Consider the following 115,343-nt stretch of genomic DNA (forward strand, 5'->3'; position numbering starts at 1 on the left):
TGTCCGTACACTTACGCTTTGGTAACCCTAAGGATGTTATCGTCAATGATTTCCAACCGGAATATCACAACGACTTGATTATTGTAGGCTCGACCGGCAAGAACCTCTTCCAAAGGATTATTGTTGGTTCAGTAGCTTCTTACGTGGTCCGGGCTGCCAAGTGTGATGTCTTAATGGCGCGGACAACGGAAGCAGATTTAGCAAAATAAGTTCACAATTAAAGCCCCGTAAGGCTCGCTTACGGGGCTTTTTAGATGAATAGCGCCTAGTTTTGGGAATAAATCCAAGACTAGGCGCTACTTTGATTTAGAAACTAGCGGGCTAGCTTCTTTTCGATGTATTTAGAAATTAAGGTTAAAATGGTAATGACTAACAGGTAGATGATTCCGATAATAGCCCACACCCGGAAACCCTGGAGGTTACGGGCGATGATAATCTTACCAGTTTGAGTTAATTCTAAGATGCCGATAACTGATAAAATTGAGGTATCCTTCAAGGTAATAATGAACTGGTTGATGAAAGAAGGAACCATAATCTTGATGGCTTGTGGTAAGATTACGCGCTTCATGGCTTTACCGTAAGGAAGTCCGAGACTGCGGGCAGCTTCCATCTGACCGACGTCGACAGACTCAATCCCCCCTTTAACAAAGGCGGCGGTATAAGCCCCTTCATTCAAGGTAAGGGTGATAATCCCAGCAATGAAGGCAGGAATCTTAATGCCGGTTAAAGCTGGCACCCCGTTATAAATAAAGAGTGCAAGGACTAGTAGTGGTAAGCCACGGAAAATATAGATAACTGTACTTGAGAGACCTTGGCAGAATTTAGAAGGAACAACGCCCAAAAGGCCAAAGATAATCCCAAAGATAGTGGCAAAGAAAATCCCAACTAAAGTTAGGTAGATAGTCTTTTCTAACCCGGTTAAAAAGGCGCCGTGGTTTTGTTTCAACAAGCCCAGGATGGTACTTTCTTTGTGGGCAGCCGCTTTATTAGCCTTTTGCTTGTTAATCGAAGCGGACCCGACGTACTTATTGACGATTTGTTGGTAGGTTCCATCCGCTTTGAGTTGCTTTAAACCATGATTGAATTTTTGTAACAACTCTTGATTTTGCCCCTTCATAACGGCAAAACCGTAGTAACCACCATCGGCTGGCTTAGTAGCTAATTTAAGTTTAGTCCCAGTTTTAACGGCGTATTGGAGAACGGGGCCGTCATCGAAACAGGCCACAGAGTTACCGGAAATCACATCGTTGTACATGTTATCGGAGTCATCGAAAGTAACGGTTTTAAAGCCGTACTTCTTTTGGATTGACTGGGCGTAGTTGGCAGCGGCGGTCCCGGTTTTAATGGCAACCCGCTTGCCCTTTAAATCCTTGTAACTACTGATGCTACTGTTTTTAGCAACGGCCATAACGTAGCCGGTCTTATAGTAAGGGTCGGAGAAATCAAAGGTTTTGCGGCGTTCAGGGGTAATCCCCATCCCGGCGATAACCCCATCAATTTGACCAGACTCCAGGGCTTGCACAGCAGCGTTAAAACCTAAGGCTTTGATTTTAACCTGAAACCCTTCCCGTTTAGCGATAGTTTTCATTAAATCAATATCAATTCCAACGTACTTATTATTATCATTAGCAAATTCAAAAGGGGGGTAGGTAACATCGGTCCCAATTACGTAAGTCTTAGCAGCAACTCGGTCTGGGTGGGCCAAGGCAAAGAGGCACAGGGCCCCTAGAATTAATAATAAGCTTGAATAAATCTTTTTCATAAACAATTCCTCTCTTTGTGAATAAATAATAAGCACTTTTTCATAATACCATATTTTTCTAATCAAAACTAAAAAATATTCAGTTTTAGTTCAAGAAAAGACAATTTTCAGGGGTGAAAGTCCGCTTTTTAAATGAGAAAAGCAGCTAACTAACTTTAATTTAAGCATAAAAAAGTGCACTCCCATAAATGAAGAGTGCACAGTTAATTAATTATTAAGCTTCAACAGCTTTGACAATCCAGCCTTCAGGAGCAGGTCTGTCACCGAATTGGATTCCAACTAATTCATCATAAAGCTTCTTAGTAACAGGGCCAACTTCAGTGGTGCTGTAGAAGACGTGGAAATCATCGCCAACTTGGAAACCACCGATTGGTGAGATAACGGCTGCAGTCCCGCAGGCACCCGCTTCAGCAAAGTTATCTAATTCGTCGACGTAAACGTCACCTTCAACGGCTTCCATCCCAAAGCGTTCCTTAGCCAAGTAAAGCAATGAGTACTTGGTAACGGAAGGTAAGATGGATGGGGACTTAGGAGTCACAAACTTTCCATCCTTAGTAATCCCAAAGAAGTTAGCTGAACCAACTTCTTCAATCTTTCTATGTTCAACTGGATCGAGGTAAATAGCATCTGAGAACCCAGCTTTGTGGGCCTTTTCACCTGGGTAAAGGCTGGCTGCGTAGTTACCACCAACTTTGCTTGCCCCGGTCCCTTTATGAGCTGCCCGGTCATAATCAGAAGCAACAAAGTTAGTTGGAACCATGCCACCTTTGAAGTAGGAACCAACAGGCATTGCAAACACTGAGAAAATGTATTCACTTGCGGGGTGAACACCGATATTTTCACCCACACCGATAATATATGGACGGAGGTAGAGGGTAGCCCCAGTTCCATAAGGTGGAACGTAGGCTTCGTTGGCTTTAACCACTTGTTTTAAAGCATCAACAAACATTTCTTCTGGCACTTCTGGCATTAAGAGCCGCTTGCATGAATTTTGGAGCCGTTTAGCATTTTGGTCTGGTCTAAAGAGGTTAACACTACCGTCCTTACAACGATAAGCCTTTAACCCTTCAAAAGCTGCCTGCCCATAGTGTAAAACAGGCGAGCCTTCATTCATGGCCACGGTTGAATCTTCAGTCAAGCCGGCCTTGTGCCAAGCACCATCTTTCCAAAAGGCACGGTAACGATAGGGCAAATCCATATATTCAAAGCCCAAATTTTCCCAATCTAAATCAACGGTTTGATGTTTTGTCATAATAAAAACCTCCTAAATGTCCATCAATTGTTTCCTATTATAACAAGCAAAATGAAAAAATCAATACTAAATCTAATAATTTTTTCATTTAATTAAAACTTGAATGTAAGCCAAGAAATGTTGTTCCAAGGAACCTAAGTGATTATTCTTACGCCAGGCGAGGACGTGGCCACTATGGTGGCTAGGTGCAAACGGGATAAACCGCAAATCTGGGTGGGCGTTGAGGGTGAGAATCCCCTCGATACCCAGGGCACAGTAGTTGTGGTTTAAGACAAGAAAGTTAGCGTTGCTAGGTAGGTTAATGAAGAATTTAGGACTTAAAGCTTGCAAAGGCGCTAACCAAGAATCAATTTCTGCTTTGACGATATTGCGCCTAGAAAGAATCAACTTTTCGTTTTTTAAGTCGCCTAGGCTAAGGCTTTTTTGCTTTGCTAGGGGGTGAGACTTATTGACGATGATGCCCCACTGATCGTAGTAAGGTAAAGTGAGAAAGTTATATTTGGCGGTTTCAACCGGCTCGATTAAAAAGGCAAAGTCTAGGTAGTGGGTATCTAGCTTTTCCTTAAGGTCGTCGCCATCCGCGTCATAGAATTCAAATTGAACTTGGGGGTGTTTAGCTTGGAAGGCTTGCAGCCAGTTGGCAACCTCAAGGGACAACTTGGACTCAACGCAGCCAATTTTTAGTAACCCGGCCAAATCATTTTGCTGGGTTTGTAGCTCCTTTTTAGTAGTAGCTAACAGGGAAAGGATTTGCTTAGCCCGTCTTTCAAAGGTAACCCCGGCTTCGGTTAGGGCCAGGTGGTGTTGACTCCTGGTTAGCAGTTGGGCGCCAACTTCTTCTTCTAACTTGGTTAACTGCCGTGAAAGGGTTGGTTGGGTAATATGTAGTTGTTGGGCGGCCTTGGTAATATTGCCCACCTGGGCTACTTTCAAGTAATAAGTAAGTAAACGAATGTCCATAAAATCACCTCAACTCTTATTATACATTTTAAGCATGATAAAGCACTCATAATAGGTATTTTACAGAAAAGGATTTCTTTTTTACTATTAATATAGTAGAAAGCGGGTGAAAGTTGTTGCCTGAGCTTTCTTTTTTTGAAAGGTGGCTAGAAAAATGGCTGAATTTGAACAAGCGGTAAAGGAAAATAACCTCTTTGGGTTAGGCAATTTAAATACGGCTTATGCCCAGTATTTTACTGGCGCTAGTTACTTGCAGGGGCTAGTGCAAGCCCAAAATGAAGTTGACGTCAATGTTGCCAACGTTAACTTTGAGCCTGGTTGTCGTAATAACTGGCACGTTCACCATGATGGCTTTCAGATTCTGTTAGTAACCGCGGGAAAAGGTTGGTATCAAGAAGCAGGAAAGCCGGCTAGGTTATTGTCAGCTGGTGACGTGGTGATAATCCATGAAGGAATTAAACATTGGCACGGGGCAACCAAGGCTAGTTGGTTTTCACATTTAGCGATTACTAAGGGAACTAGCGAGTGGTTAGAAGCTGTGACTGCTGAAGACTATGCTAAGTTAGGTTAGGTGATAACATGGTTAAAAAACAAACTGCAGGTCGTAAGCAACTGGGGGACTTTGCCCCTAAGTTTGCCGAATTAAATGATGACGTTTTATTTGGACAAGTGTGGGCGCGCGAAGATAAACTATCCGCCCACGAACGGAGTGTGATTACGATTACGGCCTTGATTGCCGGCGGAAACTTTGAACAACTGAAATATCACCTGCAAGTAGGTAAGGATAATGGTATTAGCAAGGAAGAGATTAGTGAAATCATTACCCACTTGTCCTTTTATGTAGGTTGGCCTAAAGCCTGGTCGACCTTCAATTTGGCCAAGGAAATCTGGGCTTAGTATGAAAGACGTTTCAAGTGAAGCGTCTTTTTTTGTAAAAAATGAAAAATTTTACTTACACGAAAATTTTATTTTTGTTATGCTAATCATCGGACCTAAAAAAGGTTAAAGAATTTCATTAAGAAAGAAGAGAGGCTTTATTTTTTGGAACAAACAAAACAAGTAACCGCAATGCGGGCACGAGTTGAAGTCGACCGTCCGTGGTTAGCAATGACAAGTATGTTGATTGGGGCCTTTGTAGGGATGTTATCCGAAACGTCGCTCAATATTGCCTTACCTAGTTTAAAGCTAGCATTAGGGGTAGAAACCTCTACCCTTCAATGGTTAGTAACGGGCTACATGTTGATTATTGGGATTATCTTGCCCTTCTCAAGCTTAATTTCTAAGTGGTTTACAACTAGACAAACGGTTATTTTTGCTTTAGCCGATTTCTTAGTCGGAGCAGTGATTTCCGCAACCGCCAGTGGTTTTGGCCAGTTACTCTTAGGGCGGATGATTCAAGGGATTGGGACCGGGTTAATCTTACCATTAATGTTTACGGTGGCAATGCAAATTTTCCCACCCCAAAAATTAGGGGCCGCCATGGGGGTTAGTGCCCTGGTGATCATGTTTGCCCCTGCAATTGGCCCAACCCTAACGGGGCTATTACTGGCTAAGTTATCCTGGAATTGGATTTTCTGGTCATTTGCAATTATTCTTGCAATCGCATTGGCATTTGCAATCTTTGGTTTGAAAAACGTTGCAGAAATTACCAAGCCTAAGGTTGATTTCTTATCCTTGGTAGAATCTGTAATTGGCTTTGGTGCCTTGGTTATGGGAGTGAGCTTTGCCAGTGAATTAGGGTGGAGTTCGCCTGTTGTGTTAGGCCTTCTAATCGTCGGAATCGTGGTCTTATTCCTTTATTCTAAGCGGCAATTAAACCTAGCTAGCCCGATTTTAAACATCAAGATTTTTGCTAAGCCAGCCTTCAGGGTTGGGGCGGTTTTAGTCATGTTGGACTTTGCTATTATCTTATCCGCAATGTACCTCTTGCCACAATATATCCAAAGTGGCTTGGCTTTACCAGTAGCCTTGACAGGGATGATTATGCTTCCCGGGGGGATTATTAATGCGGTGGTGTCTGCTTTGGCAGGCCGGCTTTATGATAGCCACGGTGCTAAAATGCCAGCACGGATCGGCTTTGCGATTGCGCTAGTTGGGGCCATTATGCTAGCCTTGGTAAAGCCAACTAGTTCGGTCGCATACGTAATCTGCGCTCACATCATTATGATGATTGGTTGTCCGTTGGCAATGTCTCCTGCACAAACTCACGCCCTAAATGCCTTAGAGGGGTTGGAATCTGCAGATGGAAGTACGATTATGAACACCATGCAACAAATTGTTGGGGCGATTGCTACTGCCTTAGCAACCAGTTTCTTAATGTTAGGTCAAAGTTTATATAACGGCGCTAACAAGCAAGCAGCCTTTACAAACGGGGTGCACTTTGGTATTTACTTTACCATTGTCTTAGCAGTGGTGGGCTTATGCTTAGCCTTTAAGTTAAAGGATCCTGCTAAGAGTAAGGATGTAGACTTAAACAGCAAATAGTTAAAGAATTAACCAAAAATAAGATAGATAGGAAGATTAATTTAAGTAAAATAACGGCTTGAGTCAGCTAGACCCAAACCGTTACTACTTAGGTTAATCTTTTTTTGACCGTTTTTTTAAAAGGGCTAAAATTCCGAGCGTAATAGTTGTAAAAATCCCGGTGAAAGCGATAAAATCAAAGAAAAGACAGATGAAAAATAAGGTGGTACTAGCTAGAACTTTGAGTACGTAAAAAGTAAGGCTTAAAAAGATAAAGCCGCATAGCCAGCTAGCAATTCCTAAGGCAATTAAAAACCGTTTGAATTTTTGCAAGTCGTTCACCTCCAAAGACAGTTTATAAGCAGTATTATAAACCGTCTTGGGGTAACTGGCTAGGTTAACGGTGGCCAATAGTTTGTGCACTGGCTAAGTGATAAAACTCACATTAAGGGATTTTTTTAAATGAAAAGCTAAAAGTAAGCGCTAAAATTTAGGTTTTGTTCAACCTTTATGATAGTTCAAAAATTTACAATGTTTACAAGCTTATGTGAACGGGTTATTATTTCTAATGTAAGCGGTATATAAACGGTATTCTAAATAGTTTTGGAATAAGTAAGCGACACTATTTCTGAATAGGAATATTGTTAAACAAGGAGGAATCATAATGACTAAGGGTATTGATTTAAAAGACTATTTTGCAACGCCTGAAACCAAAACGGTTAAGGTTTTAGATGGGAGTGGCCAAGTTGTCAATGAGGACTTTTTCCCAGATTTGAGTGACGACCAATTAGTAGAACTATTTAAGCAAATGGTTTGGTCCCGGATTTTAAATGAACGCTCTACTAAGCTAAATCGGCAAGGACGGTTGGGCTTCTTTGCACCAACAGCCGGGGAAGAAGCGAGTCAAATTGGCTCAAACTTTGCAATGGAAAAAGAAGACTTTCTATTACCAGCCTATCGTGATGTACCGCAATTAGTGCAACATGGCTTACCACTTTACAAGGCCTTCTTATGGTCACGGGGCCACGTTGAAGGGAATGAATATCCAGCAGATTTACAAGCTTTGCCACCACAAATCATCATCGGGGCTCAATATGTTCAAGCTGCTGGGGTAGCCTTAGGTTTACAAAAGAAGGGCTCTAAGAATGTGGCTTACACTTACACCGGTGATGGTGGTACTTCCCAAGGTGACTTCTATGAAGGAATTAACTTTGCCGGCGCCTTCAAATCACCAGCTGTCTTCATTGTTCAAAATAACGGGTACGCTATTTCTGTTCCCCGGGCAACCCAAACGGCGGCGCCAACCTTATCACAAAAGGCAGTTGCAGCTGGAATTCCAGGCGTGCAAGTTGACGGGATGGATGCTTTAGCGGTTTACGCTGTGACTAAGGCTGCCCGCGAATGGGCGGCTGCCGGCAATGGGCCTGTCTTGATTGAAACATTGACCTATCGGTTTGGACCACATACTTTATCCGGGGATGATCCAAAACGTTACCGGACCTCAGAAGAAGAAAGTGAATGGCAAGAAAAGGACCCATTGATTCGGATGAGAACCTTCCTTGATAAGAAGGGCCTTTGGAGCCAAGAACAAGAAGAAGCTTGGACTAAGGAAGTAAATGAACAAATTGATGAAGCGATGGCTAAGACTGAAGCTGCACCAGTGCAAAAGGTTAGTGACTTCTTGAAGAATACATTTGTGGAAACACCAGCCGTAATCCAAGAACAAATTGACGTATACGCAGCTAAGGAGGGCAAGTAAGATGGCTAAAACAACAATGATTAAGGCGATTACCCAAGCCTTGGACCAAGAAATTAAACGTGATGATAAAGTGCTAGTATTCGGTGAAGACGTCGGTAGAAACGGGGGGGTTTTCCGGGCAACTGACGGCTTGCAAGATGCTAATGGTAAAGACCGGGTCTTTGATACCCCGCTAGCAGAATCAGGCATCGGTGGATTGGCAACTGGGTTAGCCCTCCAAGGCTTCCGGCCCGTACCTGAAATCCAATTCTTTGGCTTTGTCTTTGAAGTAATGGATGAAATTGCTGGGCAAATCTCACGGATTGGACACAGGATGGGTGGCACGAGAAAGATGCCAATCACAATTAGGGCTCCATTCGGTGGAGGGGTTCACACACCAGAATTGCACTCCGATAGTTTAGAAGGGTTAATGGCGCAAACACCAGGCTTGAAGGTAGTTGTTCCAAGTGGTCCTTATGATGCCAAGGGCTTACTTTTATCAGCTATTCGTTCAGACGACCCAGTAGTCTTCTTAGAACACATGAAGCTATACCGGTCCGTTAAAGAAGAAGTACCTGACGAAGAATACACCATTCCATTGGATAAGGCAGCAGTTAAGCGGGAAGGTAAGGATGTCTCAATCATTACCTACGGTTATATGGTTCAAGAAAGTCTCAAAGCAGCCGCTGACTTAGCTAAGGAGGGCATTGAAGCTGAAGTTTTAGACCTCAGAACGATTTCACCACTAGATGAAGAAGCTATCTTAGCAACAGTTAAAAAGACTGGCCGGGCAGTCATCGTTCAAGAAGCCCAACGCCAAGCTGGGGTTGCAGCACAAGTAGCTTCTGTAATTGCTGAAAAAGGGATTTTAAGTTTGGAAGCACCAATTGGTCGGGTAAGTGCTCCTGATACACCATATCCATTCAGTGAAGCTGAAAGTATCTGGTTGCCTAATAAAGCAGATATTATTGCGAAAGTGAAAGAAACAGTTAATTTCTAAATGAGGGGTGCAAAAAATGAGCAAATATCAATTTAAATTGCCAGACATTGGTGAAGGAATTGCTGAAGGAACCATTGGTGAATGGCATGTTAAAGAAGGGGACAAGGTCGAAGTAGACGGAGACCTTGTTCAAATTGAAAATGATAAGTCGGTTGAAGAATTACCATCACCAGTTGCTGGAACTGTGACTAAGATTTTAGTTGCTGAAGGTGAGGTTGCTGAAGTCGGCGATCCATTAATCGAACTAGAAGTTGCAGCTGGTCAAGGCAATGTCAGTGATGACACCCCAGCCCCAGCAACCAAGAGTGAAGCACCTGCCGCTGGTGGAGCTGATGTTTACCAATTCAAGTTGCCAGATATCGGCGAAGGAATTGCTGAGGGGACAGTTGGTGAATGGCATGTTAAGGTGGGAGATACTATTTCTGCCGACGATGATTTAGTTCAAATTGAAAATGATAAGTCGGTTGAAGAATTGCCATCACCAGTTGCTGGGACTATTACTAAGATTTTAGTTCCTGAAGGTGAAGTGGCAGAAGTCGGTGATGTTTTAGTTGAACTAGCTGTGGCGGCAGGTCAAGGCAACGCCTCTGCAAGTGCAGTTGCCAAAGCCACACCAGCTGCTGCCCCAACAGGAGCTAAACCAGCAGCCACTGTTGGCCAAGCTCAAGATCACAGTTTACCTGTATTAGCAATGCCATCAGTGCGGGCTTATGCGCGTGAACAAAATGTTGATTTGACTAAGGTTAATGGGAGTGGTAACCACGGTCAAGTCTTACGAACTGACGTTGACGCCTTTATTGCTAACGGCGGTGCTAGTCCGGTTAAAAAGGTAGTTCCTACAACTGACCTCCGCGAAGAAGAAGTTGCAACTAGCCCAGCTAAGGTTAAGGCCACCGTTCAAGCTTTAGACGCCCAATGGCCAGAACACCGTGAAAAGATGGACCAAATTAGGAAGGCAACAGCTAAGTCAGTTAGCCGGTCTGTGGCTGAAATTCCACACGTTCATATCTTTGACGAAGTGGTGGTTGACAAGTTATGGGCTCACCGCAAGAAGTACAAGGAACTGGCTGCTAGTCGGGATGTTAAGTTAACCTTCTTAGCTTACATTGTTAAAGCCTTGGCGGTTGTTATGAAGGAATACCCAGTCTTCAACTCCTCTGTTGACATGGATAATAATGAAATTGTCTACAAGGATTTCGTTAACGTCGGGATTGCGACTGATACTCCACGGGGCTTGTTCATGCCAAATATCAAGAATGCTGACCGCCTCAGCCTCTTCAACATTGCCCGGGCAATCAGTGAAAACACAGCTAAGGCTAAGGATGGCAAGCTAACTGCTACTGATATGCGTAATGGGGGCATGTCCATTACTAACATTGGTTCTGTTGGTGGAGGTTACTTCACTCCAGTTATTAACTGGCCTGAAGTAGCAATCTTAGGAATCGGCAGAATTACCCAAGAACCAGTTGTCTTAGACGATAAGGTTCAAGTGGCCCGGGTCATGAAGTTAACCTTAGCCTTCGATCACCGAGTAATTGATGGTGCAACGGGCCAAAGTGCGATGAACCGTTTGAAAGAATTATTAGCTGACCCAGAATTACTATTGATGGAAGGATGATTGACAGATGGTAGTTGGAGATTTTGCAATTGATTTAGACACAGTTGTTATTGGTGCAGGCCCTGGTGGTTACGTTGCTGCGATTCATGCGGCTGAATTAGGCCAAAAGGTAACTGTGATTGAACGTGAATTTATTGGTGGGGTTTGTTTAAACGTTGGATGTATTCCATCTAAGGCTTTAATCGAAGCGGCCCACCACTATCAACACGCGATGGATTCCCAAGACATGGGGTTGCAGGTCACTGCTGCTAAGCTTGACTTTACCAAGACCCAAGAATGGAAGAAAAGCGTGGTTGACCGCTTAACCGGTGGGGTTGCAAGCCTCTTTAAGAAGCATCATATCGATGTAATTTGGGGGAGTGCTTATTTAAAGGATGCCCACAGCTTACGGGTTATTGGGGAAGATAAGGCCCAAACCTATACCTTTAACAATTTGATTATTGCGACTGGTAGTCACCCAATCGAAATTCCTAACTTCAAGTTTGAAGGCCGGGTAATTGATTCAACTGGTGCTTTAAGTTTGACCGAAGTTCCTAAGGAATTGGTGGTTGTCGGCGGGGGTTACATTGGCTCTGAACTTGCTTCTGCCTACGCTAACTTAGGCGCTCACGTAACAATCTTAGAAGGTTCTAACAGTATTTTAGCCAACTATGAACGCGACTTGGTGAAGGTGGTAGAACATCACTTTAGTGAACAAGGAGTGGATATCTACACCGAAGCAATGGCTAAGCGGGCAGAACAAAACGGTGATAAGGTTGAAGTGACCTTTGAAGTTAAGGGTGAAGAAAAGACCATCACCGCTGATTACTGCATCGTTTCAGTAGGGCGGCGTCCAAACACCAAGGATATGGGACTTGAACAAGTTGGTATCAAGGTTGACCAACGTGGCTTGATTGAAGTTGACAATCAAAGCCGGACGAGCGTTGAAAACATCTATGCGATTGGTGACGTCGTACCAGGATTTGCCTTAGCTCACAAGGCTTCTTATGAAGGTAAGGTTGCAGCCGAAGCAATTTCTGGCAAGGCAACAACGGTTGATTACCACGCAATGCCAGCAGTCTGCTACACAGATACTTCCGTTGCAACGACCGGGTTAACCTTCGCGGAAGCCAAGGACCAAGGCTTAGATGTTAAGAAATCCCAGTTCCCATTTGCAGCTAACGGTCGGGCCATCTCTATGAATTCGACTGACGGGTTTGTGCGCTTGGTTTACCTAAAGGATAGCGGGATTTTAGTCGGGGCTCAAATTGTCGGGGTCCACGCTAGTGACTTAATCAGTGAGTTGACCTTGGCGATTGAATCAGGTAACACGGTTGAAGATATTGCCTTAACAATTCACCCACACCCATCTATTGCTGAAGCTGTTATGGATGTAGCTGACGTGGCAATTGGTTTCCCAACTAATATCTAGGAAAGAAATAAAGATTTGGAAGTGTAAATAATGCCTAAGATGAGATATATTGCAATGAAAACCGATGATATTCGGACCAACCTCGCAACGGAACAGTATTTGATGAATAGTGGTAAGTTAGAACCCCCATTTATGTTATTTTATATTGAAAAACCATGTATCATCGTTGGTCGTAACCAAAACACCTTAGAAGAAATTAACCAAAAGTATTGTCAAGAACACAACATTACCATTACCCGCCGCTTATCTGGTGGGGGCGCAATGTACCAAGATCTTGGTAATATGTGCTTTAGCTTCGTAGTGCAAGCAGATAAGCAAAAATTTGGTGATTTTAAGTCATTGGTTAAACCAGTTGTCGATGCCCTGCATGAAATGGGGGCAACTGGAGCAGAAGTTACCGGGCGTAACGATATTGTCATCGACGGTAAGAAGTTTTCTGGTAATGCAATGTATTCTCGTAACGGTAAGACCTTCAGCCACGGCACATTGATGTTTGATGTCAATACCGATAGTGTGGCTGATGCCTTAAACGTGCCTAAGGATAAGATTGAATCTAAGGGGATTAAATCAGTTAGAAGTCGGGTAACTAATATTAAGCCATACCTTAAACCAGAGTACCAAGAGCTTGATACTTATCAATTTAGGGATGAATTGATTAAGAAAATTTGGGGAGTTGCTACTATTGAAGAAGCTAAGGCTTACGAGTATGAGTTAACTGCCGAAGATCAAGCTGGAATTGCTGAGATTGAACAAAAGCTCTATAAGAATTGGGACTGGGTTTATGGTAAGTCACCGGAATTTTCTGTTCAAAAACGGAAGCACTTTGATGGTGGTACGATTGATGCCCGCTTCCAGGTTGAAGAAGGTAAGATTAAGGAACTAAAGATTTATGGTGATTTCTTTGGCCCTGGTGATGTAACTGAACTTGAAGATGCTTTACGGGGGCAAGAATATACGCCAGACAAGATGATAGCGGTCTTAACTAAGCTGGACTTGGGCAAGTACTTTGTGGGAATTGCCCCGGAAGATGTTATTGACTTACTGGCATATCAACACTAAGGAAAAGACCACTTTGGCTGGACTGCGCAATGCCAAGGTGGTCTTTTTTTATTAGGTAGGTGAAAGTGATGATTAGTTGGCAGTTAGGGATAATGCAAACCTGTGATAACTTTGCGACCATGCCCTTTAGGCTAGGACAATTGGCGCAGGTTGTTGCGTACACGCCTTTTTTAAGTGGTAACAAGGTGAGGTTGGTGTTAAGCAACCTTTATGGGGAGGCGGACCTTTATTTTGATGAGATTTACCTAAGTAAAGAGGAAAAGTTTCATGTGAAACACCAGGTAACTTATTTAAAACAAAAGCAGGTGGTGATCCGCCGGGGACATAAATTACAGACAGACCCACTAACTTTAAAAGTACAAGCCGGCGAAAAGCTCTACGTTTGGATGAAGGCTAGTAGAAAGCAGACTTACGCGGACGTGGCTAGTACCTACGCTACCGATTTGATCAACGCTAGTTATGGGCAGAAGTTTGACTACTGTCCTAGCCTGCGAGTAAATGAGCACCAGCGGAAAAGTTGGTTTAGCCTGGAAGGGGTTTTGGTTTGGACTAAGCACAAGCCCAAGGTCGTTGAGTTTGCCGGTGATTCTTTGATGGAGATGGGCTTTGTTAGCCAAGCCTTAGGAAAACTTTTTCTAGAGGAGTATCCGCAGCAGGTTACCTATTTAAATAGCGCCGTTTCAGGTAGCAGGTTACTTTATGATTGTCCAACGGATAGTCCCTTGCTAGCCACTTATGGGCAAAGTTTATTAAAACGTAAGCCTAAGCCAAGCAGCGTGGCCCTAAGCATTTGCTTTTGCGGGGGCAATGACTTGTTGTTGCCGGCCTATAGTAGCCAAGCTAGTAAGCAAGTGGTGACGCCGGCTGAATTGGTGGCTGGTTTTAGTGAGTTACTAACTAGCTGGCCTAACCCGGTGGTTAGTTCGACGATTTTGCCCGCCCCAAAGATTCAAGCTCAAAGCGAGGCTACGAGGCTAGCGGTTAACCAGGAGCTAAGCAGTTGGTCCCAGATAGTTGACGGGGCCAAGCTGCTAGTGGATGGGCAGGGCAAGTTAAAACCAACTTACCAATTAGGGGATGGGTTGCATATCAACCAGGCTGGTGGTAATTTGTTAGCTCAGCAGCTTTTGGCCTTCCTAAAAACTAACAGTCTGCTATAATTAAGAAAAAACGAAGGAAGTTGTTCATGTATAATTTAATTCCAGATACCATGATTGAAGTTAAAACTAAACTAGACTGGCTCCTAGCTAATGGCTTTGACGCTACCGAGGATTCGGTTATCCAAGATGGAATTTTAGCCGGGGCAGACTTAATGTTTGAAGACGCATTAGAAGGGCCCTACTGGACGGTCTTGTGGGCAGTAGTCGATGAGAAGCTTTTAGTCAGGGGGGCCTTAGGGGAAACGGTTGGTTACATCACGCCCCGGTCAGGTTTTAGTAAGTTTAGTGACGACTTTAAGCAAAATGCACCGTCAACTTGGTTTAACATTTCGAGTCAAGTTGAAAAATTAGTCTAGGTAAAAAGCTGGCTGTTCATAACGAACAGTCGGTTTTTTATTTCCAGTCACCTTTTTATCCGAACAAACTTTACAAAGTCCAAAAAATAATTTGTGATTTAGCGAACAATAGCTTATACTAGACTTACATTTAAGTAACGAGGTGGATTAAATGAAGGCAATCTTAACAACCGTTGGGCAAGACCAAGTCGGAATTATTGCAGGCGTCAGCAACTACTTAGCCCAAAAGCAGATTAATATCTTAGATGTCAGTCAAACCATTATGAGTGGTTATTTTACAATGATGATGATGGTCGAAGTTCCTAGTGCGGACCTGGATTTTGTTCAAGTCGCCACGGAATTGAAAGATTTAGGAACTAAGTTAGGGGTGGAAATTAATATCCGTAACGCGGACCTCTACCAAGCCATGCACCAACTATAAGGGAGGGAAAACGATGGAAACAGCCAAGATTCTCGAAACAATTCATATGATTTCAGACGAAAATCTAGATGTTAGGACCATTACGATGGGGATTTCCCTGCTCGATTGTATTGACAGTGATTCTAGCGTGGCTTGTCAAAAAATTTATGACAAGATTACGAGCAAGGCCAAGGACCTAGTTAAGGTGGGCCAAGCAATTGAAGCCGAATACGGGATTCCGATTATTAATAAACGGATTTCAGTAACACCAATTTCCTTAATTGCGGCTGCTAGTCATGATAAGGACTACCTTAAGTATGCTCACACTTTAGATAGGGCGGCTAAGGCAGTGGGGGTCAACTTTATCGGTGGTTTTTCTGCCTTGGTGCAAAAGGGTCACCAAACCGGAGACCAAACCTTGATTGCCTCTTTGCCCCAGGTCTTAGCGGAAACGGAGTTAGTCTGTGCCTCCGTTAACGTAGGTTCAACTAGAAGTGGAATCAACATGGACGCCGTTAAACAAATGGGGCAAGTGGTGGTGGCAGCTTCGAAAAAAGATGTGATGACTAACGCTAAGATGGTAATCTTTTGTAATGCGGTCGAAGATAATCCGTTTATGGCCGGGGCCTTTCACGGAGTGGGTGAACGCGATGTGGTCATTAACGTCGGCGTTTCTGGTCCGGGGGTAGTTAAAACCGCGCTAGAAAAGGTCAAAGGGCAACCGCTAGATGTGGTCGCTAACACCATCAAGGAAACGGCCTTCAAGGTAACCCGGATGGGTCAGCTGGTAGGAACGGTGGCCTCAGAGCGCTTGGGGGTACCGTTTGGAATCGTGGACCTTTCGCTAGCACCCACACCCGCAGTGGGTGATTCGGTTGCCCAGGTGTTGGAAGAAATTGGCCTGGAACAGGTCGGAACCCACGGTACAACCGCGGCCTTAGCGATGCTAAATGACGCCGTGAAAAAGGGTGGGATTATGGCATGTAGCCAAGTCGGTGGGTTGTCAGGAGCCTTCATTCCCGTCTCGGAAGACGCTGGGATGATTGATGCAGTTAGGGCAGGTTGCCTTAACATCGAGAAGCTAGAAGCCATGACGGCCGTCTGCTCGGTGGGGTTAGACATGATTGCCGTCCCAGGTGATACCCCTGCCGAAACAATTAGCGCCATGATTGCAGATGAAGCTGCTATCGGGATGATTAACAACAAGACAACCGCGGTTAGGGTAATTCCAGTTCCCGGTGCTAAGGTAGGTGATAAGGTGGAATTTGGGGGCTTGCTTGGTCACGCTCCAGTGATGGCCGTAAATTCGGCTAGTTCCGCAGAGATGATTAACCGCGGGGGACTAATTCCCGCACCAATTCATAGCTTTAAAAATTAATTAGACAAGTCGTGCTTGGAAATAAATAGTAAGTGCCAGCGGCAAGTAAGGAAAAGTCCTTATTTGTCGCTATTTTTAATTTTTGGTGGCGGTTTCTTGATGGTTTTGTCGGTGATTATGATTGATTTTGAATGAATTTAAATTAACAACTAAGAAACCGAATACAAATTTAAAATAATAGATGTAAACCTTGCCTTTATTAGGTTTGTAAGCTTCTGTTAGTGATGATTTTGGTGAGTAAGGCAGATTTTTTCATGAAAAATAAGCAAAAACAGGCGGTAAATTCCCGAAAAAATGAAGGTATTTGAAGTTTTTTGAAATTTTATGATTGATTTTTAGATTTAAGGGTGCTATTATATTGAAGGAGGTAATGAAAGTGCTTGCAGAAGAACGACATCAAATCATTCTAAATTTGCTTAAAACTAATAGCATCGTCAAACTCCAAGACATCTGTGAGCAAACGCAATGTTCCGAATCATCGGCGCGGCGTGATCTACAGCTCCTAGAAGAACAAGGACTCTTGGTAAGGGTTCATGGGGGAGCCAAGATTAAATATTCGCTCCAGCGTGAATTGGATATGACTGGGAAAGCTTCAAGAAATACCCAGGAAAAAGCTGCGATTGCTACGGCTGCTCAGGCTCACGTCCAAGCAGAAGATGTAATTTATCTGGATGCGGGGACATCTACTTTAGCCTTAATTTCTTTATTAGATCCAAGCTTACAGCTAACGGTTGTTACTAATGGTGTGATGCATGCCTCACTATTAGCAGACCGGGGGATTAGGACCATCTTGGTTGGTGGCGAATTGAAGAATACCACGAAGGCGATTGTGGGGGTTGAAGCCGTCGAAGCCTTGAAGAAGTATCGGTTTAACAAGACGTTTCTAGGGATTAACGGGATTCATCCTAAGTATGGCTACACGACCCCTGATCCCGACGAAGCGGCGGTTAAAGCGGTGGCGATAGAGCAAAGTGAACAAGTCTATGTCTTGGCAGACTCAAGCAAGTTTGATGCTGTTTCTTTTGTGAAAGTAGCCGAAATTGGTCAGGCGACCATCATTACTAGTAAGTTACCTCAACGTATTGCAGGTCAGTATAGTAATCAAACAACCATTCAGGAGGTTTTAACATGATTTATACGGTAACAGTCAATCCCTCGATTGATTATATCGTGCAACTAAAAGAACTAACTTTAGGTGAAGTCAACCGGATGGACTATGACAACAAGTTGCCAGGTGGGAAGGGAATCAACGTTTCCCGGATCTTAAAAGAACTTGGTTTAGATAACGTTGCCCTAGGTTTCTTAGGTGGTTTTACTGGTCAGTTTGTTAAGGAAGAATTGGAAAAGGTTGGTTTGAAGACTAACTTCACTCCCGTAGCTGAAGATACACGGATTAACGTTAAGATTAAGGCTCAAAGCGAGACGGAAATTAATGGCCGGGGCCCTAAGATTTCCGAAGCAGAAGTAGCGGCCTTCAAAGCGCAATTTGACAAACTAACTGCTGACGACGTGGTTATTTTTGCTGGGAGTTTAGCTCCTAACCTTGATGATAACTTTTACTTTGATTTAATTGAACTTATTCGCTCTAAGGGAGCCCAATTCGTAATTGATACTACCGGTGAAAGTTTACTCAAGACCTTAGCACAAAAGCCATTAGTGGTTAAACCAAATAACCATGAGTTAGCAGACTTATTCGACGTTGAATTTACGGGTATGGATGACATCGTTAAGTACGGGCGGAAGTTATTAGACTTAGGTGCACAACATGTTTTAATCTCAATGGCCGGTGACGGTGGGTTGATGATTACTAAGGACAAGGTTTATCGCTCTTATGCCCCTAAAGGGACTGTGATTAACTCTGTTGGTGCTGGGGACTCAATGATTGGGGGCTTCGTTGGAACTTACGCTAAGACTAAAGATCCACTAGAAGCTTTCCGCTATGGACTAGCATGTGGTTCAGCCACAGCCTTCTCCGAAGACTTGGCTGATAAGGCTAAGATTGATGAAATCTTACCACTAATTAAGATTGAAGAATACTAAAAAGAATTACTAAATTAAGGAAGTGTTTATTCATGGACATTCGTGACTTATTGATGAAAGACATCATGATCATGGATTTAAAGGCAACTACTAAAGCCGAAGTAATCGATGAAATGGTTCACAATTATTTCGTCAAGGGAATTATCAGTGACGAAGAACTCTATAAAAAAGATATCCTTGCACGTGAAGCTCAATCAAGTACAGGGATGGGGGAAGGAATCGCTATTCCACACGCCCACGATACGGCTGTTAAGAAGCCAGCCGTAATGTTTGCTAGAAGTGAAAAGGGGATTGACTACGACTCAATGGACGGCAAGCCAGCCCACCTCTTCTTTATGATTGCTGCTCCAGAAGGCGGCGACAACACACACCTTCAAGCCTTGGCTGCTTTATCCCAAGTCTTAATGAACCCAGACGTGGTTAATGCTTTGAAAGCTTCAACAACTGCTGACCAAGTTCAAGACATCTTTGCTAAGGCTGTGGCTGAAAAAGAAGCTCAAAACAAGGCGGAAGAAGAAGCTGAAAAGGCAGCCGCTAACACCAACAGTGGTCGGCCTTACATTGTAGCCGTAACAGCCTGTCCAAACGGGATTGCCCACACATACATGGCTGAAGAAAACTTGAAGAAAGCTGCTAAGGCCTTAGGGGCTGACATCAAGGTTGAAACCAATGGGTCTGAAGGGGTTAAGCACCGTTTGACTGCTGACGAAATTTCCCGGGCCGTCGGGGTCGTAATTGCAGCCGACAAGAAGGTTGAAATGGGCCGCTTTGATGGCAAGCCACTTGTAAACAAGCCGGTTACAGCCGGGATTCAACACCCAGAAGATTTGATTCAACAAGTGCTTGACGGCAACGCCTCCGTTTACCACGCAACTGGTGATGACAGCAGCTCGTCAGCTGAATCAGATGGGACTGTTTGGGGTAACATCTACAAGCAATTGATGAACGGGATTTCCCACATGCTTCCATTCGTTATCGGTGGTGGGATTTTAATCGCAATCTCCTTCATCGTTGAACAATACATGGGTGGAGCTAAGGCCCCTGCCTTCATCTTCTTGAACAGTGCCGGTAGTTTAGCCTTTGCCTTCATGGTACCTGTTTTAGCTGCTTACATTGCCGAATCAATTGGTGATAAGCCTGCCTTAATGCCTGGTTTTGTCGGGGGGTTCATGGCCTCAATCGCTAACTCATCATTAGGTGGAGCTTACCACGTTAACTTCCAAGCTAACTCAACTTCTCCATCTGGTTTCTTAGGTGGGATTGCCGCTGGGTTTATTGCTGGTTACTTAGTATTAGGCTTGAAGAAGTTATTCGCTGGTCTACCACGTTCAGTTGAAGGAATGAAACCAATGTTACTTTACCCAATCTTTGGTTTACTCTTCATTGCCTTGGTAATGTACTATGTAATCAACCCAATCTTTAGTACCATTAACATTTGGATTACTCACTTCTTGAACGGAATGGGTACTGGTAACTTAGTTCTCTTGACTTTAGTCTTAGCCGGAATGATGTCAATCGATATGGGTGGTCCTTTCAACAAGGCTGCTTACGTCTTTGCTTCCGGGGCATTTGCTAACGATCCTAAGTCCGCAACAGCTGCAATCTTAATGGCTGCCGTTATGGTTGGGGGGATGGTTCCTCCATTTGCAACTGCTATTGGGACTGCTTTCTTCAAGAACAAGTACACTGAAGATGAACGTCGTGCCGGTGTTACTAACTGGGTTTTAGGTTTCTCATTCATTACTGAAGGGGCAATTCCATTTGCAACAGCCGATCCAGGTCGGGTTATTCCTTCATGTATCGTAGGTTCAGCTGTTTCTGGTGCCATCGTTGGTGCAATGCGGATTGGTATTCCAGCTCCTCACGGTGGTTTCTGGGTATCACCATTAGCAACTAACGTTTGGGGTTACTTCTTAGCCGTAATCGTTGGCTCAATCGTAGCCGCTTTAATTATGAGCTTCTGGAAGAAACCAGTTGAAAAGTAAAACTTAATTAGGATTTCCCCCGTCTTTGAAGATGAACTTTGGAGGCGGGGGTTTTCTTATAAATTACAAATTAACAACAAATCAATAAAGGCGTTGCAAGTTAATGCAGTATCGCTTACTATAAAGCAAGTTAGTAAATTAGGGGTGAAAAAGTTGGAATTAAAAAAGAGATACAAAATGTATAAGGCTGGTAAAGCTTGGGTGGTAGCACCTGTTGTCTTCTTGGGATTAGTAGCGGGCTTAAGTGCTAACGTTAAGCAAGTAGCTGCTGACACGGTGAGCCAAGCACAAACAACGACGGTAACGGCCACTGTAAGTAGTCAAAGTCAGGCAAGTACGGCTAGTTCAGAAACAACAACTAGCCAGGCTGAAAGTACAACCAGTGCTGCTACTAGCACGGTCGCAACCACAGCTACTAGCGAAGCCAGTGTGCCTGTAAGTTCAAGCCAAGCTACAAGCACCAGCAGTCAAGCGGTTAGTTCAGAAGCACCGGCTAGCCAGGCTTCTACGACGGTAACAAGCCAGGCCAGTGCTAGCGTGGCGACAGCTAGTGTTGAAGCTAAGGCCAAGGTGGCCCCAGCTAGTTCGGAAGCTGCTAAGACTTCTGAAACTAAGGAAGATTACCCAACACCTGCAGTTTACGTTGAGAAAAACGAAGGGGGCCACTGGTACCTTTACGTTGGTAACCAAAAACAAACTGGCTTCCAAAAGTTAAAGGACGGCCGGGTGGTTTACTATAATAACGCCGGGCAGATGCAATACGGGCAACAACAAATAAATAGTCATTGGTATTTATTTAATAAGTGGAGTGGCGCAATGCAAACGGGCTTCCAAAATATACCAGAACAAAATAAGACGGTGTATTATGCAAGTAACGGTCAGATGCAATACGGGCAACAACAAATAAATGGTCACTGGTATCTATTTGATCAATGGAGTGGTGCAATGAGAACCGGTTTTCAATATATATCGGCTCAAAGTAAGACGGTGTACTATGCAAGTAATGGTCAGATGCAATATGGGCAGCAACAAATAAATGGTCATTGGTATTTGTTTGACAAGTGGAGCGGTGCAATGCAAACAGGTTTCCAAAATATACCAGAACAAAATAAGACGGTGTACTATGCAAGCAATGGTCAGATGCAATACGGGCAACAACAAATAAATGGTCATTGGTATTTGTTTGACAAGTGGAGTGGCGCAATGCAAACAGGCTTCCAAAACATACCAGAACAAAATAAGACAGTATATTATGCAAGTAACGGTCAGATGCAATACGGGCAACAACAAATAAATGGTCACTGGTATCTATTTGATCAATGGAGTGGTGCAATGAGAACCGGTTTTCAATATATATCGGCTCAAAGTAAGACGGTGTACTATGCAAGTAATGGTCAGATGCAATACGGGCAGCAACAAATAAATGGTCATTGGTATTTGTTTGACAAGTGGAGCGGTGCAATGCAAACAGGTTTCCAAAATATACCAGAACAAAATAAGACGGTGTACTATGCAAGTAATGGTCAGATGCAATACGGGCAACAACAAATAAATGGTCATTGGTATTTGTTTGACAAGTGGAGTGGCGCAATGCAAACAGGCTTCCAAAACATACCAGAACAAAACAAGACAGTATATTATGCAAGTAATGGTCAAATGCAATATGGTTGGCAAAAAATAGGCGAAGATTATTATTATTTTGATTTAGCTTCTGGTGAAATGATGAGAGGTCAAAAAAAGCTAGGAAATGTTTGGTACAATTTTAATTTAAAAACAGGGAAAATGTCTACAGGCTTTACTTATTTGGAAGATCAGAAAAAGACTGTTTATTATGATAAAAATGGCCATATGCAATACGGCCAACAGCAAATCCAAGGTAAGTGGTACTTGTTTGACAAAGCAAGTGGTGAGATGAAGACAGGGTTCCAATATATTCCAGAACAAAGTAAGACGGTATACTATGCAAATAACGGCCAGATGCAATATGGCTGGCAACTAATTAATGGAAAGTACTACTATTTTGATACTGCTTCGGGTGAATTGTATAGAGGAATAAAGAAGATTAATAATAAGCTTTATTATCTTGATGATAATGGAGTAATGAAGAAAAATGAGCTAATCTATGATGCAAAGACGGCTACACTTAAGTACGCTAGCAATGATGGTAGTTTATTAGCTAATAATAACTATAAGGTAGGTAGTGAATATTATACTTTTAATTCGCTAGGTGTTTTACAGCATTCAAAAGGAGAAGCAAAGATTATCGATAAGTGGTACTTATTTGGTAATGATAATAAGGTTTTAGTTGGTTTTCAAAAATTAATTGATGGTAGAACGGTTTATTATGATATAAGTACAGCTCAAATGCAGTATGGTCAACAACAGATAAATGGTCACTGGTATTTATTTGATAAATGGAGTGGCGCAATGCAAACAGGCTTCCAATATATTTCTGAACAAAACAAAACGGTATATTATGCAAATAATGGTCAGATGCAGTATGGACGTCAAAACATAAATGGTCATTGGTATATCTTTGATACAGCTTCAGGCGATATGTACAGAGGGTGGAAAACAGAAGGAAATGATTGGTATTACTATGATAAAGATAGTGGCCAAATGAGAACAGGAAATGTAACTATAAATGGTGTTAATTATACTTTTGACAACAATGGTAAACAAATTCTAAATTATAATATTGACTATACTTATGCGTTAGCTCCGGGAGAAGGAGACGATGCTATTGCTGCTAATAATTATATTGTTTTACATGAGGTAGGTACTGAATCAGGGGCTGCTGCTAATGCTAGCTACTTTAAGCATAATCTAAATAGAAGTGAGACGTATGTAACTTTTGTAGTTGGTGATGGCGGTAAAGTTTATCAAGTTGGAAAGCCAGGCCAAGTTTCTTGGGGAGCAGGATACAATGCTAATCATAATGCTCCAGTTCAGATTGAATTGGGTCGTACCTGGAACGGAAATCAATTTTGGCAAGATTATGTTACCTACATTAGGTTAGCACGAGATATGGCTGGGAAATATGATATTCCACTTACTTTGGATGCTGGTAGTGCAGGTACTAGAGGAATTAAGAGCCATAATTGGGTTAGCCATAATATTTGGGGAGACCACGTGGATCCATATGGTTATTTAGCAAGATTTGGAGTTAGTCGGTCCAAATTAGCGCACGATTTAATGTATGGCGTTTGATTAAAAATATAACGTCATTGATAATAATTTTTTAGGAAGCTGAAAAAAGTCTCAAAACTTATAAAGTGCTAGAAACTATGTTTACTGAAAACATTGAGTTCTAGCATTTTTTGTTGCGGTTATTTCTAAGTTCTAGCTAAAAATTTAGTTTTTTCTCAGTCTCTTTTTGTTTTATTCAAAATGTATGAGTCTAAAATTATTGATAATAAGCTAGTTCTAAGATTACTGAAGTTATTGAAATAATGTTGATTACTTAATTAATATTATTTTATTGACGTTGTTATAGTAATTAATAGAATTTGGTAGTGTTTTTTACTATAGTGAGGTAGCCCTAAAGAAAATATTTTGTTATTTGACTACCAAGGTAGATAGCGAATATGCGGTTTAAGTTATGCAATGTAGGATTATTTACAAAAAGTACCATTGCGATAGTTGGTTAAAAGAGTATAAAATGCTGAAATTTTCTAATATTCTTTTACTATAAAAGTTTGTCATAATCTAATCACAAGGGTATAATTTTAGATGAAAAGGGGGGATTTCTATGCGGAAATTCAAAAAGAGCCTACTAACCATTGGTGCTACTGTACTAGTAGTTGCTGGGTTAGGTGGATGCGGTAATAGTAATGATAACGAACAAAGTGCCAGTCAATCTACTAGTACCAGTCAGGTAAGGGCTGCTAAAATAGCCTATGATAAATCTTTGACTCAACTAGATAATGGCCGAGTTAATAAAGCTTATGAAACTTTAAAACCATATAAGAATAGTGAAATTAAAAAGGTTAGCCAATTGGCAATTAATACTGGTGATTTAAAGATTGTTAAGGATAACTTAAACGCTAATAAGTTGAAGAATGCTAAGACAAAGTTAGCTGACTTACTGGAAGTTACTGAGCCGACGGAATTTGTTAAACAAGTTAAGGCAACTAATAAGGAATATAGTGTAATTAACTTAGCTAATACCTACTATGCGGAAATTCAAAAATACTATCAAGCCCAAAAGTATAATGAAGCCCAAGGTAGCTTAGAATCCTTAGAAGATTTAGATTCTAGCTATAAGGTAGTAGCGGGGTTACAACAAAAAGCTAAGACTTATAAGCAAAAGGTAGCGACTGCTTTAGCTGAAGAAGCAAGTAAATCTAGCGCGGCAGCAGTTAGCTCCAGTTCAACAACTAGCACCTATGTAAATACTAAAAACTCTACATTAGCTAGTTCACAATATAGCACTCAAACAGGGGCAGATATTTCATCAGCTCCAAGTCAAGCTGTATCCTCAGTAGCTAACCAATTGGCCGATGAAGGCATTATCAGCCAATTTCAGGCTGCCAGTGGTGTAGTTAAGCAGACTGGTGATCAATACTTTACTCAAAATCAAGGAAATAATAATTATCTGATTGAAATTAGAACCACTAGTGCTACTAACCCGGGAGTTTCGGTATTAAAAGGAATGTATCGCTTTAATACCCAAACTAAAGTTGTTCAAAAGATGGACAGCTTAACGGGAAGTTATAAGCAAGTTAGTGTAAATTAATGAATTTCAAGCTTTTTGTTAAATAGTTTTGTAAAAATAAATATTTTTAGGTGGACTCCATAGAACTCGAGTAGTTCTCGTGGGGTTTTTTGTGTTTTCAATAATATTTTATGGTAAAAAGATTTCATTATGGAATATATCATTACACAGTAAAAAGTATAGAACCGAAATAGTATAATATGCTCCGGATTTTGATTTAAGTTTTTTGAAAGGATCCTTTGTAGTATCTGCTCGTATTTGTTTAATTTAGAAACAAGAATAGTGATTTTTGAAAATTTTATAAATATTTCAATTAGTCAACAAATACATGGGAAATATTGACTAATAATATGTGTTGCGCTTTAATTTAAAATGGACAGTTAGAATTTAACTAGGGAATTGGAGTATGGAAAGGAATTTTATGAAAAAAACAAGAAAAAAGCAATTCGTTAAAAAATATAAAAAACAAAAGTTAAAACAATTATATTTGGCTTCCGGAGTTACTTTGTTAACTACCTTGGGAACAGTCGGTTTTTCAGTACATGCGGATACGATTGGAGCTAATAACGTTCAAACAGAAAAGACAGCAAATGTAACTGCAGCAGCTACTAACGTTAATACTACGAGCAACGTACACGCTCTACGTTCGAATGATTCGATTGTTCATAGTGGTGAAAAGGCGCCACAACAAACGGCGACTACTAGCTCAGTCAGCTCACAAGCAACTTCAGTGAGTATAACTTCTGCAAGTAGCGAGTCCCATGCTACAAGCACTACTGCTGTGCCTAGTCAAGAGGCAATTTCTACACCTACAAGTCGAGCAACGACACCAGCTGCCAGTGTTAGTTCAAGTTCAAATACGACTACTAATTTGACTGTTAATCAAGCTAGCCAAAGCTCCACTACTAATAATATAGTGACTACTAGCAAAGCTACTGTTAAGGAGATGGTAGCACCTAAGGTACTAGCAACTACTAATCAAGCAGTAGTTACTCCTAAAACTGATTATGGATACCATGGTGATATTAAAAATGATGTTTCGGCTAGTACTGGGGCTAAGGCACATGATGCAACTAACGTAGCAGGAGTGGCTAATAACTCCAACGTAACTCCAAGTGTAACAAACGCGTCTTGGACTGTGCAAAATTTCGTTAACCAAATCGGTAGCGCAGCCATGCAGGTTTCTCAAGAATATGGGGTATATGCTTCCTTAATGATGGCCCAAGCCGGACTAGAAAGTGCATGGGGACAGAGTACTTTAGCAACTAGTGCTCATAACTTATTTGGGGTTAAGTATAATGGTATAGGTGAATATGTCTTGATGCCAACATTAGAATATTATGGTGGGGCTTATCACCGTGTGAATGCTAAGTTTCAAAAGTATAGCAGTTATTACGATTCACTTGTACGCTATGCGCAAATGATTAATAATAACTTTCCTAATTCTTCTAAGAGGGCTGGCAGTTATCAAGCAGCCGCCCAAAACTTACGCTACGGGGTTTACGGTACCTATGCTACGGATCCAGCCTATGCAAACAAGTTGATTAGTGTAATTAATACCTACTCCTTCTATCGTTTTGATCAACCAGTTAGCCAGGAAAAATACGAAAACGGTCACTGGTACCTATATAGAAATGGCCAAAAGCAAACTGGCTTCCAACACATTAATAATGGCAATAAGGTGGTCTACTATAACGGTGCTGGTCAAATGCAATACGGCCAACAAAATATTAATGGGCATTGGTATTACTTTGACGAAGCTTCAGGTGCGATGCAAACAGGTGTGAAGTACATTGCTAGTCAGACAAAAAATGTCTATTATAATAGTCAAGGTCAGATGCAGTATGGAGAACAGTATATTAATGGATCATGGTATCTATTTGATAGCGCTTCTGGTGCGATGAAATATGGATGGCAAAAATTAGCCAAGGGTAATAGGACAGTCTTCTATGATAACACAGGGAAAATGATTCATGGTCAAGCAAAAATTAACGGATATTGGTATTATTTTGATGATGCAGATGGTCATGAATTAACATCGCAGTTTAAGTGGATAGGGTATCAAAATAAAACGGTTTATTACAATGATCAAGGTCAGATGCAATACGGGCGACAAGTTATTAATGGTAAGGTGTACTATTTCGACAAAGCATCAGGACAATTGAGAGCAAATGTGTTTTATTATAATCCCACTACTAGAGGTATTCAGTATTATGATGGTCAGGGTCAAATAACGTACGGACAGGCTAAGATTAATGATCACTGGTATCTTTTTGATAGAGTTGGTAATATGCAAACCGGTTTTCAATATATTCCAGAACAACATAAAACAGTTTATTATGCAAATAACGGACAGATGCAATATGGTCAACAACAGATAAACGGCAAGTGGTACTTATTTGATAAGTGGAGCGGGGCGATGCAAACTGGTTTCCAATATATTCCAGAACAATATAAAACAGTCTACTATGCAAGTAATGGACAAATGCAGTATGGTTGGCAGAAGATAGGTAAGGACTATTATTATTTCGATGAAGCATCAGGTAAAATGCAGACAGGCCAAAAGAAATTAGGGAATGTTTGGTATAATTTTGATTTAAAGACAGGTAAAATGTCCACAGGTTTTACCTATTTAAGTGATCAAAATAAAACAGTTTATTATGATAAAAATGGTCATATGTTATATGGTCAGCAACAGATAAATGGTAAGTGGTATTTATTTGATAAATGGAGCGGAGCAATGCAAATTGGTTTCCAATATATTCCAGAACAATATAAGACAGTTTATTATGCAAATAATGGACAGATGCAATATGGTCAACAGCAGATAAACGGCAAGTGGTACTTGTTTGATAAGTGGAGTGGAGCGATGCAAACCGGTTTTCAGTATATTCCAGAACAACATAAAACAGTTTATTATGCAAATAATGGACAGATGCAATATGGTCAACAACAGATAAATGGCAAGTGGTACTTATTTGATAAGTGGAGCGGAGCGATGCAAACTGGTTTCCAATATATTCCAGAACAATATAAAACAGTCTACTATGCAAGTAATGGACAAATGCAGTATGGTTGGCAGAAGATAGGTAAAGACTATTATTATTTCGATGAAGCATCAGGTAAAATGCAGACAGGTCAAAAGAAATTAGGGAATGTTTGGTATAATTTTGATTTAAAGACAGGTAAAATGTCCACAGGTTTTACCTATTTAAGTGATCAAAATAAAACAGTTTATTATGATAAAAATGGTCATATGTTATACGGTTGGCAAGTAATTAATGGAAAAAAATATTATTTTGATCCCTATTCAGGTGCTTTAAAGCAGTAAAATTTGCTAATGAAGTAATATTAAAAAATTAGTGTATGATGAAAAGTTCGATAAATTAATTATTATCACTATTTATTAATTAAGTGCCATAATATATTTTGCTGAGCATATACATTAGTAAAATTTGTGGCTTTGATAACTTGATTAAAGGATTCAGGCTTTTTGTCAACAACTATGTAAAAGTAAATATTTTTGGCTCTTTGTCAACAACTGTGTAAAAATAAATATTTTTAGATAAGTTCCATGAAGCTCATGCAGTTTTCATGGAACTTTTTTCTTGCCAAAACAAGTTTGCAAGTAGACTCGTGCTTTAAGATGTTTAAAATTTCTCATAAGAAATGAAAAAACTCCAAGTGCGAAAACGTTCACACCTAGAGTTTTGTGAAAATCCGCGAAATCTTCCTGTGCATATATCTATTTTATTAGTATAGGAGAATTTTTGCGCCATTTTTTATTTTCAAGTTTCAGTTTTTGGGTAAAAAAACATAACTATTCCTTGCGTTTTAATTCATATGTTTCTTATAGAAATTAACGTCTCATTTTTTTTCTTTAACAATATAGATAGGGCGGTGCTTAACCTCGGTAAATATCTTGCCAATATATTTTCCAATGATTCCCAAGAACATTAGTTGAATACCGCCGACAAAAAGAATGATACAGACGGTCGAAGCCCAGCCGCTAGTCGGATCGCCATGAATTAGGTAACGAATAATGATGAAAATAATCCCTAAGCCGGAAAATAGTGAAGACATAAATCCAAAAAACGAGGCCAGGTCCAGGGGAAACTGAGAAAAATTGACAATTCCGTCGATAGAATAGGTAAATAACTTCCAAAAGTTCCAAGAGGTTTTACCTGCAATCCGTTCTTGATTTTTATATTCAAGGTACTTCGTCTTGAAGCCCACCCAACTGAATATTCCCTTAGAAAAGCGGTTATATTCAGTCATTTCTAAAATTGCATCTACCATCTGCCGCGTCATTAACCGGTAATCACGAGCACCATCCACTATTTCTGTATCTGAGATTTTATTAATTAGTTTATAAAAGAGCTTGGCGAAAAATGAACGAATAGGAGGCTCACCTTTTCTGTTCATTCTACGAGTACCAATACAATCATAGCCTTGTTCAAGATAAGAAAACATCTCTGGTAGCATTTCAGGTGGGTCCTGTAAATCTGCATCCATAACAGTAACATAGTCACCGGTAGCGTTTTTTAAACCGCAATATAGTGCTGCTTCTTTGCCAAAATTTCGGGTGAATGAGACGTAGTGAACTTGATGAGGATTGAGTTGATTTAGTTTTTTTATTTCGTTTAATGTATTATCGGTTGAACCATCATTAATAAACCAATACTCTAATTCAATTTTGGGTAACTGAGGTTTAATTCTTTCTACCGCTGCGTAAAAAAGTGGGATAGTTTTTTCTTCTAAATAGCATGGAACAATAATTGAAAGTTTCTTAGTCATAAAATTACTCCTAATAGTCTACCTAATTCAAGTTTCATTGTATCATAGATGAATTAAAAGAATGTAATAACGGCGGATATGTTAGTTAATAAAAAAACAATCTTATATATACAAGGTGTAGACAAATATTATTTTGTTGCAAATATGAATTTTTTCTTAAGAAAAGTTTAAGAATGAGGAATTACTCAGAAAGTGTTTTAAAGCTTGATATAATGCAATCGAAAGGAGGAAAACTTCTATGAACAAGGTATTGCAGAAGGTGTTATTAGGTATGACGCTTACTGCAATATTTGGGGGAGGCGCCACTTTAGCAAAGGCGGACGATGTAAATACAAGTTCTGATTCAAGTGGCGTTAATGTACTTGCAAATGACTCAAATTCTACTCAGAGTTCACAGGCAAGTAAGACTAGTTTAGCCGACCAGATTAATTCGACTAGTCAAGCAGCACAAGTTCTAACTAAGTTGCAAGCCGCTACTTCAACTTCAGAAAGTAGCAGCACCAGTTACCTCAATGCTGAGACCAGTTCTACTAATCAGACTACTACTAGAAATGTTGAAGAACCTTCTTCAAATACAGACAGTTCTTCTAGTAGTTCTTCCGTGGCTGAAGTAGCAACTAGTTCGGCAACAGCTAGTGTGGGAAGCGATACTGCTAGCCAAGCTAGTCAAACTGGAAAGGTGTTGGCAGACGGGAGCGCCAATGCTGATACAGTTAAGAAGGCACCGCGTAATAATAATACGCAAGCGGCTAAGCAAGCTGCTAGTACGTTGGCAACAACAATGAAAGGTGCTTCACAAAATAATTTAACTTTCTATAACGATGTAGATGAAGCTGTAGTTGGCTCCAATGGTAATAACATTTACAATCGGGGCTACAACTATAGTTATGATAACCTAGATGCAGTTAAGTACAGTGGTGACACCCGCAATGACAAGGTGCAGGTAATTAATGACTACGCTAACTTGACTGATAGTGAGTTGAAAGAAGTTAACTTCTTCGCTGCTCAACTACTTAACACTGCTAGACAAAGTGTTTGGGCTGTTAATGGGCAGGATTCCAATACTTGGCAATTAATGATTACCAAGGACTCATTGGGATTAGCCGTTAAGGTTGCCCAAGGCTATACCAACAATCGTCATAGCATTACAACTGGCACTCATGATACAGCTGTTTTGAAGCAGGCATACTCATCTTATAGGTTACACGGTTATTCAGAGGATTATGGTTCAACTGCTTTGAATTACGCAGCGACGATGACTACTAACCGTAAGACTACGATGTATGACTTGAAGAAGGCTGTTTTCCAAACACTTAACTTGATGCTATACGATGATATGCCAGCTACTAGTGGTGGTTCTAATGCAGGTGCTGATGGTAACGGCCATGCGTACTCATTAGCTTATGGCTGGGATCAATATAGCTTTGGGGCCAATTACTTTGGGTTAGCCTTTGACCAAATGGGCCAGGTACACATTGTTAACTTCAGACCAAGTATGATTTGGAGTGATACTCATTTCGACACCAACCAACTTGTATATACAAAAACTTTAGGTAATACAAGTGCATTAACAAAGAATGTTCCAACTGCTTACAGTAACTACTTGAAGGCTAGCATCTTCAACAATGATTCTTCAATTTCATACGTTAAGGAAAAAGTGGTTGGGAATACAGCATACTACTTTGTTACTCGGAATGGGCAACTTAACATTTATGACAGTAGTTTAAAGAAATTAACTGGTAAAGTTACGATTGATGGTGTTACTTATAACTTAAGTAATGAAGTTTTGAATAACAAGACAAACCAAGTTACTAATAAAAATGGTCAATACAATGAGGGAGGCAAGTGGTATCTATATAAAGATGGAGTTAAACAAACTGGCTTCCAATACATTGCAAATCAAAATAAGACAGTTTATTATAACAATCAAGGCCAAATGCAGTATGGTCAACAACAAATAGGTGGTAAATGGTACTTATTTGATCAATGGAGTGGGGCAATGAAGACAGGGTTCCAATACATTGCAAATCAAAATAAGACAGTTTACTATAACAATCAAGGCCAAATGCAGTATGGTCAACAACAAATAGGCGGTAAATGGTACTTATTTGATCAATGGAGTGGGGCGATGAAGACAGGGTTCCAATACATTGCAAATCAAAATAAGACAGTTTACTATAACAATCAAGGCCAAATGCAGTATGGTCAACAACAAATAGGTGGTAAATGGTACTTATTTGATCAATGGAGTGGGGCAATGAAGACAGGGTCCCAATACATTGCAAATCAAAATAAGACAGTTTACTATAACAATCAAGGCCAAATGCAGTATGGTCAACAACAAATAGGTGGTAAATGGTACTTATTTGATCAATGGAGTGGGGCGATGAAGACAGGGTTCCAATACATTGCAAATCAAAATAAGACAGTTTACTATAACAATCAAGGCCAAATGCAGTATGGTCAACAACAAATAGGCGGTAAATGGTACTTATTTGATCAATGGAGTGGGGCGATGAAGACAGGGTTCCAATACATTGCAAATCAAAATAAGACAGTTTACTATAACAATCAAGGCCAAATGCAGTATGGTCAACAACAAATAGGTGGTAAATGGTACTTATTTGATCAATGGAGTGGGGCAATGAAGACAGGGTTCCAATACATTGCAAATCAAAATAAGACAGTTTACTATAACAATCAAGGCCAAATGCAGTATGGTCAACAACAAATAGGCGGTAAATGGTACTTATTTGATCAATGGAGTGGGGCGATGAAGACAGGGTTCCAATACATTGCAAATCAAAATAAGACAGTTTACTATAACAATCAAGGCCAAATGCAGTATGGTCAACAACAAATAGGCGGTAAATGGTACTTATTTGATCAATGGAGTGGGGCGATGAAGACAGGGTTCCAATACATTGCAAATCAAAATAAGACAGTTTACTATAACAATCAAGGCCAAATGCAGTATGGTCAACAACAAATAGGTGGTAAATGGTACTTATTTGATCAATGGAGTGGAGCGTTAAAATAGTTTATTTTATCGCTTCTTCTCGAAGAGTTAAGTACATTATTTTCAAAGGATTCTAAGAAATCTGTGCGTTTTTTAGAGTCCTTTTTCTTTGGCTTAAAATTTAACTAAAGACTGCATATAGGTGAAGATTGGCATGTTGAATTAAGTAGTCTAAGTTTATAATTGATTCTTTTAATATAATTTAGTAAATAAATAGCTTGACTTCGATAGAGTACCGAAATCAAGCCACATAAGAGTTATTCAGCTGATTTATTGAAAGGAACAATATTATCAAAAAAGTAACTACAATTTGCAAATAAAGATAATAGTAAGATATTATATGAAATTTCTAACAGATGTTGGTCAATAAATGAACTAAGGAAAACAAGGAATAAAGCAATCAGTAGAGGGTAGAATTTGTTTTTGACAAAATAATAGGTTAAGTAAGCTAGTAACCCAATAACAATAACAAAGCTAACCAAACCACTCATCATCAAAAGACGAATATAGCTACAATCTATATAAAAATAATCAAAAGAGCCATGGTGAATTCCACCGCTCCCATTTTGTAAGACGTTTTGCCCGTATAGCGTAACGTTATAGCGATTAAAAGCCTCTCTAGCAAAATAGAGTCTACCTGTAATAATGTTGTTGATTGCACGCAAAATAGGATTACTATCTGTGTAGAAATAAGACAGTAAACAAATAGCAGCAACAGCTACTAATTCTGCGTATATCATAGCTTTATATGTGATTTTTTCTAGAATACCAACAATCTTACTATAAAATACTGCTGTGATAATTAAAAGCATCATCAAAATTGTGTCTAACTTAGTAATAGTTACAAGGTATGTCCATACAGTTAGTAGTAATAGTGAAAGGTATTCCGGAATGGACAAACGAAATTTTCGATACATTACATAAAAAGTAGACATATAAAAAATACGAGCAGCTAGGTCGCTAGGATAAATGGTTCCTAAGGCATACCTTAAATTATAAGACCCATTATTTCTATCATAGGTTAAGCCTATAATAGTTCCCATTTTCGCACTAATAAAAGTAATGAGTAAGCCAATAGCTACTTCAATGATAGTTAATTTGACTATCTTTCTATAATCAACATTAAAGGCTCCAAGAATCATGATGTAATAGTAGAATATATCGGGTAAATTAGAGTGGCTAGCACTGATATGAAAAATAAACATGAGCAATATACAAAGTGCAGCAGTCCAAATTTTTTTGATAGGATTATATAAAATAATTTTGAAGCCTACGATTACAGCACTAGCCATAAATATTTTATAAGGTATAGCCCCAGTATTAAACATGGTACCAGTTATAAAGTGAGCGCCTAGGTAGAGAGAAAAACCAATAAAGTAAAGAATTTCATCAAAAGTGTAATTGAAAATTTTAAAATTTAGTTTTTTTGCCCAGCTTTCTCTTAAAATTAGAAGATGGGAAAAGGTGTTTTCCATTGTATGCCTCCAAAGATGTAATTGATAACTACAATTTTTCTATGTTCCAGTATGTAATTTTACTAGAAAAAGCAGGTAAGTGCTAGTCGATTATCATAAATCACACAAATTAAAAAAATAATAAAAAAGTATTTTTAAATTAGATAAAGTGGTAATATGGGGGAATTTTTGCTATTATCTAAGTGGTATGTTTATGAATAAATAGTTCAGTTTATAATTTGTAAATATTTTTGTTGTATACTACGAAGTAGTGTAGCTGTTTTAAAAAGATAGTTATTATTTTTGGAGGTTTAATAAATGGAAGAAAATTTGGTAGAATTGGACTCCAAAAAGATTAATCAAAGATATGTATATAGATTTTTCAAAAGATTGGGAGATATAATACTGAGTTTGCTAGCTTTATTCCCAGTAGTTTTAATTTTAACCATCGTAGCATTATTTATAAAGCTTGATGACGGGGGGCCGGTTTTTTTTACCCAAACTAGGGTAGGAAAAAACGGAAAGCCATTCAAGATTTTTAAAGTTAGGTCAATGAGGACGGATGCAGAAAAGATACTTCCAAATTTAAGGAAATATAATCAAGTTTCAGGGCCAATGTTTAAAATGAAGGATGATCCACGTATTACGAGAGTTGGTCGGTTTATTCGTAAATATAGCATAGATGAGTTACCACAATTGATAAATGTCCTTAAAGGAGATATGAGTTTGGTGGGGCCAAGGCCAGGCCTCCCAAGCGAAGTTAAGGAGTATACTGACTATGCTAAACAGAGATTATACGTTTTACCTGGATGCACAGGATTATGGCAGGCTACCGATAGAAGTAATACTGATTTTGATGGGATGATTAATCTGGATTTACATTATATTCAAAACGCAAGTATTTGGCTAGATTTAAAAATTATTTTTTTAACATTTAAGGTGATGATTGTCCCTAATGGAGCGTATTAATTATTTAGATTGAGTATATGGAGGACATAAGTATGAAAATTTGTTTAGTCGGTTCATCTGGTGGGCATCTCATGCATTTATACATGTTAAAACCTTTTTGGGAGAAGCACGAGAGATTTTGGGTAACATTCGATAAAGAGGATGCCCAAAGTTTATTAGCTGAGGAAAAGCTGATACCTTGCTATTATCCTACTAATAGATCATTAAAAGCGTTGATTATCAATACATGGTTAGCTTGGAAAACACTGCGTAGAGAGAAACCTGACTTAATTATTTCTTCTGGAGCAGCAGTTGCTGTGCCTTTTTTTTGGTTAGGAAAGCTTTTTGGAGCTAAGACTATCTATGTGGAGGTTTTCGATCGAATAGATAAATCAACTGTTACGGGACGAATGGTATATCCAGTGGCAGATGAATTCATTGTTGAATGGGAAGAAATGAAGAAAGTCTATCCGAAAGCTAAGAATTTAGGGAGTATTTTTTGATGATATTTGTGACGGTTGGTACGCATGAACAACAATTTAATAGATTGATAAAAGAGATAGATGACTTAAAGAAAAATGGTTACATCGAGGACAATGTTTTTATTCAGACAGGTTATTCGACTTATGAGCCAACACGTTGTGAATGGAAGGATTTTCTTTCATATCCTGAGATGAATGAAATGATGTCTAGAGCAAGGATTATTATAACTCATGGTGGGCCATCTTCTTTTATGAAACCACTTCAACTGGGAAAGGTTCCAATAGTTGTTCCAAGACGTGAGAAATATCACGAGCATGTTAATGATCATCAACTGGAATTTGCTACGGCTGAAAGGGATCGCTATAAAAACATAATAGTTGTTAAAGATGAACATGATTTAAAAAATGTTCTTAATGAGTATGATGATATTGTCTCAAAGATGAGGGCGAATGTCTTAAATAATAATGCGCATTTTTGTAAATTATTTGAGAAAATAGCAAATAAATTGGTAACAAAAGATGAAGAATAGAAAAATTTTAGTCATAAGTACTGTTGGCTTGATATATGACGGAATAACTAATGTAATTTTGTCAAACTTGGAAGTAATGGATAAAGATAATCTTGATATTTACATTGCTAATACTATAAGGTCAGAAATGAATATTAAGAAGAAATTTGAAGAAATAGGTTGTAAAATAGTTGATTTTCCTAATCGACAAACTAACCCGATTAAATATTTTTTGGCATTAACCAAGTTTATACGTTCAAACGGGATAGATGTTGTTCATGCTAATGGAAATAGTACTACTTTAGCTATAGAGCTGTTGTCTGCGAAAATAGCGGGTTGTGGAATTAGAGTAGCACATTCTCATAATACAAAAACTAATCATGAGCTAGTAAATAAATTGTTAAGACCGATTTTTAATCGTACTTATAATGTTGCTTTAGCTTGTGGTACAGAAGCAGGAAAGTGGCTTTATCAGCATGATGACTTTACAGTTATAAAAAATGGAAGAGACGTTAATAAATATAAATTTAATGAAGGTACGAGAATAGCGCAAAGAGAAAAATTAAAATTGGACTCCGCTTTAGCAATTGGACATGTGGGTGGTTTCGTAGCGCAAAAAAATCAAGAATATCTAATTGATGTTTTTAAAGAGTTAGTAAAGTTTCACCCAAATGCAAAACTTTTTTTAATGGGTGACGGTCAGACAAAAGAAAATATAGAACAAAAAGTAATTGAGTATAATTTGGCAGAAAAGGTAATTTTTACAGGCAATGTTGATAATGTTGAAGATTATTTACAGGCCTTAGATGTAATGGTGTTACCATCACTTTTTGAAGGTGTACCATTGGTTGCAATAGAGTGGCAATTAAATGGGTTACCCTTAGTGATGGCTGATACTGTCACTAAGGAAGTTATTTTATCTGATGAGACAGTAGCAATGTTATCTTTGAATGACTCTTTTAATAGGTGGGCCCATAAAATTTTAGATATGTCCGGATATAATGATAGAAGTTTACAGTCCGATTTAGCTATACAGAAAGCTAAAATTAACGGCTTTGATATTAGGCAAAGTGCAAAAATATTAAGGAAATTTTATGTTCAAGAAGGCTAGATTAGGTTATGACGAAAGAAATAAAGCATGCATATTTAATATTAGCTCATAAAAGTACGTATACACTCCATAAATTAATAGAGTCTTTGGATGATGAAAGAAATGATATTTATATCCATATTGATTTAAAAAGTGAAATTTCATCATTTAAGGAATATAAAACCAAGACTGCACAGTTAAACTTTATTACTGAGAGATACCCTATTATTTGGGGAGGTTTTAATATGGTGCTAGCTGAGTTAGCACTGCTAAGGGCTGCTACTGAAAATGGTAAATATAAATATTATCATTTGTTAAGTGGTAACGACTTACCTCTGAAGAATCAAAATGAAATCCATAATTTTTTTGATAATAAACAGTTAGCTTATATAGAGTCGACTTTAGTAGATCCCCAAAATGGCAGATTTTGGAGAAGTATTTATAGAAGGATATCAGTCAGAAGGTTTTTCATAAAATATAAAGGTCAGGATGGCTTAGTTCCTCAAGTATTTTCGAATATTGATAGAATGTTAATTTTAATACAAGAAAAAATATTACGGCGAGATTTTGTGAAAAAAAATAAGCTTAAATTGTACTATGGTAGTCAATGGTTTAGTCTTCCTGATGATATTGTTCGGTATGTCTTGAGTAAGAGTGAATCAATACAATGGATTTTTGGGAATTCTTACATCCCAGATGAGCTATTTTTACAGACTATTATTGAAAACAGTAGCTTAAAAGAGCGTATAGAGAACGATAATTTAAGATATATAGTATTTGATGATGAAAAAGATAGCAAGCATCCTCATATATGGAAGATGGAGGACTATAATAAATTAAGATTTTCTGATTGTTTTTTTGCTAGAAAGTTTGATGATACGATAGATAAAAAAATTATTTTAAAAGTTACAGATGGATAATATATTATTAATTAAGAGCGTTTAACATTCGTGCAAGTAGTATGTTAAACGTTTTTTAATAATTGGAGGATACTAGTCAATGAATATTAGTTATGATTACGTGATGAGTGAGTCACTGAAAGTAGAATCAAAGAAATTTGCCCAAAAGAAACATTTGAGTGATAAACAGCCAAGTTGTAAGTGCTACGACAATGCTACTATATTGCCGTTAAAGGAAGATTATCGTGAAGAAAAGAATGGAAAATGGGGTAAAGGTGGGGTTGTAGATAGCCAAGGAAATTTTGTACAAGAATCAGCGTATACGGGAGATTGGGTTTCTCAAGGTGGTTTATATGAATACTCAACTGTGGTTAGCAAAATGGATAAGGAAGTTGTTTATATCGGCTGTATCAGTAGTCACTATGGGCATTTTCTAGTAGATTGTACGACTAAATTATGGGCGCTGTTAAAATTAAAAAAAAATATTACTGTAGCATATACTGGTGATAGAAAGATAAGTGGAAATGAGAAAAGAATTATTGAGCTATTGGGTGTAAAAAATGAAAACCTACTGCATGTTGATAAACCTATGAGTTTTAAAAAAGTATTTGTACCAGAACAAGGGGCCAAACCAGGGGTTTGGTATACGAAGGAATATGCGGCTGTATTCAAACTAATTCAAGAAAATATAGATAATAGTGTAGCTCATTTCGATGACTTCAATCGAAAAGTTTATTTTACAAGAACTGGATATTCAGATGCGAAAAAGAAGGAAGTTGGAGAATCTACATTAGAAAAAGTATTTTTTAATAACGGTTTTGAAATACACCATCCAGAAAAAATGGATTTAATAAAAATGATGGAATTGGTTAATGCTGCTAGTGTGGTAGTATGTATTAACGGAACGATTCCTTTAAATATGATTTTTTCATCTAATAAGAATCTAAAGTTAGTAGTTTTGAATAAAACAGATGTGTATCATCGTAATCTTGAATATTTTGCAGAGATATGTAATCTAAATATAGAGTATGTTGATGTATATAATAAATTTAAAGGAAATGATTTGGGATTAGGTCCATTTTTTGTAACAGTGACTGATGAGTTGAAGAGATATCTATTTTCTAATAATATGACATTACCTAATAATTTCAATTCTATTAAGTATAAAGATTATTTTATTTTTATTCTGCTGAAAATTAATAGATTAATAAGAAATAAATTGCGACCAATTAAGGTTAGATTTAAGGAATTCTTAAGTAATACTAAATAAGTAGGGGGAGTACAGTGAATATATCAGTTATAGTACCAGTTTATAATGTTGAGAAATATTTGAAAGCGTGCCTAGAGAGCATTGTTAATCAAACCTGTAGGAATTTTGATTTGATATTGGTGGATGATGAATCTACAGATAATAGTGGAAATATTTGTGATGAATATGCAAAAAAATATGCGAATATAAGAGTTTTTCATAAGAAAAACAGTGGTTTAGTTGATTCTTGGCAATATGGATTAGCGAGAACAAGTAAAGATACACAATACGTAGTATTTATTGACGCGGATGATTGGATAAGTAATAAGTACATGGAGAGGATTACACAAGTTCTAGAAAAAAAGCAACCAGATCTTATTTTAAATAAAATTTTGATGCCTTATGAAAACGGAGGAAAAGAAAGAGAAGATAAATCTTTACTGGTCTCTAAACTATACGAAAAAAAAGAATTGAAGAGTATAGTGTATCCAAGATTATTGAATAATGGTGGTTTCATGGATAGAGGTGTACCTGTTTCTAGATGGGCAAAAGTTATAAAAAAAGAGTTACTAGTTAAAAATTTAAAATATTCAGATAAGAAAGTAACTTATGGCGAAGATTTAAATATTATCTTTCCAGTTCTGTTAGATGCAAATAGTATTTATGTTGATGAAGAAAATAATGAAGCAGTATACTATTATCGTATTAGAAAAGATTCGATGCAACATGGATATGATAAGAATAAATTAAATAGTATAGATAGAGTTTATAATCATTTGATTCAGATTTGCCATGATAAAGGATATACAGAATTGTTGAAGCAGGTGGAAGTGGATTATATTTGTGCTTGTGTTCAATGTTATAAAAATGAATTAGAAAAATTAAACTATAATAGTGCAAAAGATAATATAGATAGCATATTAAATAATAATAAATTTGGTAATAATTATAAAAAAGTAGATAGTAAATTTGGAATGTTGAATGGGTTAATACTCTTTTTAATTTATAACAACAAAAGAACGTACATCACAAAACCTCTATATTACTTATTAGCATACTTAAAAAAGAGAGGATAACATATGAATTATTTTTTAAGCGAGAACGTTGGTAATAGTCGAGATGCAGGGACTAAGCCTAAAAAGGATATTGAGCAAATTCTAGAATCATTGAATTTTGTTAAAATTGGCATTGATTTTTCTATATCAAAGAAAAATTTTTCGGTAAAATTAAAAAAAAGCTTGAAGGCCTTGAAAGCTGGAGACGTATTATTAGTACAGTATCCCCTAAAAAAGGCATATATAGTAAGTAAAGAATGTAGAAGGCTGAAAAAAAAGGGAGTAAATACTATTGTGGTTGTACATGATTTGAATCATCTTAGATTGCTGAAACCTCGCAATTTAAATGATTGGGTTAATAAATATCAATGGAAGATGAGGGATTTGGTAATATTAAAATCTTTTTCTTTGGTGGTAGCACATAATAAAATTATGAAATCATATATAGAGAAGTTTAAAATTTCTAGCGAAAAAATTATTGAATTAGGAATATTTGACTATCTATTACCTACAGAATTAGGAATACAAGAATTTTCAAAAGATGATGTTATTATTGCTGGAAATTTAAGTGAAGAAAAAGCAGCTTTTGTTTACAAATTACCAACAGAATCTAGTTATGGATTATATGGGATAAATTACACAACGAAAGATAAAAGAGATAATGTTCATTATTATGGATCTTTTGATGCTAATAATCCTAGTTGTCTTGGTGGAAAGTTTGGTTTGGTTTGGGATGGTGATTCAGTTCATACTTGTTCAGGTAATTTTGGTGAATATTTGAGATATAACAATCCATACAAATTGTCAATGTATTTAGCATTAGGAATTCCTGTACTTGTTTGGAAAGAGAGTGCATTAAGCGAGTTTGTGGAAGAACAAGGGGTAGGAATTGCAATATCGGATTTAGACAGTATACCTAATATTTTAGAAAATATGTCAGAAGATGACTATCAAAAATTTAAGCATAATGCTACAGAAATTTCGATTAAGTTAAGAAAGGGCGACTTTTTCAAAAATGCTATAAAGAAAAGCTTGACATTAATTACTAATAGTTAATATGGACTGTGTTTTGTTGAGAATACAAACTAATTAAGTAGATTGCTTGCTGGTAGTTATAGAAATCTTCACTTCTTATTTATAACAAATGCCCTTTGAGCATAAAACGAATTTTGGTTTCATTTTTATAATCAAAGGGCATTATAATATCAAAAAATTTATTCTAAAATGTCAATTACGGTTGCTTCCATCTCTGCTGGTTCAACCACTAAAGAGTGAAGTTCTTTAGCGGTAAATAAGTCGGCAACAGTCTTAGGGAGTGGAACTTTGATTAAGGCTTGGAGCTGGTTAACGGCGTCTAAGCCAGAATCAATTTCATTAGCACCAAGTGAACGCAGAACAGCCTGGGGGAACTTATATGGGCTAGCGGTAGCCACAACCACCATGGGAGTGGAGTCGCCGCTAGCCTTTTTATATTGTTCAGCTACTGCGGAGGCAACGGCGGTGTGAGGATCGAGAGTGTAACCACTAGCTTGGTAGACCCGGGCAATCTCGGCCTCAGTGCTTACTTCGTCGGCGAAACCAGCAGCGAAGTCCACCAATTTGGCTTTCATGTTCTCATCCAAACTGTATTTGCCAGTCTGGTTTAAGTCAGCCATTAGTTGGGCCGTCTTTGCTGCATCCTCACCACTAATGTAAAAGAGGAGCCGTTCAAGGTTACTTGAGACTAGAATATCCATGGATGGTGAGGTGGTTACGTAAAATGGCCGGTTCTTATCATAAGTACCTTCGTTGAAGAAGTCAGTTAGGACGTTATTTTTGTTGGAAGCACAAATTAACTTCTTAATTGGTAGCCCTAGTTGCTTAGCGTAGTAACCGGCTAAAATATCGCCAAAATTCCCGGTAGGAACACTGAAGTTAACGGGCGCGCCTAGAGTCACCTTACCAGCTTTAACCAGCTGCAGGTAAGCGTGGAAGTAGTAGACAACTTGCGGGAAGAGGCGGCCGATATTAATAGAGTTAGCAGATGAGAACTGATAGCCCTTGGTTGCTAACTGTTCGGCTAGGTCACGGTTGTTGAAAATTTCCTTAACGTTAGTTTGGGCTTGATCAAAATTGCCCTTAATCCCAATTACGTGAGTGTTGGCTCCTTTTTGGGTTAGCATCTGTTTTTCTTGGATTGGGCTGACCCCGTCCTTAGGGTAGAAGACACAAATTTCGGTGTTAGGAACGTCTGCGAAACCTTCCATTGCTGCTTTACCAGTGTCACCTGAAGTTGCTGTTAGAATTACAATTTTATTAGTAAGTTGATTCTTCTTAGCGGCCGTAGTCATGAGGTAAGGTAATAATTGCAAGGCGATGTCTTTAAAAGCAATTGTAGGGCCATGGAACAATTCTAGATAAGCATTGTCCGCTTGGTAGTTAACCGGAGCGACTAAGGGGTCGGTAAAATTAGGTCCGTAAGCAGAGTTGATGCAGTCCGTGAGTTCTGCTTGTGAGTAATCAGAAAAGAAGGGCTTAAGGATGCGGTAAGCTAACTTTTGGTATGAAAAAGCTAAAGCGTCTTCTAAATTAAAGTCGATTTGGGGCATAGTGACGGGAACGTATAGACCGCCATCCGGACTAAGCCCTTGAAGGACGGCTTGGGAAGCAGTGATGGCTTTAGCTTGAGGATCGCGGGTACTACGGTAGAGAGTCATTTATGAGAAACCTCCTTAGAAACTGTATTTTTTATTAGAATATCATATTTAGCTAGCTTTTAACAGGTTTAAGCTAGGTTAATAGGTTTTGCGCAAGAGATTAATTTAGGTTTCTATAATAATTATTATCCCTAAAATGAGAAAAATATGATAAGATTAATTTAACAAAATTAGTTATACGAGGAGGAGTCAGGATGGAAGTCATTAATATCGGGATGTTAGGACTGGGAACAGTCGGAAGTGGTGTTGTTAGGATGTTAACCGACCATGCGGAAAAGATTTCTTTGATTACCGGGCGAAAATTGGTGGTAAAGACAGTAGTGGTTCATGATTTAACTAAGAAGCGGTCGGTTGATATGACCGGTATTAATGTTACGGACGATGTTACTGCCATCTTGAATGACCCAGAAATTGGCCTAGTAGTGGAAGTAATGGGAACGGTTGACACTGCTCGTGATTATATCAAGCGCGCTTTAAAAGCTGGAAAACACGTGGTTACTGCCAATAAAGATTTGATTGCCACTCACGGTCCAGAGTTGACGGGTTTAGCTTTAGAACAAGGTTGCGACCTTTATTATGAAGCCAGTGTGGCTGGGGGAATTCCAATTTTACGGACCATTGTCAACTCCTTTGCCGCCGACAAGATTGTAGAGGTAAAGGGGATTGTTAACGGGACGACCAACTACATTATGACCCAAATGAACCAGGCCGGTATTTCCTATGAGCAGGCTTTGAAACAAGCTCAAGAACTAGGTTTTGCGGAGGCCGACCCTACTAACGACGTTGAGGGGATTGACGCAGCTTACAAGATGATTATCTTAACTCAGTTTGCCTTTGGAAAGGATATTACCCTTGATGACGTTAAGCTAGAAGGAATTAGCAACGTTAAGGCCGAAGATATTGCGGAGGCTAAACGGTTAGGTTATAAGTTAAAGCTCCTGGGAATTTCCAAGTTGGTTAATAAGCACTTAGATGTGTCAGTTGGACCAGTATTAGTCCCAAGAAATCAACCGCTAGCGGCGGTCCAAAATGAAAATAACGCCGTCTTCGTAACCGGGGCAGCTGTGGGTGAAACTATGTTTTATGGCCCCGGAGCTGGGGAATTACCAACGGCTAATAGTGTGTTGAGTGATATTATTACGGTGGCTAAAAATATTGTTATGGGGACAACCGGGGTCAGATTCAACGATTATTCTGCCGACGTAAAATTAGCCGTCCCAAGTGAGGTAGTCTATCCTTACTACATCTCTCTTAAGGTTTTAGACCAACCTGGGCAAATGTTGAAGTTAACCGAAATTATGACTAAGGCACAAGCAAGCTTTAATCTCATTACTCAGACTCAACTAGATGAAGATTACGCGCGGGTAACGATGGTTACCCACAAGATGAGCGAAGCGCAGCTAAATGAAATTAAGGTGGCCTTGGCTCAGCTAGATACGATTGAAGTGATTGCAGCTTATAAAGTGTTAGGTGGGTAAGAAGATGACAGTAATTAAAGTACCAGCAACTAGTGCTAACTTGGGACCTGGGTTTGATTCACTAGGGATTGCCCTATCTATGTATCTAACCCTAACCGTGGGTCCTAAATCTGATGAATGGGTAGTTGAGCATGACCTGGGTGCAGACATTCCCACTGACGAAGAAAATATGATTATCAAAACGGCCTTGGGCTTAGCACCTAATTTAGAGCCTCATAAGGTTAGGGTTGACTCTAAAATTCCCTTGGCACGGGGACTTGGTAGTAGCTCGACTGCAATTGTAGCCGGGCTGGCCTTGGCTAATCATTTAGGTAAGTTAGGAATTGGCAAGGACGAGCTAGTTCAAAAGGCAACCGAACTTGAGGGTCACCCCGACAACGTTGCTCCTGCAATCTTGGGCGACTTTGTAGCGGCTACTTACGTTAACGGACACGTCACTAGCGTAAAGGGCAGCTTTCCTAAGTTAAGTTTTCTAGCCTACATCCCGGATTATGAATTAGCTACCAGCCAAAGTCGGGAGGCCTTACCTAAGCAATTAGCCTTTAAAGACGCAGTGGTCGCAGGAAGTGTCGGCAACGCATTGGTTGCCTCAATTTTAACCGGGAACCTAATGGAGATTGGCCCTTTGATGGAAGCTGACCGTTACCATGAACAAGCCCGGTTGAAATTAGTACCACATTTAGAGGCTCTACGAAAACTTGGTCACGAGGTGGGTGCACTGGCAACCTATCTCAGTGGGGCCGGGCCAACGGTGATGGTGGTTATTGACCAAAGTAAGGTGCCGGACTTTATCAAACAAGCTCAAGCTCTAGGTTTGACTGGGAGATTTGAACAGTTAGCGGTAGAACGTCAGGGGCTAGTGGTAAGTGAATAATAAGAGGACTGCATAAGCCAACTACTTGGCTTATTGCGGTCCTCTTATTTTGGTAAAAATATTTTTAAGGGGGTTTTCTTAAGATGCCGGTACAATTTAATATACCAAGGGGCTAGCGGTGAACCAAGGATAGCCTCGATTTGTTTTCGGCAAGTTGGAACATCTACGGAAGTAATCTTGGTTAAGTCAAATTTTACACCTTGGTAGAGTTGGGTGTTAGCAAGGAATTTCTCTAGGTAATGCCCGGCTAATTTTTCAAGCGCCGCTTGAGATTCCCGGAACTCTGCTAAAGTTGGGCGGGCTCTTAGGGCCGCTAAGACCCTAGGAGTATCTTCCTTAAGATCTTTACTTAGCCAGGTAATCAAAGGAACATCTGCTAAATTTTCATAGACAACGTCATCATCCCCATAGTAAGCAAGCACCCTGTGGCCTTGAGCAACACTTTCAATGATTGAGTAACCCAGGGTTTCGTAGTGGGAAGTAGAAATTGCGGTGAAATTTTGTGGCAGCTTACGTTGAGAAATTGTAACGTTATTTTTGAGCTGGTGATTTTTAATGTATTTTTTATATTTACCTAAATCAGGCCCGGCACCTGATAAGTAGAGCTTAACTTGCTTTTGGCCTTCGTTATTAACTAACTGATTCAGAAGACGCAAAGTATAACTAATATCTTTTTGGCTATCGTCGAAACGAGAATGGACCAGGAGGTTAGAATTAGTGACTTGTTCCTTAAAATTCCAGTTAAGGTGGGCTAAGCTAACAGTTTGGACGTAAATCCGGTTGTAATCATACTGGGAGCTTAATTTTTCCTTGATTGATTCGGTTGCCACCCGCAGGCAAGAAAAATACTCGAGCCCAGTTAACTTAAGGTTAAGCAAGGCTAGGGGAGTATGAATTTCACCAATAATAATGGCTTGTGGGTAAGCTTTACGCAAGATCTTAGCCAAAGGGAAGAAGTCTTCCCTGGTAACAAAAATATAGTTGTAACTTTGCTTAGGTTCTAAGTTATATAACTCCAAGAAAAAACGAAGGTCCACCTTGGAGGTATAAGGGTACTTATTCTTAAGCGATAGAACATCACGTTTGCTAAACTCCGTGTAGTTATAGTATGTAAGTTGATAGTCAGAATGGCCAAACTCGTGCATGAGATTAAGGTTGCTACGAGTAGTTCCACCGATTCCAAAAATATTGTAGCCAATGATTGCGATATTAGGCATAATAATCCTCCATGAGTACCAAAAAAGATACTATATAATTTTTAACAAACGAAAATTTTACTTTATGATATAATACGACTGTGTGTAATTTTTTACGAATAGTTGTATATTCTAACACTATTTTGATATTTATTATCTTACATTAATTGTATGTTTTTAAGAAATAAAACGCAAAATAATTTAGGTAGGAGAAATTTAAATGACTAAATATTTAGTAGTAGGTGCAGGTCTCTTTGGTGCGACCTTTGCATATGAAGCCGCTAAACGTGGCCATGAAGTTAAGGTGATTGAAAAACGTGATCACATCGCAGGTAATATCTATACGAAGGAAGTTAATGGGATTCAAGTTCACCAATATGGTGCCCACATCTTCCATACTTCTAACAAAAAGATTTGGAACTATGTGAACCAATTTGCAGATTTCAACCGCTACACTAACTCACCCGTAGCTAATTACAATGGCGAAATCTACAATCTACCATTTAACATGAATACTTTTAATAAGCTTTGGGGTGTAGTGACACCAGCTGAAGCCCAAGCTAAGATTGAAGAACAACGCTCAATTCTAGGTAATAAGCGTCCAGAAAACTTGGAAGAACAAGCTATTTCTTTGATTGGAACAGATATTTATGAAAAGTTAATCAAGGGTTATACTGAAAAGCAATGGGGACACAAAGCAACTGATTTACCAGCCTTTATCATCCGGCGCTTACCAGTGCGGTTCACTTACGACAACAACTACTTTAATGATGACTTCCAAGGAATTCCGGTTGGTGGTTACACCCAAATTGTAGAAAAGATGTTGGCGCACGAAAATATTTCGGTAGAGTTAAATACTGATTTCTTTGCTAAGAAAGAAGCGTACTTGAATGACTACGATAAAGTGGTATTCACGGGGATGATTGATCAATTCTTTGATTACAAGTTAGGTGAACTGGAATATCGGAGTCTCCGCTTTGAAACGGAAGTTTTAGATGAAGATAACTACCAAGGTAACGCGGTGGTTAACTATACGGATGCAGAAACACCATTTACCCGGATTATCGAACACAAACACTTTGAATTTGGTAAGGGTGAAAAGGGCAAGACGGTTATTACCCGGGAATACCCAGCTAACTGGCAACGGGGTGATGAACCATACTATCCAGTTAACAATAAGGAAAACAATGCCCTTTATACTAGTTACAAGGAATTAGCTGATAGGGAAGCTAAGAACGTAATTTTCGGTGGGCGCTTAGGCCAATACCGTTATTACAACATGGACCAAGTAATCATGGCAGCCTTAGTGACTGTGGAAAAGGAATTTGAGGGATAAAACATGAAGGTTGTTCGTAACTACCTCTATAATGCTGGGTACCAGATATTAGCTTTAATAACCCCCTTAATTACAGCCCCCTACATTAGTCGGACTTTGAAGCCACATGGGGTGGGGATTTACGCCGATACCAATGCTTGGATTCAATGGTTTGTGCTAATCGCTAGCATCGGGATTGCTTTGTATGGGAATAGGGAAATTGCCTACGTTCGTGATGATAAGGAAAAGATGAGCCGGACTTTTTGGGAAATCCAAATTGTTAAATTTGTAATGACCTTAGTTGCTTACATTGCATTGGTGATTTTCCTACAGATATATACTAAATATACGTGGTATATCTGGGTTCAATCTATTAATATTTTGGCGGCAACTCTAGATATTTCCTGGCTTTACATGGGGTTAGAAGACTTTAAACGGACCGTGATTAGAAACACAGGGGTTAAGATTTTATCATTAGTATTAATTTTAACCTTTGTTAAAACGCCTAACGATGTGGCTTTGTACATTTTCCTAACAGGTTTTTCGACTTTATTGGGAAATGCCACTTTGTGGCCGCGGTTACGAGTGATGTTAACTAAAGTCAAGCTAAGTACTTTAAGACCGTTGAGACATATTAAGCCTTCCTTGGCTTTGTTTGTTCCGCAGATTGCTACGCAAATTTATTTAATTTTAAATAAGAATATGTTGGGGATTATTGTCAACTCAACTGCAGTTGGTTATTACAATAATTCTGATAGCTTGGTTAAGATGGTGCTAGCTCTTGTTACTGCGACAGGGACGGTTATGTTGCCTCACGTAGCTAGTGAGTTTGCCAAGGGAAATAAAGAAGCGATTAATGAAATGTTATACTCGTCTTTTGACTTTGTATCATTTTTGTCAGTTGCGATGGCGTTTGGTTTAGCAGCAGTCGGGTTGCATGGCGTTCCGTACTTCTATGGTAAGGGGTTTGAGCCAGTTGGTCCAGCAATCATGATTGAATCGGCAGTAATTGTTATAATCGGTTGGAGTAATGCAATCGGAATTCAGTACCTACTGCCAACAGATCGTGTAAAAGAATTTAGTACGTCGGTAATTATAGGAGCGGTTGTAAACTTTATCTTGAATTTCCCATTAATGGAATTATGGGGATTAATGGGCGCAATGGTTTCAACTGTTTTGTCAGAAGCAATGGTAACTGGCTACCAACTTTGGACTATTAGGAAAGATATTGAGTATAAGCGTTTATTTACGAATACATGGAAATACTTACTAGGTGGAATAGCGATGTTTATTCCGGTATCGTGGCTAGATAGAAACCTTGGAACCAGTGTATTAAGTATTGGAGTCGAAATAGTATTAGGGACGGTAATATACTTACTAATGACATTAGTACTAAAACCAACTATTTTAAAACAAGCAGTTACTTTTTTGAGAAAAGCCAAGTAGTTATTGAGAAAAAGATTTAAGTTCTATAATTAAGCAAAGGATCTGAGCGTATGAAAGGAATAATTTTAGCTGGTGGAAGTGGGACACGGTTATATCCAATTACACGGGGAATTTCTAAACAGTTAATTCCAGTTTACGATAAGCCAATGGTTTATTACCCCCTATCAACTTTGATGTTAGCAGGAATTAGAGATATTTTAGTGATTTCTACTCCGGAGTACACACCGCTTTTCGAAGAATTGTTAGGTGATGGCTCTGAATTTGGGATTAACCTTTCCTATAAGGTACAAGAACAGCCTAATGGCTTAGCTGAAGCTTTTGTCCTGGGTAAAGAGTTTATCGGAACTGATTCGGTCTGCTTGATTTTAGGTGATAATATTTACTACGGTAGTGGCTTGTCTAAGCTCCTTCAAGAAGCGGCCCAAAAAGAAAGTGGTGCGACTGTTTTCGGTTACCACGTTAATGATCCGGAACGGTTTGGGGTGGTTGAGTTTGATGAAGAGATGCACGCTTTATCAATCGAAGAAAAACCTGCTCAGCCTAAGAGTAACTATGCGGTAACAGGCTTGTACTTCTACGATAACGACGTGGTTGACATTGCGGCTAACCTAAAGCCATCTCCTCGTGGTGAATTAGAAATTACGGACGTTAACAAGGAATACCTCCGGAGGGGTAAATTAGACGTTAAGTTAATGGGCCGGGGCTACGCATGGCTTGATACTGGGACACATGATTCCATGTTAGAAGCAGCCAGCTTCATTGCGACAATTCAAAAGCGGCAAAATTTAAAGGTGGCTTGCCTAGAAGAAATTGCTTACCGAATGGGTTGGATTTCAAAGGACAAGTTAGTAGAATTGGCTCAACCAATGAAGAAAAATGACTACGGGCAATATCTATTGCGCTTAGCTCAAGAAGATTAAGTAAAGGAAGTAAGGATAATGGGTAAATTAGTTGTAAAGGAAACCAAGTTACAAGACGTTAAGTTAATTACACCAGCTGTGTTTGGTGATCACCGGGGGTTCTTCACTGAAAGCTACTCTGACCGTGATTTTAAGGAAGCTGGGATTGACTTTGATTTTATTCAAGATAACCACTCACTTTCAACCCAAGCTGGGGTATTACGTGGATTACACTTCCAACGGGGAAAGGCGGCTCAAACGAAGTTAATTCGGGTTGCAACCGGAGCCGTATTAGATGTAATTGTTGACTTACGTAAAGGTTCCCCAACTTACAAGCAATGGGAAGGTTACATCCTTTCTGAAAGTAATCACCGGCAATTATTGGTGCCAAAGGGTTTTGCGCACGGGTTCGTAACCTTAACTGATAATGTTAACTTCTTGTACAAGTGTGATAACTACTACGACGCAGCAGCCGATGGTGGGATTTCCTTTAAGACCCCAGAGTTAAACATTGACTGGCCAATCGACTTGGATAAGGCGATTACTTCCGAAAAGGATGCTAAGCAACCTACTTTGACAGAATTTGAAAAAGATAATCCATTCGTTTACGGTGAAATCTAGGAGGAACTGAGATGTTTAAGAATATTATTGTAACTGGTGGAGCCGGCTTTATCGGTTCTAACTTCGTGCACTATGTAGTTAATAACCACCCTGAAGTTCACGTTACTGTTTTAGATAAGCTAACCTACGCCGGAAATAAGGAAAACTTAGCTGGATTACCAGCAGACCGGGTAGAGTTAGTTGTGGGGGATATTTGTGACAAGGAATTAGTCGATAAGCTAGTTCAAAAGGCAGACGCAGTGGTTCACTATGCCGCTGAAAGTCACAACGATAACTCATTGCAAAATCCCGAACCCTTTATTCAAACGAACATTGTCGGGACCTCTGTGTTAATTTCAGCATGTACCAAGTACGGGGTTCGTTTCCACCACGTGTCAACGGATGAAGTTTATGGGGACTTGCCATTGAGAGAAGACTTACCTGGTCACGGTGAAGGTCCAGGTGAAAAATTCACCCCCGAAACACCTTACAAGCCAAGTAGCCCTTACTCATCATCTAAAGCTAGCTCAGACTTACTAGTTCGGGCTTGGGTCCGGTCTTTTGGCTTGAAGGCAACTATTTCAAACTGCTCCAACAACTACGGTCCTTACCAACACATTGAAAAATTCATTCCACGCCAAGTAACCAATATCTTGAGTGGAATTCGCCCAAAACTTTACGGAACTGGTAAGAATGTTCGAGACTGGATTCACACCAACGACCATTCAAGCGCAGTCTGGAAGATTTTGACTGAAGGTAAGCTTGGTGAAACATACCTAATCGGGGCTGACGGTGAAAAGAATAATAAGGAAGTACTCGAATTAATCCTTGAATTAATGGGTCAACCAGCTGATGCTTACGATCAAGTAAAGGATCGGCCCGGCCATGACTTACGTTATGCGATTGACGCAAGTAAGTTACGCAATGAATTAGGTTGGCAACCACAATACACTGATTTCAAGGAAGGCCTTAAGGCAACGATTGATTGGTACACTAATCATCGTGACTGGTGGGAAGCTCAGAAAGCTGCGGTTGAAGCAAAGTACGCTAAGAACGGGCAATAATATGCGACCCCAAGGTTTGGCCTTGGGGTTTTACTTTAGTGAAGTGAAAGGAAGTAACGAGCAATGAAGATTTTAATTACCGGTGGTAACGGTCAATTAGGCCAAGAAATGCAACATTTATTAAATCAGCGCGGCATCACAGATTATGAAGCAGCTGACGTTGAAAAGTTAGATATTACTGACGAAGCTAGTGTGGAAACTTATTTTGCAGAAAACAAGCCGGAAGTAGTTTACCACTGTGCAGCTTATACTGCCGTGGATAAAGCTGAAGGCGAAGGCAAGGCTGTTAATGAAGCTGTTAACGCTACGGGAACGGAAATTGTTGCCAAGGCTTGTGCTAAATATGATGCACTCTTAGTGTATATCAGCACTGACTATGTTTTTGATGGTAGTCGGACGGAAGGCGAATACATGCCAGACGATCCAACGGGACCACGTAACGAATATGGGCGGACTAAGCTCCTAGGTGAACAAGCCGTGAAGAAGTACTGCCAAAAGTACTATATTGTGCGGACTGCTTGGGTATACGGTAAATATGGGCACAACTTTGTCTACACTATGCTTAATTTAGCTAAGACTCACGACAAATTGACCGTAGTTTCAGATCAAGTAGGGCGCCCAACGTGGACTAAAACCCTAGCAGAATTTATCACTTACCTAGTTGATAATAAGATTGCCTATGGGACTTACCATTGTTCAAATGATGGCACTTGTTCCTGGTATGAATTTGCAAAGGAAATTCTTAAGGATAAAGACGTGGAAGTTTTACCGGTCTCATCTGATGAATATCCTACAGCGGCATTCAGACCACATTATTCAGTAATGCACTTGGCTAAGGAAACTGGGTTTGAATTTCCAATGTGGCAGGATGCCTTACATGAATTTATGGCGGAAATTGGAGAGAAATAAAGTTGATGAAAAACAGAATAGCATGGGTTGATTTTGTACGTGCTAGTGGGATGGTAATGATAATAATGGTTCACTCTCTGGCTGGAGTATATGGACCAAGTTTTTTAGGCAAATTGTTATTTGCTGTTAATGTACCAGTCTTTTTTGTTCTGTCTGGGTATTTATTTAAGGAAAAGAAGCTGTCACAAGTAATAAAAGGTGGATTCTTTAACTTAATTTTGCCATATGTATTTTCGGCAATACTGATTGCGCTAATAGAGCAAGTCTATAGCATATTTCCTAGCTGGGTTAATGAATTTTCAGCTAAAGATTTTGTTAAAGGAGCATTTTACGGTATAGGTACTTCTACAGTATTACCGAATAAATTAGCAATTCCAGCGATTGGTGCAATTTGGTTTTTGCTAGCGATGTTTTGTGGAAATATTTTATTTACTTTGGCATTTAAGTTATCCAACAGAATGAATAAACAGGGTACTTTAGAATTTTTGGTAATAATAATGGTGATTGCAGGCTTTTGGACAAGCAAGTATATCCAACTACCATGGTCTTTAAACGCCGCTTTGGTTAGTCAAAGTTTTTATTATGCTGGTTACATGATTAGAAAGTATGATCTAGTTGAAAAAGCTAACTTATCATTAGCAAGTATAGGGTTAATTTTGTGGATGATTTCGGCACAAAGTGGTTTCTTCTACCTAAATACCGCGTTTGCTGATAATAGATTACTGGCAGTACTGGGCGGTATTGGTGGTAGTTATTTTATGATGGTTGTCGCTAAAGTTATTACAGAGAGTATTACTACTAAATATATTGATTATTATGGAAAGTTGTCGTTGATAGTTTTATCGATTCATTTAGTGGAAATGAATTCACTAAAGGTGAATAGCTTCATAGCTCAGCATATTTTCACTATTACTAATAGTAACTTAGCGATAACATATGCAATCGTATTTTATCGACTTTTAATAACTATTTTAGCAGTAGTAGTTATTCCTAAAATACCAGTAGTTAGATCTTTTTACTTGAATAGGCAATACCCATTTTTTAAGAAACATTAGGAGTTGCAATGGCACAAAAAATAAAATTAGTCCTATCAACTGCTTTAGTAGTCCTGTTAACAGGACTACTTCTGTTTAGTCAGCAATACTGGCAGTTAGATCTGGCAGATTTGAATTTAACAAAACATGTAACAACTGAATACAATCAATTAGTACTATTCAAAGGGGTAACCTTTTTAGGAAAAAACCTTTTTTTAGTTATGCTAGGATTTTTATTAGGTAATGAGACTAACTTGAGGTATGTTAGGGCTATTAAGTTATGGCTAGCAACGGTTGTAACTAGTCTGGCTTTACAAGTAGTGGCTCTCTATCTCAATGATAGCTTTAGTGTGAGTGATTTATATAACTCACTTTTACCAGTGCTAAGAAATACCTATCCGTTAGCCTCAGGGGTTCTTATTGGTCTTTGTTGTTTAAAAAAGGCCGATGAGTATTTCTTAAAACTAAGTTGGAAACAAATTCTAGTAATTGTAATTATAATGACGGGACTACCAACTATTTTTGGACAAGATCCGTTTGGAATATGGAATGGAACTGGCCTAACGTTTGGTTTAGTGATGTTTCTAGTTGGAGCCGTTATTGCTAAGAAACCAGTGGAAATTAAAGCTTGGCTAGCGTTAGCTATCTCTTTAATAGCAGGAATTTTCTACTTACTATTAAACTACTGGATGCCATATATTTCCCATGATATCCATGGTGATTATTCAACGGCAGGCCGTTTCTTGAATAATGGTGCTTTGCCAGCGGTTATATTTGCTGTATTCATGGGAATGGCAATATTACCTTATGTTAAGGGAATGAAACGAAGTTGGCGATTAGTTCTGGCTAATTTTGCTTATGTTGGGCTACTATTAGCGACCAATAATGTCATTTTAGCAGTAACTAAGGCTCAGCTCGATAAGAAATATCCTAATACGGCTAGCCTCATTAAGGCACATGCTGCGTTTAGTCAAAGCATGCATCAGTTAGGTTGGTTGATTATAGCAACGTTAATTTTAAGTGCTTTAGCTTACCTTCCTGTTAACAGAAGTCTAGAGAAAAACTGGACTAACTTTGATTTAGTTAATGTTTTGCGTACTGTTAGAAATTGGAGTCGGAAAAACAAGCGTTACTTATGGGGAATTTTAGGGGCAATTATCCTATCATATAGTTCCTTCCTCTTCGTAAGTCCTAACTTTAAGATTACACTTAATATGGGCCCAACTTATAGTGCCTGGCATTATATTTTCTTAGCCCGTCCAATGATGATTTGGCTCAACGCCTTAATCATCATTGCCTTGTGGGGTATCATTTTTGGCTTGACTAATCGCTACTGGCTATCGACACTGGGAGTGGCGATTAGTATGCTGGTGCTCTTTGTGACGGAAAATATTAAGGTCGGGATTAGAAATGAACCAATTTTACCGTCTGAAATTGTGATGCTTAAGGCGATTAATGAGCTCTTGCATATGGCAACGACGCCTGTCTTGGTTGGAGGGGCCGTTGGACTAGGCTTGGGAATTGGCTTGATTGTTTATATGGAGCGTAAGTACCCTCAACCGGGAACTAAATGGATAACGCGTTTAATTTTGATAGTTGTTTCTTGCCTCTTCTTTAGCTCCAGCCTCCTCTTGAACCATAACAAGGGTAAGGTGCATACCGTTTCACTAGCCTTGGGCAACGATCCAACTTTTTATAACCAGCTTCTAGGCGCCCAACAGAATGGACCGCTCTTGCAGTTCCTAGATAACGTTGACACCCAGGTGATGGAAAAGCCGGCAGATTATTCTCAAGCTAAGATGGCAGAGCTTGCTAATAAGTATAACGCTTTAGCGCAAAAGCTTAACCAGACTAGGACGAATAATTGGCAAGACCAAAGCATTATCTTTAGTTTGAGTGAAAGCTTTGCTGACCCTAACCGCGTTCCGGGAGTAAGTTTAGCCCATAATCCGATTAAGCAAATTCAAGGCATAATGGCTAAGAATACCTCGGGGTTGATGCTTAGTTCTGGTTATGGCGGGGGTACCGCTAATATTGAGTATATGAGTTTGACAGGGTTAACGGTGGCCAACTTCTCAGCGACCTTACCGACCCCATATACTCAGCTGGTTCCTTTCCAAAAGCAGGCTTGGAGTTTTAATCAGCTCTTTGCTAAGTCAGCCGCGATTCACCCCTATGAAGGGGTCTTTTATAGTCGACCAACGACCTATAAGAAGTTTGGCTTTGAACGCTTCTATCACCTTGGTAGCAAGTATAAGATTACAGACCAAGAAACGATTGACCGCAGTCCTTACTTAGACGACAAGACGGCTTTTGCTAACACCTTGCGGGTTTTAAAGGAACGGGGGAACGGCCAGTTTATCAACCTAGTTTCGATGCAAAATCACTTCCCGTATGATAAGGGATATTATGATGGGACCAAGAAATATCGTGCTACTGGTTCAGCGGTCACAGATGAGACCACGGCCGACATGATTGCGGATTTTGCGACCGGCTTGAGTTATACAGATAAAGCGGTGGCTAATTTTATTAAGCAAATTGATAAGTTGAACCGACCGGTAACGATTGTTTTCTATGGTGATCACCTGCCAGGGATTTACAGTGGGAATAACATGAAAAAAGATGGGGTGGTCTTGCACGAAACTGACTACTTCATTTACTCAAATAAGTATGCTAGAAAACACAGAGCTAAGACTAAGTTAGCTAAGGCTACCGGATTAGTAGCTCCAAACGATTTTCCGGCGATGGTGGCTGAACAAACCAACTCGAAAGTTAACGGTTACTTAGCACTGTTAACTAAGGTTAAAGATGAGTTACCAGCCATGTCGACCAATCCCAAGATGAATGCAACTAACAACTATAATACGATGGTTAGTTTTGTGACTAAGCAGGGAAAGATTTTAAAACCTGAGCAGTTAACTAAACAGCAACAGGAACTGTATCATGACTACCAGTTAGTACAGTATGATATGACTGCCGGGAAACAATATTTGTTGAAGAATAAGGATTTTAGTAAATAACAATGAAGATTGGATTACATGCAGTTGCATGTGGTCCTTTTTTATAATAAACAAAAAACCCCGTGGAAACCACGGGGCAAAAAGGAATAGGTACAACTATTAACTAGGGGATAATAGTTGCCTTTTCATTTACTTATAGGGGGAGTAAATGAAAAAGTTGTTTTACTAGGTACTCTTACAATATAACGTTTCTTTAGGTGAAAATCAAGTTAAGAAAATTATAAGTTAGTAAAACATTATTTAAACTATTAGTTATTTAAGCTAGCTCAACTTGGTTTTGTAGTGATGCTTTTTGGTAACATCCACTTGTTGTTCGTGCGAGTAACGTGCCTTAAGGGCCCAAAGGATTGAAACCGTATCAACAACTTCTTGGAACATGGCCCCAATGAAGGCGGGGATAAGCCCACTAGAAGCGATTAACATTAGACCTAAGCAGATGAAAATCCCGATTAAGACAGACTGGCGGGCAATACGCATGGTGTCTTGGGAGATAATAACAGCCTTGGCAACCTTGGAGAGGTCGTCTTTTAAAATGACGACATCGGCTGATTCGCTGGCTGCACTAGAGCCATGGGCCCCCATGGCAATCCCAACGTCGGCTGTAGCTAAGGAAGGGGCGTCGTTAACCCCGTCACCCACCATAAAGACAGGGTGGTCGCTATGAGGGACCGCCTTTAGGGCCGCGATTTTATCTTGCGGTAGGAGGTCGGCTTGAACGTTGGTTAAGCCAGTTTGGTTAGCCACTTTAGTTGCAATTGCTTTTTGATCGCCGGTTAACATCATGAGGTGGCTAACTCCAAGCTTTTGGAGGGTAGTCATTGTTTCAGCTGCTTCGGGTCTAATATGGTCGATGAAGAGGACGTAGCCCCAAAGTTTGCCTGCAACAGATAAGTAAATGGCGGTTTGTTGTGGTTTGTCAATCTTGCTGTCAGGGGCCACGAAACTTAGCTTACCAACCAATACTTTTTGACCAGCGACCATGGCGCTAACCCCCTTACCGGTTACCTCGGAAAGGCTGTCGGTGGCAACCCCATCAATACCGTGATCATCTGCGTAGGCCACAATGGAGCGGGCTAAAATGTGGTTTGACTCGGTTTCAACACCAGCTATCATGGCAAGTAAATCTTCTTCCTTAACACCAGCTAAGGTTACGACCTTATCAACGGAGAGTTGACCACTAGTGATTGTTCCAGTTTTATCGAAGGCGCCGGTTTTAGCACGGGCCAACTTTTCTAGGACGTCCCCGGTCTTAACCACAATCCCGTTTCTGGAAGCGCGACTCATGCCAGAAACCATGGCAACAGGAGCAGCCAAGATTAAAGGACATGGTGAAGCTACAACTAGCACCTCAGCAAAACGAACTGGATCTTTGGATAAGTACCAGGCGATACCGGCAATAACGTAGGCAGCCAGGGTGAAAGGTACCGCGTAGCGGTCGGCTAGGCGCACGAACTTAGACGGTGTTTTTTCGGCTTCCTTAACTAATTTAACTAATTGTTGGTACTGGCTATCAATGGCTAGTTTGTCGACTTGAATGGTAACCGAAGCATCCCCGTTTAATGAACCGGACATCAAGCTATCGCCAACCCGCTTATTAAGTGGGCGGGACTCCCCGGTCAGTGAGGATTCGTCGAAGAAACTTTCTCCTTTGACGATGTGGCTATCAACAGGAACCAATTCACCAGGGCGAACAAGCAGTTTGTCACCAACTAAAACTTCGTCGACGGCTAGGTCCACTACGTCATCATCTACCAACTTATGGGCAATTTGTGGGGAGTTATCAAGTAGGGCCTTTAACTCCGAGTTGGCTTTTTTCGCAGCGTAGTCTTCAAGCGAGTCACCGCCAACTAACATAACTAAGATGACCATGGCGGCCCAGTATTCACTAACGGCTAGGGTGGCAACGACCGCAGTGATTGCCAACAGGTCAACACCATAGCTTCCGGATTTTAGGGTGCCAATCATTTCAATAAACATCTGGAGGGCAATAACAGCCCCCACGACGGTTACTAAGATTTGGGCGTAAAGTTGTAAATTTAAACCATACTGAAGGATTAAGGCGACCAGGCCAATCCCTAGGATGGTCCATAGTTTGGTTAAATGTCTCATGGTAAGAACCCCCTTAAAGATTATTGATATCTTTCATGTTTATTATAACACTGGGGATAATTGTTTTAAATTAGAAAAATTACAAAATAATAATTAGAATGATTTGTGATTTTTATTCTTGTTTTGGAATAATAGTATTTTTTAAAAAGGAATAAAAAAGCGTGACTAAAATTTAGTCACGCTGGTAGCTTTACTTGTAGTATTTGGTTAACATCTTATCGGCAAAGTCTGCGTCAAAAAAATCAATTAAATCTGCTCTTAGCGACTCATAGTCTTGCTCAGTAGATATGGCTTTTTTGATTAACTGCTGTGCAAATTTCTCCTGCATAGTTGCTGTTACTTCTGCTGTTACCCTATCTGTCACTGCAATCGTATTTTGTTCCACTGCATAATCTACACGGTCTTGAACCCAATCTTTTACTAACATATAACGATCCCTCCAGTCGTTTCTTCTTTTAGCTAACTTTACTGCGTACTTAACTTCCCTAACAAAATCCGTTCTTCCTGCGAGCCGACCGGCAACTAGGTCGAAGAAGTCTTGTAATTCCTCACTACAGCCGGTCATGTCCCCGTAGGGGTTAAGAATTAAGGAGACAAACCCATCCTTAAATTTAAGCTCATTGACTCCGTTTGGCACCAAATTGACCTCGTAAAATGAATTGCCTAGCCGGTACCAATCAAATAAACAGATGAAAATCACATAGGTTTTGGGAATATCACCGTAACTTTCTCGGGGATAGAGGCGCTCCGTAATCATGGTGGAGTGGTAATATAAGATGCGCTGCATCAGATACTTCGGCCGGATGGTTTGCATCTCAATATCAAACATTTCGCCACCTTCCCCGTAGGCGGAAATGTCTAGACGGATGTCCTTAGCATCGAGATTGGCACTAAGCCCATCCTGGGAGCGAACGTAGACCCGTTTAATCTTTAGCTGGGGTAAGGCGGCCTTAATCAGATGTAAACACAACTGGGGTTGGGCCATTACCTTACTAAAAATGTAGTCGTTACTGATATCCGACTGCTCCCACTCCTCTAAGAACTGGCGCCGTCTATTTTTGTAATGTTTCATGGAAACATCTCCTTTAGTTATTATATAAGAAAGCCATCTGAGATGGTATCAAAATGACCTTTCATTATAGATATACGCAAAAAAAGGCGGATTTGTTTTTTTCTTAACAAAACTGTAATAAAAAACATCCAAGCCCCAAAGCTTGGATGAAAAAGATTAGTTATTGATTGTCAGCAGGTTCTTCCTTGCTAGCGAGGGTGATAACACCGACTGCGTTAAGCCCGGTATGGGTCATAATCACGGGGCTAGTTAATTCACGTAAGCCACTAAAGGCCGCATCTGCTGGTAAGATAAGGTCATTTAACTTTTGTAAGAAGTCAGCGTCAGTTCCAACATTGGATAAACCGAGCGCCTTAATTGGATTATTAAGGTGGCGTTCGGCAATTTCTTTAGCGTGTTTTAAGAACAACTTCTTGCTGCGCCCCTTTGAGTAAACGTCTAGGCTGTTATCGCGTAAGCGGACGATGATTTTTAGGTTAATCAACTTAGTTAACATGCCCGCCATTTTGCTAACGCGTCCACCTGCTACTAAGCAATCAAGGTTATCAATTAAAACGTCGATGGTAGTCCGCTTATGAATATCTTGGCAGTGGGCGATGATTTCTTCGAGCGACTTACCGGCTTGAATATCTTTGGCAGCAGCTAAGACCTGGAAGGCGAGCCCGCGGTCAGTAGACTTACTGTTGATAACCGTTACCTTAGTATCGGTCATTGTGGCTGCCGTTTTAGCAGTTTCATAGGTCCCACTGAGAACATCTGACATCATAATTGCCAAGACTTCACTACCGTCTTTACCTAATTCGTTATAGGCTTCAACGAAGCGGCCCATAGCTGGTTGGCTAGTTTTGGGAATATTTCCTTGGCGTAAGTGTTCAACCAATTCTTGGCGGCTGATATCTTCACCATCAACGTAACTTTTACCATCAACTTCGACTGAAAGGGGGACGATGGTGATGTGGTATTTTTCAACTTCTTCAGCGGTTAATTGGATAGATGAGTCAGTTAAGAGTTTGAGCGTCGCTGTCATAAAAATGGCTCCTTAAATTCATAAATTTCATAATCAAGTATATTATAAACCCGCTAGTTTGGAAATCCAAGTTATTTAGACTGTAAGTCTAGTTGCTTTTCGTTGATTTGTTGGTACAAGTATGCTATATTGATTTTTATGAAAACGATTTAGAAAGAGTGGGTTAGTATGTATAAATTAGTTACTTGTGATATGGATGAAACTTTACTAAGTGATGACCGGATCATCACTCCTAAAACGGTTGCGGCTATTAAGGCAGCCAGTGCACAAGGAGTTTACTTTGTTCCTAATACAGGCCGGAATTTTCTCACGATTCAAGATAACCTAGCCACCCTAGGACTTAAGCAACAAAAAGGCCAATACGTTATTTCCTTTAATGGAGGGGCAATTGTTGAAAATGCGGGCCCTAAAGTTTTAACAACCCAGGCTTTAGACTTTGAAATTGCTAAGAAATTGTGGCAACTTGGGATGGACCGGGGGTACTGCGTGCATGTCTACACGGTTGATAAGCTTTATATTTGGAATCCATCCCAAACTGATGCAGCCTATTTAACTGGCCGGGTTGCCGGTTGGGAATTGCCGCAGGAAGCCATTGACATCTTAGCAACCACTCCGATTGTTAAGGTGCTTTATGAAGTCTTAGATGAACAAAAACGGCTTGAGGTAAAAGCAACTGTAAACGCTGAAATTGATGCTAGCCTAAACATTACCTTCTCATCTGACCGCTATGTCGAATTTAACGATCAAGCGGCCACAAAGGGGGCAGCCGTTTTGAAACTAGGGGAAATGCTCGGAATTAAGCGCGAGGAAATTATTGCGATTGGGGATAACGGCAACGATTTATCCATGATTGAAGCTTGTGGCTTAGGAGTAAGTATGGCTAATGGACGTGACTTCTTGAAGGCCAAGGCTCAATATGTTACCCAAAATGATAATAATCACGATGGGGTAGCAGAGGTTATTGAAAAATTTATTTTAAATCCAGCAGACTAAGTGCGAACAACCCGTATTTCTTGTTAAGCAAGGGGGACGGGTTTTTTAGTTGGTAAGATTATAAAAACTATGGTAAGTTATGGTAGTTATCAATATTATGTGAGAAGGGTTTGATTAAAATGGCAAAAAATTTATCCGCAAGTAACATCGAAGTAGAAACACAATCAGGTTTGACTTTGGTAGATTTTTGGGCAGAGTGGTGTGGGCCTTGCCGCATGATGAATCCTGTGTTAGAGGCGTTAGAAAAGAAGTACCAGGGGCAAATCAAGTTTGCCAAGGTTAACGTTGATGCTAACCAAGCCTTGGCCCAAGATTATCAAATTATGAGTATCCCCGCGCTGATTTTATTCAAAGACGGGGTGGCCAAGGAAAAAGTAGTGGGCTATAAACCACAAGAGGCAATGGAAAAGTATTTAGACAGTAAGTTGGCAGAAAAATAATGAAACTAACTAACCTACTCAGTGTTGCTTTCTTTGCCTTTGTTGGTGGTAATTTACGTTACTTAATTGGGCAAGCGTTGGGGTTAGTCGGCACGCTTAGTGTTAACTTAGGTGGTTGCTTTTTGTTGGCCTTTTTAACCTACTATCTATTCGACAGACACCACGTTCCAGGCTGGTTAACAACCGGACTAGGAACCGGCTTAATTGGGGCCTTTACCACCTTTTCGACCTTTAGCTTGGAACTAGGTAAGTTACTTTTGGCCCACGCATGGGGGGCAGCTAGTGCTTACTTTGTGTTTTCTAGTGTCGGGGGCTTAACCTTAGTTTGGTTAGGCTACCTCCTAGCCCAAAGATTAAGGGGGCTAAACAGATGATGCTAGTCGGAACAGGGGCTGCCTTAGGAGCATGTCTAAGGTACCTAGTAACAACCTTAATTAAAAGGCACTCACACTTTAACTTTCCCTGGGCAACGCTATTGATTAACCTAAGCGGGGCTTTTTGCTTAGGCTTCTTGACTGGAAGTCAGATGGTTAACCCCTTTTTAGGGGCAGGATTTATGGGGGGGTTTACTACTTTTTCTACCTTTAATACCGAGGTCTTTGCCCTAGGTGATGGGGGACTAAAAACTTTAGCCGTACTGTACCTGGTTATTAGTTACCTTGGGGGGCTGGCTTTAGCCTTAGCCGGCTTGTTTTTGGGAAAAACGTGTTAAAATAGCATAGTAGACTAATAGAAAGTGAAGGTAAGCAGGGATGCAGATAGCACTTTTAACGGATAGTGCGGCTGGATTAGAACCGCAGCTGCTTAAGAAATATCAGGTCAAGGTAATCCCGGTACCACTAGAAATCAATGGCGTCCGTTATTATGAGGACCGGGACTTGAACCTAGAACAATACCGGGACATGCTTGCAGATAAGCTAGTAGGAAGTATCGCTCAGGTTCGGGTGGCTGAACTTGTAAAGAACTTAGAGCAACTGGTGGCACAAGGATATGATACCGTCCTAGGAATATGTCCTGCCGGCGGCCTAAGCACACTTGCCACCCACCTCCAGGCTTGTAGCGGTCAAATTGCTGGGCTAACTATTCATGCTTTTGACACGCAAACAATTGGGCGCCTACAAGGGCAGTTTGTTGAAGCGAGTGCAGAAATGATTGCCAGGGGTGATGATATACAGACTATCTTGCGAAAGCTGGGCCGGATGCGCCGCCAGCTGCAAACGTTTATAGCCCTCACCGACTTGAAGAGCCTTCAAAAACAGGGCTACGTTTCAAATGGCAAGTCATTTTTAAGTAAGAAAATCTTACCGTTACAGACTCTAGGTGAGATTAACGAACAGGGACAATTTGAAGTGTTCAATACCAAGCGCCGGGCCAAGAATGCCTATGCGGAGCTTCAAAGTTGGATTTATACTAACTACGATGCGCTTGAAGACCGGATGCAGATTACTATCGTGGGTGATTACGATAACGAAGCCTTTCGTGATTACTGGGTGCCTAATTTAAGGCAAGACTTCCCCAAGGCTAAGTTAGAATTTGCCCAAATGGGGGTGGCAACTGCGCTTACTTTTGGGCTAAACAGCATCTTAGTTAGTTGGGGTCCGCGCTGGCAAGAGTTCTTAACGGAATAAAGCTTGGAAAACTATTTCTTAAAGAGAAAATTTTTAGGAAATAGTTTTTTTAAATTAAGCAAGTCAGTCCAAGGGTAAACGCTTGCGTAGACTGGGAGAGGTCTTGTATAATAAAAACCGTGTACAAAAAGTAAGCAGATTAATTTTAACATTAAGGAGTTAGTTTTTTTCATGGCAAGCAGTAGTCCACTTAAAATTGGAATTCTTAATATTATGCACGACAAGGTTGATACGAAAAAGAGGTTTGACTACGTGCTAACCAGGGCGCAAATGCCGGTGGAATTAAAGTACTTCTATCCTAAGGATCACTATCAAGATAGGCCGGTTCCGCCGGAAGTAAGCGCAATGGCGGCTCCGCTAGAATTGGAGGAAGTTGCCAAGTTAGATGCTTTCATTGTGACTGGGGCTCCGATTGAAAAGCTAGCTTTTAGTGAAGTAACCTATATGGCTGAGTTACATGAGCTGTTCGCTTTTTTAGAAGCTAAGCAGATTTGTCAGCTGTATGTTTGCTTCGGGGCGATGGCGGCTGCCAACTACTTTTATGGAATAGAAAAGCACCTCCTAGCCCAAAAGCTATTTGGAATCTATCCCCAAGTCATCGTTAATGACTCACCTTTGCTTGCCGGATTAACTCCTGGCTTTTTGGCACCACATGCGCGCTATGCGGAATTAAGTTTAGCTCAGATTAAGCGCACCCCTGAGTTAAGGTTACTTGCAACGACGGCAAAAGACGAGCTCTTTGCGATGGAGAGTAGTGATGGCCTACAGGCGTATCTTTTCTCCCACCTAGAATATGAAGGTGACGCCTTACTAAAAGAGTATCAGCGGGAGCTAGCGGCTTATCCAGACCAGGCCCAAACCTTGGCCCGGCCGCAAAATTACTTTGCCCAGCCCGCAAGTATGCAAGGACCCTTGTTTAAGTGGCAAGAAGCGCAGCAAGCATTTTTTGCCAACTGGCTTCAATTAGTGGCGCGGCATGTTAGAGTAAGTGTAACGAATAAGTAAAAAGTGAAAGAAGGCTATACTATGGATAAAATCTATGATTCAGTAACAGAATTAATTGGACACACTCCGATTGTAAAATTAAATAACCTAGTCCCTGAAGATGCAGCTGATGTCTACGTTAAGTTAGAGTTCTTCAATCCGGCTGGTTCCGTTAAGGATCGGATTGCTTTGGCAATGATTGAAGATGCTGAAAAGGCTGGTAAGCTAACTCCTGGCGGGACGATTATCGAACCAACCTCAGGTAACACCGGGATTGGGTTAGCCGCAGTTGGGGCAGCTAAGGGCTACCAAGTAATTATTGTGATGCCAGAAACCATGAGCTTGGAACGGCGGAAGTTAATGCAAGGCTACGGGGCCAAGCTAATCTTGACTCCAGGAGCCGATGGAATGAAGGGGTCGATTGCTAAGGCTAGCCAGTTGGCTAAAGATAATGGCTACTTTATGCCCATGCAGTTTGAAAATCCAGCTAACCCGACTGTCCATGAAGAAACAACTGGTCAAGAGATTTTAGCAGCCTTTGACGGTAAGTTAGATGCCTTTGTAGCAGGGGTTGGAACTGGGGGAACCTTGACCGGGGTAGGGCACGCCTTAAAGGTAGCCGACAAGAATATTCAAGTTTATGCCCTGGAACCAGCTGAATCCCCCCTCCTAAAAGAAGGTAAGGGTGGTAAGCACAAGATTCAAGGGATTTCTGCTGGCTTTATCCCAGAAGTTTTAGACAGAGAAATCTACGATGACGTCCTTGAAGTGGCTAGTGACGATGCCATTAACATGGCCCGTCAAGTTGCCTACAAGGAAGGGTTCTTACCAGGAATTTCTGCCGGTGCCAATATTTATGGGGCCATTGAAGTGGCGAAGAAGTTAGGTAAGGGTAAGAAGGTTGTAACGCTTGCTCCCGATGGTGGTGACCGTTACCTTTCAACCGACTTATTTGCAGGTTATGAAGGCTAATAACTGACTCATGGCCCTGTCTCAAATTTTGGGGGCATTATTTTTAAGGGATTCTAAGAAAGTCGTGGCTTTTCTAGAATCCTTTTTTATTGCACCTGTAGTTTATGCAGAACTAAAAAGGCCGAAGATGACGTTTTAAGTAACGTTATCTTCGACCATTTTTAGTTAGTCAGCAATCCTGCTGGCATCAAAGTCTAAACGACAAGCGGCTAAGTCTAAGCTGTAGTTAAGCTCTTCGTTAGCATGGACAGTCATTTCCATGTCGCTACTGTAAACAATTAAGCCTAGTTTATGACCCGCTGGTAGTTTATAAAACATTGGCTGCAAGACCACATTCAAATCGTAGAAGGTATCAGGCTTCAGTTCATCATTTTGCCAAAGGCTGGTCCGGTTTTGGAGGTTGATGTGGCCCTTGGTAATTAGTTGGTAAGGGCTAGCCTTTTTTAACTTAAATTCAACCAGGTTATCTTCCCGGAAACGATAGCCGGCATTTAAGCCCTTGCTTAAAAGTAAATCCGAGGTCTTGCCTAAACGTTTGGCTTGACCGTAGTCGACGAGCATAAAGCTTAATAACCCGTGGTCTTGGCTAGCTGCAACCCTAAGTTTTAAGCGGGGAGTCCCTTGTAGGTAAAGAGCGGTAGTTAACGGTTGACTCTCGAATAGAAGGGAGCTAGTTGTTAGCGGGGCCTTCCTAGCTAGGAGGTCGGCTTGCCATTGCTGGTAATTTTGACTGTAGCGCTTGAAAGCCTCGGCTGGTAGGTGGTCAGTAAAACTAGCTGGACCAGCGGCCGGATTAGGCTTAGCGACTAGTTGGTCTTGATCAAAGTGCAAGCTATGAAGCTCGGTTTCAGCGCCATCCCAATCAGCAAATTGATGCCAAGTTCCTTCTAACGTATTATCTTGCACTAAAACATCCGGCAAGATTTCTGGAGCCTGGTTATCCAGGCCGTAGAGTTTATGGCTCAACCACAGGTTCATCATATCTGAGAAATCCAAAGATTGGAAATTATTGATATAAATGTGTTGGCCCTGGTGTAAGATGAGTTTGCGCTTGAGCTTGAGGTTTTCAGTTTGTTTGTAGAGGTTAAAGACGTTTCTGAGCTTAACGTTCCAGTCATTTAGACCGTGAACCATGACGATGTCGCACTTAATATTGTGCAAATCCTTGAGGTAATTACGGGCATCCCAAAAGCGGTTATAGTTTCCCGAGGTCCGGTCTTGGTCGACTGTTACCTGCTTGAGGTCAGCTTCAAATTTGTCCTTGATTTGTAGGTAATCGGCTGCCTCTTTTTTCCGGCTAAAACATTCGGCAATTAAAACGTCGGCATCTTCGCCAGGAAAGCCCCCGGGAGCGACTACTAGCCCACCATCACGATAATAGTCATACCAATTGGAAATAGCGGCTTCGGAAATAATGGTCTTAAGTCCAGGGGTCCCGCTAGTAGCTGCTGCAGTCGCAAGTGTTCCCAAGTAGGATTTACCGGTCATTGCTACCGCGCCATTACACCACCAGGCTTTAATTTCGATATTATCGGTTTTATTAGTGAAGGCCTTACGACTTCCGGCGAGCCACTCGATAACAGCAACCGTTGAGGCTGTTTCTGCCGGAGACCCGCAGGTTCTTAGGCCATCTGACCCCTTAGTGCCAATTCCAGCGGCGTAAACGGCAGCGAAGCCTCGAGCGAGCATGTAATCATTAAATGTGTATGATAGCTCACGCTCCAAGCTTTCCTCTGCAAATTGGGCATGGCCAGCAACCGGTCTTTTTTCGATTGGCCCAACTTCAGGAGCCTGGTAGGCAATCTCTTCATAGCTAGTGTTTGTGACCGGCTTGGTAGCTAGCTTAACGTCGACCTTATGGGTTAGCTTTTTACCAAGCTGGTCGTTAGTTCCCTGGTTATAGGGACTAGCTGTGTATAAAGCGGGCACCTTCAAGCCGTTGTTAGTATCTAGTGGCCGGATGATTTCAACTTTAAGTAAGTCTGCGTGGCCGTCATGGTCACTGTCGAGGTCCGATTCGACGTAAACGACTTCGGAAATGAGCTTACTGGTATCAAAAATAGGCAGGGATTTACCGTTGAAAAAGAGGGGCTTTTGTGTGGCAGCTAATTCATAAAACGGGGTGAAGTAGCCGGCACTAGCCAGGTTATCTAAGAGGGTACGCCCATTTTTACCAACGGTTTCTAGCAAATCATACCAAGCCAGTAGCAAGTCTTCCTTGCTATTAATAGTAGGGTGGTAAGCGAGGTTTAGCCGTTTTAAAGCTGCAAAAACGTCCGCTAAGTCAAAGTCTTCATCGACTTCAAAGCCTAGCAATTGTAAGGCCACCGCGTAGAAACTTGCGGCGTTAACGGTATTAGTGGTGGTATATTCTAGGACCGTTTGGTATTCGTTAGCTAACAGACTATTAAGCCGGGCCTTCTTCGCGCTTTGACTGTGGGCTAAGGGCGATGCTTGGGCCAAGAAGTGGAGCCATAAGGCATTAGGGGTAATTTTATTAAGCTCTACCCCAGTTAAAAAGCGAATAGTTTGAAGCTCTTTTAAAGCTTGGGGGTAAGAAACGGTTACTTTTCCAAATTGATTAAAACGCATAAACAACCCTCCGTAAGATTAATTAGCATTATTATACCACTTACAACTAAAAAATTTCTTGGGGTAGACGAGGGTTATTGCGTGCAATTCCAGAAAAAATAACTTACAATTAGTAGGTAAATTTAGCAAAGATAAGAGAGGGGTTAATGTTATGATTAAGAAAGGGTGGCTAGCCTTAGTTAGTACGGCTTTAGTGGGGACACTTTTTTTGGCCGCTTGCGGTCAGACAAAAAGCCAACAGGCTAGTAATAAGCAAGAATTAAACGTTGCGACCACGGCGGAAATGGCTACGTTAAACACCGTGAAGTATAGCGATACTTCTAGTCTAGAAGCCTTACAAAATACCTTTGAAGGTTTGTATCGCTTCAACACTAAGAGTAAGCCAGTCTTAGCCGGGGCCCAAAGTGTCAAGGTTAGTGCAGATAAGAAAACTTATACATTTACTTTAAGAAAAGATGCCAAGTGGTCTAATGGTGATCCGGTTGTGGCTAGCGACTATGTTTACGCTTGGCGCAACATGGTTGATCCTAAGCAAGCTTCCCCTAACTCCCAACGCTTTTTACCAATTAAAAATGGCTTGAAAACAGCTACTGGTGAGTTACCGGTTGACCAATTGGGGGTTAAGGCACTTAGCAAGTACCAACTGGAAGTTCAATTAGAAGCTCCTATCTCATATTTACCAGAATTACTAACCGGGGCGCCATTTTATCCGCAAGACCAAAAATTTGTTGAAAAAACCGGTTCTGCTTACGGAACTAGCGCGGCTAAGACCGTCTTTAATGGTCCCTTTGTCGTAAAGAACTGGACGGGAACAAACCTCAAGTGGAATTATGTCAAGAATAAGGATTACTGGGATAAAAAGGCGGTTAGCTTGAAGCAAGTCAACGTGCAAGTGGTTAAAGATACTTCAACGGCAGCCAAGCTTTACCAAACCGGTAAGCTCGACTACACCGCTTTAAGCACTGATTATATTAGACAATACAAGAGCACCCCGGGTTATCACACTAAGAGTATTCCTTTAATTGGTTACATGGCCTTTAACGTTCACCGGCCAGATACCGCCAACGTTCACTTTAGAAAGGCGATTGCACAGGCTTACGATAAGCAGTTATTGGTGAAAAAGGTGCTTCACGCTGGTTCACCATTAAACGGAATTGTGCCAGCTAACTTTGCCTTTAATAGCCAAACGGACACGGATTACCGCAAAGATGCCGGTGACATGTTAACCTACAATCTAAAGGCGGCGCGCAAGCAGTGGGCCTTAGCTAAAAAGGAACTGGGTAAGGATAAGTTAAGCGTTGAAATTTTAACCTCAGATACGACCGAGTCTAAGCAAGTCGGCGAATACCTCCAAAGCCAGTTGGAGGCTAACCTCAAAGGCTTAACCGTGACGGTTAGATCTATTCCGCTTAAGTCCCGCTTACAGGCCACAACTAACTATGACTTCGATATCGTCTACGGAACTTGGCAACCGGATTACGCCGACCCAGTTAACTTCATCAGCGACGGGGGTCAATACCATTTAGATGATGATTACCATAATGCCAACTACAGAAACTTGTTGAACCAAGCGGCCACTACCTATGCGACCGATACCAACAAACGGTGGGCAACGTTAATCAAGGCTGAAAAGCAGTTAATTAAAGATGATGCCTTTACCGCACCGGTTTACCAAGGGGCAATGGCTTACCTATTGAAAGACAAGGTTCACGGGTTAAATATCTCACCATACGGGACGATGCTCTTCTATCGCGACGTAACCATTAAATAATAATTAATTGCAAAGAAGTTAAGCTACTCATTAGGAGCTTGACTTCTTTTTAGTAGCAGAAGTTAATTATTAAATTTTTCTAAAGCTGAAATTAATTGCTACTTTCTTTGCGTATATTAAATATGAAGAGGGACGGTTAGAGCCTAGGTAGCAAAAAATTGGCCTAGGCTAGGGCTTTTTTGTATAATTAAAGGGAAAGTTTTTTTATGTATGTAAATTGAAAGGAAGGATGAAGAAAATATGGCATATTTAGGGACCCTAAGTTTAATTTTAATCACGACAGCATTAGCCGGCCAGCTCTGTCGTAGGTTTGGGATCCCCGCCGTCATTGGACAATTATTAGTCGGGATTATCTTAGGTCCAGCTGTCTTAGGCTTAATCAAAACCAATGATTTTGTAGAAATTTTTGCAGAGATTGGGGTAATTATCTTAATGTTTATGGCGGGGTTGGAAAGTGACCTCGGTTTATTGAAAAAATATGTTAAACCCGCGACGTCGGTAGCCGTGATGGGCGTGATTGTTCCGGTAATCTTAGTTTATGGTTTCGGGCGCTTGTTTGAGTTTAACAACGAAGAGGCTATCTTTTTAGGTGTAACCTTTGCGGCGACTTCCGTTAGCATCTCGGTCGAAGTGCTTAAGGAGCTTCACAAGTTGGACTCGAAAGAAGGAACAACTATCCTAGGGGCGGCGGTAATCGACGATATTTTAGCCGTGCTTATCCTAGGTGCTTTAGTCAGTGTCTTCAGCGATGTGGCTCAAGCTGAAGGGGGCCACGTTCAAACCAATCTTTGGGCGGGGTTAATCTACCAAGTGCTCTTCTTTGGGGTAATTTACCTACTCTTCAAGTGGATTGCGCCCCTCTTGATTAAGTTAGCCGAGAAGATGACTATCCCCTCTGCTGTCATTTTGGTTTCATTGGTAATCTGCTTAGGCATGGCCTACTTAGCAGAAATGGTTGGTTTAAGTGGAATTGTCGGTTCCTTCTTTGCGGGGGTGGCTGTTGCCCAAACCCCAGCTAAAAACGAGATTGATGAAAATATTGAACCGATTGGTTATGCGGTCTTTATTCCCGTCTTCTTCATTAGCATTGGCTTAAACATGACCTTTAAAGGCTTCTTTGATGATTTAGTCTTTATCATCGGCCTAACTATTTTGGCCTTGCTAACCAAGTGGGTAGGGTGTGGTTTAGGTGCAAAGTTACTCGGGATGGACTTTTCATCCGGAAATATTATCGGCTCGGGGATGGTTTCGCGCGGAGAAATGGCATTAATTATCGCTCAAGTCGGTTATGAGGCCCACCTTTTGAGTAGCAAATACTATTCAGGCGTGATTATCGTAATCATCTTAACGACGGTGATTGCACCCTTTATGCTTAAAGGGGCAATTAACCGCCAACGTAAATTGGAAGCCAACTAAAAAATAACGACTTTCTCATAAGTGGGAAAGTCGTTATTTTTTAGTCCTTATTTAAGAGACTGTGTTTAATTCCGTAAGTAAAGTAAATTACCGCCCCGATTGCAAACCAGATAAGGGAAGCAATCCATGTTTCTAGTGAAAGTTGGCTTAACATGAAGAGGCATAAGAACACGGAAATCAAAGGCAAGACTGGATAAAATGGTACCTTATAGCCACCCTCGTTAGGGATGTCAGTCCGCTTTCTTAAAGGAATGACCCCTAATGAAACGAAGGTGAAGGCGATTAAAGTCCCAATATTAACCAGGTTGATTAACTGTGTTAGGGAAACAAAGCCCCCCATCAAAGCCACGATGATGACGACCACCGTCATACTGTGTTCAGGGGTATGAGTTTTTTCATTAACTTGCCCTAAGAACTTAGGTAACAAGCCATCGCGTCCAATTGAGTAGATTAAACGGGATGATGAAAAAATCATGGAAAACATCATGGTAAACATCCCGGCTAAAGCCCCTAAGGAAATGATTCCGGCTACCCAGTTTTGGTTAACTACGTTTAAGGCAAAGGCAACAGGATCACCGACATCTAGCTTAGTGTAAGATACCATTCCGGTTAAGACCATGGACACCAGGATATAAAGGACGGTACAAATAATTAGGGTTCCTAAAATCCCGCGGGGCATATTTTTCTTAGGTTCCTTAACTTCGGCAGCAGAAGCAGCAACTACGTCAAAACCAAGGTAGGCAAAGAAGACTAAGGAAGCCCCCTTGAAAATCCCGCTAGCACCGAAAGGCATAAATGGTGACCAGTTGGCTGGCTTAACGTAAAAGACCCCGACTAGTAAGAAGAGGACGATGACCGCAATCTTAACTAAAACCATGATATTGTTAAGCCTAATGGACGAACGAACCCCGCGGCTGGAAATAAAGGCAATAAACAAAATGATTAAAATAGCAACAAGGTTAACGTAGGTTCCATTAGCTGGATCAAAGTTGGCTGTTAATGCTTTAGGCATGTGAATGCCAAAGCCTGCTAACAGTGAATTGAAATAGGCGGCCCAACTAGTAGATACAGCCGCCACGGCTAACATATATTCCAAAATTAAAGCCCAACCTAAAAACCAGCCGACAACTTCACCGAAAATGATATTTCCAAATGAATAAGCACTCCCAGCAATTGGCAAGGCAGATGAAAATTCAGCGTAACACATCGCTACGGTAGAACAGACTAAAGCTGCCAAGACAAAGGAGAGCATGATGGCTGGCCCACTATGGACGGCGGCTACTGTCCCGGGCAGGATAAAAATCCCCGTCCCGATAACGGCCCCAATTCCCATCCCAATCAAGTCGCGGGCGTTAAGGGTTTTGACTAATTTTTTATCTTTGTCGAGATAGCGTGATAAACTTTCTTTTTGAAAAATCCGCTCTCTAATCCCCATGATTTTTCCTCCTTAGATATATTAATAGGATAGACTTATCTTACTTAAGTTAAGATTAGATGTCAATGAGAAATGTGATTTTTTTTACAATATTAACTTAAGATTAAGGTGGTCGCAATTGGAAACGGTCTATGTTAAAATTTTGTAAGAGTAATAATTACTGTTTAGAGGTGAGTTTATGTTAGATGAAGCCCTATACCTATTGAAGTCCCACAACTATAAAGTGACTAAACAAAGAAAGAGTCTACTTGAATGTCTTTATAATAAGTGTCGCCACCATTACGTTGACGTAGTCGAGATTGATGCTGAGTTACGCAAGCTTTACCCGGGAATGAGCCACAATACCATCTACCGTAACATGCGCGAGTTTGCTCAAATCGGCATCATTGAAATGAAAACTAAGGCTAGCGGTGCTTGTGTTAAGTATCAGTGTGATTTTAGCAATTTGCACCACCATCATTTCATCTGTCGAAAGTGCGGGCTAGTTAAGGAGGTACAAATGTGCCCAATGACAGTCTTTGAAAGTCAGTTGCCGGGCTGTCAAATAGAGGAGCACCGCTTTGAGCTTCACGGTTTGTGCGCTGACTGTGCTAACAAGCAGGCTAAGAATTCGTAAATTATTAATGAATAAGCTAGCTATCTAGGTTTTTTTGACGTACAATTAGCTAGAAATCAGTTAGAAACGAGGGAATTTTAATGGCATATCGTACTGCACCTTTCATAACACCATTTGCAATTATGTCAGCCGTTTTAGCTTTAGGTGCAACTAACGTGGCTGTTAACACAGTTACACATACTTCGGAAGGAAAGGTTCGTAGTTCTGCGGTTAGTAGTGTTAGCCAAGCAAGCAGTTCAATGGTTTCTGAAAAATCTAAGCCGGAAGACGAACGCGCAAGTAAGTCTAGTATGACCTCCAGTGAGGAGCAGTTGCGGTCAAGTAGTAGCAAAACGACTACTTCCCAGGCCGATGATGACACGCCAACAACGACTGATGATGACGCAGCTAGTTCCAGCGCAGACAAGGTCAGCTCTTCTTCAAGTACAGCTAAGGCTAGTTCTTCAAGCCAGGCCACTGACCAAACTGCTAGTTCCAATCAAACTACGGACACGACTAACACCAATGACGGTGGGACGACGACTAATGATAATACAACTACCAATAATCAATAAGTTAGGGGGAAAATAGAGTGGTTAGTATTTTAAGCATGATTAACAGTTACCTATCTTATATCAACTTAAATGTTAAAATTAAAAATCAAGTCTATACGACCTTAGCGACGATTGGGAATTTTTATTTACTCTATGTTTCTTACCGTTTCTTTGTAAATGGCTTTATTGTGCGGGGCTTATTATTTATCTTAGCCTTTTTGCTAATAGCTTACTTCGCCTACCTGAATATCTTGTATTACTTTACAAAGGACAAAAAGTCACGGTATGATATTTCACCATGGATCGAGAAGACATTCCATCTAACACCTAAGGATCCCCTAACTGAGGCTGCTAAAAAGAAGGCCAGCCAAGTTGGTTTTGTCCAAACGAATGGGATTTTTAAAAATGAGGATTTCCTCCCAGCCGAAGTGAAGTTTGATACGCAAGCTAAGGAAAATCTAGAAAAATTGGTTAAGTCCTTAGTGCAAGTTGGTTATTTAAGCCTGGATTATGATGGTCAAAGTGACGAGGTACTCTTTAAATTAGCCAAGCAAGGCCAAGCTCAACGAGCACTCGGCCAGCCTAAGGCCTTACCTTACTTTGAATTAGTGGCTAGCGAAAAGAAGCTGCTAATCTATGGGGGGCTAAATCAGATGGAGAAAATGGTCTTAGGAGAAATAACCACCGTAGGTTTAATGCCAGCCTTAGAGGCTTATAAGACTTACCACCTCTACTTAGCGACGGCGATGATTACTGGGGGGCCAGTAAAAGTAGCTGGTCGGGTTGATGTGATTGAAAAGGTGGAACCATACCGCTTAGAGATTCAAGTGGCTTATAGAAAGCGAAGCCAAGCTCAGTCTAAGAGTTCGGTGAGTGTATCTGCCCAAGCGACCCCGACCTACAGACGGCGGCGTCATTAAAAACAAGTAATATCTTTTAACATCGGGTTGGTTTTAGCCCGCGCAAATTCCTTGCGCGGGCTTTTTTGATGGCTAAAAATAAACAACTTGCGTGATAAAACATTACATTAAATTATAAAAAGTCCTTGCTAAAATTAGAATTAGAAATTATACTTAAAAAGTAACTTAATTTTAATTTAAAGAAAGCAGGGATGAAGATGGCAATGATTGAATTTAGTCATGTTGACAAATACTATGGCAAATTCCAGGCGTTAAAGGATATTAACTTGGAGATTTCCCAGGGCGAAGTTGTCGTTATTATCGGACCTTCTGGTTCGGGTAAAAGTACTTTGATTAGGACAATCAACGGGTTAGAGGAAATCGAGTCTGGTCGCCTAGTTGTCAATGGCCTTAACCTTGCTGATAAGAAGACTAATCTAAATGAATTACGGCGTAACGTGGGGATGGTCTTTCAGCACTTTAACCTTTATGCCAATAAGACCGTGTTGGAAAACATTATGTTGGCCCCAAGATTGGTGCTTAAGCGGGATGAAGCAGAAAATAAGCGCCTAGCGATGGAGCTGTTAGAAACGGTTGGTTTGGCTGAAAAGGCAAATTCATATCCCCGGCAGTTATCTGGGGGCCAAAAACAACGGGTGGCTATTGCCCGTTCGTTGGCTATGAAACCAAAGGTGCTCTTATTTGACGAACCCACTTCAGCCTTAGACCCCGAAATGATTGATGATGTGTTAAATGTTATGCAAGAGATTGCCAAGAAAGGTGATATGACCATGGTGGTTGTCACGCACGAAATGGGCTTTGCCCGGGAAGTGGCAGACCGAGTGATTTTCTTTGATCAAGGGCAAGTCGTTGAAGATGATAGTACTGAAGATTTCTTTAAGCATCCTAAAGAAGAACGGGCACGGCAATTCTTGAGTAAGATCATTACCCATAAGTAAGCGGGGTGAGCAAATTGAGAGTTAATTTTAAAAAGCTAGCTTTAATGGCGGCAGGGTTGGTCTGTCTGTTTGCAACCAGTGCCTGTTCCAAAAGTAGCCAAAAGAACCTTTACCAAGCGGATCAACAGACCAAAACGATTACGTGGGGAATAAAGAGTGATACCAGGTTATTTGGTTTGATGAACATTAAGAACGGTAAGTCTGAAGGGTTTGATATTGACTTAGCTAAGGCTTTAACTAAGAAGATCTACGGTCAAGAGGCCCAAGCTAAATTTGAGACCACTACCATCACCACGAAGATTCCGTTATTAAAAAATGGCAACATCGATGCGGTAATCGCAGCGATGACAATCACACCGGAAAGACAGAAATACGTTGATTTTTCTAAGCCTTACTTTAACGCCGGGCAATCCTTATTGGTTAAGGAAGGTAGCCCGGTAAAAAGTATTGCGGATCTCAACCAAAAAGGCCGGGTGGTCTTAGCGGTTAAAGGCTCTGTTGCGGTTGCAAACGTTAAGAAGTACGCTCCTAAGGCCAAAGTATTAGAGTATGACGATTACGGCCAAACGTTTACCGCCCTAAAATCCGGGCAAGGTGACGCCATGACTACCGATAACGGGATTTTATACGGAATTGCTAAGGAAAACCCTGGTTACGCGGTGGTAGGTGGCACCTTTACCAATGAACCTTATGGAATTGCGGTTAATAAGGGCCAAAAGCAGTTGCTTGCGGCAATCAATAAAGCCTTGAGCGAATTGAAGGCTGATGGAACCTATGACCGCATTGCCACCAAGTGGTTTGGCGACGTGGCTGGTTTTGATTTGAAGGGGGCCAAAGGAGAATGATAACTTTATTTTTAGATAATTGGCAAACTTATTTGACCGGCTTTGGCAACACCATTTTGGCCAGCATAATAGCGTTAGTCTTTAGTTTAATAATCGGCTCGGCGTTTGCGATTATGGAACTGTTGCCAAGTCGGCTGTTACGAGTAATAGCCCATATATACATTGAAGTTTTTAGAAATATTCCGCTCTTAGTAGTGGCAATGTTCTTTTACATTGTGGTTCCCCAATATGTGGTCAAGTTAGATGGCTTTACGGCAGGGACAATCGGGTTAACCTTATATACGTCTTCTTTTATTGCGGAAACTGTTCGCGCCGGGATTTTAGCGGTTGACCCAGGGCAAATGGAAGGGGCAAGAGCCAACGGCTTAACTTACTGGCAAGCTATGAGATACATTGTTTTGCCCCAAGCCTATAAGATTGTGATCCCACCATTAGGAAACCAATTCATTAATTTGATTAAAAATTCGTCTGTCTTAGCCTTTTTAGCCGGCTTTGACTTAATGTATCAAGCGCAAACGGTGGCTTCAGCGACCTTTAAAACATTCTCGGCTTACTTTATCGTCGGTTTCTTTTACCTGGTTTTGACCTTGCCGTTAAGCTACTACATGCGCTACCTAGAAAAGAAATTGGCTTAAGGGGGGATTTTGATGACATTACTAGCACATGCTTATTCGGCTGAAAATATTAACTTTTTATTCCAAGGATTGTGGGTAACAATCAAAGTCTCACTAATTTCGATTATCTTAAGCTTTATTTTTGGCCTAATTTTCGGGATTATTCGGTACGTTCAGTTTCCTTACTTGTCAAAGATCGTTGGCTTTATAATTGATATTATTAGAAATCTACCCCTGTTGTTGATTTTCTTTTTTACCTACTTTGGAGTACCAGAGTTGGGTTTGCGGGTAAATCCGGTGTCTGCTTCAATTATGGCCCTAGTGATTTTTGAATCGATGATGCTGGCTGAAATTGTGAGAAGTGGGATTTTGGCAGTTGACCCCGGCCAAATGGAAGGAGCCCGGGCCAACGGCTTAACTTATTGGCAGGCAATGCAGCACATTATCTTGCCGCAGGCCTTAACTAAGATGATTCCGCCGCTAGTATCCCAGTTTATTTCCTTAATTAAGGATACTTCCTTGGCGACGATTATCGTCTTACCGGACCTGCTCTACCATGCCCAAATTATTTACAGTCAAAATACGACTTATATGTTACCGATGTACTTGATGATTGCAATCATGTACTTTGTAGTGTGTTACCTCTTATCGTTAGTAGCGCGCTATTTAGAAAAAAGGTTGGCCTAATTTAGGCCTGTCTAAAAGTATAATAACCAAGCCCTAGGTGAAGCTAACTGCTTTATCTAGGGCTTGGTTATTTATTAGACGTTCTTATGGATTATTTTTTACACTTAATCAGGTAGACGGGAATACCTAAAGCGACAAAGAAAATAGAGGCTAACACCCCCGTTAAGTCGGAATTTAGTTCACTTACTAAGACAAAGACTCCGCCTAAAATAGCGACAATCGGGGTGAAGGGATAAAGGGGGACCCGGAAAGGACTAGCTGTCTTTAGGCGCCGTAATTTGAAGAGACCAAAGAAGGCCAGGACGTAGAATAAGTAAATTGTAAAAATACATAATTCCGATAGGCGGTCGGCATCGACGGTTACGGCCATAAGAGCAGCGATTGAGCAGACGGTTAAGGTCGCTACCATCGGTGTGCGCATCCTTTTATTAAGGTAAGCTAACTGCTTAGAAAACGGTAGCTCGTCATTTTTAGCCATGGCGTACATAATCCGGGGGAAAGTCATCACCTTACCGTTAATACAACCGGCAATGGAGATGATGATTCCGATATTAAGTAACTTGCCACCGACTTGTCCAAAGGCGATGGTTGCAAAGTGGGCGGCGGCTTGGTCACCTAGCCTGTGAATGAGACTGGCTGGTACTACCCGGAAGATACCGGCGGTAACTAGCATATAGATGATTAAGACCAGCCCAATTCCAAAGACGATAGCTTTAGGCAACAGTTTTTGGGGATTTTTAATCTCGCCCCCCATATTGGCGATTAAGACCCAGCCGTCATAGGCGAAGAGGGTGGCAAGAATCGCCATCCCAAAACCGTTGAAACTGACGGAGCCACTGGTAGTGGCTACCTGGTTAAAAGCGTTGGCTTTACCAAATAGCAGCCCGAAGATGATAATCGCTGCGATTGGCAAGAGTTTACCTATGGTAGTGATTACCTGAAAGGCTGCCCCATAACGGTTAGAGAGCAAGTTAAAGGCTGCAATTAAAGCAATCACAATGACCGCCAAGAGGGGCGTACTTGTCTTGGGAAGGTCAAAGAAGGCCACTAGAAGTGTTGCTAAGTAGGAGCCTAAGGCCGCAATTAAGGTAGGACCGTAGACGATAATTTGCATCCACCCAGCTAAAAAGCCCCAGAATTTGCCATAAATCTTTTCTAGGTAAACGTACAGTCCGCCTGTATGGGGCATCTGAGAACCAATCTCGGCAATCGTTAAGCCAGAAGCCATGGTAATTAGGCCGCCGACTAACCAGGCGACTAAAGCGAGGTTGGTTGAATGAGCGTAGTCTAAAACCGCCGCTTGTTTGAAAAAGATTCCCGAACCAATAACGGTCCCGATAACTAAGGAGAGGGAGGAGATTAGTCCTAAAGAACGGTTGAGACCAATCTGCTCTTCTGATTGTTTCATTTTAAGTTCCTGCTTTCTATAGTTTTTTGAATAAGAATTTAAAAATTGCTTAAGGTTAATTTTAATTGAAATTACAAGCTATGCAAGTTTTTTTAAGAAAAAATGAGTAAATTTGCATAAAAATGCGGATAAATTCTTGAAAAAGATAATTTTTTACAATATAATTAAAATGTCTTTTTATAATTTTTTTCTAATTTTATTTTTATGTAGATGGGGGATGAAAGCATGGACATTGTGGTTAATCCGAAAATCAATAAGTCGGAACTCAGTCGTTTCTTTACCGAAATGGAGCAGCAAGCTGATGCCGAGGAAGTGGCGAGTTTTAAAAAAGGGTTAAAGAAATCTTATGTAATAGCCGCTTATGAGGATAAAAAGCTAATTGGTTTTGTCAAAGCCGTTAGCGACTACGCAACGCTAGTATACATTCAAGATTTACTAGTGTTACCAAGTTATCAACATTTGCGCGTTAATAAAACCCTCATGCACCACTTATTGAACTACTTTGGAACAATTGAACAGGTAGTAGTTTCTCCCCTAATCAAAGCGGATGCCAAGTTTTACCGCCAATTGGGCTTTAGTGCTGGAGTTGAACAGGGATTGGAGACATACTTCGTTGATCGAAGGGCGAGATAGTTAAAAAGCTAACAAAAAGCGGACCAGTTGCGTCCGCTTTTTACTTTTATTCACTTAAAAACTGTGCCAGTTGACCAGCTAATTTAGGCGCAACTTCTGCCTTAACTAAATAGCCTGTTTCTAGGTAGTCTTGCTTAGAGATGCTAGCTTGTTGATTAAGCAGGTCTAAATAGCGACCTTGATTATAAGGAATTAAGTAGGTGTGTTCTTCGTAGTCTTTGAATAACTCTTTTTTAATCAGTTCCACTAACAGTTCGATTGATTCGACTTGGCGGGCGCTGTAAGTGATTTGATTTCCTTCAGCCACTGGGTAGGTTAGCTGACTTTTGTCGGCCTTGTTATAGGCATAAATCATGGGGATGTCAGTCACACCGATTTCTTTTAGGGTAGCCTCAGTCGTGGCAATCATCTCTTTAGCATGTTCATCTGCCCCATCGATAACTTGAATCAACAAGTCGGCCTGAGCAGCTTCTTCCAAGGTAGCCCTAAAGGATTTGACTAACTGGTGGGGGAGTTTAGACACGAACCCGACGGTATCGCTAAGTAGGAATTCCTTCTTGTCATCTAAGCTAATTTTTCTAACAGCAGTATCTAAGGTGGCAAAGAGCATATCCTTTTCGAAGACCTGCTTAGATTGCTTGGCGCCAGTCAGAGCCAAAATCTGGTTCATGGTGGTAGACTTCCCTGCGTTGGTATAACCAACTAAAGCGACGGTTTTTAGTTGATTTTTTTGCCGCTGTTGCCGCTGGACTGCGTGATTTTTAGTGAGTTCTTTTAACTCCTTGCGCAAATTGCTTATGCGCTTTTGAATGACCCGGCGGTTTAACTCGAGCTTGGTTTCACCGGCCCCCCGGTTGGTATAACCACCACCCGCATTTCCGGCTGTTTGTTGGTCTAACTGGTCTTTTTTACCGGTCTGTAAACGCGGCAGTTGGTATTGGAGCTTGGCAATCTGGACCTGGAGTTTTGCTTCCTTGGTGCGGGCACGGGAAGCAAAGATTTCTAAAATAAGGGCGGTCCGGTCGAGAATGGTTAGGTTCGTGATAGTTTCTAAATTGCGGATTTGGGTAGGCGTGAGTTCATCGTTAACGACTAGTAACTGGGCGTCATAAATCTCACTAGCGGTTTTAATTTCTTCCGCCTTACCTTTACCGAAGTAAGTGGCAGCTACAGGTTGTTCTAGCTTTTGCCGGATTTCTTTAACAACCGTTAAGTTATCGGCGCTGGCTAAAGCGGCTAATTCTTCCATGGTGTAATCGAAATTAGCCTGATTGTTTTCGATGCCTGCAATAATAGTGTTCATTAAAATTCACCTCGTAACTAGTATACCATTAACCAGCATAGTGAGGATTAGTAGCCAAAATGAAAGGAAGGACAGGTTTTTTGAAATTAGATTGCAAAATAATGAGCAAATAACTCACATTTTGATGTTAGGAAGAATTAAATTGCTTGCAATGTGAGCCTTTTAATTACTGAATTATTAAAAAAAACCGGGGTTAAAAATACCTGAAAAAGGCTAAATATGGGCTTTCTGTGTAAAAATTATGAAGAAAATTAAAAAATATACTTGTATTTAATAGCATTATCATATAGAATTAAGTTAATCGTTATGTAAAAATATATATGTTTTGTTAAAGGAGTTGTTAGAAATGAAGCTTTCAAAGATTGTTAAGCTCGGTGCAGTTGCTGCATTGTCAGCTACTTTCTTAGTAGCCTGTGGCCAAAAGAGCTCATCATCTAGCTCGCAACAAGTCTTAAATTGGGATGAGACTGCTGAGCTACCAACCATGGACTTATCTACAGCTACAGACGTTGTTAGTTTTGATACTTTGAATAACACGATGGAAGGTCTCTATCGTTTAGGCAAGGATTCTAAGTTGGAACCTGGTTTGGCAACTAAGACAGAGGTTTCCAAAGACGGTTTGACTTATACGTTCACATTACGCAAGGATTCTAAGTGGTCAAACGGAGACAAGGTAACAGCCAATGACTTCGTTTATTCATGGCAAAGAACCGTTGATCCTAAGACAGCTTCACAATATGCTTACCTCTTCTCAGGGATTAAGAACGCCGATGACATTATGAATGGTAAGGCCGACGTATCTACTTTAGGGGTAAAGGCCGATGGTGACTACAAGTTAGTCGTAACCTTAGATAAGAAGATTCCATACTTCAAGTTATTGATGGGTTTCCCAACCTTCTTCCCTCAAGACAAGGCAGTGGTTGAAAAGTACGGTAGCAAGTATGGGACCCAATCTAAGTACATGGTTTACAATGGTCCATTTAAGTTAACTGGCTGGACTGGTTCTGACCTTAACTGGACTTTAGCTAAGAACAATGATTACTGGGATAAGAAGGATGTTAAGTTAGCTAAGATTAACTTCAGTGTTAACAAGTCTAACACCACTTCATACAACTTGTACCAATCTGGTAAGTTAGATGCAACTCCACTTTCTTCACAACAAGCAAAACAATTGAAGGGTAAGGAAGGTTACACTATCCGCCGGGCAGCTTCTACCTTCTACCTCCAATTCAACCAAGACAAAGATCCATACTTCAAGAATGCTAAGATTCGCGAAGCAATCTCACTTGTAATTAACCGTAAGCAATTCGTTGATAAGGTTTTAGGGGACGGTTCAACTGTTGCTAAGGGCTTAGTTTCACCAGGACTTGCAACTTACAATGGTAAGGACTTCTCAGACCAAGCTTACACAGCCGCTGCAGTTAGCTACAACGTTGCTAAGGCTAAGAAACTTTGGGCTGAAGGTTTGAAAGAACTTGGGGTATCAGAATTATCCTTCTCAGTGATGAGTGATGATTCAGATAAGGCTAAGCAATCAACTGAATTCTTGCAAAGTGCAATTGAATCTAACTTGAAGGGTGCTAAGGTAACTGCAACTAACGTTCCATTCAAGACTCGGCTTGCTCGCTCAGAAAGTGGCGACTTTGACATCGTTCTTTCTGCTTGGGGGGCTGACTTCTCAGATCCAATTTCATTCTTGGAATTGTTCACATCCGATAACCCACAAAACGATGGGGCTTGGAAGAACGCCGAATTTGACAAGTTAATTGAAGCTGCTGGGAATGAAGATGCTGGTAACACAGGCAAACGTTGGAATGATATGGTTGACGCTGAAAAGATTTTGATGAATGACGTCGGAATTTCACCAATCTACCACCAAGCAACAGCATGGATGGTTAACCCTAAAGTTAAGGGCATCGTTTACAATTCAGCTGGTGCTAACTACAACTTCAAAGAAGCATATATTAAATAAGACATAGATTCTTATAATCAGTGGGGGATTGACTAATTTGTAATAGAATTGTCAATTCCCTATTCTGATTATTAGCAATGATTTTAAATAAATTTATACGGGGCTTTCTCTGAGAGAAAAAATTCCGAGAAATGAGAGGAATAATTTATGCGTAAATACCTTTTAAAAAGGGTGTTCTACATGCTGCTAACCCTCTTTTTAGTAGCAACCATTACCTTCTTTTTAATGAAGTTAATGCCAGGGACGCCATATTCTAACCAAGAAAAAATGACGGCGGCACAAATTCAAATCATGAACGAACAGTACGGTTTGAATAAGCCGGTTTGGCAACAATATTTAATTTATATTGCCGATATGCTCCATGGTGATTTGGGAACTTCCTTCCAATACAGTAACCAACCAGTTACCTACTTGATTTCTAGCCGGATTGGACCCTCTGCACAGCTAGGGTTACAGGCAATGATTTTTGGTTTGGTATTTGGGATTATTATTGGTTCTATCGCAGCCATCAACCACAATACTTGGATTGATACGACGGCTACAGTTGTTTCCATTATCGGTAAATCAGTACCTAACTTCGTTTTGGCCGTACTTTTACAATACTACATCGCCTTGAAGTTAGGCTGGTTCCCAATCGCCGACTGGGGTGGTTTTTCATACACCATCTTGCCGATGATTGCTTTGGGGGTAGGACCCCTAGCGGAAACGGCCCGGTTTATTCGAACCGGGATGGTCGATGTTTTGAACTCTGATTATATCGAACTTGCTCGGGCTAAAGGTTTAAGCAAGTTTGGGATTGTCTTCCACCACGCTTTACGTAATAGTTTGATTCCATTGGTTACTCTAATCGGACCATATACTGTTGCTTTGATGACAGGGTCAATGGTTATTGAAAATATCTTCTCAATTCCAGGGATTGGGGAACAATTCGTTAAGTCAATCTTGACTAATGACTACCCAACTATCATGGGGGTTACAATGTTATACTCCTTTGGGTTAGTGGTTATCATCTTGATTACAGACATTGTTTACGGTATCATCGATCCACGAATTCGCTTGACAGGAAATGGGGACTAGATTATGGAAGAAAAGATTAAATTAAGTCCAGACAGCTTTCAACCTTTACCTAAGGAAGAAGAACTGGATAATGAAAAAATTGCGGCGCCTTCACTAACCTTTACCCAGGATGCATGGCGGCGGTTAAAGAAGAATAAAGGGGCGGTAATCTCCCTGTTTATCATCTTGATTATGGTGATTATTGCTTTTGGGTCAACACCATTTATTGATAAGTCAACTTTGGTTAAGTCTGCTCCCCAATATGCTAACTTACCAGCCCGGGTACCTGGCTTAGACTTTATCAATGGTTTAAATGGTAAGCTTAAAGTGGGTGGTCAATGGGTTGACCAATATGCCCAAAATGGTGCGAGTGGTAAGTATTTCTACTTAGGGACTGACTACCTTGGTCGTTCTTTGGCCCAAAGAATTATTTACGGGACTAAGATTTCCTTAATCGTTGCGTTAGTGGCGACCTTCTTTGACCTAACTATCGGGGTTACCTACGGGATTATCTCCGGTTGGAAAGGTGGCCGGGTCGATAACGTTATGCAACGGATTATCGAAATTATCTCCTCTGTGCCTAACTTAGTAATTGTTGTTTTGATGCTCTTAGTTATGAAGCCAGGGATGACCTCAATCATCGCAGCGATTGCCATTTCTTCATGGACAACGATGGCGCGGATGATTCGGGCAGAAACGCTCCAGTTAAAGACGCAAGAGTATGTACTGGCTGCCCGGTCATTAGGGGAATCACCAATCAAGATTGCTTGGAAGCACTTGGTGCCAAACCTCTCAAGTATCATCATTATCCAAACGATGTATACTATTCCAACAGCTATCTTCTTCGAAGCCTTCTTAAGTTTCATTGGGATTGGGATTTCTGCACCGGAAACTTCATTAGGGGTATTGCTTAACGATGGGCAAAAGAACTTCCAGTTCTTACCATACCAAATGTGGTATCCTGCTATTGTATTATGTGTCTTGATGATTAGTTTTAACCTCTTAGGTGATGGTCTTCGTGATGCATTTGATCCAAAGACAAGAAAGTAGGCTGAATTATGGGTGAAAGAATTTTAGATGTTAAAAATTTAGAAATTGACTTCCACACATATGCTGGTGAGGTTAAGGCGATTCGTAATGTCAGCTTCCACCTTGATAAAGGTGAAACACTAGCAATTGTGGGGGAATCAGGGTCAGGTAAGTCAGTTACCACTAAGAGTTTAATGGGCTTATTGGCTAACAACGCTCGGGTTAAAGGGGGAGAAATCCTCTTTCACGGGACTGATTTATTAAAGAAAACTGAAAAAGAGATGCAAAGCGTTCGGGGCAAGGATATTGCCATGATTTTCCAAGATCCGATGACATCTCTAGATCCAACCATGAAAATTGGGATGCAAATTGCTGAACCATTAATCAAGCACAAGCACGTGGAAAAGAAGAAGGCGTTGGCACAAGCCTTAGAAATTCTTAAGTTAGTTGGGATTAAGGATGCTGAAAAGCGAATTAACGATTATCCGCACCAATTTTCCGGTGGGCAACGGCAAAGAATTGTGATTGCGATTGCTTTGGTTTGCTACCCAGAGATCTTGATTGCCGATGAACCAACGACGGCCTTGGACGTAACAATCCAAGCGCAAATCTTGGATTTGATGAAGGAATTGCAGGCTAAGATTGAAACCTCAATCATCTTCATTACCCACGATTTGGGGGTTGTTGCAGGAATGGCGGACCGGGTAGCGGTTATGTATGCCGGCCAAATTATCGAGTATGGGACCGTGGATGAAATTTTCTATAACCCACAACACCCATATACTTGGGGGTTACTAAACTCGATGCCAACCCTAGATTCTACTAAGCTAGAAGCAATTCCAGGGACCCCACCAGATCTATTGGATCCACCAAAGGGTGATGCCTTTGCGGCTAGAAATCCTTATGCTATGAAGATTGATGCGGAAAAACAACCACCATTCTTCAAAGTTTCTGAGACGCATTATGCTGCTACCTGGTTATTACACCCAGATGCACCAAAGATTACTCCTCCGGATGAAATTGTAAGACGGCGGAAGCTTTTTGCGGAAATGCAAGCCAAAAAGGTAGATTAGACCAAGGAAGGACGGAAACCACATGCCAGAAAAAGCTAAAAAAATTCTCGAAGTAAAGCACTTAAAACAATACTTCGGCGTGGGCAAGCCTGATATGGTCAAGGCTGTCGATGACGTAACCTTTGATATCTATGAAGGTGAAACCTTTGGGCTCGTAGGTGAATCAGGTTCAGGTAAGACGACTACAGGGCGCTCGATTATTCACCTTTACGATCCAACTGATGGCCAAATTATTTTCGATGGCAAGGATGTAAGTAAGTTGCATACTAAGGCTGACAAGCTGGCCTTTGCTCGGGAAATGCAGATGATTTTTCAAGATCCATATGCTTCTTTAAATCCCCGGATGACCATTGAAGATATTATTGCCGAAGGGTTAGACATTCACCATTTGGTTAAGAATAAGGAAGAACGACGGGCCCGGGTCGAAGAATTACTAGAAACGGTTGGGCTTAATAAGGACCACGCTAGTCGTTACCCACACGAATTTTCGGGTGGTCAGCGTCAAAGAATTGGGATTGCCCGAGCCTTAGCGGTTGAACCTAAGTTCATCATTGCCGATGAACCTATTTCAGCCTTGGACGTTTCTATCCAAGCCCAAGTGGTTAACTTGCTTAAGGACTTGCAAAAGGAACGGGGCTTAACTTACCTCTTTGTTGCTCACGACTTATCAATGGTTAAGTATATCTCTGATCGTATCGGGGTTATGCACTATGGGCGCTTACTTGAAGTTGGTCCAGCCGACGACGTATACTTCAAGCCCCTACATGATTACACAGCCAGCCTAATCTCAGCTGTGCCGGTGCCAGATCCTGAATTTGAACGTAATCGGAAGCAAATTGATTACGATCCTTCAATTGAAGAAGATAAGGAAGGCCGGCCACGTAAATTACACGAAATCACACCAAACCACTTTGTTCGTTGTGCTGAAGATGAAATTGAGATGTACAAGCAAAAGGCGGCTGCCTACGAACAAAAATAACTACTTACTAAGTGTGTTCTTTGGAGAAGCAAATTTCTTCAAAGAACACACTTTTTTAAGTTTTGCCTAAGAAAGTGTAACCTTTCTATGAAGAAAAAGAGACATTTTTGGAAAGGGTTACCTAAATGCTTGAATTTAAAACTTTCTTTAGGTACGATTGAATTGAGATTTGCTATAATCTAGGCAAGAGACCGATAAGGAGACATCGATATATGAAAATTTTAGTTGTTGACGATGATAAAGACATCGTTGAATTATTATCTATTTACATTAAAAATGAAGGTTATGAAGTTGAAAAAGCCTACAATGGTAAAGAGGCAATTACTAAATTAAATACTAATCCCGACATTGCCCTCATGATTTTAGACGTAATGATGCCACAAATGGATGGCTTGTCAGTTGTTAGGGAAGTTAGAAAGGATTCACAAATTCCAGTCTTGATGCTATCTGCCAAGACGGATGATTTGGACAAAATTCAAGGTTTAATCCAAGGGGCAGATGACTATGTAACTAAGCCATTTAACCCCTTAGAAGTGATGGCGCGAGTCCGGTCCTTATTACGCCGTTCCCAACACGAAGTTAAAAACGATGAGCCAGATCAAATTGAAGTTGGGCCGTTGATTATTAAGAAGGACTCGCACGAAGTGACGACCGTTAGCGGGAATTCAATCCAGCTAACCGCCCTTGAGTTTGGAATCTTGCACTTACTTGCTAGCCACCCTAACCGGGTCTTTTCAGCGGATGAAATCTTTGAGAGGGTTTGGCAACAAGAATCGGTTGTTTCTGCTAAGACCGTGATGGTACACGTGAGTCACTTGCGCGATAAGATTGAAGAAGCAACGGATGGTGAAAAGGTGATTCAAACCGTTTGGGGTGTTGGTTACAAGATTGAAGCCCGTTAAGAAGAGAGGTTAAATGGTGAAATCAGCAAAGTTTAAGCTAACAGGCCGCGAGAAGAGTGAACTTTTTGGTGAAGGAATTGTAACCATTATCCTGTTAATTTTGCTTAATATGTCGATTTATGTGATTTTAAGTCAACTGATTGCGACCAATCCGGGTTTGAAAAACGGGATTTTTCAAATTAAGATGTCCTTGAAATTTGGACCGAGTGACTTTCAAATTTGGAGTTGGGGCTGGCTATTTGTAGTCTTGATGGCAATTATTGACTGCTTCATCGTCTACTGGCGCTTGATGAGAAGGTACAGCCAAATGCAAGTCCGCCACATTATCGCGGAGCTACACTATATTGCGGCTGGCCACTTTGATCACCCGATTCCCTTTACCCTTAAGGGGCAGACCCAACGAATTGTTGCCAGTGTTAACGCCTTGGTTGATTCAACCATCAACTCGATGGAAGAAGAAAGACGGATTGAACGCTCTAAAGATGAATTAATTACTAACGTCAGCCATGACATTAGGACGCCGTTAACATCGATTATTGGTTATTTAGGCTTAATTGAAAATCGGCAGTACCATAATGAAGAAGAAATGCTGAAGTATACGCACACGGCCTACATTAAGGCTGTGCAAATGAAAGCTTTAGTAGACGACCTTTTTGAATATACTAAGGTTAGACAGACAGACCGGCCGTTAAACATCGTGAGTGTCGATATGGGGGCAATGCTTGAACAATTGGGGGCCTCCTTTGAACTCGAAGCTCAGAAAAAGGGGATGGTGATTCACTTAGATGAACCAACAAAACCACTGATGATTGAGGCTGACCCAGAGTTACTAGCCCGGGTTTTCAATAACTTGTTAACAAATGCCTTGAAGTACGGCAGTGACGGTAAAAATATTTTCATTAACTTGACCCAAATTTCTGAAACAGAGGCTGAAATCACCATTGCTAATGACGGCGCTAAGATTCCAACCGAGGCTTTAGGCCAGGTATTTGAACGCTTTTACCGGGTGGAAGAATCCCGCTCGCGCAAAACCGGGGGGACCGGGTTGGGCTTAGCGATTGCCCAGGGAATTATCGACTTGCATCATGGTAGCATTAACGTTACCTCTAACGATAAATTAACCTCATTTGTAATGCGGCTACCCCTCAAGCATCCAAAAGAAGAAAAGTAACCACAGTAAAGTCTATTTACAAGTTCTTAAGATTGTCTAATACGGCAATTAGGGCTTGAATGAATAGGCTTTTTTAGTTATGCTAATACATGAAATTATTAATTTGAGAGGGACCGAAAGTCATGGAATTTTTCAAAGGTTTGAAAAAAACATTAGTCGGTTTGCTAGCAGGTGTCACCTTGTTTGCAACAACCGCAGCAGGATTGGGTAACTTAACTACCGTTTCTGCAGCTTCACTACCAGCTAATAGCGACAGTTCGCTAAATTTGGATGCTAAGGCTGCCATTGCAGTCGATGCGACTACTGGGCAAGTAATGTATTCTAAGAATGCCCAAGAAGCCTTGCCAGTTGCTTCAATGTCAAAATTATTGACAACTTACTTAGTTTTAAAGGCCATTCATTCAGGGAAGTTATCTTGGAACGACAAGATTACTCCTGATGAAGCCTCACAAAAGGTTAGTCAAAACACGACCCTTTCCAACGTACCGTTAAAAGCAGATCACAGCTACACTGTTAAGTCATTATACGAAGCAATGTTAATCTATTCTGCTAACGGGGCCACAATGGCTTTGGCTTATAAGGTGGGCGGTTCCCATCAAAACTTCATCAACATGATGAGAAAGCAAGCTAAGGAATTCGGCATCAACGATGCTAGCATCTACACTGCTAATGGTTTAACTAATGGTGAAGTTGGCTCAGCTGCATATCCGGGTGCTACTAAAGACGATGAAAACAAGTTCTCCGCCCAAGATATGGCCATCATTGCCCAAAAGATTTTGACCGACTACCCAGAAGTTTTGCAAACAACTTCGATTACTAAAAAAGAATTTAACAACGGCACAGATAAGACCATGATGGAAAACTGGAACTGGATGTTAAAGGGCTTAGCTAAAGCTTACACAGCCTTACCAGTCGATGGTTTGAAGACCGGGACCTCTGATACAGCCGGGGCTTGCTTCGTTGCAACTGTTCACAAGGATGGGCACCGCATTATTACCGTCATCTTAGGTGCACCTCATTCCAGTGATACCGACCTATCACGGTTTGAACAAACACAAAAGTTAATGTCATATGTTTACAATGGCTTTACTTACAAGACCATCAAAGCCCAATCTGATTACAAGCAAACTTTACCAGTGCACAATGGGAAAGATTTAACTACTAAGGTTGTAACTGCCAAGGAAACCCACTTATGGGTTAAGAATACTGACACTGATGCTAAGGTAACTGCTAGTGTTAGCGGTAAGAAGAGCCTTTATGAAAAGGGTGGCTTGCAAGCTCCACTTAAGAAGGGCCAAACAGTGGGGACTTACAACTTGAAACTCAAGGGCCAAGAGCTTTACTTCCTAGATGGGACTAACGCGCTTAAGGTTCCTGCCCAAACTAAGGTAGCAGTTGATAAGGCTAACATCTTTGTGATTGGTTGGCGTGCTTTAACCGGCTTATTTAAATAACAGCTTTCTTTAACGACTGAGTCAATCTCCACTCAAACTAGGTGGAAATTGGCTCAGTTTTTTCTTTGTAAGCTGAAAATTTTCACACCAAATCAAACAAGGTACTAAGTTTTCTGAAAAATAAAACACATGTCGCAGTTTGTCCTTTGTATTTTTGAAAGCAAAAGAGTATATTATTCTATGTTAAAGTGAATTTTTGACGAAAAAATTATGAATAAGGGGGAAAAGCTTTTGAGAATGATTATTGAAGAATTTAAGAACCTTAAACGGCATAAGATCTTAATCGCAACCATTTTAGGGATTATGAGTTTACCATTCTTATATTCACTATTCTTCTTAAAGTCTGTTTGGGACCCTTATGGAAGCACGAGCTACTTACCAGTAGCCGTGGTTAATAAGGACCAAGCTACTTACTATCAAGGTAAGAAATTCCAAGTTGGACATGACCTAGTGTCCAAGTTAAAAGATAATGATGATTTGGAATGGCACTTCGTTTCCGAAAAGGAAGCTAATGACGGTTTAAGCCATAAGAAATATTATATGGTTATTACCATTCCTAAGAACTTTTCTAAGAATGCAACAACCGTTTTGAATCGCCATCCCCACAAAATGAATTTGACATACAAGACTAACGACTCTTTAAACTACATTGGGAAGGTTATTTCCGAAACCGGGGTTAAGCAAGTCAACTCAGAAATTAGAGAATCCGTCTCAACTGCTTATGCCGACACAATGTTCAAGGTCGTAAAAAAGGTCGGCAAGGGCTTCAGCGAAGCAGCTAGCGGTTCTAAGCAATTAGCCGATGGCTCCAAGGTTTTAAATGATGGCCTAAATACCTACACCGCCGGGGTTGGTCAAGTTAACAACGGGGTTATCCAACTAGCAGCCGGCGTTGTACCCCTAAGTGACGGGGTCCAAAAACTAACTGCAGGCTCATCTGCCTTAGCAACCGGGCTTAAGACCTACACGGCTGGAGTTAGCCAAGTCAATGACGGGGTTCAAACTTTAAATTCAAGCACAGGTACTTTAGCAACCGGTGTTAATGCCTTAGCAACAGGTTCAAACACCCTTAAGGATGGGATTGGCCAATATACTGCTGGGGTTAGTCAAGTTAACGCCGGGGTAGGTGAATTGCAAGCCAAGACACCAACCTTGGCTAACGGGGTTGGTAAGTTAGCAGCTGGTTCTAAAGAATTTAACACCAAGCTTGCACAATACACTAACGGGGTTGATAAATTAAATGCTGGTTTAAGTCAAATTCCAGCTAAAGATTTGACCTCGCTAAAACAATTACCAGCAGCCGCAGCTGCTTTGTACCAATTAAACTACATTATGTCTGCTAGCATTGATAATGGTCTAAAGCAAATTGATCAACAATCTTTGAATGCTTTGTTAACAGGTGTTGGTCAAGTTGATACCCAGAAATTAGCTACAAGTCTAACGGTAATGAATAACCTAATGGGCCAAATGGGAAGCTTGCAAACGACGGCAAACCAAATGCAAAGTGGTCTACCCGCTATGGAACAAGCAATCGGCAAAAATCAACAGGCGATAGCAGCTAGTCTAGGTAAAATTGCCACTTACAATGGTACTAACCAAAAACTTGCTGACGCTGTGACCGGTGATGTTAACGCCGTTTTGGCTAGTCCTAATAGTACCTTAAGTGAAGCGGATAAAGCCAAACTTCAAGATGCTATAAAGAACACTGCAACTATTAAAACTAATTCGACTAATAGTTTAACCGAGGTTGGTGTTGTTGGTAATAATCTTACACAGCTAAAAGGTACATTAGATAAAACACTGGCTAGTTTAGGTGAATTAAAGACCCAAATGGCTGACTTACAAAAGCAAGCAAGTAGTTTAGACGTTAAAGGTTTGCAATCACAACTTGCCCTTTTGACAAAGATGCAAGGTGCCTTAGATAAGAATAAGTTAGCTAAATTACAAACTACTTTAGGTCAATTACAACAATTACAAACAGCAGCTGCTAAGGCAAGTAGTATTGCTCAAGAGCTTAATAGTGGTATTAACGGTCAAGGCTTGAGTAGTAGTGACCAAGCTAAACTTATGCAAACAGCTCAAGCAAGTTCTGATGCTACAACTGCATTAGTTGCCCAAAATACTGCTAAGTTAGCTGGACCTTCAACGGAGAAGTTCACAACTTTAGTGGCTGGTTTAGCTGAGTTAAGTAGCGGTGCAAAGGAATTATCAGCTAATAACGGGGCCCTTCTTGCTGGTTCTAATCAAATCGCAACTGGTTTGGGTACGTTAAACGATAGTATTCCAGCATTAACTAACGGGGTAACTAAATTAGCTAATGGAACCAACCAATTAGCTTCTAAGAACGCTGAGTTAAACTCCGGTGCAAGCCAACTTGCCGGTGGACTTGGTACATTAAATGCTAACGTACCAGCCCTTACAAGTGGGGTTAGCCAGTTAGCAAGTGGTACTAGTCAATTAGTAGCTAATAATGGTCAACTTAACTCGGGTGCAAGTCAATTAGCTGGTGGTTTGGGTACATTGAATGCGCAAATTCCAACTATGACTAACGGGGTTAACCAATTGGCAAGTGGGACTGGTCAGTTGGCGGCTAATAGTTCTGCCTTAACTGATGGTTCTGACAAGATTTACAAGGGTAACAAGAAGTTAGCTAAGAGCATGAAGCAAGGGGCTAACACCATTAAGAAGGTTAAGACTGGTAAGGATAATGCGAAGATGTTCGCTGCTCCATCTAACTTGGTGGAAAAACACTACAGTTACGTACCTAACTATGGTTACGCCTTGGCACCATACATGTTGTCAGTGGCACTCTTTGTTGGGGCAATGGTCTTTAACTTAGTTTACCCAATCAGACGCCTGGAATCAGAAGATGAAACAGCCTTTGAATGGTTTATGGCTAAGGTAACAATCGGTTCGATTGTGGCAATTGGTAATGCCTTAGTGGAAGCATTATTGATGATAGCTGCTGGTTTACACCCAGATCATTTGGGAGCAATGCTTGCTAACGGAATCCTCTTCTCATTAGCAATGATGTTCCTCATCATGTTCTTCTCAGTGGCCTTCCAAAACCCTGGTCGTTTCTTATGTATGATTTTATTGGTTATCCAATTAGGGGCTAGTGGTGGTTCCTTCCCAATTGAAATTACCAAGGGCTTAGGTGGCTTCTTCCAAGCTGTTAACCCATACTTACCAATGACTTACTCAATTTATGGATTCAGACAAGCCTTGACATCAGGGTTAGGTGCTAGTCAAATGATTACTTCTTACTCTGTTTCATTACTCTTCTTAGTAATTTCACTAGGCTTGTTATACGTAGCAATGGTTGTGGTTCGTCCTAACGTTGAATACGTCGAAGAAGTAGATATCAATAACTACACTAAGCAAAACTAATAGTTAGTTTAAAGAGCATGGCTTTTTATGAGCCGTGCTCTTTTTTTATCACAAGCGGATTTTTTACTTACTTAAGATAATTGAGCTATAATTGAATTAGTTTCAAAATTTGAATGGGGGATTTAATTATGAGTGAAAAGAACCGGACGGATGGTAAAGAAATTGAAGTTAGTAGCTTAGGCAAGCCATTTGTTAAGGGGAGCCACGTCAGCTTTACTTTTCACCGGCATCATTTTTCGGGGGTAGTTGAAAAGCAACTACGCAACTCGGCCATTCTTAAATTTGACCAGGAGTTTGCTAAGACAACGACAGCCATGGATATGAAGCAGTTAATCGTGATTTCGTATTCAAAGATGCAGTTACTCCCAGCTAAATAGTCTAAGCTTGTTTCTTCTAGGCGAAATTCTTCTTATGGCTTGGAAAAGAATTATTTTTCTCAAGTAATATGTTATAATTAACAGCAAAGGGACTTTTTTATTTATTGATGGAGGCTATTTTTTGTGAAAAAAGAAGAACCACGCTGGTTAGAGGTTTTGCGCGTGGCATTACCTCTATGCCTTAGTTATGTTCCCATTGGGTTGGCCTGTGGGATTTTGTTAAATAAAGCTGGTTTTAATGCAATTTTGACCCTTTTGGTTTCACTGATGGTTTTTTCAGGTGGAGCTCAATTTTTGATTGCATCAATGCTGGTAACTAACGCGCCAATCCATACGATTGTTTTAATGCTCTTTTTCCTAGAATTAAGGTATGCATTGCTTGGCTCTAGTTTATCCCAGTATTTACGTGGGACTAGCAAGCGCTTTTTATATGTCTTTGCCCTACATATGAACGATGAAAATTACGCTGTCAATTATTTGAAGTTTGCGACAGATAAAGAGTGGCGTCCCGGTGATGCCTTGATGGTTGAGCACTATACCTTACTGTTTTGGTCGGTTGCTAACCTGATTGGTAGCATCATTGGTGGCTTTATCCATATTAACTTGGAAATCGTTGATTTTGCTTTGACGGCCATGTTCTTGTACATGATTGTGATGCAACTTAAGAATCGCTTGACGATTTTAATTAGCTTTGTATCAGCTTGCTTTGCAATTGTTGCTATGTGCCTGTTGAAGAGTACCATGGGCTTGATTGTAGCTACCTTAGCTGCATCTTTAATCGGTTTTGCCATGGAAGATTACCTTGTTAAGCATGGGCGTGAACGGGGTTACTTGTTAAGTAAGATTAAGCGGCGCAAGAAACGCCCGGTAGCTGTACCTGAAAGTGATTCAGAAGGAGAGTAGTATGGGATATTCAACGCTTGACCACGTCTTGTTGGTCGTTTTTTCAATGATAGCAGCTTTTATTCCACGGGTAGTGCCGTTGCACATTTTTGCAACTAGAAAGATTCCTAACTGGTTCAACGAGTGGATGAAGTATGTACCGGTATCACTTTTTACTGCCTTGGTGGTAAAGGATATTTTTATTAATACCAAAACTTACACTTTTGTAGGTTTAGATAATGTAGCTAAGATTTTAGCTGCCATTATTGTAATGGCGATTGCTTATAAGACTAGATCTATGGGGCTGTCAGTAGTCTTTGGTTTAATTGCAGTTGCTTTACTAGCGATGGTAGTTCCAGTCTAAGAAATTTTTGGGGAATGAAGTAAAAGTGATTTGTGCTTTTAGTTTGTTCCTTTTTTAGTAAAGCTGGCAGTCCAATTAGAAGTGATAAGGGGGAGAGAGTGTGAAGCGTTGGGTTTGGTGGTCGTTAGTGGCCGTGATAACGGCCGTAATTTTTATCGGCTTTGGCTACACTAAAAAGGTAGCGACACAAAAAGATTATGAACAGTTGGTCGCACGCGGCCAAGCTAATATTGACCGTGCCGATTATAAGCAGGCCAAGATTAATTTTCAAGATGCGTTGAAGAAAAAGCAAAATGATAAGCCGGCTCAAATTTACCTAAAGCAAATTGCTACCTATCAAGCTGGCTTAAAGTTGCTAAAGCAGAAGCAATATCAAGCGGCTAGACTTAATTTTCAAATGGTTGCCGCTACGGATGGTGGTTCTAGTACGTTGGTTAGACGGTCAGCCAACCTTCAAACCGAATTGAAGGAAGTAATTAAGGAACTAAAAATCTTTAAAACCGCTTATGATAAAGCCTACAAACTTTCTAGTAGGTACCAGTACAGTGCTTCTAACACGAAGTTAGCCGTAATTTTGGGTTATGGTAGCATTGACCAAGATTACTACCGCACGATTCGCCAAAAGGCTAAGAAATTACAAGGCTATAATAACTATGTCTTGCGTAGTCTCGGCTATACCGTTGAAGTTGATGATGATAGCGCGGAAACTAAGGTGGCCCCTAAAAACGATAAGGCCATTAGTCCTGAACGCCTAGCTCAAGCTAAAAAGGAGTTAGCTCGTGCGGGGGTGAATACAAAAAAACTCAGTCCCACTGAATTGAAGCGCCTAATTATTAAGGCTGACAAGGAGCACAAGTCCGTTGTGAAAGTGTTAAAAGAAAAATAAGCTGGCTAAAGGTCACTAAGGGTTACTTAGGGCCTTTTTGCTTACAAAAAAACCTAGACCCTGGTGGCCTAGGGAGTTGGTTATTAGCTTTGGGTGTGCCAGGATGATTTAGGTTGAAACATTCTTGCAACCTGCCAGGTAAAACCGGCTAAAAGAAAACTAGCCAAAACGTCGCTGGGATAGTGGACGTGTAGGTAAATCCGGCTTAAAGCGATTAGTAAAGCCCAAATAGCTGCCAGGCAAGTTAGGCTTAAGCGGACGTTGCGGCTTTGGAAGTGGACTATCAATAGGTAGACGATAAAGAGGATGAAGATAGTCGTTCCAAAGGTGTGTCCACTTGGAAAGCTAAAGCCACCGATTGCAACCAGTTTATCGCTGGGGCGGGGACGTTGCATCAGGTTTTTAACCAAAAAGACTAGTAAGTTACCACTAGCCAGGGTTACTAGCGCCCAAATGGCATCGCGGGTAGAGTACTTAAGGTAAACGCAGATAATAACCAGTAACGAAAAGATGGTTGCCATTACCGGCCCGCCCAGGTTAGTAATGAACTCAACAATCCTGGTATTAGTAGGATTGGTCAGTGGTTTGAGTAAGGTTTGAATGGCCGTATCAAAATTGGTGACGAGCACGTTGTTAGTATGAACTAAGACGGCCAGGATTAAAAAGCCGGTTAAAAAACAGCTGGCTTTTAACAAGTGTGCTTTATTTTTGCTTGCCAATTTAAGGAACTCCTTTTTAATAAATCAATCCTTCAAATTTTAGCATATTTACTTTAAGTTAGTGCTACTCCGAAGAAAACTTAGATAAGCCTTAAGAATTAAATCGCTTGTTGTAAATCTAAAATAAGGTATAATTGAATATGAAAATGCTTAACATCTGTTAAGTTTTTTATTGGAATAACACGAGGTGTAAAGAATGCAACTACTACCTAAGCGAAACTATGCAGAGATGCTGATAATTTTGTTAGTGACAATTTTATACAGTCTTTGTCCCGCCGACCTTAAGCAAGCCTTAGGTATTTCAGAAAGTTTATACATGCAAGTAATGGGGCTGTTATTACTAGCAGTGATGTTATTGGATGTTGCTGTGATGTCGTATTGGCGTTCATGATTGATAAGAAGGAACAAGATGGAAACAAGAAGAAGTAAACCAAAGCAAACGGAAAAAAGGTGGCCACTGTTGAGTTGGGTGGTAACCTTTATTATGGTTTTTTCGTTAGCAATAACCTTTCTAGGGTGGGGGTTGAAGACCACTGCCTTTAACGTTAACTTTGCTAAACAAGAAGTACAAACCAGTGGCTTAAATAAGGAGTTAGCTACTGATTTAATGTTAGCACTGGATAGTTATCGGAGCGACCTTGGAATTGAGCCAGGTAAGTTATTGACTAAACAGCAGGTAAATGAAGATATAATTTTGGCGGTAGAGAACTTTTATGCGGGCAAAAAAACCATCTTAGACACTAAGAAAATTGCAGAGCAGGTGGCGTCTAACATGGATAACTACCTGCAGACCGGTGAGTTAGGACTAGGTTTAAATGCAAATTCTGAAAGATACCTGGCCCTTAAAAGTACGGTGACGACTGGCATCCAGGAAAAGTTGGCCTGGAACCTAGGGCAAAATGCTAATATTAATGATGTTCAAACCGAGTTTATGAAAGCTAAGCAAATAGTTGATACTTTGTTTAAGGTGGGCTTAACGCTTAGCATCATTTTGGCGGTAATACTAGTGCTCTTACAGGGGTTGCGACCATTTAACTGGGCTTATTATCTAGGCTTAGCTGGTTGTTGGGCGACGGTTCCTTTTTACCTATTGTTATGGCTACTAGCTAAATATCAAATTTACTCAAGTTTTATCCCTTATTCAGCGCGGACAATCGCAATTCCTTTAGAAAAGATTGCGGTGGCGGTGACTGCTAGCCTACAGGCCACTGTCTTTGCCGGGGTAGTCGTAGCGTTAGGTCTGTTAATTTTAGGAATAATTGGGATGAGATTTCAGCAGAAAGTAGGACATTATGGAATTCACATGGCAAAACGAAGGTAAGCAACAAACCTTAAAAAAGTTTTTGGCTGCTAGAGGTGTCAGTCATCGTTTGATGGGAAAGATTAGACGGCAGAAGGGAGCCGTGCTCGTTGATGGCAAAAAGGTCCCCTTTGGGACGGTCTTACACCAAAACGAACAAGTGACCCTGGTTTTACCTGAGGAAAAGCCAGTCATCAAAATTGCAGCTAGTCCCAAGCCAATTGAGGTCCTCTATGAGGATGCTAACTGGCTACTAGTGGCTAAACCGGCCGGATTGACCAGTGTTCCAGGCCCAAGTAATCGGGAGGATACATTGGTGAACCGAGTTAAGTATTATTTGGAACGCAATGGTCGCAAAAATGTGGTGCCCCATATTATTACCCGCTTAGACCGCTACACGAGTGGGGTAGTCTTACTGGCTAAACACAGTTTTGCTCAGGGCTTGATTGATAAGCAGGTAAGTAACCACGAATTTGATAAACGGTACTATGCAATAGTAGCCGGGCAAATTACCAAGCAACATGGCTTGATTGAAGCGCCGCTGAAGCGGAAAGAGGGCGAAAATTTTCAAATCGTTAGTCCCGACGGCAGGCAGGCTGTAACCGAGTACTGGTTAAAAGCTAACCTAGCCGGTGGAAGCTTAGTGGAAGTAAAGCTCCATACAGGAAGAACCCACCAAATTAGGGTGCATTTCCAATCTAAGGGGCATCCACTTTTGGGAGACGAGTTATATGGGGGGCCTTTAGATATGGGGATTGAGCGACAGGCGCTTCATGCCTACCACTTAGCCTTTAATGATCCCTTTACTAATAAGCGCTTAGTAGTTGAAGCACCACTTCCAAGTGATATGAAGTCAGTGCTTGCTAAACTGAAAGTAGACTAAAGATGGGGTGAAGAAATGACACCGAAAAAAGAAGACTACCTCAAAATCATTTTTGAATTAGGTGGTAAGAAAAAGAAAATCTCTAATAAGCAAATCGCCTTGAGTTTAAACGTGGCGGCTGGGTCCGTGACGGAAATGGTGAAGAAATTAGTTGCTAGTCATTTGGTTGAACATGAACCTTATGCAGGCATTTCACTTACGACGGAAGGTGCTAAGGCAGCCGAAGACCTAGTAAGACGTCACCGGCTTTGGGAAACCTTTTTAGTGAATAAGTTAAACTATAAGCTCCAAGACGTTCACACCGACGCCGAGGTCTTAGAACACATTACCAGTAACAATTTGATGAATCATTTGGAAGAATTCCTAGGTAACCCTAAGCGTTGCCCTCATGGTGGGGTGATTCCACGTCAAGATGGCCAATACGAAGAAGATAGCCATAAAGTCTTAGCAAGTGTCTTAGATGGTCAAGAAGCAGTAGTAGATCGCTTTATTGATAACCACGACCTTTTAGAATACCTAGCTGATGTTAAGCTAAACATTGGTGATAAGATTAAGGTGACAAAACATACGCCGTTTGAAGGCCCAATCGAGCTGGTATTGTTGGCCTCTGGCGAAAAGATGAGTATTGGTTACAAAGCGGCTCATTATATTTTTGTTCGCTGATAACCTATCTTTTTTAATGCTTTCGTGGTATACTGAGCATTGTACTTTTGCATAGGTTACATGGTAAGGATGTTTCAATTAACTTTCTCCATTGCACCAATTCAGAACTACAAATAATTACGTGCCGGTTGGCGCATAGGAGGATTTTTTAATGGAACAAGGAACAGTAAAGTGGTTTAACGCAGATAAAGGTTTTGGCTTTATCACTCGTCAAGATGGTAGTGACGTATTTGTTCACTTCTCAGCTATTCAAGGTGAAGGTTTCAAGACTTTAGACGAAGGTCAAAGTGTTACTTTCGACGTTGAAGAAGGTCAACGTGGACCACAAGCAGTTAACGTTGTTAAAGCGTAAGCTGAATTTAGTAGATTAAAACAAGGCTGAGAAAGTTTTACTTTCTCAGCCTTTTTGTTATAATTGCAAGCAAAAAGAAGGGGGATGGCGATGGAAAAGCAAGTCAAAGAGTTACCATTAATTTGGTTATTAATTGGGAACTTAGTCGAATCGACCGGGATGAGTTTCATCTGGCCGTTGACGACTATCTATATGCATGATTATCTAGGTAAAAGTTTGACGGTTGCGGGGGTTGTCTTATTTATTGGCTCAATGGCAATGATTGCTGGTAACTATACTGGGGGCTACCTCTATGATCATAAGGATGCCCGTCACTACTTGCTACTTGCTTTAACACTGAGTTTATTTGCGACTGGCTTTTTAGTTTTTGAGAGTGGCTGGCCTTACTATCCACTAATGATTATCCTAAATAACTTTGCAATTGGGGTTTCAGGAACAATTGTCAACTCGTTAGCGACCACCATCAAGCGCTATGATTCACGTTACGTCTTTAATTTAATGTACTTCATGGCAAATGTCGGGGTGGTTTTAGGAACACTGGGCGTAGGCTTTGTGATTAATATTAGTGTCCGCTTGATTTTTATAATTAACTTTGTCATGTTTGCAGTCTTCTTTGTAATTGCTAGTCTCTTTTATAAGGTACCAAAAAATGATAAGCACCACTTAAAGCAAGCTAAGCAAGCGAGAATGAAGACTAGGCGTTATGCGGTCTATATTATTACGGCGGTCTTAATTGCTTACTTCGTCATCCAACTAGGTTATGCCCAGTGGCAAAGTAATTTGTCGGTGTACATGGAAAAACTGGGGATATCTTTAAGCAAGTACAGCTTGCTGTGGACAATTAACGGTGTGATTATTGTGTGCCTACAGCCAATCATTTCTTGGATAGATGAGCACTATAATGTGGATATTTTCAAGAAAGTTTACCTAGGAATCGGTTTATTTGTGGTGGCATACAGCTCATTAATTGTGGCTCATGCTTATTGGATGTTTATTATGTCAATGGTGATTGTCACAGTTGGGGAAGTGTGTTTATTTCCAGCGATTCCCACGGTTGTGGATAAGTTAAGTAGTGCTAGTGAAAAAGGTAAGTACCAAGGGCAAATCGGAATTGCGGCCTCTTTAGGGCATGCAATCGGGCCTTTATTTGGTGGCGTGGTAATTGAACATTACTCATATGGAATTTTATTTACGTTAATGGCGTTAGGGGTCTTTATGAGTGAAGGGTGGCTAATTCTTTGTCGCAGGCTAAAAGCGAAGATAGGTGATTGAGATGAGTCAAAAAACTGACGGGTTAATTATCAAAACGGTCATGTTGGCGGGCAGAATCATGATAGAAAGTGGGGCTGACATGGCCCGGGTAGACGATACTTTAAAAAGAATCGCTAGAAATGCAGGGATTAAAGATCCTAAGATTTTTGAGACAACCACAGGTATTACCATGTCAATTCCTGACCGGCATGAAGCCCAGGTAGAACCAATCAACAAGCGGACGATTGATTTAGAAAAAGTTGCCCGGGTAAATGATGCCTCGCGGGCCTTTCAAAATAAGCAACTTAGCTTACCAAATTTTTATCTCAAACTGATGGCCATTGATGTGAGTGCACCGTTTTTTGCCTTTTACTGGCAGCTAATGGCGGCTGCCTTGGTCAGTGCAACCCTGGTTATCATGTACGGAGCTTCCTGGCGTGATTTTTTACCGACAGCTCTAGTTGGGGCCTTAGGCTATACTTGTTTTTACTTCATCAACAGTCGGTATAAAATTAGGTTTGTTAGTGAATTCTTGGCGGCCTTATTGATAGGTTTTAGTGCGGTAATGCTGGTCCGGTTTAATCTAGGCTATAGCGTTGACCGAATTATCATTGGCGCTTTGATGCCCTTAGTTCCTGGGGTACCGTTAACCAATGCAGTTCGTGATCTTTTAGCAGGGCATATTTTGAGTGGGATGGCTCGCGCTATGGAGGCAATCTTAACTGCCTGTGCCTTGGGGCTAGGGATTGCCTTTATTTTGAAATTTATGTAGGGGGCCTGGAAATGGAATGGATTATGCATGCTGCTTTTAGTTATTTATCTTCGCTGGGCTTTGGCGTGATTATTAACGTTCCCCGCCGGGCCTTAAATGCCTGTGGCTTTATCGGAATGTTGGGCTGGTTGACTTACTTAGTCATCAAAAATTTGGAAGCAGGGGCAATGCTTGCCAACTTAGGGGCTGCGCTAGCGATTGGCTTATGTTCAATTTTTATGGCCCGTTGGCAAAAGATGCCCACGATTTTATTTAACATTCCCAGCTTAGTTCCCTTGGTGCCAGGAGGCCAGGCCTACCAGGCGGTTAGGTATTTTGCCCTAAACGATAATACCGTCGCCTTACGCTATGTTGTTCAGGTGGCGATGATTGCTGGTGCAATCGCAATGGGCTTTTTTCTGGCCGAATTATTAGGACAAGCTTATTACCGGATGAAATCGTAAGAAAAGACCTTGTAACTTTATTTGGTAAAAGTTACAAGGCCTTTTTTATTGAGTATCAATGGTATTGTCACTAGCGAGCGTGCTACCGGTAGTAGCGGGTTCTAAGTCAAGGGCTGCTCTAAGGATATCGGTAATAGCTTGTTTATTTTTAGTATCAACCACCTCGAAATCCTGCCCGTCAATGACCTCGGTGGAACCTTGCATTGAGTAGGACTTCATGTGGTGGGTAGCTACTCTGTAGTCAGTTCCTAAGTAGATTAGGTCATCAAAGGTGAGGTCAGTGCTTATTTGACTTTTAATTGTCTTTAAGAAACCGTCATCTAGGAGGTTGATTAACTTACTGCTCTTGAAGGCGAGCTTAGTTAGGACCTGCCGTTGCCGTGCTTGGCGGCCATAATCGCCTAGGGGGTCGTCGTCGCGCATCCGCACGTAGGCTAAGGCCCGCTTGCCGTTCATGTGGGTAGTCTGATCCTTGGTAAAGCTTTGGTTGTCGTAGCTAAAGGTGATTAAAGGCTTAATATCTAAGCCACCAACCGCATTGATTAAGTTCTCAAGTCCGCCCATATTGATGGTAGCGTAGTAGTCGATGGGAACGTTGAGGTATTTTTGCACCGTCTTGAGTGCGGTTTTAGCTCCACCATAGGCATAGGCAGCGTTAATTTTACTTGGGAAATACTGTTCGTAGCCAAATACAGCCACCTCGGTATCGCGTGGGATGCTGACGACTGTCATCGTCTTTTGCTTGGGATTAAGGACGGCTAGGATCATTGTATCAGTCCGCCCTTGAAAGGTTCTTCCTAAGGCTCCGGTGTCCGTTCCCAGTAACAGGATAGAGACGGGCTTGTTTTGTTTCAAGATTGCGTCAACGTTGCGGGCTTTTTTCGTGTCGGTAGACTGGTAAATATCGGCGGCCGTTTGCTTAGCCGTTGCTAGGTGTTTTTTTAGGTAACTGGCGGTAAAAAGTGCCAGCACAACAAAAATTAATAAGCTTAAGGTAAAGCAGCCTTGGTTCTTTTGCGGCCGAGGACGTCTTAATTCTTTTTTTCGCCGTAAGTTTTCGTTACTATTCTCCATTAAACTCCCTCCTAGTGATGACCGATGATAAAGCTGATAACGAGAATTACTAAGACGATGGAGGTAATCCAAACATAGAGGTGATCTTTTTCCTTAGCAAAGGCGTAAATTGAAATAACAACGCGCAAGACTGGGGTCAAGATTAGTAGGAAGATACCAAGCATCATCCAAGCAGCGGCCTTAAAAGCGCAGACCCCGGCGATAATGGCTTGCAGAGTTGTTGGGTAGAAGGTACCGGGGTAACCACTTTTACCGGTGACTAGTAGTAAACCAAGACCGATAATCATAACGAAGGCGGCAATTAAAACCCCAATCCGCATAATTTTCCCAATTAAGAGCTCAACTTGATTCATTTCAGTTTGTAAATCGTGTTTAGTCATTAAATCATCACCCCACATGCTTTAAGAATCATTTGTAAGCCCAGGTAAAGGAGGATGGGAATAAAGATCATCCGAATAACTTTAGCGGGAAGATGAGGCATAATTCTGCTTCCTAAGGCAGCTCCTCCTAAAATTCCCAAGGCTAAGGGGACAGCTATTTCGGGTTTGATGGCCCCATTAAAGAAGTAAACGGTAGCAGAGGCAGCGGCGGTCACCCCCATCATGAGGTTACTGGTGGCGCTAGAAGGTTTTAAAGGCATCTTCATAGCGTTATCCATGGCCATAACCTTAAAGGCTCCCGAACCGATTCCAAGCATTCCGGAAGCTAGGCCGGCGCCAAACATAATTGATAACCCTAAGGGGATATTTTCTACTTGGTAATCAATTTGTTGGTTGAGATTTTTATCATAATAAGAGCTATTTAACTTAAATTTAGTCGCAAGCTTATCGGGGTTAGCCCGTTTTAAGACTTCCTTACCTAAGCGTAACTTACGGTACATATTCCAACTAGAAAAGACCAGCAGGGCTCCAAACAAGAAGTATAAGATGTTGCCATTGAAATAGCCCGTTAGTAAGGCACCAACGATGGCACCAATGGTGGTGGCAATTTCCAAAAACATTGCCACCCGTAAGTTCAAAACATAATCTTTAAGGTAGGCAATAGTTGCCCCTGAACTGGTAGCAATTACAGCGATAATACTAGCGCCAATAGCGTATTTAATGTCTAACCCTAGTGCTAGGGTAACAATCGGGGTGATAATCATTCCGCCCCCGATTCCTAAAATGGCACCCATGGTTCCGGCAAAGATGCCGACTAGTAACATGGTCAAAGCTGTTGTAAGCATAACAAAAAACTCCTTTTTATAAAGCTTCTGTTAAATGATAGCACTAATATTGATATATGAAAAATACTAATTTATACTTGATGATATATAAAAAAAGTATATTAGGGGGTGGAGGTTTGAATCTAAAGCAACTAAAGTATTTTTTAGCCGTGGCAGAAGAAAAGCAGGTAACGGCAGCGGCTAAGCGGCTGCACATTGCCCAGCCGCCATTAAGCTATCAGTTAAAGGAGTTAGAAAAGGATTTAGACGTCAAGTTGTTTAAACGAACCGCTAAGGGGGTAATTTTAACTGAGGCAGGGAAGATGCTAACGGACTACGCCCGCCAAATAGTGGATTTAACCCAGGTGACTGAAGAAAAAGTCCGTAAGGCTAACCAAGGACAGATTGGGACAATTTCGTTAGGCCTAATTTCTTCATCGGGTGGGTTTATGGCTTCTGTAGCCTTAGCCGATTTTCAAGCACGCTATCCGGATGTTAGTTATGAAATTTACGAAGACAATACCTATGGAATTATCGAGAAGCTTCACCAAGGCCAGCTGGATTTGGCCATTGTGCGGACGCCCTTTAATCAGCGGGGGTTAAAATTAAACTACCTCACTAAAGAAAAGATGGTGGTAGTTAGTGCTAATAACTATTCCCCCCAGCTACCAACCAGTTTTACTTTAACGAATTTGGAAGAACATCCCCTCATTATCTATCGGCGGTTTAAGAATATCTTCACCGATTCATTTGAACATTATGGGATTAAGCCCAATGTGTTGATGGAATGTGATGACGCTCGAACCGCACTTTACTGGGCGGAGATGAAACTGGGTCTAGCACTTGTGCCTGAATCGATTGCTAAATTAGCCCGTAATTGTCGCATTATTCCGGTTGATTATCCAGCTTGGGAAACACAGATGGCGCTAATTTGGCTTAAGGGCAAGGAATTACGGCCGATTTTGAAAGAATTTATTAGTGTTATTAAGGAGGGATGGAAGTAATGGATTATTATTGTCAACGTTGTGGTCGCATTATTGGTGAAACAGAGCGGGTTTGTCCGGCTTGTGGGGTTAGCCAGGATCGTTTCAAGGCTGATGAGGAGCAAAAAGCTTGCAAGAAGTGCCAGCAAGAAATTCCGGTAAACTCTAATTATTGCTATCATTGTGGGGCAGACCAGGCTCAGTATTACTATCAAAGTGAACCCTTAAAAAAGGAGACGCCCCAGGTAGAAAAAGAGGAGCAACCAGACCAAGAAAATATCTTTAAACAGATCTTTGAAGGCGATTATGACGATTTAAATGCAAGCTACCAGCGCATCTTGAAAGCAGAAGAAGAACAGCGTGCAGAGTTGCAAAAGCTTAAGGGCAAAGTAACGCGGGCAAATGAAAATGAAAAGCCTGGGTTAATCCCGTCGACAAAATTATACCTAAAAGACTGGTTCAATATTAATAAACGAATGGGCCGGGCCGATTTTTGGTGGAGCTTTGTAGGGATGATTGGTTTGACCTTTGTATTTTCACTAGTCTTGTCCGTGGTCGTGACGGGGCTTAGGAGCGTTGAGCCTAATTTTGCCAACTTCTTTTTGAATTTTATGGTGAGGGTGTTCATTGGCTTCATCTTGATTGCTAATATGAGTGCCCTAATCAGACGCTTTAGGGATGCAGAGATTCCGGTCATTGCAATTGTAATGGTCTTTATCCCAGTTGTTGGCGAAATAGCAGCTTATATACTAGCAACTAAAAAGCAAGTGGTTACTAACAACGACTATACTTTTATCGACCCTGTTAGGGAGGTCAAAAAACGGCGGAAAGCCAGGAAAAAGTAATGGAAATTAAGACGAAACGATTACTACTTAGACCCTATGTGATTGACGATTTGACTGATGTCTATGAGTATGCCAGCCAAAAAAAGGTTGCCCAGGCAGCCGGGTTTACAGCCGTTAGCGATATCCGGGGGGCGTTATTATTTTTAGAAGTCTTGCAAAATCAGGGGGCACTAGCGATTTACAGTCACTTACACCAAAAGGTAATCGGCAACATTAGCTTTTACCCTAGCTTTGCTAGTAGCAAATTTGAGTTAGGTTACGCTCTAAATAGTAACTATTGGCAGCGTGGATATATGACCGAAGCGTTGCAAGCTCTTTGTAAGAATTTGGGCGATAAGGAAGTACTGGCCTACGTGTATCCTAATAATGAGGCCTCACTGAGGTTGTTGCAAAAGTGTAACTTTGAAGCGCAAGGAAGTTGGCGCAAGGGGGCACAGTTATTTAAACATACCGGGTAAGCGTTACCATTTAAAAGCGAAAAATTACACAAATTCACAAAGTTTTGAGAGGGGTTTAGAGTCGATTATAAAAGCTTTTAGTATCTAGTTAAAATTAAGGATTTCACAATAATTCTTAAGGCTGGAATTATTATTTTTAAGGTGCTAAGATTGGTAAGAAAACAAGTAGTTAAGGGCAAAAAATAGGAGGATGAAATGTCAGAAGAAAAGAAACGTTTTGGCGCTGATGCTATCGTTGATAGTTTAGCCAATCATGATGTTGAATATGTTTTTGGGATTCCAGGAGCAAAGATTGACCGGGTGTTTGAACGTTTAGAACATCCTGTTAATCCTAAGGCACCTAAGTTAATTGTTACTCGCCACGAACAAAACGCCGCTTTCATGGCCGCTGGGATTGGACGAATTACCGGTAAGCCAGGGGTTGTAATTGCAACTTCCGGTCCAGGGGCATCTAACTTAGCAACTGGTTTGGTGACAGCAACTGCTGAAGGGGACCCTGTTTTAGCAATTGCAGGTCAGGTTCAAAGAACCGACTTACTTCGTTTAACTCACCAAAGCATGGATAACGCTGCCTTGTTTGCGCCAATTACTAAGTACAGCGCCGAAGTTCAAGAACCAGAAAACATTTCCGAAGTTATAGCTAATGCTTACCAAGAAGCAGAGTCATCCAAGCAAGGGGCAAGTTTTGTATCAGTTCCACAAGACGTGACTGATTCAGAAGTTAAGACTGAAGTAATTGCACCACGGATTCCACCTAAGTTGGGACCTGCTAGTCCAATCGAATCAACCTTGCTTTCCCAACGGATTAAAGAAGCACGGTTGCCGGTCTTATTACTAGGGATGCGGGCTTCTGATCCGGATACAACTGCCGCTATCCGGAACTTGATTGCTGCTACCCACTTACCAGTTGTTGAAACCTTCCAAGGGGCTGGGATTATCCCACGCAATATGGAAGCCGACTTCTTTGGCCGGGTAGGGCTCTTTAGAAACCAACCCGGTGATAAGTTGCTTAAGCGAAGTGATTTGGTAATTGCCATTGGTTATGACCCAATCGAATACGAACCACGTAACTGGAACCAAGATGGTAAGGCTCACATCGTGGTTATCGATTCAATGCGTTCAGAAATTGATAAGAACTTCCAACCTGAAAAGGAATTGGTTGGGGACATTGCTCAAACCTTAGACTTCTTATTACCATACATGAAGGGTTACAAGCTACCGGAAGATTCCCAAGCATACTTGGATTCAATCAGAAAAGAAGAAGCTTTGCGGGATGAACCACCTGCCTTAGAAGAAGGACAAGTACGGAGCCACCCACTAAGCATCATCCAAGCATTGCAAGACCGCGTGACTGACGACATGACTGTGACTGTTGACGTTGGTAGTTTCTATATTTGGATGGCACGCCATTTCAAGAGTTATGAACCACGGCACTTGCTCTTTAGTAACGGGATGCAAACGCTAGGGGTAGCTTTACCATGGGCTATTTCTGCTGCCTTAGTTCGTCCTAATACCCAAATCGTTTCAGTTTCTGGTGATGGTGGCTTCTTATTCTCTGCCCAAGACTTAGAAACAGCAGTCCGCTTGAACCTTAACATCGTCCACATTATTTGGAATGATGGTAACTATGACATGGTTAAGTTCCAAGAAGAAATGAAGTACGGCCAATCAGCTGCGGTTAAATTTGGACCGGTTGACTTCGTTAAGTATGCAGAAAGTTTTGGAGCCAAGGGGCTACGGGTCAACAAGGCTGCTGACTTAGAAAAGGTCTTAGACGAAGCCTTTGCAATCGATGGACCAGTCATCGTTGACGTTCCGGTTGATTACAGCGACAACCAAGAATTAGGTAAGCAAATCTTAGACGACCAATTACACTAATTTTTTTAAAAGAAGGTCTTTACAATGACAAAAGATGGACAAAAAGTTTACCAACATGGCACGCTTGCGCTCTTAGTTCCGGGTTTATTCGATGGAACCATGAAGCTAGCCGAGCTACTTGCGCATGGTGATACGGGGATTGGAACGGCCACGGGCTTAAATGGGGAAATGATTGTTTTAGATGGCACTCCTTATTTGGTCCAAGCCAACGGCCAAGTTAAGACCCTAAGTGCGGAAACGATGATTCCCTTTGCCACCGTTCACTTTGACCAGCCACAGGTTGAATTTGCTGCACAAGGATTATCCATGCAAGCACTTGGTAAGCAGATTTTAGCCAAGTATCCTTACCACAATATCTTCTTTGCCGTTAAGATTGTAGGTAAGTTCAAGCACATGCAAACTAGGGCGGTAGAAGGGCAAGTAAAACCTTATCCAACCTTAGTGGAAGTGGCTAATAAGCAAGCTGTTTTTGAAGAAACAGATAGTCAAGGAACGGTGGTGGGCTACTTTGCTCCAGAATTGTTCCAAGGAATGGCAGCTGCCGGCTATCACCTTCATTACTTGAACGACGCTAAGAAGATGGGGGGCCACATTTTGGGCTTTGAAATTGACCAAGCTCAGGTTTACCTCCAACCATTTGCGACAATCGAGCAACACTTACCGGTTGATAACCAGGAATTCATGGAACATCAAGCCGATTTAGAAAGTATGGGGCAACAGATTAAGAGTGCCGAAGAAGCCGATTAAGAAAAACTTGTTTTTTGCAAGTAAATTTTATACAATAGTCAGTATTGAAAAGAGGTCGCATTCGATATGAGTAACCGAGCTGAGCTAGTAAGGTAGCAAAGAAGCTGGGCTAAAGGAGAGAATGCCGAAGCAAGTGAGTTCCTTAAGCTTACTTGCTGGGCCCTAACTGAATAAGTTAGGGACTGTCGCAGCCTATGACTGCGGAGCGCTATTCAGACACTGATGATTAATGACTGTTAGTAAGAGCGGACCTTTTCTTTAGGTCCGCTCTTTTATTTATTAATTATTATTTCTTAATTGTGCCTAACCTCTAGTAAATTATTTTTAGGAGGTTTTTTCGCAATGGCGGAAAAAAATAATGTGAAGCGTGCTTTGAAGACACGGCACCTTTCGATGATTGCCCTCGGTGGGAGTATCGGTACGGGGTTATTTGTTGCCAGTGGGTCAGCAATTTCAACTGCCGGACCAGGTGGAGCCTTAGTGGCTTACATTGGAATTGGCTTAATGGTTTATTTCTTGATGACTTCACTAGGGGAAATGGCGACCTACCTTCCTGTGACCGGTTCGTTTGCGACTTACTCACGGCGGTTTGTAGATCCAGCCCTAGGTTTTGCAATGGGTTGGAACTATTGGTTTAACTGGGCGATTACACTGGCGGTAGATATCTCAACGGCGGCGATTGTTTTACGCTACTGGTTTCCCCATGTACCTAGTTGGGTCTTTAGTTTAGGGGCATTAATTATCATCTTCTTAATTAACGCTTTATCAGTCGCTTCTTTTGGGGAAACAGAGTATTGGATGTCGCTAATTAAGGTGGTGACCGTCTTGATCTTCTTGGTAGTCGGCTTTTTGACAATCGTGGGAATTATGGGTGGTCATGCGACCTATTTGGAAAATTTTGCTTATAAAAAGGCGCCCTTTGTAGGGGGAGTTCCCTCCATTTTGACGGTCTTTGTAGTGGCAGGTTTTTCTTTCCAAGGAACAGAATTAATTGGGATTACGGCTGGTGAGTCAAAAGATCCGGCTAAGAGTATCCCTAAGGCTATTAAGCAGGTCTTCTGGCGAATTTTATTATTTTACATTTTAGCTATTTTTGTAATTGCGTGCTTAATTCCCTACACTAGTCCTAACTTATTAGGGTCTGATGCAAGTGATATTACCATTAGTCCCTTTACCCTAGTCTTTAAACGGGCAGGACTTGCCTCGGCCGCTTCTGTCATGAATGCCGTTATTTTAACTTCGGTTGTTTCCGCAGCTAACTCAGGTATGTACGCTTCCACCCGGATGTTATTTGCGCTTGGAGTGAGTGGGGATGCTCCTAAGATTTTCGGTAAGGTAAACGGGCGTGGAATTCCAATGCCAGCCTTATTAGGGACGACCTTAGTTGGGTTATTAACATTTCTTTCCAGTATTTTTGGCGAACAAATTTATTCCTTCTTGGTTAGTGCTAGTGGGTTGACCGGATTCATCGCTTGGGTTGGAATTGCTTTAGCTCACTACCGCTTCCGGCGGGCCTTTAAAGCACAGGGGAAAGATTTATCCCAGTTACGCTACAAGGCTAAGTGGTTCCCAGTCGGGCCCTTACTAGCTTTAATCATTTGCTTATTGGTCATCGTTGGGCAGGATATTAAGTCCTTTGCTAACTTAGATTGGCAAGCCATTTCGGTAACCTACATGTCAGTACCGTTATTTATTATTTTGTATTTATACTACAAGCTCCGTTACAAGACGAAGTTAATTCCGTTGACCGAGATTGATTTAACCCGGCACGAACTGGAACATGAGCAAACTGATAAATAATTATCAGTTTTTAGATAAAAAATTACCAAAAAGTAAAAATAAGACTTGAATTTTAAAAATAGATGATTTACCATGTAGGTAAGTTATAAGAAACATCAGAGTACGCCATAAGTAGGCAGTCCAGAGACATGATGGTTGGTGAGAATCATGAGCCGAAACTCCAGCGTTCGTTGTATGGGCAGGTAATGCTGCACGGGAGATCGTTAACTCAATTAAGTGTGATGACAGTTGTCATTGAACTTGGGTGGTACCGCGTAAGAAGTCCTTTCGTCCCAATGTTGGGGATGAGAGGGCTTTTTATTTTTTGCAAAAAGTTGAGCTACGGTAGGTAAACCTTGATGTGATATAACTCTAGGGAGGTTTTTATTATGTTAGATATGAAGGACATGCGTAATAACGTAGAAGAATATAAGCGTCGTTTAGCAACCCGTGGGGTTGAAGAAAAAGAAATCGATGATTTACTAGCTGAAGACAAGAAGCGGCGGGAATTGTTGGTTGAAGCAGAAAATTTGAAGAAGCATCGTAACGAAGTTTCAGAAGCTATCGCTAACGCTAAACGTAATGGTGAAAGTGCCGAAGAACAAATCGTAGCAATGCGCGAAGTCGGGGAACAAATCAAGCAACTTGATGAAAAGTTAGCAGCCGTTGAAGAACGTGTTAATGATATGGCTGCCCGCCTACCAAATATGCCTAACCCAACCATTCCAGTTGGACCTGATGAAGATGCCAACGTAGAATTGTACAAGGTAGGAACTCCACGCAAGTTTGACTTTGAACCTAAAGCTCACTGGGACATTGGGGAAGACTTAGGTATTCTCGATTTTGATCGGGCTGCTAAGGTTTCTGGAGCACGGTTTGTCTTTTACAAAGGTTTAGGTGCCAAATTAGAACGGGCCGTTTACAACTTTATGTTAGATGAACACGCTAAAGAAGGTTATACAGAAGTCTTACCTCCATACATTGTTAAAGCCAAGGCAATGTTTGGGACTGGTCAATTCCCTAAGTTCAAGGACCAAGTTTACCAAGTAAACGGTGAAGATATGACCTTGGTTCCAACTGCCGAAGTACCATTGACTAACTACTACCGTGAAGAAGTTATCCCAACTGAAAAATTACCAGTTTACTTCACGGCCTTAACACCATCATTTAGATCTGAAGCTGGTAGTGCTGGTCGCGATACCCGTGGGTTAATTCGGATGCACCAATTTAACAAGGTCGAAATGGTTAAGTACACTAAGCCAGAAGACTCATACGCTGAATTGGAAAAGATGACTAAGAATGCCGGTAACATCATGGAAAAATTAGGCTTGCCTTACCATGTAATTACCCTTTCAACTGGGGACATGGGCTTTAGTGCTGCTATGACTCATGACCTTGAAGTTTGGATGCCAGCCCAAGATACTTACCGGGAAATTTCTTCATGTTCTAACTGTGAAGCCTTCCAAGCACGGCGGGCGCGGATTCAATACCGGGATGAAAATGGTAAGCTCCAATATGTTCACACCCTAAACGGTTCTGGTTTAGCCGTTGGTAGAACGGTAGCTGCTATTTTAGAAAACTACCAAAACGAAGATGGTACGGTTACTGTGCCTGAAGCATTAAGACCTTACTTACACGGGTTAGAAGTTATTACTAAACAAGACTAATAAAGCAAGAAGCGCCGCTACTGATAAAGTAGCAGCGCTTTTTAGTTAGTAGCCAAAAACTGCCTCCGCTTTTAAAGTGGGGGCAGTTTTTGCTTAGTTATCTAATTTTTTAACCTGGTTTAAGTAGCGGTAAACGGTTGGAATCGAAGTGCTTAGTTCGGCAGCCACATGGGCAACGGAGTCCTTTAATAAGAAGTAGCCATCATTATAAAGAATCTGGATAATGGCTAGTTTATCCTTTTTACGTAGGTACTTGACGGACACATTTAACTCCTGGCACTTATCGGCAATAACGTTCTTTAAAAAGGAGTCATTTGATTGGTTAAAGTGTTCCACCGGTTCTTGTGACTGGTTAGGGTCATCATAGCCTTCCAAAGAATGGGTCGGCAGGTTGAATGCTTGGTTGACAAGTTCTAGTTGTTTAGTTAAATTATTTAAGCTGGACTGATCAGTGTTGACGCAAATCATAGCTACAATTTGACCTTGGTAGCGGATGAAGTAGGTGGAGGAGCGAAGGTTGGT

General features: G+C 41.0%; 102 protein-coding genes and 1 riboswitch (2 of these 103 running past the window's edge). Of the genes, 83 read left to right on the forward strand and 19 right to left on the reverse strand.

The genetic code is table 11. The features are described 5' to 3' along the window. Positions 1 to 209, forward strand: partial view of a universal stress protein gene (locus tag N4597_RS00730; protein ID WP_050611551.1) — the 3' portion only. The gene continues 268 nt to the left of window position 1, outside the view; only the last 209 of its 477 coding nucleotides appear in the window; its start codon lies beyond the left edge, outside the window; the stop codon is at positions 207 to 209. 104 nt (positions 210 to 313) lie between these two features. Here N4597_RS00730 and N4597_RS00735 read toward each other — a convergent pair whose 3' ends face one another. From N4597_RS00735 to N4597_RS00745, 3 genes are all read right to left on the reverse strand, one after another. Next, complete coding sequence (locus N4597_RS00735) at positions 314 to 1,762, reverse strand: amino acid ABC transporter substrate-binding protein/permease (protein WP_260904141.1); 1,449 nt, start codon at positions 1,760 to 1,762, stop codon at positions 314 to 316. 214 nt (positions 1,763 to 1,976) lie between these two features. Continuing rightward, positions 1,977 to 3,014: a branched-chain amino acid aminotransferase gene (locus N4597_RS00740; RefSeq protein WP_056976913.1), complete on the reverse strand. Its 1,038-nt coding sequence runs from the start codon at positions 3,012 to 3,014 to the stop codon at positions 1,977 to 1,979. A gap of 84 nt (positions 3,015 to 3,098) precedes the next feature. Further along, positions 3,099 to 3,974, reverse strand: a complete 876-nt coding sequence (locus N4597_RS00745) for a LysR family transcriptional regulator (protein ID WP_204774016.1) — start codon at positions 3,972 to 3,974, stop codon at positions 3,099 to 3,101. 154 nt (positions 3,975 to 4,128) lie between these two features. Between N4597_RS00745 and N4597_RS00750 the strand changes: the two genes are divergently transcribed. The 18 genes from N4597_RS00750 to N4597_RS00835 all read left to right on the forward strand — a co-directional run bounded on the left by N4597_RS00750 (position 4,129) and on the right by N4597_RS00835 (position 28,630). After that, complete coding sequence (locus tag N4597_RS00750) at positions 4,129 to 4,545, forward strand: cupin domain-containing protein (RefSeq protein WP_172577412.1); 417 nt, start codon at positions 4,129 to 4,131, stop codon at positions 4,543 to 4,545. An 8-nt stretch (positions 4,546 to 4,553) separates the two neighbouring features. Beyond that, positions 4,554 to 4,871, forward strand: coding sequence for a carboxymuconolactone decarboxylase family protein (locus N4597_RS00755; protein ID WP_094131067.1), 318 nt, complete (start codon positions 4,554 to 4,556; stop codon positions 4,869 to 4,871). A 171-nt stretch (positions 4,872 to 5,042) separates the two neighbouring features. Further along, positions 5,043 to 6,458, forward strand: coding sequence for a DHA2 family efflux MFS transporter permease subunit (locus N4597_RS00760; protein WP_260905321.1), 1,416 nt, complete (start codon positions 5,043 to 5,045; stop codon positions 6,456 to 6,458). A gap of 643 nt (positions 6,459 to 7,101) precedes the next feature. Next, positions 7,102 to 8,196 carry a pyruvate dehydrogenase (acetyl-transferring) E1 component subunit alpha gene (gene pdhA / locus N4597_RS00765; RefSeq protein WP_089144686.1) on the forward strand — a complete coding sequence of 365 codons (1,095 nt, stop codon included), beginning with the start codon at positions 7,102 to 7,104 and terminating at the stop codon, positions 8,194 to 8,196. A 1-nt stretch (position 8,197) separates the two neighbouring features. Further along, positions 8,198 to 9,175 carry an alpha-ketoacid dehydrogenase subunit beta gene (locus N4597_RS00770; RefSeq protein WP_050611344.1) on the forward strand — a complete coding sequence of 326 codons (978 nt, stop codon included), beginning with the start codon at positions 8,198 to 8,200 and terminating at the stop codon, positions 9,173 to 9,175. Between the two features lie 16 nt (positions 9,176 to 9,191). Continuing rightward, on the forward strand, positions 9,192 to 10,793 hold the full coding sequence (locus tag N4597_RS00775) for a 2-oxo acid dehydrogenase subunit E2 (protein WP_260904148.1): 1,602 nt from the start codon (positions 9,192 to 9,194) through the stop codon (positions 10,791 to 10,793). Positions 10,794 to 10,800: 7 nt separating this feature from the next. Then, on the forward strand, positions 10,801 to 12,204 hold the full coding sequence (gene lpdA, locus N4597_RS00780) for a dihydrolipoyl dehydrogenase (RefSeq protein ID WP_167588863.1): 1,404 nt from the start codon (positions 10,801 to 10,803) through the stop codon (positions 12,202 to 12,204). A 39-nt stretch (positions 12,205 to 12,243) separates the two neighbouring features. Then, positions 12,244 to 13,263 (forward strand): lipoate--protein ligase, encoded by a 1,020-nt coding sequence (locus N4597_RS00785; protein WP_260905323.1) that lies wholly within the window; start codon positions 12,244 to 12,246, stop codon positions 13,261 to 13,263. Positions 13,264 to 13,331: 68 nt separating this feature from the next. After that, positions 13,332 to 14,423 (forward strand): SGNH/GDSL hydrolase family protein, encoded by a 1,092-nt coding sequence (locus N4597_RS00790; RefSeq protein ID WP_260904153.1) that lies wholly within the window; start codon positions 13,332 to 13,334, stop codon positions 14,421 to 14,423. 26 nt (positions 14,424 to 14,449) lie between these two features. Beyond that, a complete protein-coding gene (locus N4597_RS00795) occupies positions 14,450 to 14,779 on the forward strand; it encodes a hypothetical protein (RefSeq protein WP_050611341.1) in 330 nt (109 codons plus the stop codon). 151 nt (positions 14,780 to 14,930) lie between these two features. After that, positions 14,931 to 15,200 (forward strand): ACT domain-containing protein, encoded by a 270-nt coding sequence (locus N4597_RS00800; protein WP_050611340.1) that lies wholly within the window; start codon positions 14,931 to 14,933, stop codon positions 15,198 to 15,200. Between the two features lie 13 nt (positions 15,201 to 15,213). Further along, positions 15,214 to 16,557 (forward strand): PFL family protein, encoded by a 1,344-nt coding sequence (locus N4597_RS00805; protein WP_260904157.1) that lies wholly within the window; start codon positions 15,214 to 15,216, stop codon positions 16,555 to 16,557. 376 nt (positions 16,558 to 16,933) lie between these two features. Beyond that, positions 16,934 to 17,689, forward strand: a complete 756-nt coding sequence (locus N4597_RS00810; protein ID WP_285156438.1) for a DeoR/GlpR family DNA-binding transcription regulator — start codon at positions 16,934 to 16,936, stop codon at positions 17,687 to 17,689. Next, positions 17,686 to 18,597 carry a 1-phosphofructokinase gene (gene pfkB, locus N4597_RS00815; RefSeq protein WP_056976923.1) on the forward strand — a complete coding sequence of 304 codons (912 nt, stop codon included), beginning with the start codon at positions 17,686 to 17,688 and terminating at the stop codon, positions 18,595 to 18,597. The genes N4597_RS00810 and pfkB overlap by 4 nt, the downstream gene beginning before the upstream one ends. A gap of 32 nt (positions 18,598 to 18,629) precedes the next feature. Further along, positions 18,630 to 20,582, forward strand: a complete 1,953-nt coding sequence (locus N4597_RS00820) for a PTS fructose transporter subunit IIABC (RefSeq protein WP_089144690.1) — start codon at positions 18,630 to 18,632, stop codon at positions 20,580 to 20,582. Positions 20,583 to 20,735: 153 nt separating this feature from the next. Further along, complete coding sequence (locus N4597_RS00825) at positions 20,736 to 23,792, forward strand: N-acetylmuramoyl-L-alanine amidase (protein ID WP_260904163.1); 3,057 nt, start codon at positions 20,736 to 20,738, stop codon at positions 23,790 to 23,792. A 541-nt stretch (positions 23,793 to 24,333) separates the two neighbouring features. Further along, the gene (locus N4597_RS00830; protein ID WP_172575648.1) at positions 24,334 to 25,320 is read left to right on the forward strand and encodes a hypothetical protein; all 987 of its coding nucleotides are present in this window, start codon (positions 24,334 to 24,336) and stop codon (positions 25,318 to 25,320) included. Between the two features lie 400 nt (positions 25,321 to 25,720). After that, complete coding sequence (locus tag N4597_RS00835) at positions 25,721 to 28,630, forward strand: glucosaminidase domain-containing protein (RefSeq protein ID WP_260904166.1); 2,910 nt, start codon at positions 25,721 to 25,723, stop codon at positions 28,628 to 28,630. Between the two features lie 536 nt (positions 28,631 to 29,166). Here N4597_RS00835 and N4597_RS00840 read toward each other — a convergent pair. After that, positions 29,167 to 30,096: a glycosyltransferase family 2 protein gene (locus N4597_RS00840; protein ID WP_204774091.1), complete on the reverse strand. Its 930-nt coding sequence runs from the start codon at positions 30,094 to 30,096 to the stop codon at positions 29,167 to 29,169. A 238-nt stretch (positions 30,097 to 30,334) separates the two neighbouring features. On the opposite strand from N4597_RS00840, the gene N4597_RS00845 reads away from it, so the two are divergent. Then, on the forward strand, positions 30,335 to 33,136 hold the full coding sequence (locus N4597_RS00845) for an SEC10/PgrA surface exclusion domain-containing protein (protein ID WP_260904171.1): 2,802 nt from the start codon (positions 30,335 to 30,337) through the stop codon (positions 33,134 to 33,136). A 236-nt stretch (positions 33,137 to 33,372) separates the two neighbouring features. On the opposite strand, the gene N4597_RS00850 is transcribed toward N4597_RS00845, so the two are convergent. After that, a complete protein-coding gene (locus N4597_RS00850; protein ID WP_202021421.1) occupies positions 33,373 to 34,590 on the reverse strand; it encodes a hypothetical protein in 1,218 nt (405 codons plus the stop codon). 297 nt (positions 34,591 to 34,887) lie between these two features. Between N4597_RS00850 and N4597_RS00855 the strand changes: the two genes are divergently transcribed. The 8 genes from N4597_RS00855 to N4597_RS00890 all read left to right on the forward strand — a co-directional run bounded on the left by N4597_RS00855 (position 34,888) and on the right by N4597_RS00890 (position 41,857). Then, positions 34,888 to 35,538 (forward strand): sugar transferase, encoded by a 651-nt coding sequence (locus tag N4597_RS00855; RefSeq protein WP_172575802.1) that lies wholly within the window; start codon positions 34,888 to 34,890, stop codon positions 35,536 to 35,538. Positions 35,539 to 35,570: 32 nt separating this feature from the next. Continuing rightward, the gene (gene pssD / locus N4597_RS00860; RefSeq protein WP_172575801.1) at positions 35,571 to 36,020 is read left to right on the forward strand and encodes a PssD/Cps14F family polysaccharide biosynthesis glycosyltransferase; all 450 of its coding nucleotides are present in this window, start codon (positions 35,571 to 35,573) and stop codon (positions 36,018 to 36,020) included. Continuing rightward, positions 36,020 to 36,529 carry a glycosyltransferase gene (locus N4597_RS00865; RefSeq protein ID WP_172575800.1) on the forward strand — a complete coding sequence of 170 codons (510 nt, stop codon included), beginning with the start codon at positions 36,020 to 36,022 and terminating at the stop codon, positions 36,527 to 36,529. The genes pssD and N4597_RS00865 overlap by 1 nt, the downstream gene beginning before the upstream one ends. A 76-nt stretch (positions 36,530 to 36,605) precedes the next feature. Continuing rightward, entirely contained in the window at positions 36,606 to 37,619 is a 1,014-nt protein-coding gene (locus tag N4597_RS00870; RefSeq protein WP_239460524.1) for a glycosyltransferase family 1 protein, read from the forward strand. 8 nt (positions 37,620 to 37,627) lie between these two features. Beyond that, positions 37,628 to 38,518 carry a beta-1,6-N-acetylglucosaminyltransferase gene (locus N4597_RS00875; RefSeq protein ID WP_172575798.1) on the forward strand — a complete coding sequence of 297 codons (891 nt, stop codon included), beginning with the start codon at positions 37,628 to 37,630 and terminating at the stop codon, positions 38,516 to 38,518. Between the two features lie 79 nt (positions 38,519 to 38,597). Beyond that, positions 38,598 to 39,767, forward strand: coding sequence for a glycosyltransferase family 61 protein (locus tag N4597_RS00880; protein WP_260904175.1), 1,170 nt, complete (start codon positions 38,598 to 38,600; stop codon positions 39,765 to 39,767). 14 nt (positions 39,768 to 39,781) lie between these two features. Next, a complete protein-coding gene (locus N4597_RS00885; RefSeq protein ID WP_260904178.1) occupies positions 39,782 to 40,822 on the forward strand; it encodes a glycosyltransferase family 2 protein in 1,041 nt (346 codons plus the stop codon). Between the two features lie 3 nt (positions 40,823 to 40,825). Continuing rightward, the gene (locus tag N4597_RS00890) at positions 40,826 to 41,857 is read left to right on the forward strand and encodes a galactofuranosyltransferase (protein WP_172575795.1); all 1,032 of its coding nucleotides are present in this window, start codon (positions 40,826 to 40,828) and stop codon (positions 41,855 to 41,857) included. A gap of 158 nt (positions 41,858 to 42,015) precedes the next feature. On the opposite strand, the gene thrC is transcribed toward N4597_RS00890, so the two are convergent. Further along, the gene (gene thrC, locus N4597_RS00895) at positions 42,016 to 43,497 is read right to left on the reverse strand and encodes a threonine synthase (RefSeq protein WP_260904181.1); all 1,482 of its coding nucleotides are present in this window, start codon (positions 43,495 to 43,497) and stop codon (positions 42,016 to 42,018) included. 194 nt (positions 43,498 to 43,691) lie between these two features. Here thrC and N4597_RS00900 point away from each other — a divergent pair, with 194 nt between their 5' ends. Together N4597_RS00900 and thrB are read left to right on the forward strand one after the other, a co-directional pair. Continuing rightward, the gene (locus N4597_RS00900) at positions 43,692 to 44,975 is read left to right on the forward strand and encodes a homoserine dehydrogenase (RefSeq protein ID WP_172575793.1); all 1,284 of its coding nucleotides are present in this window, start codon (positions 43,692 to 43,694) and stop codon (positions 44,973 to 44,975) included. 4 nt (positions 44,976 to 44,979) lie between these two features. Then, positions 44,980 to 45,849: a homoserine kinase gene (thrB, locus tag N4597_RS00905; RefSeq protein WP_260904184.1), complete on the forward strand. Its 870-nt coding sequence runs from the start codon at positions 44,980 to 44,982 to the stop codon at positions 45,847 to 45,849. A 44-nt stretch (positions 45,850 to 45,893) separates the two neighbouring features. Here thrB and N4597_RS00910 read toward each other — a convergent pair whose 3' ends face one another. Beyond that, entirely contained in the window at positions 45,894 to 47,066 is a 1,173-nt protein-coding gene (locus tag N4597_RS00910) for a glycosyltransferase family protein (protein WP_260904186.1), read from the reverse strand. 199 nt (positions 47,067 to 47,265) lie between these two features. Here N4597_RS00910 and glf point away from each other — a divergent pair, with 199 nt between their 5' ends. From glf to N4597_RS00950, 8 genes are all read left to right on the forward strand, one after another. Next, positions 47,266 to 48,381 carry a UDP-galactopyranose mutase gene (gene glf / locus N4597_RS00915; protein WP_260904187.1) on the forward strand — a complete coding sequence of 372 codons (1,116 nt, stop codon included), beginning with the start codon at positions 47,266 to 47,268 and terminating at the stop codon, positions 48,379 to 48,381. Positions 48,382 to 48,384: 3 nt separating this feature from the next. After that, positions 48,385 to 49,806 (forward strand): flippase, encoded by a 1,422-nt coding sequence (locus N4597_RS00920; RefSeq protein ID WP_260904188.1) that lies wholly within the window; start codon positions 48,385 to 48,387, stop codon positions 49,804 to 49,806. 50 nt (positions 49,807 to 49,856) lie between these two features. Continuing rightward, positions 49,857 to 50,726 carry a glucose-1-phosphate thymidylyltransferase RfbA gene (gene rfbA, locus N4597_RS00925; protein ID WP_050611310.1) on the forward strand — a complete coding sequence of 290 codons (870 nt, stop codon included), beginning with the start codon at positions 49,857 to 49,859 and terminating at the stop codon, positions 50,724 to 50,726. Between the two features lie 18 nt (positions 50,727 to 50,744). Then, positions 50,745 to 51,326: a dTDP-4-dehydrorhamnose 3,5-epimerase gene (gene rfbC / locus N4597_RS00930; RefSeq protein WP_050611309.1), complete on the forward strand. Its 582-nt coding sequence runs from the start codon at positions 50,745 to 50,747 to the stop codon at positions 51,324 to 51,326. A gap of 11 nt (positions 51,327 to 51,337) precedes the next feature. After that, positions 51,338 to 52,369: a dTDP-glucose 4,6-dehydratase gene (gene rfbB / locus N4597_RS00935; RefSeq protein WP_089144636.1), complete on the forward strand. Its 1,032-nt coding sequence runs from the start codon at positions 51,338 to 51,340 to the stop codon at positions 52,367 to 52,369. Positions 52,370 to 52,432: 63 nt separating this feature from the next. After that, positions 52,433 to 53,278 carry a dTDP-4-dehydrorhamnose reductase gene (rfbD, locus tag N4597_RS00940; protein WP_260904189.1) on the forward strand — a complete coding sequence of 282 codons (846 nt, stop codon included), beginning with the start codon at positions 52,433 to 52,435 and terminating at the stop codon, positions 53,276 to 53,278. Between the two features lie 5 nt (positions 53,279 to 53,283). Continuing rightward, complete coding sequence (locus N4597_RS00945) at positions 53,284 to 54,333, forward strand: acyltransferase family protein (protein ID WP_172575785.1); 1,050 nt, start codon at positions 53,284 to 53,286, stop codon at positions 54,331 to 54,333. Between the two features lie 8 nt (positions 54,334 to 54,341). Further along, positions 54,342 to 57,332 carry a sulfatase-like hydrolase/transferase gene (locus N4597_RS00950; RefSeq protein WP_260904191.1) on the forward strand — a complete coding sequence of 997 codons (2,991 nt, stop codon included), beginning with the start codon at positions 54,342 to 54,344 and terminating at the stop codon, positions 57,330 to 57,332. Positions 57,333 to 57,593: 261 nt separating this feature from the next. On the opposite strand, the gene N4597_RS00955 is transcribed toward N4597_RS00950, so the two are convergent. The 3 genes from N4597_RS00955 to N4597_RS00965 all read right to left on the reverse strand — a co-directional run bounded on the left by N4597_RS00955 (position 57,594) and on the right by N4597_RS00965 (position 61,540). After that, positions 57,594 to 59,441: a heavy metal translocating P-type ATPase gene (locus N4597_RS00955; protein ID WP_260904192.1), complete on the reverse strand. Its 1,848-nt coding sequence runs from the start codon at positions 59,439 to 59,441 to the stop codon at positions 57,594 to 57,596. Positions 59,442 to 59,631: 190 nt separating this feature from the next. Then, entirely contained in the window at positions 59,632 to 60,513 is an 882-nt protein-coding gene (locus tag N4597_RS00960) for an Rpn family recombination-promoting nuclease/putative transposase (protein WP_260904193.1), read from the reverse strand. Positions 60,514 to 60,673: 160 nt separating this feature from the next. Then, complete coding sequence (locus N4597_RS00965) at positions 60,674 to 61,540, reverse strand: DegV family protein (protein ID WP_172573218.1); 867 nt, start codon at positions 61,538 to 61,540, stop codon at positions 60,674 to 60,676. Positions 61,541 to 61,708: 168 nt separating this feature from the next. Here N4597_RS00965 and N4597_RS00970 point away from each other — a divergent pair, with 168 nt between their 5' ends. The 7 genes from N4597_RS00970 (at position 61,709) to cysK (ending at position 66,557) form a co-directional block, all read left to right on the forward strand. Continuing rightward, positions 61,709 to 62,533 (forward strand): Cof-type HAD-IIB family hydrolase, encoded by an 825-nt coding sequence (locus tag N4597_RS00970; RefSeq protein WP_094131145.1) that lies wholly within the window; start codon positions 61,709 to 61,711, stop codon positions 62,531 to 62,533. 119 nt (positions 62,534 to 62,652) lie between these two features. Continuing rightward, positions 62,653 to 62,973: a thioredoxin gene (gene trxA / locus N4597_RS00975; protein ID WP_260904194.1), complete on the forward strand. Its 321-nt coding sequence runs from the start codon at positions 62,653 to 62,655 to the stop codon at positions 62,971 to 62,973. Beyond that, positions 62,973 to 63,347 (forward strand): fluoride efflux transporter FluC, encoded by a 375-nt coding sequence (locus N4597_RS00980; protein ID WP_260904195.1) that lies wholly within the window; start codon positions 62,973 to 62,975, stop codon positions 63,345 to 63,347. The genes trxA and N4597_RS00980 overlap by 1 nt, the downstream gene beginning before the upstream one ends. Next, positions 63,344 to 63,685: a fluoride efflux transporter FluC gene (locus N4597_RS00985; protein ID WP_056976669.1), complete on the forward strand. Its 342-nt coding sequence runs from the start codon at positions 63,344 to 63,346 to the stop codon at positions 63,683 to 63,685. Before N4597_RS00980 ends, N4597_RS00985 begins: the two co-directional genes overlap by 4 nt. Before the next feature lie 40 nt (positions 63,686 to 63,725). Beyond that, positions 63,726 to 64,601: a DegV family protein gene (locus N4597_RS00990; RefSeq protein ID WP_260904196.1), complete on the forward strand. Its 876-nt coding sequence runs from the start codon at positions 63,726 to 63,728 to the stop codon at positions 64,599 to 64,601. A 171-nt stretch (positions 64,602 to 64,772) separates the two neighbouring features. Next, positions 64,773 to 65,606, forward strand: coding sequence for a homoserine O-succinyltransferase (locus N4597_RS00995; protein ID WP_260904201.1), 834 nt, complete (start codon positions 64,773 to 64,775; stop codon positions 65,604 to 65,606). A gap of 21 nt (positions 65,607 to 65,627) precedes the next feature. Further along, positions 65,628 to 66,557: a cysteine synthase A gene (gene cysK, locus N4597_RS01000; protein WP_056976666.1), complete on the forward strand. Its 930-nt coding sequence runs from the start codon at positions 65,628 to 65,630 to the stop codon at positions 66,555 to 66,557. A 165-nt stretch (positions 66,558 to 66,722) separates the two neighbouring features. Here the strand turns inward: cysK and N4597_RS01005 are convergent, their stop codons facing one another. Next, a complete protein-coding gene (locus N4597_RS01005) occupies positions 66,723 to 69,149 on the reverse strand; it encodes a Xaa-Pro dipeptidyl-peptidase (protein WP_260904205.1) in 2,427 nt (808 codons plus the stop codon). Between the two features lie 151 nt (positions 69,150 to 69,300). Between N4597_RS01005 and N4597_RS01010 the strand changes: the two genes are divergently transcribed. Continuing rightward, the gene (locus N4597_RS01010) at positions 69,301 to 70,920 is read left to right on the forward strand and encodes a peptide ABC transporter substrate-binding protein (RefSeq protein WP_056976664.1); all 1,620 of its coding nucleotides are present in this window, start codon (positions 69,301 to 69,303) and stop codon (positions 70,918 to 70,920) included. A gap of 240 nt (positions 70,921 to 71,160) precedes the next feature. After that, positions 71,161 to 72,336 (forward strand): cation:proton antiporter, encoded by a 1,176-nt coding sequence (locus N4597_RS01015; RefSeq protein WP_089145155.1) that lies wholly within the window; start codon positions 71,161 to 71,163, stop codon positions 72,334 to 72,336. Positions 72,337 to 72,376: 40 nt separating this feature from the next. Here the strand turns inward: N4597_RS01015 and N4597_RS01020 are convergent, their stop codons facing one another. Next, positions 72,377 to 73,771, reverse strand: coding sequence for an APC family permease (locus N4597_RS01020; protein WP_050611291.1), 1,395 nt, complete (start codon positions 73,769 to 73,771; stop codon positions 72,377 to 72,379). Positions 73,772 to 73,949: 178 nt separating this feature from the next. Here N4597_RS01020 and N4597_RS01025 point away from each other — a divergent pair, with 178 nt between their 5' ends. From N4597_RS01025 to N4597_RS01055, 7 genes are all read left to right on the forward strand, one after another. Beyond that, positions 73,950 to 74,387 (forward strand): Fur family transcriptional regulator, encoded by a 438-nt coding sequence (locus N4597_RS01025; RefSeq protein ID WP_089145156.1) that lies wholly within the window; start codon positions 73,950 to 73,952, stop codon positions 74,385 to 74,387. An 80-nt stretch (positions 74,388 to 74,467) separates the two neighbouring features. Beyond that, positions 74,468 to 74,941 carry a hypothetical protein gene (locus N4597_RS01030; protein WP_260904209.1) on the forward strand — a complete coding sequence of 158 codons (474 nt, stop codon included), beginning with the start codon at positions 74,468 to 74,470 and terminating at the stop codon, positions 74,939 to 74,941. 17 nt (positions 74,942 to 74,958) lie between these two features. Then, positions 74,959 to 75,840, forward strand: a complete 882-nt coding sequence (locus N4597_RS01035; protein ID WP_191996953.1) for a DUF6681 family protein — start codon at positions 74,959 to 74,961, stop codon at positions 75,838 to 75,840. Positions 75,841 to 76,037: 197 nt separating this feature from the next. After that, positions 76,038 to 76,778 (forward strand): amino acid ABC transporter ATP-binding protein, encoded by a 741-nt coding sequence (locus N4597_RS01040; RefSeq protein ID WP_050611547.1) that lies wholly within the window; start codon positions 76,038 to 76,040, stop codon positions 76,776 to 76,778. Positions 76,779 to 76,822: 44 nt separating this feature from the next. Further along, complete coding sequence (locus tag N4597_RS01045) at positions 76,823 to 77,623, forward strand: transporter substrate-binding domain-containing protein (RefSeq protein ID WP_204784232.1); 801 nt, start codon at positions 76,823 to 76,825, stop codon at positions 77,621 to 77,623. Further along, positions 77,620 to 78,258, forward strand: coding sequence for an amino acid ABC transporter permease (locus N4597_RS01050; RefSeq protein WP_056976659.1), 639 nt, complete (start codon positions 77,620 to 77,622; stop codon positions 78,256 to 78,258). The genes N4597_RS01045 and N4597_RS01050 overlap by 4 nt, the downstream gene beginning before the upstream one ends. Positions 78,259 to 78,270: 12 nt before the next feature. Continuing rightward, positions 78,271 to 78,924, forward strand: coding sequence for an amino acid ABC transporter permease (locus N4597_RS01055; RefSeq protein ID WP_050611287.1), 654 nt, complete (start codon positions 78,271 to 78,273; stop codon positions 78,922 to 78,924). 91 nt (positions 78,925 to 79,015) lie between these two features. On the opposite strand, the gene N4597_RS01060 is transcribed toward N4597_RS01055, so the two are convergent. After that, the gene (locus N4597_RS01060) at positions 79,016 to 80,332 is read right to left on the reverse strand and encodes an APC family permease (protein WP_056976658.1); all 1,317 of its coding nucleotides are present in this window, start codon (positions 80,330 to 80,332) and stop codon (positions 79,016 to 79,018) included. Positions 80,333 to 80,557: 225 nt separating this feature from the next. Here N4597_RS01060 and N4597_RS01065 point away from each other — a divergent pair, with 225 nt between their 5' ends. Further along, on the forward strand, positions 80,558 to 80,965 hold the full coding sequence (locus N4597_RS01065) for a GNAT family N-acetyltransferase (protein ID WP_167588821.1): 408 nt from the start codon (positions 80,558 to 80,560) through the stop codon (positions 80,963 to 80,965). 46 nt (positions 80,966 to 81,011) lie between these two features. On the opposite strand, the gene hflX is transcribed toward N4597_RS01065, so the two are convergent. Next, complete coding sequence (gene hflX / locus N4597_RS01070) at positions 81,012 to 82,268, reverse strand: GTPase HflX (protein WP_260904211.1); 1,257 nt, start codon at positions 82,266 to 82,268, stop codon at positions 81,012 to 81,014. A 346-nt stretch (positions 82,269 to 82,614) separates the two neighbouring features. Between hflX and N4597_RS01075 the strand changes: the two genes are divergently transcribed. From N4597_RS01075 to N4597_RS01135, 13 genes are all read left to right on the forward strand, one after another. After that, positions 82,615 to 84,240: a peptide ABC transporter substrate-binding protein gene (locus N4597_RS01075; RefSeq protein ID WP_167588819.1), complete on the forward strand. Its 1,626-nt coding sequence runs from the start codon at positions 82,615 to 82,617 to the stop codon at positions 84,238 to 84,240. 147 nt (positions 84,241 to 84,387) lie between these two features. Beyond that, positions 84,388 to 85,317, forward strand: a complete 930-nt coding sequence (opp3b, locus tag N4597_RS01080) for an oligopeptide ABC transporter permease (RefSeq protein WP_094131175.1) — start codon at positions 84,388 to 84,390, stop codon at positions 85,315 to 85,317. 3 nt (positions 85,318 to 85,320) lie between these two features. Continuing rightward, on the forward strand, positions 85,321 to 86,346 hold the full coding sequence (locus tag N4597_RS01085; protein WP_050611281.1) for an ABC transporter permease: 1,026 nt from the start codon (positions 85,321 to 85,323) through the stop codon (positions 86,344 to 86,346). An 8-nt stretch (positions 86,347 to 86,354) separates the two neighbouring features. After that, entirely contained in the window at positions 86,355 to 87,398 is a 1,044-nt protein-coding gene (locus tag N4597_RS01090) for an ABC transporter ATP-binding protein (RefSeq protein WP_050611280.1), read from the forward strand. A gap of 22 nt (positions 87,399 to 87,420) precedes the next feature. Further along, positions 87,421 to 88,377, forward strand: coding sequence for an ABC transporter ATP-binding protein (locus N4597_RS01095; RefSeq protein WP_050611279.1), 957 nt, complete (start codon positions 87,421 to 87,423; stop codon positions 88,375 to 88,377). A gap of 212 nt (positions 88,378 to 88,589) precedes the next feature. Beyond that, on the forward strand, positions 88,590 to 89,279 hold the full coding sequence (locus N4597_RS01100; RefSeq protein WP_089145165.1) for a response regulator transcription factor: 690 nt from the start codon (positions 88,590 to 88,592) through the stop codon (positions 89,277 to 89,279). Positions 89,280 to 89,292: 13 nt separating this feature from the next. Beyond that, positions 89,293 to 90,450, forward strand: coding sequence for a sensor histidine kinase (locus N4597_RS01105; RefSeq protein ID WP_260904221.1), 1,158 nt, complete (start codon positions 89,293 to 89,295; stop codon positions 90,448 to 90,450). A gap of 122 nt (positions 90,451 to 90,572) precedes the next feature. Beyond that, positions 90,573 to 91,904, forward strand: coding sequence for a serine hydrolase (locus N4597_RS01110; RefSeq protein WP_167588817.1), 1,332 nt, complete (start codon positions 90,573 to 90,575; stop codon positions 91,902 to 91,904). Positions 91,905 to 92,141: 237 nt separating this feature from the next. Beyond that, positions 92,142 to 95,294: a YhgE/Pip domain-containing protein gene (locus N4597_RS01115; RefSeq protein WP_260905327.1), complete on the forward strand. Its 3,153-nt coding sequence runs from the start codon at positions 92,142 to 92,144 to the stop codon at positions 95,292 to 95,294. A 128-nt stretch (positions 95,295 to 95,422) separates the two neighbouring features. Further along, the gene (locus N4597_RS01120; RefSeq protein WP_089145169.1) at positions 95,423 to 95,671 is read left to right on the forward strand and encodes a hypothetical protein; all 249 of its coding nucleotides are present in this window, start codon (positions 95,423 to 95,425) and stop codon (positions 95,669 to 95,671) included. Positions 95,672 to 95,794: 123 nt separating this feature from the next. Further along, the gene (locus N4597_RS01125; protein WP_094131191.1) at positions 95,795 to 96,574 is read left to right on the forward strand and encodes an AzlC family ABC transporter permease; all 780 of its coding nucleotides are present in this window, start codon (positions 95,795 to 95,797) and stop codon (positions 96,572 to 96,574) included. Between the two features lies 1 nt (position 96,575). Further along, positions 96,576 to 96,917, forward strand: coding sequence for an AzlD domain-containing protein (locus N4597_RS01130; protein ID WP_050611272.1), 342 nt, complete (start codon positions 96,576 to 96,578; stop codon positions 96,915 to 96,917). A 100-nt stretch (positions 96,918 to 97,017) separates the two neighbouring features. After that, positions 97,018 to 97,803 carry a hypothetical protein gene (locus N4597_RS01135; protein ID WP_089145170.1) on the forward strand — a complete coding sequence of 262 codons (786 nt, stop codon included), beginning with the start codon at positions 97,018 to 97,020 and terminating at the stop codon, positions 97,801 to 97,803. Between the two features lie 83 nt (positions 97,804 to 97,886). On the opposite strand, the gene N4597_RS01140 is transcribed toward N4597_RS01135, so the two are convergent. After that, complete coding sequence (locus N4597_RS01140; RefSeq protein WP_056976645.1) at positions 97,887 to 98,522, reverse strand: phosphatase PAP2 family protein; 636 nt, start codon at positions 98,520 to 98,522, stop codon at positions 97,887 to 97,889. 196 nt (positions 98,523 to 98,718) lie between these two features. On the opposite strand from N4597_RS01140, the gene N4597_RS01145 reads away from it, so the two are divergent. The 8 genes from N4597_RS01145 to N4597_RS01180 all read left to right on the forward strand — a co-directional run bounded on the left by N4597_RS01145 (position 98,719) and on the right by N4597_RS01180 (position 104,186). Beyond that, on the forward strand, positions 98,719 to 98,913 hold the full coding sequence (locus N4597_RS01145) for a hypothetical protein (RefSeq protein ID WP_056976644.1): 195 nt from the start codon (positions 98,719 to 98,721) through the stop codon (positions 98,911 to 98,913). An 18-nt stretch (positions 98,914 to 98,931) separates the two neighbouring features. After that, complete coding sequence (locus N4597_RS01150; RefSeq protein WP_260904226.1) at positions 98,932 to 99,843, forward strand: hypothetical protein; 912 nt, start codon at positions 98,932 to 98,934, stop codon at positions 99,841 to 99,843. Continuing rightward, entirely contained in the window at positions 99,815 to 100,705 is an 891-nt protein-coding gene (locus tag N4597_RS01155) for an RluA family pseudouridine synthase (protein WP_172586452.1), read from the forward strand. The genes N4597_RS01150 and N4597_RS01155 overlap by 29 nt, the downstream gene beginning before the upstream one ends. A gap of 15 nt (positions 100,706 to 100,720) precedes the next feature. Further along, the gene (locus N4597_RS01160; RefSeq protein ID WP_056976641.1) at positions 100,721 to 101,368 is read left to right on the forward strand and encodes a metal-dependent transcriptional regulator; all 648 of its coding nucleotides are present in this window, start codon (positions 100,721 to 100,723) and stop codon (positions 101,366 to 101,368) included. A gap of 151 nt (positions 101,369 to 101,519) precedes the next feature. Next, entirely contained in the window at positions 101,520 to 101,720 is a 201-nt protein-coding gene (locus N4597_RS01165) for a cold-shock protein (RefSeq protein WP_089145173.1), read from the forward strand. A 90-nt stretch (positions 101,721 to 101,810) separates the two neighbouring features. Next, entirely contained in the window at positions 101,811 to 102,992 is a 1,182-nt protein-coding gene (locus N4597_RS01170; protein WP_260904230.1) for an MDR family MFS transporter, read from the forward strand. A gap of 1 nt (position 102,993) precedes the next feature. Next, complete coding sequence (locus tag N4597_RS01175) at positions 102,994 to 103,743, forward strand: threonine/serine exporter family protein (protein ID WP_089145175.1); 750 nt, start codon at positions 102,994 to 102,996, stop codon at positions 103,741 to 103,743. Positions 103,744 to 103,754: 11 nt separating this feature from the next. Further along, positions 103,755 to 104,186 carry a threonine/serine exporter family protein gene (locus tag N4597_RS01180; RefSeq protein WP_089145176.1) on the forward strand — a complete coding sequence of 144 codons (432 nt, stop codon included), beginning with the start codon at positions 103,755 to 103,757 and terminating at the stop codon, positions 104,184 to 104,186. A 45-nt stretch (positions 104,187 to 104,231) separates the two neighbouring features. Here the strand turns inward: N4597_RS01180 and N4597_RS01185 are convergent, their stop codons facing one another. From N4597_RS01185 to N4597_RS01195, 3 genes are read right to left on the reverse strand one after another with little or no spacing between them, the layout of a single operon-like run. Beyond that, on the reverse strand, positions 104,232 to 105,260 hold the full coding sequence (locus N4597_RS01185; protein WP_260904232.1) for an LCP family protein: 1,029 nt from the start codon (positions 105,258 to 105,260) through the stop codon (positions 104,232 to 104,234). A gap of 11 nt (positions 105,261 to 105,271) precedes the next feature. Beyond that, positions 105,272 to 105,640 carry a DUF1634 domain-containing protein gene (locus N4597_RS01190; protein ID WP_089145178.1) on the reverse strand — a complete coding sequence of 123 codons (369 nt, stop codon included), beginning with the start codon at positions 105,638 to 105,640 and terminating at the stop codon, positions 105,272 to 105,274. Then, a complete protein-coding gene (locus N4597_RS01195; RefSeq protein ID WP_260904233.1) occupies positions 105,640 to 106,485 on the reverse strand; it encodes a sulfite exporter TauE/SafE family protein in 846 nt (281 codons plus the stop codon). Before N4597_RS01195 ends, N4597_RS01190 begins: the two co-directional genes overlap by 1 nt. A 116-nt stretch (positions 106,486 to 106,601) precedes the next feature. On the opposite strand from N4597_RS01195, the gene N4597_RS01200 reads away from it, so the two are divergent. The 7 genes from N4597_RS01200 to serS all read left to right on the forward strand — a co-directional run bounded on the left by N4597_RS01200 (position 106,602) and on the right by serS (position 114,821). Next, positions 106,602 to 107,468: a LysR family transcriptional regulator gene (locus N4597_RS01200; RefSeq protein WP_089145180.1), complete on the forward strand. Its 867-nt coding sequence runs from the start codon at positions 106,602 to 106,604 to the stop codon at positions 107,466 to 107,468. Beyond that, positions 107,468 to 108,292, forward strand: coding sequence for a zinc ribbon domain-containing protein (locus N4597_RS01205; protein WP_260904235.1), 825 nt, complete (start codon positions 107,468 to 107,470; stop codon positions 108,290 to 108,292). Before N4597_RS01200 ends, N4597_RS01205 begins: the two co-directional genes overlap by 1 nt. Continuing rightward, positions 108,292 to 108,750: a GNAT family N-acetyltransferase gene (locus N4597_RS01210; RefSeq protein ID WP_260904238.1), complete on the forward strand. Its 459-nt coding sequence runs from the start codon at positions 108,292 to 108,294 to the stop codon at positions 108,748 to 108,750. The genes N4597_RS01205 and N4597_RS01210 overlap by 1 nt, the downstream gene beginning before the upstream one ends. A gap of 195 nt (positions 108,751 to 108,945) precedes the next feature. Further along, positions 108,946 to 110,628, forward strand: coding sequence for an acetolactate synthase AlsS (gene alsS / locus N4597_RS01215; RefSeq protein WP_089145183.1), 1,683 nt, complete (start codon positions 108,946 to 108,948; stop codon positions 110,626 to 110,628). Between the two features lie 24 nt (positions 110,629 to 110,652). Continuing rightward, positions 110,653 to 111,375, forward strand: a complete 723-nt coding sequence (budA, locus tag N4597_RS01220) for an acetolactate decarboxylase (protein ID WP_204784228.1) — start codon at positions 110,653 to 110,655, stop codon at positions 111,373 to 111,375. A gap of 41 nt (positions 111,376 to 111,416) precedes the next feature. Continuing rightward, a riboswitch (Lysine riboswitch) is annotated at positions 111,417 to 111,594 on the forward strand. A gap of 123 nt (positions 111,595 to 111,717) precedes the next feature. Continuing rightward, complete coding sequence (locus N4597_RS01225; protein WP_050611254.1) at positions 111,718 to 113,175, forward strand: amino acid permease; 1,458 nt, start codon at positions 111,718 to 111,720, stop codon at positions 113,173 to 113,175. 368 nt (positions 113,176 to 113,543) lie between these two features. Further along, positions 113,544 to 114,821 carry a serine--tRNA ligase gene (serS, locus tag N4597_RS01230; RefSeq protein WP_056976628.1) on the forward strand — a complete coding sequence of 426 codons (1,278 nt, stop codon included), beginning with the start codon at positions 113,544 to 113,546 and terminating at the stop codon, positions 114,819 to 114,821. Positions 114,822 to 114,914: 93 nt separating this feature from the next. Here the strand turns inward: serS and N4597_RS01235 are convergent, their stop codons facing one another. Continuing rightward, positions 114,915 to 115,343 carry the 3' portion of a helix-turn-helix transcriptional regulator gene (locus N4597_RS01235; protein ID WP_089145185.1) on the reverse strand. It continues 261 nt past the right edge of the window, so the window shows 429 of its 690 coding nt (coding positions 262-690); its start codon lies off the right edge, out of view — the gene reads right to left on this strand; it ends in the stop codon at positions 114,915 to 114,917.

The organism is Ligilactobacillus agilis, from assembly GCF_025311475.1.
In the GTDB taxonomy this organism is placed as follows: domain Bacteria; phylum Bacillota; class Bacilli; order Lactobacillales; family Lactobacillaceae; genus Ligilactobacillus; species Ligilactobacillus agilis.

What these genes read in the sequence shown, in the direction of transcription:
- N4597_RS00735 (WP_260904141.1), bottom strand. Translation starts at nt 1,762, where the DNA reads ATGAAAAAGATTTATTCAAGCTTATTATTAATTCTAGGGGCCCTGTGC.
- N4597_RS00740 (WP_056976913.1), bottom strand. Translation starts at nt 3,014, where the DNA reads ATGACAAAACATCAAACCGTTGATTTAGATTGGGAAAATTTGGGCTTT.
- N4597_RS00745 (WP_204774016.1), bottom strand. Translation starts at nt 3,974, where the DNA reads ATGGACATTCGTTTACTTACTTATTACTTGAAAGTAGCCCAGGTGGGC.
- N4597_RS00750 (WP_172577412.1), top strand. Translation starts at nt 4,129, where the DNA reads ATGGCTGAATTTGAACAAGCGGTAAAGGAAAATAACCTCTTTGGGTTA.
- N4597_RS00755 (WP_094131067.1), top strand. Translation starts at nt 4,554, where the DNA reads ATGGTTAAAAAACAAACTGCAGGTCGTAAGCAACTGGGGGACTTTGCC.
- N4597_RS00760 (WP_260905321.1), top strand. Translation starts at nt 5,043, where the DNA reads ATGCGGGCACGAGTTGAAGTCGACCGTCCGTGGTTAGCAATGACAAGT.
- pdhA (WP_089144686.1), top strand. Translation starts at nt 7,102, where the DNA reads ATGACTAAGGGTATTGATTTAAAAGACTATTTTGCAACGCCTGAAACC.
- N4597_RS00770 (WP_050611344.1), top strand. Translation starts at nt 8,198, where the DNA reads ATGGCTAAAACAACAATGATTAAGGCGATTACCCAAGCCTTGGACCAA.
- N4597_RS00775 (WP_260904148.1), top strand. Translation starts at nt 9,192, where the DNA reads ATGAGCAAATATCAATTTAAATTGCCAGACATTGGTGAAGGAATTGCT.
- lpdA (WP_167588863.1), top strand. Translation starts at nt 10,801, where the DNA reads ATGGTAGTTGGAGATTTTGCAATTGATTTAGACACAGTTGTTATTGGT.
- N4597_RS00785 (WP_260905323.1), top strand. Translation starts at nt 12,244, where the DNA reads ATGAGATATATTGCAATGAAAACCGATGATATTCGGACCAACCTCGCA.
- N4597_RS00790 (WP_260904153.1), top strand. Translation starts at nt 13,332, where the DNA reads ATGATTAGTTGGCAGTTAGGGATAATGCAAACCTGTGATAACTTTGCG.
- N4597_RS00795 (WP_050611341.1), top strand. Translation starts at nt 14,450, where the DNA reads ATGTATAATTTAATTCCAGATACCATGATTGAAGTTAAAACTAAACTA.
- N4597_RS00800 (WP_050611340.1), top strand. Translation starts at nt 14,931, where the DNA reads ATGAAGGCAATCTTAACAACCGTTGGGCAAGACCAAGTCGGAATTATT.
- N4597_RS00805 (WP_260904157.1), top strand. Translation starts at nt 15,214, where the DNA reads ATGGAAACAGCCAAGATTCTCGAAACAATTCATATGATTTCAGACGAA.
- pfkB (WP_056976923.1), top strand. Translation starts at nt 17,686, where the DNA reads ATGATTTATACGGTAACAGTCAATCCCTCGATTGATTATATCGTGCAA.
- N4597_RS00820 (WP_089144690.1), top strand. Translation starts at nt 18,630, where the DNA reads ATGGACATTCGTGACTTATTGATGAAAGACATCATGATCATGGATTTA.
- N4597_RS00830 (WP_172575648.1), top strand. Translation starts at nt 24,334, where the DNA reads ATGCGGAAATTCAAAAAGAGCCTACTAACCATTGGTGCTACTGTACTA.
- N4597_RS00835 (WP_260904166.1), top strand. Translation starts at nt 25,721, where the DNA reads ATGAAAAAAACAAGAAAAAAGCAATTCGTTAAAAAATATAAAAAACAA.
- N4597_RS00840 (WP_204774091.1), bottom strand. Translation starts at nt 30,096, where the DNA reads ATGACTAAGAAACTTTCAATTATTGTTCCATGCTATTTAGAAGAAAAA.
- N4597_RS00845 (WP_260904171.1), top strand. Translation starts at nt 30,335, where the DNA reads ATGAACAAGGTATTGCAGAAGGTGTTATTAGGTATGACGCTTACTGCA.
- N4597_RS00850 (WP_202021421.1), bottom strand. Translation starts at nt 34,590, where the DNA reads ATGGAAAACACCTTTTCCCATCTTCTAATTTTAAGAGAAAGCTGGGCA.
- N4597_RS00855 (WP_172575802.1), top strand. Translation starts at nt 34,888, where the DNA reads ATGGAAGAAAATTTGGTAGAATTGGACTCCAAAAAGATTAATCAAAGA.
- pssD (WP_172575801.1), top strand. Translation starts at nt 35,571, where the DNA reads ATGAAAATTTGTTTAGTCGGTTCATCTGGTGGGCATCTCATGCATTTA.
- N4597_RS00865 (WP_172575800.1), top strand. Translation starts at nt 36,020, where the DNA reads ATGATATTTGTGACGGTTGGTACGCATGAACAACAATTTAATAGATTG.
- N4597_RS00870 (WP_239460524.1), top strand. Translation starts at nt 36,606, where the DNA reads ATGGATAAAGATAATCTTGATATTTACATTGCTAATACTATAAGGTCA.
- N4597_RS00875 (WP_172575798.1), top strand. Translation starts at nt 37,628, where the DNA reads ATGACGAAAGAAATAAAGCATGCATATTTAATATTAGCTCATAAAAGT.
- N4597_RS00880 (WP_260904175.1), top strand. Translation starts at nt 38,598, where the DNA reads ATGAATATTAGTTATGATTACGTGATGAGTGAGTCACTGAAAGTAGAA.
- N4597_RS00890 (WP_172575795.1), top strand. Translation starts at nt 40,826, where the DNA reads ATGAATTATTTTTTAAGCGAGAACGTTGGTAATAGTCGAGATGCAGGG.
- thrC (WP_260904181.1), bottom strand. Translation starts at nt 43,497, where the DNA reads ATGACTCTCTACCGTAGTACCCGCGATCCTCAAGCTAAAGCCATCACT.
- N4597_RS00900 (WP_172575793.1), top strand. Translation starts at nt 43,692, where the DNA reads ATGGAAGTCATTAATATCGGGATGTTAGGACTGGGAACAGTCGGAAGT.
- thrB (WP_260904184.1), top strand. Translation starts at nt 44,980, where the DNA reads ATGACAGTAATTAAAGTACCAGCAACTAGTGCTAACTTGGGACCTGGG.
- N4597_RS00910 (WP_260904186.1), bottom strand. Translation starts at nt 47,066, where the DNA reads ATGCCTAATATCGCAATCATTGGCTACAATATTTTTGGAATCGGTGGA.
- glf (WP_260904187.1), top strand. Translation starts at nt 47,266, where the DNA reads ATGACTAAATATTTAGTAGTAGGTGCAGGTCTCTTTGGTGCGACCTTT.
- N4597_RS00920 (WP_260904188.1), top strand. Translation starts at nt 48,385, where the DNA reads ATGAAGGTTGTTCGTAACTACCTCTATAATGCTGGGTACCAGATATTA.
- rfbA (WP_050611310.1), top strand. Translation starts at nt 49,857, where the DNA reads ATGAAAGGAATAATTTTAGCTGGTGGAAGTGGGACACGGTTATATCCA.
- rfbC (WP_050611309.1), top strand. Translation starts at nt 50,745, where the DNA reads ATGGGTAAATTAGTTGTAAAGGAAACCAAGTTACAAGACGTTAAGTTA.
- rfbB (WP_089144636.1), top strand. Translation starts at nt 51,338, where the DNA reads ATGTTTAAGAATATTATTGTAACTGGTGGAGCCGGCTTTATCGGTTCT.
- rfbD (WP_260904189.1), top strand. Translation starts at nt 52,433, where the DNA reads ATGAAGATTTTAATTACCGGTGGTAACGGTCAATTAGGCCAAGAAATG.
- N4597_RS00945 (WP_172575785.1), top strand. Translation starts at nt 53,284, where the DNA reads ATGAAAAACAGAATAGCATGGGTTGATTTTGTACGTGCTAGTGGGATG.
- N4597_RS00950 (WP_260904191.1), top strand. Translation starts at nt 54,342, where the DNA reads ATGGCACAAAAAATAAAATTAGTCCTATCAACTGCTTTAGTAGTCCTG.
- N4597_RS00955 (WP_260904192.1), bottom strand. Translation starts at nt 59,441, where the DNA reads ATGAGACATTTAACCAAACTATGGACCATCCTAGGGATTGGCCTGGTC.
- N4597_RS00960 (WP_260904193.1), bottom strand. Translation starts at nt 60,513, where the DNA reads ATGAAACATTACAAAAATAGACGGCGCCAGTTCTTAGAGGAGTGGGAG.
- N4597_RS00965 (WP_172573218.1), bottom strand. Translation starts at nt 61,540, where the DNA reads ATGACAGCGACGCTCAAACTCTTAACTGACTCATCTATCCAATTAACC.
- N4597_RS00970 (WP_094131145.1), top strand. Translation starts at nt 61,709, where the DNA reads ATGTATAAATTAGTTACTTGTGATATGGATGAAACTTTACTAAGTGAT.
- trxA (WP_260904194.1), top strand. Translation starts at nt 62,653, where the DNA reads ATGGCAAAAAATTTATCCGCAAGTAACATCGAAGTAGAAACACAATCA.
- N4597_RS00980 (WP_260904195.1), top strand. Translation starts at nt 62,973, where the DNA reads ATGAAACTAACTAACCTACTCAGTGTTGCTTTCTTTGCCTTTGTTGGT.
- N4597_RS00985 (WP_056976669.1), top strand. Translation starts at nt 63,344, where the DNA reads ATGATGCTAGTCGGAACAGGGGCTGCCTTAGGAGCATGTCTAAGGTAC.
- N4597_RS00990 (WP_260904196.1), top strand. Translation starts at nt 63,726, where the DNA reads ATGCAGATAGCACTTTTAACGGATAGTGCGGCTGGATTAGAACCGCAG.
- N4597_RS00995 (WP_260904201.1), top strand. Translation starts at nt 64,773, where the DNA reads ATGGCAAGCAGTAGTCCACTTAAAATTGGAATTCTTAATATTATGCAC.
- cysK (WP_056976666.1), top strand. Translation starts at nt 65,628, where the DNA reads ATGGATAAAATCTATGATTCAGTAACAGAATTAATTGGACACACTCCG.
- N4597_RS01005 (WP_260904205.1), bottom strand. Translation starts at nt 69,149, where the DNA reads ATGCGTTTTAATCAATTTGGAAAAGTAACCGTTTCTTACCCCCAAGCT.
- N4597_RS01010 (WP_056976664.1), top strand. Translation starts at nt 69,301, where the DNA reads ATGATTAAGAAAGGGTGGCTAGCCTTAGTTAGTACGGCTTTAGTGGGG.
- N4597_RS01015 (WP_089145155.1), top strand. Translation starts at nt 71,161, where the DNA reads ATGGCATATTTAGGGACCCTAAGTTTAATTTTAATCACGACAGCATTA.
- N4597_RS01020 (WP_050611291.1), bottom strand. Translation starts at nt 73,771, where the DNA reads ATGGGGATTAGAGAGCGGATTTTTCAAAAAGAAAGTTTATCACGCTAT.
- N4597_RS01025 (WP_089145156.1), top strand. Translation starts at nt 73,950, where the DNA reads ATGTTAGATGAAGCCCTATACCTATTGAAGTCCCACAACTATAAAGTG.
- N4597_RS01030 (WP_260904209.1), top strand. Translation starts at nt 74,468, where the DNA reads ATGGCATATCGTACTGCACCTTTCATAACACCATTTGCAATTATGTCA.
- N4597_RS01040 (WP_050611547.1), top strand. Translation starts at nt 76,038, where the DNA reads ATGGCAATGATTGAATTTAGTCATGTTGACAAATACTATGGCAAATTC.
- N4597_RS01045 (WP_204784232.1), top strand. Translation starts at nt 76,823, where the DNA reads ATGGCGGCAGGGTTGGTCTGTCTGTTTGCAACCAGTGCCTGTTCCAAA.
- N4597_RS01050 (WP_056976659.1), top strand. Translation starts at nt 77,620, where the DNA reads ATGATAACTTTATTTTTAGATAATTGGCAAACTTATTTGACCGGCTTT.
- N4597_RS01055 (WP_050611287.1), top strand. Translation starts at nt 78,271, where the DNA reads ATGACATTACTAGCACATGCTTATTCGGCTGAAAATATTAACTTTTTA.
- N4597_RS01060 (WP_056976658.1), bottom strand. Translation starts at nt 80,332, where the DNA reads ATGAAACAATCAGAAGAGCAGATTGGTCTCAACCGTTCTTTAGGACTA.
- N4597_RS01065 (WP_167588821.1), top strand. Translation starts at nt 80,558, where the DNA reads ATGGACATTGTGGTTAATCCGAAAATCAATAAGTCGGAACTCAGTCGT.
- hflX (WP_260904211.1), bottom strand. Translation starts at nt 82,268, where the DNA reads ATGAACACTATTATTGCAGGCATCGAAAACAATCAGGCTAATTTCGAT.
- N4597_RS01075 (WP_167588819.1), top strand. Translation starts at nt 82,615, where the DNA reads ATGAAGCTTTCAAAGATTGTTAAGCTCGGTGCAGTTGCTGCATTGTCA.
- opp3b (WP_094131175.1), top strand. Translation starts at nt 84,388, where the DNA reads ATGCGTAAATACCTTTTAAAAAGGGTGTTCTACATGCTGCTAACCCTC.
- N4597_RS01085 (WP_050611281.1), top strand. Translation starts at nt 85,321, where the DNA reads ATGGAAGAAAAGATTAAATTAAGTCCAGACAGCTTTCAACCTTTACCT.
- N4597_RS01090 (WP_050611280.1), top strand. Translation starts at nt 86,355, where the DNA reads ATGGGTGAAAGAATTTTAGATGTTAAAAATTTAGAAATTGACTTCCAC.
- N4597_RS01095 (WP_050611279.1), top strand. Translation starts at nt 87,421, where the DNA reads ATGCCAGAAAAAGCTAAAAAAATTCTCGAAGTAAAGCACTTAAAACAA.
- N4597_RS01100 (WP_089145165.1), top strand. Translation starts at nt 88,590, where the DNA reads ATGAAAATTTTAGTTGTTGACGATGATAAAGACATCGTTGAATTATTA.
- N4597_RS01105 (WP_260904221.1), top strand. Translation starts at nt 89,293, where the DNA reads ATGGTGAAATCAGCAAAGTTTAAGCTAACAGGCCGCGAGAAGAGTGAA.
- N4597_RS01110 (WP_167588817.1), top strand. Translation starts at nt 90,573, where the DNA reads ATGGAATTTTTCAAAGGTTTGAAAAAAACATTAGTCGGTTTGCTAGCA.
- N4597_RS01115 (WP_260905327.1), top strand. Translation starts at nt 92,142, where the DNA reads ATGATTATTGAAGAATTTAAGAACCTTAAACGGCATAAGATCTTAATC.
- N4597_RS01120 (WP_089145169.1), top strand. Translation starts at nt 95,423, where the DNA reads ATGAGTGAAAAGAACCGGACGGATGGTAAAGAAATTGAAGTTAGTAGC.
- N4597_RS01130 (WP_050611272.1), top strand. Translation starts at nt 96,576, where the DNA reads ATGGGATATTCAACGCTTGACCACGTCTTGTTGGTCGTTTTTTCAATG.
- N4597_RS01145 (WP_056976644.1), top strand. Translation starts at nt 98,719, where the DNA reads ATGCAACTACTACCTAAGCGAAACTATGCAGAGATGCTGATAATTTTG.
- N4597_RS01150 (WP_260904226.1), top strand. Translation starts at nt 98,932, where the DNA reads ATGGAAACAAGAAGAAGTAAACCAAAGCAAACGGAAAAAAGGTGGCCA.
- N4597_RS01155 (WP_172586452.1), top strand. Translation starts at nt 99,815, where the DNA reads ATGGAATTCACATGGCAAAACGAAGGTAAGCAACAAACCTTAAAAAAG.
- N4597_RS01160 (WP_056976641.1), top strand. Translation starts at nt 100,721, where the DNA reads ATGACACCGAAAAAAGAAGACTACCTCAAAATCATTTTTGAATTAGGT.
- N4597_RS01165 (WP_089145173.1), top strand. Translation starts at nt 101,520, where the DNA reads ATGGAACAAGGAACAGTAAAGTGGTTTAACGCAGATAAAGGTTTTGGC.
- N4597_RS01170 (WP_260904230.1), top strand. Translation starts at nt 101,811, where the DNA reads ATGGAAAAGCAAGTCAAAGAGTTACCATTAATTTGGTTATTAATTGGG.
- N4597_RS01175 (WP_089145175.1), top strand. Translation starts at nt 102,994, where the DNA reads ATGAGTCAAAAAACTGACGGGTTAATTATCAAAACGGTCATGTTGGCG.
- N4597_RS01180 (WP_089145176.1), top strand. Translation starts at nt 103,755, where the DNA reads ATGGAATGGATTATGCATGCTGCTTTTAGTTATTTATCTTCGCTGGGC.
- N4597_RS01185 (WP_260904232.1), bottom strand. Translation starts at nt 105,260, where the DNA reads ATGGAGAATAGTAACGAAAACTTACGGCGAAAAAAAGAATTAAGACGT.
- N4597_RS01190 (WP_089145178.1), bottom strand. Translation starts at nt 105,640, where the DNA reads ATGACTAAACACGATTTACAAACTGAAATGAATCAAGTTGAGCTCTTA.
- N4597_RS01195 (WP_260904233.1), bottom strand. Translation starts at nt 106,485, where the DNA reads ATGCTTACAACAGCTTTGACCATGTTACTAGTCGGCATCTTTGCCGGA.
- N4597_RS01205 (WP_260904235.1), top strand. Translation starts at nt 107,468, where the DNA reads ATGGATTATTATTGTCAACGTTGTGGTCGCATTATTGGTGAAACAGAG.
- N4597_RS01210 (WP_260904238.1), top strand. Translation starts at nt 108,292, where the DNA reads ATGGAAATTAAGACGAAACGATTACTACTTAGACCCTATGTGATTGAC.
- alsS (WP_089145183.1), top strand. Translation starts at nt 108,946, where the DNA reads ATGTCAGAAGAAAAGAAACGTTTTGGCGCTGATGCTATCGTTGATAGT.
- budA (WP_204784228.1), top strand. Translation starts at nt 110,653, where the DNA reads ATGACAAAAGATGGACAAAAAGTTTACCAACATGGCACGCTTGCGCTC.
- N4597_RS01225 (WP_050611254.1), top strand. Translation starts at nt 111,718, where the DNA reads ATGGCGGAAAAAAATAATGTGAAGCGTGCTTTGAAGACACGGCACCTT.
- serS (WP_056976628.1), top strand. Translation starts at nt 113,544, where the DNA reads ATGTTAGATATGAAGGACATGCGTAATAACGTAGAAGAATATAAGCGT.